Source organism: Flavobacterium cerinum (assembly GCF_004028155.1).
GTDB lineage: Bacteria > Bacteroidota > Bacteroidia > Flavobacteriales > Flavobacteriaceae > Flavobacterium > Flavobacterium cerinum.
In genome coordinates this window covers 1-115,343 of record NZ_SBII01000003.1, presented here as the reverse complement: position 1 = coordinate 115,343, position 115,343 = coordinate 1, and the positions used below count along the sequence as shown (strand labels likewise).

The following is a 115,343-nucleotide window of genomic DNA, read 5'->3' as shown; positions in this document are numbered from 1 at the left end:
TTACCGGTATCTATTGCATCGTCGTTTAAACTTAATGATGGTATCTTCACCAAGACTACAAACAGGCTGGGCTTCACTACGCCCGAAAATGTGGGGATGAGTTCGGCATTGCTTTCAAAAATAGACCTTATAGCGCAGCGTGCTATTAATGAAAAAATGACACCCGGACTACAGGTTCTGGTCGCACGGAAAGGAAAAGTTATCTATCAGAAATCATTTGGCTATCATACCTATGATAACGATATTAAGGTTAAAAATTCTGATATATATGATGTAGCATCGCTTACCAAAATACTTTCTACACTACCTAATATTATGCAGTTGTATGACAAAGGACAGTTGAGCCTTGATGCTAAATTAGGTGATATGCTTCCTGCTTTTGCGAATACTGATAAAAAGAACATTACGTTAAAAGATATGTTATTGCATCAGGCAAGATTTCAGGCATGGATACCTTTTTACCAGGAAACACTTGACAGTAAGAAAAAACCGGATTCCCTGCTTTATAGAAAAATGTATAGTCCTGAATTTCCTAATCAGGTAGCAGAACATCTGTTCCTTGTAAAGGGTTACAACGATACTATTGTTTCCAGAATAGCTGATAGTAAATTACTTCGTAAAAAAGAATACAAATACAGTGATTTCTCTTTTATCCTGTTAAAGGAATATCTTGAGAAAAAGACAGGTAAACCGTTGGATGTATTAAGCCAGAATGCTTTTTACAAACCCTTAGGCGCCGCTTACACATCTTATAACCCTTTACGTAAATGGGATATGTGCTCAATACCACCTACAGAGATCGATAACTATTTCCGTTATGAGGTGATACAGGGATATGTACATGATATGGCTGCTGCTATGGAAGATGGTGTGGCAGGACATGCCGGATTATTCTCTAATGCAATGGATGTTGCAAAGATCATGCAGATGTACCTTCAAAAAGGTAATTATGCTGGCAAACAATATTTCTCTGCTAAAACATTTGATACCTTTAATACTTGTTATGATTGTAAAGAGGGTAACAGAAGAGGACTTGGATTTGATAAACCACAGATTGAAAAATCAGGGCCTACATGCGGTTGTGTATCTAAGGCAAGTTTTGGACATACCGGTTTTACTGGCACAATGACATGGGCAGATCCTGAAACAGGAATTGTTTATGTTTTCCTTTCTAACAGAACTTATCCTGATGCAGGAGAGAATAAGCTTTCTAAAGAAAACATTAGAGAGGACATACAGAAAGCAATTCAGGATGCGATTATAGAGTAAAGAAAGTAGAGGGTTTTGAAGGCCGGAAGTTTTAGACTAATATCGGACTTAAGACCACTCACATCAAATAACAAAAGAATTTAACTATGCAATCTACAGCGGCGACACCTTCAGCGTATTTGGAATCCCTACCGGATGACAGGAAACAGGCTATGGTAAAATTAAGAGATACTATTGCAAAAAACCTTCCTGAAGGTTTCGAAGAGGGTATGTCTTATGGTATGATGGGCTGGGCAGTGCCTCATTCTACATATCCACAAGGCTATCATTGTGATCCTAAATTACCATTACCGTTTTTAAGTATTGCTTCGCAAAAGAATTTTATCGCGGTTTACCACATGGGGGTGTATGCTGATAAAGAACTGTATGATTGGTTTGTATCGGAATATCCAAAACATGTAAAAACAAAACTGGATATGGGAAAAAGCTGTATTCGTTTTAAAAAACCGGAAACCATTCCATACGAGCTTATTGGAGAATTAGCATCAAAAATGACAGTACAACAGTGGATAGACCTTTATGAGTCTGCCTTTAGAAAATAACTTTTTGAAAGATAACGATTAGGTTAATTTCGCATAAAAAACAGGCATTGCCTGTTTTTTTTATTTAATTTCGTTACTCTTATTAAGTCACTTTATGAAAATCGCAATAGTATGCTATCCAACCTTTGGCGGTAGCGGTGTTGTAGCCACAGAATTAGGGTTAGAACTCGCACGCAGAGGGCATGAGATACACTTTATAACCTACAGCCAGCCGGTGCGTTTGGCGTTGTTAAATCCAAATATTCACTACCACGAAGTACACGTTCCTGAATATCCTTTGTTCCACTATCAGCCCTATGAGCTTGCTCTTTCCAGTAAACTGGTAGATATGGTTAAGCTTTATAAAATAGAGCTGCTGCATGTGCATTATGCAATTCCTCATGCTTACGCAGGATATATGGCTAAGAAAATGCTAAAAGAGCAGGGAATCAAGATACCAATGGTAACTACGCTTCACGGTACAGATATAACCCTTGTAGGGAATCACCCGTTTTATAAGCCGGCAGTAAGTTTTAGTATCAATCATTCTGATATTGTAACCTCGGTATCCCAGGATCTAAAAGAGGATACTTACAGACTCTTTGATATCAAAAAAGAGATTTACGTTATCCCTAACTTTATCGAGATCGATAAGAACAGGATAGACGAAACATCAGAATGCCATCGTTCGCTTATGGCGACCGAGACACAAAAGATCGTTACACATATAAGTAACTTCCGCCAGGTAAAACGTATTCCGGATGTTATTAAGATATTCAACGAAATACAAAAGGTGATGCCTGCCAAACTGATGATGGTAGGAGATGGCCCGGAAAAAGAAGGAGCAGAAAAACTATGTGAACAATTAGGAATTAGCGATAAGGTTATTTTCTTTGGAAACAGTAATGAGATAAACAAAATTCTATGTTATTCTGATTTGTTCCTGCTTCCATCGGAAACCGAGAGTTTCGGTCTTGCTGCGCTTGAGGCTATGGCCAGTGGCGTACCTGTAATTTCTAGTAATACGGGTGGACTGCCAGAAGTAAACAGAGAAGGTTATTCCGGTTACCTGAGCGATGTAGGCGATGTACAGGATATGGCTAAGAAAGCAATATCGATACTATCGGATGATAAAAAATTATTAGAATTTAAATCAAATGCACTTAAGGTGGCACAGGAATTTGACATTCAGAATGTAATGCCGATGTATGAAGAGTTATATCGCAAAGCCATAAAAATGATTTCATAAAAGTATTTCTATCTTTACGATAATAATAAAACCAAATCAATGAAAAAAATAATTACGTTTAGTCTTTTAATGCTGGTTTTTACCGGATGCAAAATCAATGTGATAAACAACGTTAAAGTTGATGCAGCTGTTGCTTTTGAAATATTGAAACAAGATGCCTATGGTGGCCGCGATAAAGAATCGACGGTTATTATAAAAACGCAGGCAGAACTGGATAAGCTTTATAAAGAGTTGGGATGGAGCAGTGTTCCAAAAATAGATTTTATACAAAATAATGTTGTTGCATTATTTATGGGAGAAAAAAGTACTGGCGGCTATAGTATAGGAGTACGAAAAGTGTCTGTAGTTGATGGAACTGTTGTTGTAAACGTATTGAAAACAAGTCCGGAAGGAATGGCTACTATGGCTATTACAGCACCTTACTGTATTGTTGCTGTACCAAAATCAGATAAAACGGTTATAGAATAGGTTTATAATTTACCATTAAAAAAGAACCCTTATGCAAAAGTATAAGGGTTCTTTTTTTGGATTTTAAAAGGGAAATTTAATTTTAGAGGTGTCCCATTTAATCTTGTAAGGATCATAAGCTATTCCTGTTGTTTTATATTTCATAACGATTTTTTCTTCATCAGTCATAGTACGGATTATACAAAGCCATTTTGTGTTTTTATGAGCTTCTAAAAAGGAAATACCTTCAGCTATATTTGAGGATTGAAATGTTTCTCTTGCAGAAGCAAAAGAAACTCCATCGCGAGTAGATTCTGATGTGATATTTTGTTTAATATAATTTACAATTTCTTTTTCAGGAATTTCATGTATATCTTTTGGCATAAGTCTGACAAATTTTGGTCTTATGTCATTGTCAAAATTTTGTTGGCAAGTATTTATTTTTGGAAGATTCAATTGATAGTGGAATATTCTTCCATTCTTATCTATTATAAAATTGTTATTAGAATAATAGGGTACTCCTTCAGGTGGTAATGGTATATCTATTGAATTTGCATCATTTTTTATACGTTCAAAAAACTCTTGCATGTTGCGTGCAACGAGTATTTTTTCTTTTTCATTTTTGCATGAAAAAGTGAAGAGTGCGATTATAAATAAAAAAAATACTTTTTTCATTTATAAAAATGTATTTCCTGACAGATACCCATGATCTGTCAGGTCTTCTTTATTGTTTATAGCAATCAGCCGCCCGTTTTTAAGTAACAGGTTTCTATCGGCAACAGAGAATACATCGTCATAATAATGATCTGTGAGGATGATGCCTTTTGTGAATTTTAAATCGAATAAAAATTCTCTGATCTTATCTCTGTACAACGGTTCTATCATAGAGAAAGGCTCATCCAGCATAAGGAAAGGGTGGGAGAGGTTACCAATTAATAACAGTTCGAAATACCGAAGCTGGCCCATTGACAGGCTACCAACTTTAGTGTTAGCTATTTTAGCTATTACAGGATCATACAGAATGTTGTCCTGCTTGATTTCACTGGTATAATAAAGCGGAACCACATCACGCACCTTGATACTCTTTGGTAAAAAGGACACTTGAGGCAGATAAGCGATCTTTTGCTGCGGAATAACTTCTTCTACAACAAATGGCTTATCGTTGATAGAGAGCCTTATTCTGTCCGCTTTGAGTGTGCCGAAAAGTATTTTAAGCAGTGTTGATTTCCCGGTACCATTGCGGCCAAAAATGCTTACTATTTCACCAGTTTTACATTCTATAGCTGCATAATCCAATACAGGATTAGTTCCAAAGGCTTTTGTTAGTTCGGTTACTGAGAGCTTATGCATTATCAGGATAGTATAAGTACTAAAAGCAATAGTACAATTCCGGGAATCAAATTAATACCAAATGTAATTAGTGCCAATTTTTTCTTAGTATAACCCATATTGTAGTAAAAGTAATACTGGTCTTTAAAGAAAAAATTATAGACAAACATACTTACCGCTATTCCTAAAGTACAAAACAGTATGGGAAACCATATAACATTCAGCATTATAGTGGCTACACACAGGCAAAAGCAACAGTTTATGAGTGTTACCGTTTTATAGTAATTCAAAAAAAGCCTCATATTTGATTATTGAGACGTGAGTCCGTAGAATTTAAACCCACTATTGACTTTTACAAACTGGAAAGCATGGCTGGTACCTTTGTGTCCTTTTGACAATTCATCCGGCTTATAGGTATGTACCCAAACCTCATATATTTTTAGATCTTTTGGATAATCTTTTGGTAAAAATCGGGGTTTAAAGTCTTTTAACGTCATGCTGTTAAAAGCATATCCTCTTTTTGCAAGTGCTTTATATACCGGTGAAACTGTAAAATCTTTAGCAACTGTGATATAAAATACTTCGGCAGGTACAAAATTATTCTTAGCACCCAGTTCGGCAGCGTTTGGGCATTCTATACAATCTACCTGTGGTAAGCTTAATGCGGTATAAGCAGCTTTGTCGTTTGTTTCAAGCGCTTTTATAAAGGCTATAAATGTTTTATCCAGTACATCCCAATCGGATGCAGCTTTTTGCGATTTGGCGGCAGGTTTTTGTGCCCAGCCGGAAGTACAAATAAATAAAAAGGATAATAACAGGTGTTTCATGATAATTGAAATTTATAGCAGCGAATATAACATATAAATATATAACGCAAAAAACGCTGGTTAGTACCAGCGTTTTTTATTTTGTTTTGAAGCTTCAGACTTACGGGAATTTCCCTGTCCTGTCTTTTTCTTATTACGAAGATCGGGTTTCTTTTCAGCATCGGGCTTTTCTGCCTCTTCGCCAGATCCATACGGATAAGGATGTCCGTCTATTACTTTTATCTTCATACGGATCAGCTTTTCGATATCTTTAAGATACGGCTGCTCATCTTTTGCACAAAATGATATGGCAAGTCCACTATTTCCGGCTCTACCTGTACGGCCTATACGGTGTACATAAGTTTCTGGGATATTTGGGAGGTCGAAATTAATAACGTATGGCAGGCTTTCGATATCAATACCACGAGCAGCGATATCAGTAGCAACCAATACAGATACTTCTTTATTTTTAAAACCTTCCAGTACACGCTGTCTTGCATTTTGTGATTTATCACCATGTATGGCTTCAGCATTTACACCATTTTTCTTCAATGCCTTTACTACGTTATCTGCACCATGTTTAGTACGTGAAAACACTAATACGTTAGAAAGATTTTCGTTACGTATAAGATGGTAAAGCAGTTTACGTTTGTCTCCTTTGTCCACAAAATACACTTCCTGTTTTACATTCTCAGCCGTAGAAGAGATTGGTGCTACAGATACATATTTAGGCTTGTTAAGGAAAGTATCGGCAAGCTCACGAATTGCTACCGGCATAGTAGCCGAGAATAATAGTGTCTGCCTGTTGTTAGGTGTTAGCTTAATGATCTTTTTAACGTCATTGATAAAACCCATGTCTAACATTTGGTCGGCTTCGTCAAGTACTAACGTATGCAGGTGATCCAGATTAATAAATCCCTGTTTGTGCAGGTCTAACAGCCTTCCCGGTGTTGCAATAAGAATATCTACACCTTTTCTAAGCTGATCTGTTTGCGGTACCTGGTTTACACCGCCAAAAATAGTTAGTTGGCGAATGTTTGTGTATTTACCATAAGTTTCAAAGCTTTCGCCAATTTGTAAAGCCAGTTCACGTGTTGGTGTTACTACCAGGGTACGGATATGTTTTACCTTTTTTGATGAACCTACAATATGATGTAAAGAGTTAAGGATAGGTATAGCAAAAGCTGCCGTTTTCCCTGTTCCTGTTTGTGCACAGCCCACAAGGTCAGTACCTTCCAGTATAATAGGGATGGCCTGCTCCTGGATTGGAGTAGGGTTTTTATACCCTTCATCTGCTAAGGCCTGTTGTATATTTTTAAGTAATTTAAGATCTTCGAATGTCATTTATAAAAGTATTAAGTACTAACTGTTAAGTACTAAAGTAACTGCAAATATACTCTAAAAAAATTAAGTGCCTGATTTAGGCTTGTGCCTTTTAAAATCTGTATTTTTACCGACTCAAATTTACCAATTTAAATTAGCTGTTTACCAATGGATACTACTGAAAATAAAGGTTTAAAATCGACATTTATAGGTATAGTGGTAAGTGCTATTCTTGCCGTTGTTAAAGCATTAGGCGGGATTTTTGGTAATTCGTATGCACTTATAGCAGATGCGATTGAATCTACTGCGGATATTTTTACTTCAAGTATGCTTTGGGTGGGACTCAAATGGTCATCTAAGCCCGCTGATGAAGACCATCCTTACGGTCACGGTAAAGCAGAAGCCCTTATTGCCATTGGTATTGCCATTGCCCTCACCATTGCTGCATTTGTAATAGGTAAAGAGAGTATTCATAATATTATAACACCCCACAAAACCCCTGCAGCTTATACTTTAATTATACTTCTGATTGTTATCGCTACTAAAGAGATATTATACCGTTATGTTATGAAAACGGGTGTAGAAACCAACAGTGATGCCGTTAAAGCAGATGCTTTCCATCATAGGAGTGATGCAATAACATCGGCTGCTGCGTTTATTGGTATTAGTATTGCATTGATTGGGGGCGATGGGTATGAAGTTGCCGACGATTGGGCAGCTTTATTTGCAAGCGGAATTATTATGATCAATGTGTATAAGATTGCACGTCCTGCAATAGGAGAATTATTGGATGAAGATCTTGATCCTGCATTAAATCAAAAGGTAAAAGAACTTGCAGGAGAAGTTAGGGGAGTGGTTAATGTAGAAAAATGCCATACCCGTAAAATGGGCGTAATGAACCATGCCGACCTCCATATTTGGGTAGACGGTAACTTATCAGTTACTGACGGGCATATCATTTCGCATGATGTAAAAGACCATATCCAAAGAACACTTCCTCAGTTTATAGAGATCATGATCCATATAGAACCGGCTTCTGTGGCATATAAGATATAAAAAGCAAAAAGCGATATTTTAAATATCGCTTTTTGCTTTCATGAAGTCGGTTACCAAATAGGCAATAAGTTTTCCGGTAAGGTGGTTGTTCTTTTCGTTATCAAGATCAGGTGCACCTTCACATAAGTGGAGGTAAGCTGCATTTTGATGCTGGCCAAAGTAATGTATAAACTGTCTGGCTTTCTCAACACTAAATCCGCTTGGTGTCATTGCGCTGCTGGCAATATTAGGCAATGAATCAAGATCCATTTCTATACCATAAGATTCATCTTCAATAAAACCCAGAGCATGTGCCATTTCTTCAGAGAAACTTTTTTCTTTGCGTACGGCTATCTGCTCGTAGGTGTTGAACTTAATTCTATCCTGGTATTTTTTTATGTTTTCCATTACTCCTTTAGAAGCATAATTTTCATGCAATCCAAAGATGAAATATTTTTTAAGGAAACCTTCTTCAAAAGCATAAGAAAAGCCATTACCGCTATGGCGGCCTTCAAGCAGCCTGAAATCGGTATGAGCATCAAAGTTTATGGCATTTAACGGTTTTCCTTTGGCAAGTGCCATACCTTTAATGTTACCATAGGCATTGTTGTGACCTCCGCCTATAATAATTGGTGTTTTTCCGGCAAGAAGTATCTGGCAGACAGCATGTGCCACATCTTTATCTATTTTTTCTATAAGCTCAGAAAGGGCTTTGCGCCCCTCTTTTGTGGTAGCATCCAGGGTATTTGCTTCCTCAGTTGCCTCTTTTACATTGATACAGCCTAAAATAAGCAGATTATTTCCTTTAGCAAATTTGTTGTGCTGAAGGTTCACAATGCTTTTTATTGCCGACTCCCATGCCGATGCTGCACCAGGTCTCCCGAAGTTAGCACGCACCCCAATATCTTCAGGGATTCCAAAAAGCACAAAGTCTGCATCACAGGACTTTATATATTCTAAAGTGTCTGTGTCTTTAGGAATAGTAAGTATCCTTTCTCCAAATTTTATCTCTCCGCTGCGTTGTGATGTATACTTTGTAAGATCGCTTACTGTAAACTTAATTATGTTTTCCATGAATTTCTTGTTGCAGTCAAAAATACTATTTTCCGCTAATTTTTCGTTAAAATGAGAACGAGAAATTAAAATATATATAAATTTGAGAAAAAATATTTTAATAATGGAAAATCAAAAAAGTAATTCAAGCTTAAAAGCTATTATTGTAGTATTGTCGATACTACTGGTGGGAAGTTTAGCGTACATGTACAAAATGAGTACTGACAGCGAGACTACGGAAAAAACCTTAATGTCTGAAAAGGAAAAACTTATTAATGATCTTGAGGCTACAAAAGCAAGTTATGATGCTGCAATTGCCGATAATTCTACATTAAAAGGAGATCTTGAAACAGAGCGTGCTAAGATTGAAGAGTTACTAGCTGAAGTAAAAAAATCTAAAGGTGATGCGGCTTCATTAACACGTTACAAGAACGATTATTTTAAACTAAAGCGTGAACAGGATCAGTTACTGGCCGAGAACAAGCAGCTAAAAGAACAAAACATGACATTGACTACACAGCGTGATAGTACTGTTAATGTATTGGGTGAGGCAAAACGTTATAATGATACGTTAGTTAATCAGAATGAAAAACTGTCTAAAACGGTAGCAAAAGCAGCTAAGCTTACCATTCTTAACTTAAAAACGCAGTCATTTAAAGAAAGAAGTTCAGGTAAACTTGTTGAGACAGAAAAAGCAAGGCGTGTAGACGTTCTTAAAATCAGTTTTACTATTGCAGGTAACGAAGTTGCTCAATCTGGTAATAAAACGTACTATGTACAGATCATTGACAGCAAAAATAATGTAATAGGGGAGAAAGCTACTGAGGCATTTGGTGATCAGTCGCTTACTTACAGCTTCATTACTAATGCTATTTATGAGAACAAAACAATGAATGTAAGCGAAACGGTATCTGGAAAAGATTTTGCTAAAGGTCTTTACCATGTAAATATTTTCGATAAAGGACAACTTGTTGCCGATACGACATTCACATTGAAATAATCAATAACAGAAATACATTAAAAGGAGCCAATTGGCTCCTTTTTTTATGCAAAAACTTTTTGACAGCATTTAATTAAAAAAAAAACAAAAGCATAAATGTAAGTGATGGTTTTATATAATTTTTATTTTTTCGATTAAATGTAACTTATTGTCTTTTAAATACTTACTGCTAAATAAATGTTAAAATATTTAAGTAACACTTAGGTTTACTTAAATTTAGGTTAAGAATAACGCCTCTGTTTCGGTATTAAAAAACTAAAGTAAAGGAGTGTTATCTTAACAAGCATCCTACTAATTATTACTAAAGTTTTTGTTGGCTTTTGATTTACAAAACCATCATTATGTTATGGTAAAAAATTACTTTTTGGCAGTTTATTTCTTTTTAGGCTGTCTTGTGCTTAGTGCACAAAATCCGTGTTCAGATTTTAATGATCCAGTTAACCCGGCAGGAAACTGGACCCTTGCCCCAGCTCCAAATGGTAATGTGAATATATCATTTGGAAGTCCGAATGCTTTAGATGGTACACAGTACCTTAGAATGAAAGATTTATCAGGAGGATCATGGTATCAGAATACTGTGGATTATAAATTCCTGGGGGAAAGATTCCCGGGGCAGTGCTTATGTTTCGATTATTATCTTGAGCATGACGGAGGATTTGGATCTCCAATTCATCCTTCTATTACTCTTTCTAATGCTAATTTCAGTATTACATTTGTAGCCACTGTTACCGTTACTCCCGGAAGCGGATGGGTTCGTGTTTGCGCTCCCCTTGTACCTGCAGATTGCTCAAGCCTAACTTTCCCGGGTAATGCACAAGGTTCCTGGACAGGACCAGTAGGGATGTCGTGTGATGAGTTTAATAGTGTTATGTATGGAGGTACTACATTATCAATTAGTCCTGACATTACTTCCTATCAGACAGAAGTAGTAATGTATGATAATATTTGTGTAAGATCAGGCTGTAGTGACTGTTCGGCAGACTTTAAACTTCAAACATCATTCAGTACAGTAACAAATACTGCAAGTGCTGATTTAACAATCATTAATCCTGATATGTTCTCTACTCCAGGCAATCCAGGCAGTTCTTATATTGTAAATTGGGGTGATGGAAGTCCTCAGCAATTGTACACATTACCTTCTTTAGGACATAATTATGCTACACCTGGTACATATACTGTTTGTGTTACTCAAATGAAAGGTAAATTAAGAATATGTACAAGATGCTTTACTTTCTGCTTTGGCAAGAATGATACTGGTGTAGCACAAAGGAGCAGTAGTGATGAGAACCTTACTTCGCCGCTTTCTAAGATTGCTGCTATTGCACAGGAAGAACTGATGTCTGGTAAGTTTATTCTTGTTCCTAATCCGGCTAAGAATTATGTAGATATCCAGACAAATCTTTCTAAAAGTGAATTGGTATCTATTAAAGTGATTGATATACTTGGAAAAGTTGTATTTGAAAAATCCGAAGCATTGAATAGCGGTTTACAGACTGTTAAGCTTAATACCGAAAAACTTGTTCCTGGAACTTATATCGTTGAAATTAAGTCGGGAAATAAAGTTAATTCTCAAAAACTTTTGATCTCAGAATAGATCAGCTTTAAGTAAAAAGTAAAAGGCTATCCATAGGATAGCCTTTTTGTATTTAAGTATACTTTGTTTTAAATCACTTTTCCTTCGATCATTACACTTTCGATAAGATTACTTCCAAAGGCATAAGGCAACTGATAGTAAGAAGCAATAGGTTTTGTGATGATTAAGTTGGCTTTTTTACCTTTTGTAATACTACCATGTGTTTCACTAAGACCCATAGCATAAGCTCCGTTTAAGGTTGCAGCATTAATAGCCTCTTCGGGTGTCATTTTCATTTTAATGCAGGCTGCAGCAACAACAAGGTTCATGTTGCCTGATGGGGTAGTCCCCGGATTAAAATCGGTTGCGAGAGCTAATGGCAATCCTGCGTCAAGCATTTTTCGTGCCGGTGTATAGGGTATGCTGATAAAGAAAGAGCAGGTGGGTAGCGCTACAGGCATAGTAATACTATTTTTTAGCACCTCGATATCTTCATCAGTAACAATTTCAAGGTGGTCTACGCTTAGCGCATCATATTTCACACACGCTTCTATACCGTTAATTGCTGTGAACTGGTTAACGTGTATTTTAGCAGGTAGGCCATATTTCTTTCCTGCTTCCATAATACGCTCTGTTTCTTCAATAGAGAAATAACCGGTTTCTAAGAAGGCATCAATATAATCGGCAAGTTTTTCTTCGGCGATCTTTGGCAGCATTTCATTTACGATCACATCGATGTAACCAGCATGGTTCTCTTTATACTCAGTAGGAAATGCATGCGCACCTAGAAAAGTTGCTTTAATGGCTATAGGATATTCGTTTTTTAAGCGTTGAATAACACGCAGCATTTTAAGTTCGCCTTCAACGGTTAGCCCGTAACCTGATTTGATCTCTACGGCCCCGGTTCCCTGATGCATTACTTCTTCAAGTCGTGATTTTGACTCTAAGTAAATATCTTCTTCAGAAGTTTCGTTTAACCTTTTTGCAGAATTAAGAATACCACCGCCACGATTTGCTATTTCTTCATAACTCAATCCGTTTATACGATCTACAAATTCCTGCACACGGTTACCTGCGTATACAATGTGGGTATGGCTATCGCACCATGCAGGCAGTACAGCTTTACCAGCGGCATCAATAATATGTATTCCTTTACCGTCAGGACAGTTATTCATAGTGCCAAAATCGGCTATAAGATTGTTCTCAATTAATAAAAAAGCATTGTTTATAAGCGGGAGATCAGCCATTTCCTTTCCGGAAACCTTAGTAATGCCGGCTTCGCGAATTTGTAACAGCTCTTTAATATTTATGATAAGGGTTTTCATGAATTAAACTTTTTGTAAAAATAGAATGGATTTTAAAAAACTCCTATATTTATAGGAAAGAAATACTGTAATAGTGAAAAGAATTAAATATCACAAAGTACGCAAGGTACAGCCTAATTATTTAGAATATACCGGGGAGTATAAAACTGAACCTGTATCAATGCAGCTGTTTGTTTTTGATGAAGAGGGATATGAAGAATACAAAAATGTATCCTTAGACAGGGTTATTTCTGAATGTAAAGACGAACTTCAGGTAAATGATGTGAAATGGCTTAATGTACATGGACTGCATGATGTAGATTTAATAATGAAAATAGGCGGCCTTTTTCAAATAGAACCTTTTATCATTGGCGATATTTTAAATACTTCACGACGAACAAGAATTGAAGAATTAGGAGATGTACTTTTCTTCAGCGTTAAATCGGTATTGCCGGAAGATGAAGATGGTGGTATAAAGACTGAACAGGTTAGTTTTTTATTAAAGGATAATGTAATTGTTTCTTTTCAGGAGAAAAAAAGCGATTACTTTTCGCATATAAGGGAACGCATTCGTACAGGTGGAGGAATAGTAAGGAAAAAGAAGAATGATTATCTGCTGTATTTAATGCTGGACGCTATCATGGAAAACTTTTTTATGACTATTGAGCGTTATGAAGATAGGGTGGAAGCACTTCATGATGGAAAAATTATTCGTAATCGAGATTTTACTGCAAGTGTAGAAAAAAGCCGTGATGATCTTAATTATTTAAAAAGGGCGATTACACCGCTTCGAGAGGCACTGTATAATCTTAAAAGCGTTAAGGAAGACGAAGAGATCGAAACAATCCGTAAGGCAACACATCCGTTTTTTGCCCGTTTGCATCAAAAATGTCTTGAAATGCTGGATCAGATTGAGTATGACCTTACTTCACTGGACAGTGCATCAAGCTTTCACTTTTCGATGCAAAGCCAAAGAATGAACCAAATTATGAAAACCCTCACTATATTTTCGGTTATCTTTATGCCACTTACCTTCATTGTAGGTGTGTATGGGATGAACTTTGATAATATGCCCGAACTGCGCACTGCAAATGGCTATTATTGGGTTTTAGGTGTTATGGTGTTCATTACCATTTGTATGGTGGTTTATTTTAAAAAGAAAGACTGGTTTTAATTATGCAAAAATTTACAAGCGATATATCCGGGAATGAGTTTTCAGACAAAGAAAAAGTATCTGCTAAACTGGTAAGACAGCCTATTATTGACATTATTAAAGCTGAGCATCCTCTTTTTGACGATAAGTGTCATTTGTCAATGGGTGAACTCAATGAATACAGGGAGAAATATATTTCTAATTTTCTTCAGCAGGAGTTAGGAGAGCTTTCTGATATGGAAAGTAAAGTACTTGAAGCTTTAAAAGAAAATACGCTTCTTTCGGATGATCCTGATGATGATGCAACAAACTTAACTATTGGTCAGCGTATAGCAGATAAAGTAGCTTCTTTTGGGGGAAGCTGGACGTTTATAATTCTTTTTATTTCATTTCTATTATTATGGATCGCAGCTAATATTTTTATATTGGCAAACAAAGGGTTTGATCCTTATCCTTTTATCCTTCTTAATCTTATCCTTTCCTGTGTGGCTGCTTTGCAGGCACCGGTTATTATGATGAGTCAGAACCGCCAGGGTGAGAAAGACCGTGAAAAGGCACAGAATGATTATATGGTTAACCTTAAGTCAGAATTAGAAATTCGTATGCTTCATGAAAAACTGGACCACCTTATTTTACATCAGGAACAATCCTTAATAGAGATCCAAAAAGTTCAAATCGACATGATGAATGATATTCTGGTACGTATGGAAGGGAAAAACAAGTAATTATCTATTTGAGAATAAGCTGCATAAACTTGACATCCAACCATCGTTCAAATTTATAACCGGCTTGTTTTATGGTTCCGGTATCTTCAAATCCAAATTTCTTGTGGAACTCGATACTGCCTGTATTATCAGCATCAATACCACCTATCATCGTATGAAATCCTCCTGCTTTAGCCAGTGCTATTAATTCTATAAGCAGTAATTTACCTATACCTTTTCCATTATGATTTTCTGACACATATACCGAATGTTCGACAGTAAATCGATAACCGGCTTTTGTCCTGAATGTGCCGTAGGTAGCATATCCCATAACTTCGTTTTCCTGAACGGCAACTATAACCGGCCATTTGGCTTCTTGTTTTTCGGCAAACCAGGCTTCCATTTCTGGTAATGTTTTAGGATCATAGTCGTATACAGCCGTACTGTGCAGTATGTTGTGATTTACTATTTTCAATATTGCAGGCAGGTCTTTAATTTGAGCAGGGCAGATGGTAGTTTGCATAAGTTAGTGCTTGTGTAACAAAGATAAAATTTTGAAATGATTTATATTTGATAAATAGAACAATGAAAAAGACCGTCATATAGACGGTCTTTTGTTTTATAATTGAAGGATAATTATTTTAGTGTTCCAACCATATCTTCCGGTTTAACCCAAGCATCAAAATCTTCCGGAGTTACATATCCTAAACGAACTGCTTCGTCTTTTAATGTAGTTCCGTTTTTGTGTGCTGTTTGAGCAATTTCAGCTGCTTTGTAATATCCAATTTTAGTGTTTAAAGCCGTAACAAGCATTAAAGAGTTGTCTACCAATTCTTTAATACGAGTGTAGTTAGGCTCGATACCTGCAGCGCAATGGTCGTTAAATGACACACAGGCATCACCTAATAATCTTGCAGACTGAAGGAAGTTTGCAGCCATAACCGGTTTGAATACATTAAGCTCATAATGACCCTGAGTACCACCAATAGTAATAGCCACATCATTACCCATAACCTGAGCACATACCATAGTAAGCGCTTCACATTGTGTAGGGTTTACTTTACCTGGCATGATAGAAGAACCCGGTTCGTTTTCAGGAATATGGATCTCTCCAATTCCGGAACGAGGACCAGATGCCATCATACGGATATCGTTAGCAATTTTATTAAGTGCTACAGCAAGCTGTTTAAGTGAACCGTGTGTTTCTACGATAGCATCGTGAGACGCTAATGCTTCAAATTTATTTTCGGCAGTTACAAAAGGTAGTCCGGTAAATTTAGCAATGTACTCGGCAACTTTTACATCATAACCATCAGGAGTGTTAAGACCAGTTCCTACAGCAGTACCACCAAGCGCAAGTTCAGATAAGTGAGCAAATGTGTGTTTAACCGCTCTAAGACCATGGTTAAGCTGTGCTACATAACCAGATAGTTCTTGTCCAAGTGTTAGGGGAGTAGCATCCATTAGGTGTGTACGGCCAATTTTCACTACGTTCATGTACTCTTCTGATTTCGCTTTAAGCGTATCGCGAAGTTTTTCTACACCGGGAATTGTTACTTCCATAACAGCTTTGTAGGCTGCAATATGCATTCCTGTAGGGTAGGTATCGTTAGAAGATTGTGATTTGTTTACGTCGTCATTCGCTTTAAGTACAGGCTCGCCTTCGCCAATTTTTCCACCGGCAAGAACCTGAGCTCTGTTAGCTACTACTTCGTTAACATTCATGTTACTTTGTGTACCTGAACCAGTCTGCCAGATAACAAGAGGAAACTGATCGTCAAGTTTACCGTCAAGTATTTCTTCGCATACCTGTGCAATAGCATCACGTTTTTCTACAGAAAGAACGCCTAAATCGTGGTTTGCATATGCAGCCGCTTTTTTAAGATAAGCAAAGCCCTCAATAATTTCTTTAGGCATTGAGCCAGAAGGGCCTATTTTAAAGTTGTTTCTTGAACGCTCGGTTTGTGCGCCCCAGTATTTGTCTGCAGGGACTTTTACCTCGCCCATGGTGTCTTTTTCAATCCTGTATTCCATTTTCAGAATGTTTTATTGTTGTATTTGTTTGTAAAAGATAAAGGCTCCTAATTAGCTGACGGTGTGTCTGACAAATTTAAAAGCATGCCAAAAATAAGCATTATAGACAGGTATAAAAAATGATTTCGTAAAATATTTTATGTGTTTTTAGGGCATTAATGTTGGCTGAAAAAAATATTAGCCTTATATTTGGTGCAGAATTAAATAATCCTACTACCATGGAATTCACACAATATTTAGGTTTTTTAGCTTTCTTAACGGTTTTTACAATCGGGTTCTGGTTAATGCTTTTCTTAGCTAGCTTTGTTGGCTACTGGTTAACAGGTGCTACAGTTGAGCTTATTAAAGAAAAAAGAGCTGAAAAAAGAAATAAAGACAATTAACAAGTCATCTTGTTTCTACATAAAAAAAGCCCCAATATTGGGGCTTTTTTTATGGTTTTATTTTTTGTATTTCATGTAATAAGTAATTTTTTGACCGGATCACTTAATGAAAGAAGTAGAATATGTTTTAGCACAGTATAAAGTTCCACAGAGGTTAAACTCTGTGGAACTTTATTTATAAACTTAGGATAAAGCTGTCTTTATTGAGGCCATCAGTAATATATTGCCAGTTAATATGTACTACATCGCTAAGAATCTTTTTAAGCATATTAAAATCGTTCGGCTTTTTGATGTATACATTGGCTCCGGATACAAAGGTATCTTCTATATCCTGTTCAGATGAAGAGGTAGAGTAAATGGCTACTGATATCTTTTGCAGGCGCTCATTATTTCTTATTTCCTTAAGACACTCTATGCCCGATTTTCGAGGCATATTTAGATCCAGGAATATAATATCCGGTAATGGATTGCTTGCATCATAGAGGTGTTCCATAAGCTGTTCTCCATCATTAAAAGTGGATATTTTATATTTTATTTTAACTTCTTCAAATGCTTCTTTAAAAAATAATCTGTCATCTTCATCATCATCGGCAAGCATTATGTGTATTGGAGTAGGTCGCATCTGCGTTTTGGTCTTATCGGTTTAGGATTCTGTATAGCGTTTCTGCTTCATTATTTTTTGAAACGCTGTGGGTGTTACCCCGGTAATATTTTTAAACTGTTGTGATAAATAAGCAACACTGCTATAATTCATAGTAAAGGAAATTTCAGTAAGTGAAATATTCTCAGTAAGCAGTAACTGTTTTACCCTTTCAATCTTATGCAAAATAATGAAATTTTCGATAGATATAAAAGTAACTTCAGAAAATGCTTGTGATAATGTACGGTAACTTTCTCCTAGTTTTTCTGAAAGATAAGTAGATATTTTGAGGGATTGCATTCCTTTGTCTGCATAAAGCATTTCTATAATGGTATTTTTTATCTTTTGTACCAGTATACTCTTTTGATTATCAACAATTTCAATTCCAAATTCTTTTAAAGAATCTATGAGTTTGTTGTAGGTTTCCATGGGGATGTTCTCCTTAAACCTGACATAGCCCGGCTCAGTTACCTTGCAGTCTATTTTGAATTTATCAAGTTGTTGCTGCAAGAGAACTTTACACATCATGTCTATGTTGTATTTAATGTAAAGTTCCATTTGTAAGGTTTTGCTTGTAATGGGTAAAAGTAAAATATTTTCATAACATTTTACACTGATTTTGTAAAATTATAGGCATTCTTTAAAAAGCTTAATATTGTATTAAATATGTTGATATACAGTTATTTGTTTGGGTTTTTAATAAAACATATGTTACATCATTATTTAATGATTATTATTACTAAGACTAATATACATTAACTTGCGTTTACAAAAAATATTTTCACGATACTTTTTGTAAGAATACTATAGTTTGTGTAGCCGATAGTAATAAATTACTTCAAGATCAGTGATGAATGAAAAACCCGCTTATGGGGATTAAAGCGGGTTTTAGTAGCATTATATAACAGTATTTAAATTTTTATTGCTTTGGCATGGCGCTTTCGTCCATATAAAAAAATTCCCATTGATGGCCATCTAAATCTTCGAAGTTACGGCCATACATCCATCCATAATCCTGGTTGTCTTTGTATTGTTTTCCTCCGGCTTCAATAGCCTTTGTAATAATATCATCGACTTCCTGCCTACTGTTCATAGAAAAGGCATTGATAACTTCGGTAGTGTTCTTAGCATCAGCTATTTGCTTATTAGTAAATGTACGAAAATAATCTTCTACTAGCAACATCGCAAAAATATTCTCACCAATGATCATTGAGGTTGCATTGTCATCTGTAAATTGTGGATTAAAGGTAAACCCTACTTTAGTAAAAAAGTCGATCGATCTCTTTAGGTCCTTAACTGGGAGGTTCACGAAAATTTGTTTAATAACGGCCATTTTTTGATTGTTTAAATGATTATACTACAAATTTATAGAGAATTGAGTAAGCATGTTATGTGTGAATGCGACAACAATGAGGGTGTTTCAGGACAATTTTAATATTATAAAACCATATCATTGAACAGTTTTTCTACTCTGCCTTCCAAGTTAGTACATAGCCCTGGATGAGGTCTTGAGGTTTGTATTACCGAGCTTCGCACAGCAGTTAACCATCTAAAACGTTCAGGAACTTCAAGTCGGGATATCGGACCACCATCTTTTGCACCGTTGCCTATTTTTTGGAATGATTCCAAATTTTGACGCACTTGATCAATATCAAGATCGGGAGCTATAAGCTGCAGTTTTGCTTCATCAATAGTATATAAAACCTTAATAAATTTCTGTCTTTTGCAAAACACAATAATCCCCGCGTTAAGAAATTCTTCGCGTTCAACCCTTGGTACCACACGGATTACGGCATATTCATATAAGTGCTTGTCTTGCATCGTTTGCTTGTTTTATAAATATTCCTGAATTTGCTAATCGTGTTAAAAAGAACTTGGTATATACCTCCCTGATCTCATCCGGAGACAGCTCCAGTTCTTCCCATTGCAGCCATTCGTCCGGTAAAAGTGCTACGATAGAGCGTATTTTTTCTTCGGTTAATAAGACTTTAAATTCGGTATCAATCGTCTCTATTAATGATGCCTGAGGCAGTAAAACATGGTCTTTTATAAGGGCAAACGGACTCTTGGCATGTCCTTCCGGATCGCTAAAAGAGTGGTGGAAATAGAGACTCGCTCCATGATCGATCAGCCATAGGTCTTTTCGCCAGATAAGCATATTTGTATTACGGAAAGTCCTGTCTACATTGGTAATAAAAGCATCCAGCCATACTATTTTAGACGCCATTATAGCATCTACAACTGTAACAACCGGATCGAAATTTATAGCGCCCGATAGGTAATGCAGTGCCAGGTTTAATCCCTGTGAGCCCTGTAAAAGATCCTGGATCTCTTCATCAGCTTCTGTACGGCCAAAGGCCTCATCAAGGTTAGCAAATACCAGCTCAGGAACCGGAAGTCCCAATGCACGGGCTATTTCACCACCAAGGAGTTCGGCAATAAGAGCTTTAGTACCATGACCTGCTCCTTTAAATTTAAGCACATAATTAAAGTCATCATCAGCTTCGGCAAGTGCCGGCAGTGAGCCGCCTTCGCGAAGTGGAGTTATGTACCGTGTTACATTTACGGTACGCAGTTGTGGTTTGTTATTCATATTTACAGGCTTTTCAGCTATATTGAAATGTAAAAATAGCGAATTTTACCGCTAATTTTTTACTTTTTAATAGTCCACTTTGTGTACATTTTGATGTGGAAAATAGAAAAGATCTAACATGTTTATTGTTAGTAGTTTATATCGCATTAAATCCCAATGTTCCACTTTTAGTATATTCATGTGGAACATTACGGTTTTCATATTTGAAATACAGGTTTTACGATTATTTTTTTTGCTGTCTGCTTAGATCGAATTGATATAAAAAAAGTGGTACCGACCATGATAACCAAACTACGGTAGGGAAAAACTCGGCAAAACCTAAAGCTATAATAAACGGCATCTTAAAAAGCATCGCTTGTGCTAAAAAAGCAAGGGTAACAATATAACTTCTTGCCATCCATTCTTTGTGCTGTACCATTTTGCGTTTTCGCACAGCCCAATAGGCAAATCCTGTTGAGATGAGCCATACAAGAATCTGGATTTGTAAGGCAAAAGAATAAGGAAGGTTAACTTCGAGTCCGGTTGTAAAGGTTAGGTATAAAGCTCCAAGTCCCGAGATAAGTATCGCAATAACATAGACTTTTCCCAACAGGCGGTGTGTTTTCAGAAAACGGTTCCTGAAATATTCCCAAAGTAGGAATGGTCCCGAAAGTAACGCCAGAGATCCGAAGAAAATATGCGAAACGATTACCCATTTTACATCAATATATTTCCCTAAAGCTTCGGGGGTTAACAGATAAAATCGCCTGTTTTCGTAAATAAAAAATATGGCGATAAGTAGTATAAATGCTCCGTGTATAAGCTTAAGGTTCTTTGTTATAGTGGTATTTTTCATGTTTTATATTTTAAATTGCTATTGCAAAATTGTTCACATAAAACAGTAAAAACAATAACCGAAAAACTATTCGGGTACCGAATAATTTTTCGGTATGCAGGTTTACAGGTTGTTACAAAGTTTTCATTTAAATTTGACTGTAAAAATTATCCTATGTACGAAAGAAAAACACCTCAGGACCTGGAATGCGGTACAATTGTAGCTATGAAAATATTTGGAGCCAAATGGAAATTCTGCATTATTGATGCTATAAACAGAGGGTATAACCGTCCAAGCGAAATTCATAGAGAAATAATGGAAGCTACTCCACGTGTTCTCGATATGCAGCTGCGTGAATTGGATGAGCATGGTGTTGTCTTTAAAAAAGTACATCCGGGACTGCCGCTAAAGGTCGAATATTATTTGACACCTTTAGGTCAGAGCATACTACCCATTATTGAAATGCTCGACAAATGGGGTAATAAGAACAGGGATATCGTAAAAGAAAAAGTTGTAAGCGCTTAGTTTACAACCATCACTTCCCTGAATATTTTTTTTATGTGTGCTATTTCATCGGCATAAATGGTTTTTTTACGTGTAGCAAAGTGCAGGGTATTGGTAAGCTTCGGTTCGCCTTCCCAAACCAGTTGTATGAGTCCGGCATCAATTTCTCGGCGGCATAAAAAATCGGGTATAACAGCTAATCCAATACCACTGCCAAGGCAGCGCACAATAGAGTTCAGGTTGGGTACGATGTAATTCGGCCTGAAATCCGGGTACTTATTAAAATTGAGCTGCCAAAAACGGCGCAGGTGTTCCATATCGCCCGTAGTTCCATACCATTTTTGCTGTTTTAGCCAATCTTCAGTAGCTTCAGGATTATTCTGTGCTTTTACCGTATTAAAAGCATCAATATCGGTTTGATTACCGCCCACAACTACAATAGTTTCCTGCGAAAAAGCTTCATATTCTACTGCAGCACCAATAACCATTTGCGGCGTAATGATAATATCAAGAATACCTTTTTCGAGATTGCTTACCATTTCCGGGTATTCACCAAATTGTATGATAACATTGAAAGGGAGTGACGAAATATAAGGCTCTAACGTGATCTGGAACGTTTCAAAACACATGCCCACACTTATGGTTGGTGTATGTTTTTCGGTACTCCGCTGAAAATTCTTCTCGGCTTCTTCCAGTTTGGTTAATGCTTCGGTAATAAAGTTGTAAAGCACCTTACCGCGTTCGGTAGGAGTCATGCGCCTGCCAGTACGGTCAAAAAGTTTATAACCTGTATAATTTTCCAGCGAACTCAAATGCAGGCTCACTCCGGGCTGAGAAATAAACAGCTCCTGGGCAGCTCCTGTAAGTGTTCCGGTCTTGTAAATAGCCTTAAATGTGCGGTACCATTCTAAGTTTACCATAACTCTATCTATTATAATTATGATACAAAGGTATAAATTATGTTATTTTAATAATAGATAAGCCTGTAATATCTTTGTACTATCAATTTAGAGATATAATTATGACAAAGATATTCATCATTAATGGCGGTCAGAATTTTGGCCATTCGGGCGGAAAGTTCAACGATACTGTAACCCGTGAAACAATTTCCTTTTTTACTGAAAATGAAAGTTTTGAAGTAAAGACAACCAATATTAACGAAGCCTATAATCCTGCCGAAGAGGTTGAAAAATATGTATGGGCAGATGTTGTTATTTACCATACACCGATATGGTGGTTCCAGTTACCTCATGGTTTTAAGCAATACATAGATGTGGTATTTACCGAAGGTCATGCCAAAGGTATTTATCATAGTGACGGGCGTTCGGCTGCAACCCCGGCGATTAACTACGGAACCGGCGGAATGCTGCACGGAAAAAAATACATGCTTACTACCTCATGGAATGCACCTAAAGAAGCCTTTACGCTTCCGGGAGAGTTCTTTAACGAGAAAAGCGTAGACGATGGACCGTTATTCGGTTTCCATAGAATGAATGCCTTTACGGGGATGAAACCCCTGCCGGGTATTCATTTTCATGATATCGAAAAAAATGCTGATATACCCCGCGATCTGAAACTATACAGAGAACATTTAGAAAACGTTTTTATCAAAGAATATGCATACTAATATCACCGCAGTTATAAAAAGCCTGCCCAATAAGGCAGACGAAATGAAAGCCATTCTTGAGGAACTGGCTGTCGAATCGAATAAAGAAGAAGCCTGCCTGCAGTATGACCTGCATCAGGATATAGATGAACCCAACGTGTTTATCTTCCATGAAATATGGAGAGACAGCGCAAGCTTCGATGTTCATAACAACAGTCTTCATGTGCTTAAATTTAAAGAAGCATCAAAAACAATTCTGTTAGAAACACCGGCAATATATATTATGAACAGAATAAAATAAATAATAATGGAATACAGGAAATTAGGAGAATCAGGTTTAGAACTATCAACGATAACGTATGGTGCATTTGCTATTGGCGGAACACTATGGGGCGGAAATGAAAAACAGGATTCCATAAATGCAATACATGCTTCACTGGATAACGGTGTAACCTCGCTGGATACAGCACCTTTTTACGGACTTGGCAGAAGCGAAGAACTTATTGGTGAAGCTATAAAAGGGAAAAGCCGTGATAAGATCCAATTGCTGAATAAATTCGGATTGGTTTGGGATGGCAGTAATAAAGGAAAAGGCGAATTCTTTTTTAATGCCGAAGATAACGGAGCTACCTATCCAATTTACAAGTTCAACTCGAAAGCAAATATCATTAAAGAAGTAGAAGAAAGCCTTAGCCGTTTGGGTACCGATTATATTGATCTGCTTCAGGTGCATTGGCCGGATGCCACTACGCCAATTGAGGAAACCATGCTTGCTATGGACGACCTGATCAAACAAGGAAAAATAAGGGCAGCAGGGGTATGTAACTATGATGCGGCCCAGTTAACCGAAGCTGCTAAAACTATAAAATTGGCTTCCAACCAGGTGTCTTACAGTATGCTTAACAGGGTTATAGAAAAAGATGTAGTGCCTTATGTATTGGAAAACAATATGGGAATCATTGCTTACAGCCCAATGGAAAGAGGTTTGCTTACTGGTAAATACTTTAAAGAGGCAAAACTGAAAGAAAACGATCATAGAAATGGTTATTTCGGGCAGTTTGGTGTCGAAAAAGTAAAAGCACTACTTGATGCTATTGAGCCGATTGCAGTAGCTAAAAACGCTTCATTATCACAACTGGTACTGCGTTGGACATCGTTACAGCCGGGTATTACGGTAGTGCTTGCCGGAGCAAGAAATGCCGCACAGGCTATAGATAATGCAAAAGCAATGGACATCAATCTTACCGATGCAGAACTTCAGTTCATTACTGCACAAGTATCAAAAATATAAGTATGAGAAATAAAAATTGGTTAACTTTAGTGGGAACGGTTATTATGCTTGTTGCATATACTTCGCCCGTTTTTTCTCAAACAAAAAAATCAAAGGGTATGGAAACAGCTAATAAAGGAGGTTTTAACCGTGTAAACCATGTTGGTATCACGGTAGCAAACCTGGAAAAGTCGATTGTTTTTTATGAAGCTTTAACCGGAACAAAAGTATCGAATGTAGATGAGATCGGGGGATCGCGTATGGCGCGTGTTCAGGGACTGGATAAAACACTTATCAAGTATGCCAACTTACAGCTCAACAATCTTAATATCGATATTCTGGAATATGTAGAGCCTGTACCTTCAAAGGCATCTTATAAAAATAACCAGATAAGTGCGATGCACCTTTGTTTTGAAGTTGATGATATGGATGCCGCATTAAAAAGGCTGAAAGCAATAGGTATTGAGCCCGAAGGCGAGCCTATCATTTTTGAAAAAGAAGACGGACTTAAATCCGGTTTCGGAACTGTAGTAGCCTACTTCCAGGATCCGGACGGTACAAACCTTGAATTGATCGCTCCGCAGGGGCCTTTTAAGAGAAAAGGTAAATAAATCAAATTTTGGTGCTTATTATAAATGGTTTGGGGTAGTTTGAAAAAGCCGCTTGTTGTATAACAAGCGGCTTTTTATATTAAAATATCATTTATTATTTTTGATTAAATGATAATGAGATATATAAATGGGATGAAAATCTTTTTCTATATATATTTAACAATAAAGAATGAAGCTATTACTTTTGATAATTTGAAAGATAAAAACTTATTATATGACTAAAGAAAACCTAAAAATCGGAGATGTTTTTTCATCTCAAATTGATAATAATTATAAAAAATATTTTCAATACGTAGCCAATGATATTACACAATTGAATAGTGAAGTAATTAGAGTATTCAAGACTCAATACCCTATTAATGTTGATTCTGATTTGATAGATATTATAAATGATGACATAGATTTTTATGCACACTGTGTAATACAATTTGGGTTAAAATTGAAAATATGGGAAAGAATAGGGAATTTAAATTTTATAGAAAAAATAAATGTTATTTTCAAAACAAGTACAGATCATGGTAAACCTGAAATAAAAATATCACATGATTGGTATGTATGGAAGATTAATGAAAGTTTCAATCATGTGGGGAAATTAAAAGATAAAAATAGATATGCAGAAGTAGGCAGTATAATACCTCCAGACAGTATTGTCTATAGGATGCTACATGGGGAATATGATTTTGTATATCCTGGATTTGAATAATAATAAAAAAAGTAAGGTATCAGATTAGGCTTTTCGTTGACACAAGTATTTTACAGTGCACAAAATGGTAGGAGGTTAATACATAGCATTAAAAAGCCGCTTGTTATATAACAAGCGGCTTTTTATTTTCACTGAATACAAGTAGAATTATTTTACTTTTGAACGACCGAAAATTAGTATGAAACTTAGTCTATAATTTACAGAAAGAAGAAGATTAATATGGATGTGAAAAATTTAATTTTGGCTGTTTTACTTCTATTTGCTGCAGTTTTGTACTATCTCTTACATAGGAGTTGGTTAAAGTTAAAAAAGATTAATACACCTGCCTCTAAGCAATTAACAAAAATTGAGGTTTGGAAAGATTGGATGCTTATCATAGCATCAGTAATATCATCAATTGTTTATTTTTATAAATCATTTAATTAGTATGAATTCTGATAGTTATATTAATTTGTTTACTCCTGCTTGTTTAATAATTGTTGGTGTTTTAATTAGGTTTCCAACTGAAAAAAACAAATTTGCAGATGTAAAAAAATATTCTCTGTTCTTTATTATAGGTGGCAGTTTAATGTTATTATATAGGTTATGGAAATTGTCTAATTTATAATTGCATGTGAGTTTTATGATAAGCTTATGTTTGACTCAACTTTGCCTTTGCAATTAATTCGTAAATTGACTTTTATAAATCCAGAGTATGAAATTTTACAAAAGTCCTTTATTATTTGCTTTAATGGCTTCATTTTTTGTGTTTTGTAATCAGCATAAAAGCAAATCAATTTCTCCGGTAAAAGAAACTGTTGTGGTTGATAGTACAAAACAGCAGCAGGTCAATCGTGAAGAGATCATAGCATTTGCCAAAAAATATATGGGCACAAAATATTGCTATGCCGGAGGCGATCCTAAAACAGGTTTCGACTGTTCAGGGTTTGTCAATTTTGTATACAAGAACTTTAATATCAACCTGCCGCGCAGTTCCTCCGGATTTGGAAAAATAGGGAAGAAGCTAAAACCCGAAGATTTTAAGATAGGTGATATACTTATTTTTTACGGCTATCGTGATAATAAGTCAGTAGGACATGTGGGGATTATATGTGAAGCCAACGGAATGAAATCAAAATTCATCCATTCTTCATCAGGTAAAGAAATGGCAGTAATAATCAGTGAATTGGGTTCAGATCAATATACAAAACGATTCTATAAAGGCATAGATGTTTTGAGTAAATAAATTGCCAAAACATTATAAATGAAAAGGTTCGATCAGGATATTTTTTTCTGATCGAACCTTTTTTAGTATCGTATTTATCTCCTTCTTATCTAATTAGCAGCATAAAGCAAATTCGCTAATCTTCCATCTCGGTTATATACATCATCAAAAAAGGCAATGTTACCGTCATCATCAGCCCAGGCGGTAAAGTAGGCAATGTATACCGGTATTTTCTTTTTCAGTACATAGGTACTTTCTTTCCCCGCATTCATGGCTTTATCTACTTTACTTTCGCTCCAGTTGCCATCTTTTTTGGTGATCATTATAGCTAAGTCACGAGCTTTTTCTACACGCACGCAGCCGTGGCTGAACGCTCTTTCGTCTCTGTTGAACAGGCTTTTTGCAGGTGTATCGTGCAGGTAGATGTTATTTGTGTTAGGGAACATGAATTTTACTTTTCCTAAAGAGTTATTACCTCCAGGTTTTTGTCTTACACGCCCTTTATACCATTCCATGTTGTGCTGTGCCAGGTAATTAGGATTCTTGGCAATAGCAGGCTTAATTTCCTTATTTAGTATACTGGTAGGCACATTCCAATAGGGAGCAAAGTTAAGGTAGCTCATCATCCCACTGAAAACTACCGTTTTGTTAAGGTCTTTTCCAACCACAACCCTGGACGTAAAGAACGGTTTACCTTCTTTAAAATAAACCAGTCGGTATGATGGGATATTAACAGCAATAACCTCCGGAGCTTTATCCATTTCAGGCGATATCCATCGGCAGCGTTCCATGTTTACGGTGATCGTCCTGATACGGTCGCCTACAGAGATATTAAGCTCTTTTATCAGAGACGGAGTAACCTTTCCGTTATAAGTACGGTTATGTTTTTCCTCATATAGTTTTAATCCGTTAGTAAGATCGGCATCAAAAACCTCCTTTTCGGAATCGCTTTTAACATATCCTTCTTTCACAAGGCGGGTACGCAGCTGCTTAACGGCTGTTCCCGAATCCCCTTCTTTTAGTGCCTTGATCCCTTCACCCAGGGCAATAGTGTCCCAACCGCCGTTTTTCTCGATCTCGCGGTACTTCTGTAAACCTTTACGCAGTTTATAATATTGGCTAAAAAGATCTTTAGTGTTTTCTTTGATAAGCTTAGGGTCTTTCATAAGCGTATCTAAATAGGCAACGTAGTCTACTTTTTCACGCGGCAGGAACCAGCCGGTTTCCTGGCTGACTTTGGTGTCCAGTCCTTCAAATACTTTTTTAGTATAATATAAGTACATTGAGCTTATAAGAAGCTCGGCGTCCATATTAGGCTTATCGGCAGTATCAAAAACAGTATTCAGCTCCTCTTTATAAGGAACTTTTAATTTTAAGCCTTCATCATCAATCTGGCCGATCTTATTGTGCAGTACATCAGCAAGTTCTATAAGTCCTCTTTTATCAAACCATACATAATGATTGTGTTTTTTGTACAGCTGGCGTACATCTTTTTCAAATTCTTTCAGATCAGGATGGCTCGCAAAAAAGGGAGCAATTTTTGTGGTGTCCAAGGCTACACTTTCATCCACATGACTATGCACCTGAATGCCGGAGGCCATTCCTTTTTTATCCTTCTTGCAGGAAACAGTGGCAATTAGGCAGCCAAAAACCATTATAATAATTAAACTGACTTTCTTCATAGTGCGATTTCTTTTGATTAAAAGTAGGAAAAAAATTGTTAGAAAGAAAGAGCTGCTCTTTGTAAAGGCTTACTTTAACTAAGAATTATGAGCTTTTATAAATTTATCTTAATGCTTTTTAACGGGAGCCATATGTTTAATATTTTTACAGTAAATAAAAACGAACATGGAAAAATTTCAGGAGATAATAAACGGTAACGACCCGGTCTTGGTCGACTTTTTTGCTACTTGGTGCGGACCCTGCCAAATGCTTGCTCCAATACTAACCGAAGTTAAGAAAGAGTTGGGTGACAGCATAAAAATTATAAAAGTAGATGTAGATAAAAACGAGGCATTAATGGCTGCGCCGCAGTTTCAGGTAAAGGGCGTACCTACATTAATGTTGTTTCAAAAAGGTAAAATGCTTTGGAGGCAGTCGGGTGTAGTGCCTAAAGAAGATATTATCAGGACTATTAAAAGTTTTCAGTGATCAGTATTCAGTTTGTTGGCTTCTCATAGTCTGCCTTCTGAATACTGATCACTGAATATTGAACACTATTAAACCGGTTCCTGTTGGCTTAAGCAATGGAAGCTTCCAAGACCCCATATCAGGTCGGTAGAATCAATACCTATGATTTCCCTGTCTTTAAAGCACGATTGGATAATATCCAGTGCTTTAACATCATTAACGCTATCCTGGAAAGTAGGTACTATAATACTTTTGTTCGCAATATAGAAGTTAGCATACGATGCAGGTAAACGCTGATCCTCATAAATAACAGCCTTTGGCATAGGCAGCTCAATAACATTAAGCTGTTTGCCATTTTCAAGGCGCATGGCATGAAGGTTTTTTAGGTTCTCCTGTAGTAATTCGTAGTTATCATCGTTTTTATCCTGTTCTACCACGGTAACCACGGTATCTTCATTTACAAAACGGGTAATATCATCAATATGTCCGTCGGTATCATCACCCACAATACCGTCGCCAAGCCATAATATATGCTCAGCACCATAGTATTCGTTAAGATATTCCTCAATTTGTTTTTGAGACAGGTGTGGGTTACGGTTTTTGTTAAGCAGACATGCTGTAGTTGTAAGAAGTGTACCCTTACCGTTAAACTCAACACTGCCGCCTTCCATTACAATATCGGGATGGAATACTTTTAAACCTAAAGCTTCTCCAATACGTGTAGGAATAACATCATCCAGGTCGTATGGAGGATATTTATCACCCCATGCGTTATAACCCCAGTCCACAATAGCTTTCTCTCCGGTTTGCCTGTTTACTACAAAGGCAGGACCGTGGTCACGGCACCATGCATCGTTAGTAGGGTGCAGGTAAAAACTGATTGCGTTAAGTTGAGCACCCGCAACAAGAGGAGCAAATTTTTCGATCTCTGTTAAGGCAAATTGCTGCATAGCAGCATCTGCAACATTAATGCATACTTTTTGATGGCGCGACACCTGTAAAATAAATTCACAGTACGGTTTGTAAATTGTATGCAGTTTTCCCGGCCATGAAGCCTCTTTGTGCGGCCATGAAAGCCAAAGCGCACGTTGCTGCTCAAATTCGGCAGGAAAATGGAAACCTAGTTGCTTAGGTGTATTGTTGGTATGAAAAGCCATTGACTTAATATTATAATTGCCCTTCGACAAGCTCAGGGTGACTGTATGTAAATTCTAATAACGGGAATTAACCCTTAAACTTGAAACCTGAAACAAAAAATTAATCCTCATCAAGGTAACGTTTTGTTATCGGCTGGTAGCTGTCAATTCTACGGTCGCGTAAGAAAGGCCAGTGGGTACGGTAATGATCGGTATCTTTAGTTTCAAGTTCAACAACTGTAGTTTCTTCATTTTCATGAGATGCAAGGTACATAAGCTTACCTTGTGGGTTAGCCACAAAACTGCCACCCCAGAATTTCATTTCGCCTTCCTGCTCAAAGCCTACACGGTTAACGCTCACAACGTGAACACCATTGGCTACAGCGTGAGAACGCTGAATGATCTGCCATGCATCATACTGCTCTTTGTTGGTATCTTCATCCTGCGATGTAGCCCATCCGATAGCAGTAGGGTAGAACATAATTTCTGCACCCATAAGCGCCGTGATACGGCTAGCCTCCGGGTACCATTGATCCCAGCAGATAAGGATACCAATTTTGGCATACTTCGTCTGGAATGTTTTATAACCCAGGTCGCCCGGGGTAAAGTAGAATTTCTCGTAGAAAGCCGGATCATCCGGAATATGCATTTTACGGTATTTACCAAGATACGTACCATCAGCGTCAATAACTGCTGTAGTATTGTGGTAAAGACCCTGCGCACGTTTTTCAAATAACGATGCAATAATAACAACATTCAGCTCTTTGGCTATTTCGCTAAGCACATCAGTAGACGGACCAGGGATAGCTTCTGCCAGTTTAAAGTTTTCATAATCTTCAACATCGCAAAAATACAGCGATGTAAACAGCTCCTGAAGGCATACTATCTGTGCGCCCTGCTTTGCAGCATTGCGAATTTCTCTTATTGCTTTATCAAGATTGGGCTGCTTGTCTTTAACACAGCTCATCTGTACTAATCCTACTTTTACTTTTGTCATGGCAGTTACATAAAAATTTGAGGGGCAAAATTACATAAAAAGTTTGGTTTTTTAAATCAATGCCTGTTAGGCTTTTCTTAAATATAAAATCGGCATTTTGGGCGTGTCCCCTCCATTGCATTCCGGGGCCGGGCTATACGCTGTATCCCTTCGTTTCTCTTCGGGAATGCCGCTGCTATCCCTCACGCAATTATACCGTTAGTAGATAATACCTTTTAGTTTAAACCAATCCACAGCTTCGGTGATACCGTTCTCAATAGGTTCAAAATTAACATCAAGTTCATCAATAGCCTTTTGGTTCGAATAATAATTTCCTGTACACAGTATCCGCATGTTGGTAAGCGAAACTGCAGTTTTTACACCAAAGTGCCGCAATATCCATCCATACGGTAAATACCCACCGCCAGCGCATTCTTGTAAAGCTGGATGCAGATAATGCTATGGAAGCCGTTAAAAAGGCTTCGGCTTTAGGGTTGCTGGCTTAGTTTTGTGCCGCAGGAAGTATAATTACAAAAAGTGCTCCTATATCTTCAGATGCCCTGACCTCAATATTACCATGATGGTTCTGGATGATCTTTTTACATATCGACAAACCGATTCCAGTTCCTGAATATTCTGATTTTCCATGTAATCGCTGGAAAATATCAAAGATCTTCTCTGCATAATCCTGATGGAATCCTATGCCGTTATCCATAAATTCTATTCTGTAATAGTCCTTTTCCTTATCCAGCTTCGAGACTGTACCTTTGGGTAACAACGTTGCTGTTATGGTGATTTTTGGAGTTACATTAATGCGTTTGTATTTAAGTGAATTAGAAATAAGATTACTAAACAGCTGCGACATTTGCCGCGGTATAGCATCTATAACAGGGAGGTCTTTACAAACTATAACAGCACCCGTCTGTTCAATAGATAGCTCAAAGTCGGTTATGGTCTCCTTAGCAATTTTATCAAGGTCTACCGATACAAAAAAGTCAGCTTCCTTAGATAGCTGCGAGTAGGCGAGTACATCCTGAATAAGGTTCCCCATCCTGTCGGCAGAATTGTTTATTTTATTGAGGTAAGTTCTTGAACGGTCGTCAATACTACCCAGACTCTCTTTCAGCATTTTAGAGAAGATACTTATCTTTCTTGTAGGCTCCTGTAAATCGTGAGATGCTATATAGGCAAACTGTCTTAATTCCTGATTGTTTTGCTGTAATGCTTTGATCGCTTCAGCCAGTTCAGAATTTGCCTGCTGTAACTGTTCTGTGCGCTGCTCCACCTGAAATTCCAGTTCCTGCTGAAGTTTTCGTTCTTTGGTAATATCCTGTGCACTGCCGCTCAAAAATTCAGGATTTCCTGTAGCATCCATTACTACCTGAGCCTGCGAGTGTATAATTCTTATCTCTCCGGTAATACGGTTAATAACAGGATGTATATTTTCATAAATACCGCTGGACCCTTTTCTGGAAGCCGTTTTTAGAGCGGTATCTACCTCTTCTGTAAATTCTTCCGGTAACGATACAAAAGCACTATTAACTGTTTGTAAATTTTCAGTTATTCCCATCCAGTTCATGTAGCGGGTAGAGTAATTAAAAATATTCTTTTTAATGTCAAGGCTCCAGGTAGCAAGCTCTGCAAGTTCTATTGCTCCTGTTAAAGCGGTTTGAGTGTTTTCAATTTTCTGTCGTGCACGTACCTGTTCGGTAACATCTATTGCCATATCCATAATGGCATATACTTCACCTTTTGCATTAAAAAGAGGTTTATAAGTAAAGTCAAAATAATAAGTTCCCGGTATACCGCCTATATTAAGCAGTGCAGGAGCAGCACTTGCATGGTAGGTTACTCCGGTAGTAAAAACGTTATCTAAAATGTCCAGAAAGGGCTGTCCTTTTAGTTCGGGTACTGCTTTGGCTAACGGTAATCCAATTACAGAGTTGTCTACATTCCAGTAGCTTAACATAATTTCGTTGGCAATTTCCAGACGTAACTCCCTTCCCATAAAGAGGCAGGTAGCAACAGGAGCTTCTTCGACCATAGACCTAAAACGCTCTTCACTTTCCATAAGTGCTTTACGCCCTTCAATGATCTCGTTAATATCCATGCAATACCCTGCATACCCTGCAAAACTACCATCATTGTTATAATATGGATCTCCGGCAGCACGACACCATGATGTTTTTCCGTTGGCTTTATTTAATCGGAAGATCACCTCATAATGCGAATGATCTGCTATAGCTATTTGAAACAGTGCTGCACATAGCTCCCTGTCTTCTTCAAATATATAATTGATCCATTCGCCATCGGTATAGCCATCATGCGATATACCACTCCATTCAATAAGTGTTTTATTAATGTAGGTTATTCTTCCTTCAGTATCAGACAGCCAAAGACCCGTAGGCGAACTGTTCGTTACATTTCTAAACTTGATATCAGCTTCGGCAAGAGCTGTTTTTTGGTTTTCAAAGACAGTGATATCCCTTACTGTTCCCGAAAAAGAAACAGGCTTACCCGAAGCATCAAAAGTATTAGATCCCATAACAACCATTCGGTGTATGGTTCCATCATCCCATATAACTCGGGGAGAATAATAAAATTCGTTTGTTTTTACACCTTCTTTTAGAGCAATTGCTCTTTCTTCAAGATCATCGGGGTGTATGTGTTTTATAAAAGCCTGACGGTTAATTTCTTTTCTGGTGCTGTCACCCGTTAATATTAAAGCAAAAGAAGGAGTATATTCTATAGACCCTGTAGCCAGATCAATATTAAAAACACCAATACCGGCACTTTTTACTGATAAGTTGGTTAGATGATTTGCTTTCGCAATCTCTTTTTGTGCCTTTTTACGGTCTGTTATATCTTGTAGAGTACTATTAAAACGATAGGCAATAGTATCAGTACCAAACCAGGCACGACCTTTTGCCCTCACCGTTCTCAGCTCATTTGTAACAGGGTTTTTAATTGTATATTCAATGTCATAATGTCCGCCCGATTCATAATTAAGCGATTCGAGTATCGCATCAGATACACGCTGCCTGTCTTCTTCTATTATAGAATCTACAGCATTTGAAAGAAGTATTTCGCCATCGGCAGATAAACCAAACCAGTTTTTAAGCCGGGCATTGCCAGTAAACTTATTAGTGGCAGGGTTATAATCCCACACACCCAGTTCGGCAGCTTCAATGGCAAATTCCAGTTCGTTTTTGGCATCTTCAATACGCGCCAGGTTTTTTACCTTTTCGGTAGTTTCGGTACATACTACCAATACACCTTCAACATTATCATCATCACCGGTTATGCCGCTAAAGCTAAAAGTCCAGTATACATCTTCAATAGCACCATTTCGATAAATAGGCAATAACAGGTCTTCACTCCATGCACTTTTGTTTTTAAGCCGAACCTTCTGTATTAGAGGATAAATGGTATCCCAGATTTCCTGCCAGCAATCTACACCCTTTTGTCCAAGGGCTAAAGGGTGTTTCCCGTTATTACCAAGGCTGGGCCGGTATGCATCATTATAAAATTGGATAAGATCTTCTCCCCACCATAAAAACATAGGGAATTTCGAAGATAGTATCATGGAAACAGTATTACGCAGGTTTTGAGGCCATTGATCTATAGCACCAACCGGAGTAGATGCCCAGTTATAATTGTTTGTGAGTTCGCCCATTTCTCCGCCGCCACGCAGAAAAGGATATGATGTAGAATTGTTTTTCAAGGTATATATAAGGGGGTATACTGTAAAAATTTATTTAAAAATAATAATTTATTCTAAGGATTAAGGTATCAGATAGAAAAAGATACCAAAGAAATGGAGCGCACTGCCACTTAAAACAAATATATGCCAGATAGTATGATTATAAGGTATTTTTTCTTTCACAAAAAAGTAAATACCAAAGGTATAACACAAACCACCGCCTAGAAGATAATAGAGTGCTTCGGGCGCAAGGTTTTCTATCAAAGGCTTAATTACAGTAATAATAAGCCATCCCATTAAAGCATAAAGAATTAGTGATATTTTCTCTGATCTTTGCAGGGGCGAAAACTTAAAAATAAATCCTGCAAGGGCAAAAGCCCATATACAGCCAAACACCGTCCAGCCCCAAACTCCTTTTAATCCTAATAAAGCTATGGGAGTATACGTTCCTGCAATGAGAATATAGATACAGATATGGTCTGCTTTTTGAAAAATGCGTTTCCATTTTAAGGTATAAGCTGCATGATAAAGAGTAGAGGCAGAGTACAGCAGCACAAGGCTTAAACCAAAAACAAGCGAGGCTGCAAAATGGATCATCGTTCCTCTAAAAACAGAAAAAATTACAAGAACTCCCAAAGCGACAAAAGAGAGTAATGTCCCTGTACCGTGGGTAATTACATTCCAGAATTCTTCACTTTTTCTATTTTTTTTAGGCATTGGGTAATTGCTTTAATCATAGTATAAAGATACACTATTGCCCTGTTTTGAATAATTAAATAAAACATAAATTATCCTTTCAGCACTGCTAAAACTATTATTCTTAAATTTGTTTTCGGCTAAATTCAGGCTGTTATTATTATGAAATACAAATCCCTTATAAAAGCAGGTTTTAAAGTAAGCGAGGTCAGTTTTGGCTGCATGTCTTTAAAAAGTTCCAATACCCATACGAATGAGATAATCAGTAAAGCGATTGATGACGGCATTACACTTTTTGATACGGCCGATCTTTATGAAAACGGAGAAAACGAACGCCTGTTAGGCAATGCTATAAAATTAAAACGAAAGGATATATTAGTGTCTACAAAAGTGGGCAACCGATGGAAACAGGACGGCAGCGGCTGGGAGTGGTATCCGCGTAAGGAATACATACTAAAAGCTATCGATGAAAGCCTGAAACGATTGCAGACGGATTATATTGACCTTTATTTATTACACGGCGGTACCATAAATGACCCAATGGATGAAACCATTGAAGCTTTTGAGCGTTTGGTCGATATGGGTAAGATAAGAGCTTACGGACTTTCGTCTATTCGCCCAAATGTGATCAGGGAATATGTAAAACGCTCTAACATCACCGCGGTAATGACACAGTATAGCCTTTTAGACCGCCGCCCTGAAGAAGAAACGCTTGACCTCCTCCTTCAAAATGAAATTGGGGTACTTGCTCGCGGTGCTATGGCAGGTGGTTTGCTGGTTAACAAACCCGCTGCTGATTATATTGGGATAAATGAAGATGAGGTTGAATCTATTTTGAAAAGGCTGCCTGAAGCAATTCGCGAAGGAAAAACACAAACCGAAACCGTACTGCGGTACGTAATAGATCATCCTGCCGTTACTACAGCCGTTGTAGGTGTTCGCACGATGGAACAGCTCAATGATGCCATCGCCGGAGCAAAATCAGATGCTTTAACAATTTCTCAATGGAAACAATTGCAGGAAATCTGGACTGGTAATACCTATAAAGAGCACAGGTAGAGGCAAAACCATATGATAATTACAGGATGTTTTCTGTTAACACCATTGTTTATAATTTAAGTATAAATGGATTTTTCACACGGATTATAAACGATAAAATGTGTGTAAATTTAATCACGCTAAAAAGCGCTTATTTATAATATGGAAAACATTACGATCATTATCATGATGCTGTTTGGAATAGTATTCCTGGGTATCCTGAGCAACAAATATAAATTCCCTTTTCCCATCGTTTTGGTACTGTCCGGAGTGGTTATTAGTGTCATTCCCGGGCTGCCGGTCATAGCATTGAGCCCTGATATTGTTTTTATCATATTCCTTCCGCCATTGTTATACCATGCGGCATGGAATACCAGTTGGCACGATTTTAAAGGAGCAATACGCCCCATTAGCTTTGCCGCAATTGGATTGGTATTCTTTACCACCATTGCAGTGGCAGTTGCAGCACATGCATTGATAGACGACATCAGCTGGCCATTGGCATTTCTTATTGGAGCAATTGTTTCCCCGCCTGATGCTGTTGCTGCTACATCGATAACAAAAGGACTTGGATTACATCCCCGTTTATTAACCATATTAGACGGCGAAAGCCTTGTTAACGATGCGAGCGGACTTGTAGCTTATAAATATGCACTTACCGCAATTACTGCTGGAAATTTTGTACTGTGGGAAGCCGGCCTTAATTTTGTGGTCGTAGCATCGGCAGGTATTGCCATTGGAGTAGGGATGGGGTATATCATGTACCTTATTCATAAAAAGTATGTATGCGATCCTATTGTTGAGGTTACCCTAACATTCCTTACGCCATTTACATCCTATTTAATTGCCGAGCATTTTCATTTTTCGGGGGTTCTTGCAGTAGTATCTACAGGGTTGTACCTTTCCTTCAGGTCGGCACAAATATTTACGCACCAAAGCCGCATTATGACCACTACGGTTTGGGATGTCGTGGTTTACATTTTAAACGGACTTATCTTTATTCTTATCGGCCTGCAGCTGCGCCAGATAATGGCTGATATTGGCGGTTATTCACCACTTTCATTAGCTATTTGGGGTATATCCATAAGTTTTGTAGTTATCATTGTACGTTTTATTTGGGTATTTCCGGCAGTGATGCTGCCCCGTTTTCTTAGTAAAAAGATTCGTGATAAAGAAGAATTTGATGCACGAAACCTCGTAGTCTTTGGATGGGCAGGTATGCGTGGTGTGGTTTCTATGGCTGCGGCACTTGCCATACCATTTACATTCCCACAGCGTAACCTGGTAATTTTTCTGGTATTTTGTGTTATACTTTCCACATTGGTATTGCTGGGTTTAACACTGCCATGGCTCATACGTAAATTAAAAATAGAACCCTATTCTATTTATGCCGAAGAATATGAGGTGAGAAATATTGTAGTATCGCAAACCATTGCCCATATTGAAGAAAATCTGTCACTGCTACAGGACGAGTTACTTAACAACATTAAAAGTAAGTATGAAGTAAAATTCAACAGGTTGCAAAAAACCGAACTTCCGGCACATTATTTTGCCAATGGCGAAACACTTTCTACCAATATTTTTAATGAATTTACCCAGTTACAGATAGACCTTATAAAGGTAGAACGTCAAAAAATAGAACAGCTGCATCGTTCCGGAGATGCGAATGAAGAGATCCTGCGAAAAATCGAGAGAGAGCTTGACCTTGAGGAAACAAGGCTCAACATGGATATGTACGAAGGCTAATTGTAATTTTTAGCATATGAAACAGATAAGGCATTATTTTGAAAAAACAGACAAAATTTCGGATGCCGACTGGAATACATTTTCGTCTAAACTGGTAAGAGAAGAATTTCCTAAAAAGGCATTGGTTTTAGAAGCAGGACAAACAGAGAAGTATCTTTCTTTTGTAGAAAGCGGTGTTATCCGTTTTTATATTCCAAAAGAAGAGCAGGATCTTACCTTTGCTTTTGTGTTTGATAATGAATTTGTAAGTGCTTACGATTCTTTCCTTACGCAGTTACCTGCTAATTACAATGTCGAAGCATTATCTAATACTGTTCTTTGGCGGTTATCTCATAAAGACCTTCAGGATATCTATGCTCAAACAGAGATTGGGAACACTATCGGCAGGCATGCCAGTGAAGGGCTTTTTATGGAAAAATCCAAAAGGGAACTTTCCTTACTCAATGAAACTGCTGAGCAGCGGTATCGTAACTTATTTACAGAACAGCCTCACCTTATTCAAAACATCCCTTTAAAATACCTGGCTTCCTATATTGGTATTACACCACAGGCATTAAGCAGGATACGTAAGCGAATTTATTAACCCAGGTTCATTGCCTTATACTGCTTATCTACTGAACTTTGCAGAAAAAATACAATGGAAACCGAAATAACATTACTGGGAACATTCTTAATTTCACTTATCGTTTTAAGGATAAAATACAAACAATACAAGTTTGCTTTATCGGGCAGGATTGCTATGTCGGCTATGTTGGTGCTTACAACCGTTGGCCATTTTTTATTTACCAAAGGGATGGCCATGATGCTGCCTGATTTCATCCCTTACAGAATTGAATTGGTTTACTTCACAGGATTTATCGAGATGGCTGCACCAATAGGCCTTTTACTTCCAAAATATAGTAAAGCAACCGCATGGCTATTGATTGTTTTTTTTATATTCCTACTTCCTGCAAATATTTATGCAGCAATGCACCATGTAAATTTACAGACCGCTGCGCTTGATGGCAACGGCCCGGACTATCTATGGTTCAGGATACCGCTGCAGTTGTTCTTCATTATATGGGTATACCTGTCGGCAATTTATTCTAAGCGATAAATTATGCTTTTAATGAAGCATCAATACTCCATTTGTATTCCCCAATTACCGAAAGTAAAAGACTTGCTGCACTCACTGTAAATACAGAATAATTGAATGGCGCCCTGTAGCCTGCAAAGAACAACATACTCAAAGCAAAAGTAAGTGTAAGTGCAAAACTGCCTATAGCTGTTAACCGTGTCTTAAAGCCCACAATAAGCAGGATACCAAATACGACTTCGGCTATGGTAGCTATTGCTCCCATAATCCCTGCAATGGGTCTGTTAAGGTAGGGCATAAGTGAATGGGTATAATCAATAAAGTTACTCCAATTGCCCCAGCCCACATTAGGTTCGCCAGGAAGCCCCAGCATTCCCAAACGGTCCATTACTGGTAATATAAAGCCTATTCCCAAGGCAAGGCGTAAAAACAATTGTGCTGTTGGAAGCATATTTTTCATAAGTAATAGTATTTAGATGATTTGTTCATTACAAATCTCTGCTATTCAACCTCTAAAAAACTTAATCCAGATTAAGAAATACGATTACCTGCCATATCTTTTAACTAAAAATTATTCAAAATTTTGATTCATTAAATCTGATTATGTAATAATTTTATAGGCTATGGAAACAAATAAAAGAAAGGGCTTTATATTCAGGCAATATGAGGCTCCAAATGTGTCTCCGTTTGACAAACTCTTCGAAATTTTTACCGAGCTGATAACCCATACTTCGGGCGATCTGGATGAAGCGCTGGACTGGCTTCGGGAATTGGATAAAGAATATAAACTTACGGACGAAAATTATACTATCGATGATTTTATTGAAGACCTTAAAAAGAAAGGTTATATAAAAGATGAGGTTAAAGACGATGGATCGGGCGGATTAAAAATAACAGCTAAAACCGAGAGGTCTATTCGCCAGCAGGCACTGAACCAGATTTTTGGCAATCTGAAAAAGAGCGGTTCCGGAAATCATAAAACAAAACATTCAGGAAGCGGTGATGAGCATACCGGGGAATTCAGGGAATACCATTTTGGAGACGGACTGGACAGGATCTCGCTCACAGAAAGTCTCAAGAATGCCCAGATCAATAACGGGATCGACAGTTTTATGCTTACCGAAAACGATCTTGTGGTGGAAGATGCGCAATACAAGGCACAAATGAGCACCGTCTTGATGATTGATATAAGCCACAGCATGATACTTTATGGCGAAGACCGTATTACTCCTGCAAAAAAAGTAGCCATGGCACTCGCGGAACTTATCACTACACGCTATCCTAAAGATACACTGGACATACTTGTTTTTGGTAATGATGCATGGCCTATAGCCATTAAAGATCTGCCATATCTGCAGGTAGGGCCTTTTCATACCAACACGGTTGCAGGGCTTCAGCTCGCTATGGATTTGCTGAGAAGGAAACGAAACACCAATAAACAGATTTTTATGATTACAGACGGTAAGCCAAGCTGCATCCGCGAAAGCGACGGCAGTTATTACATGAACAGTAACGGCCTGGATGAGTATATTGTAGACAAATGTTATACGATGGCACAGCAGGCACGAAAACTGCATATTCCCATAACTACTTTTATGATTGCCAGCGACCCGTATTTGCAGCAGTTTGTAAATCATTTTACAGAGGCAAATCAGGGTAAGGCATTTTATACCGGATTAAAAGGGCTTGGCGAAATGATTTTTGAGGATTATGAAACCAATAGAAAGAAACGAATTAAATAAGAATTTTAGAGAACTGATATATGGATATTGAAAATATAAAAACACTGGGTGCCCTTAAAAAGGCAGGTTACGAAAGCAGAAGCATAAAAGACGAATTGCGTAATAACCTTAGAACCAAAATAAGCAAAGGCGAAAACGTTTTTAAAGGGGTATGGGGTTTTGAAAATACGGTAATACCCGAACTGGAACGTGCTATTTTATCACGCCATAATATTAACTTATTAGGACTTCGCGGACAGGCTAAAACAAGGCTGGCACGCCTTATGGTTAACCTGCTTGACGAATACATACCTTTTGTGGAAGGGTCTGAAATTAATGATGATCCATTAAACCCGATTTCCCGCTTTGCAAAAAGCCTGATCGAAGAGAAAGGTGATGACACTCCTGTAAGCTGGCTGCACAGGAACGATCGTTTCTATGAAAAGCTGGCAACTCCGGATGTTACGGTAGCCGATCTGATTGGTGACATCGATCCTATTAAAGCGGCCAACCTGAAATTATCGTATGCTGATGACCGGGTTATCCATTTTGGGATGATACCGCGTGCCAACCGCTGTATTTTTGTTATTAATGAGCTGCTCGACCTGCAGGCCAGAATACAGGTTGCCTTATTCAATATTTTACAGGAAGGCGATATCCAGATCCGTGGTTTTAAGGTGCGTATGCATCTGGACCTTCAGTTTGTATTTACGGCAAACCCTGAGGATTATACCAATAGAGGAAGTATCGTTACGCCCTTAAAAGACAGAATAGGGTCGCAGATTCTTACGCATTATCCTGAAACGGTAAAAATTGCTAGGACAATTACAGAGCAGGAATCTAATCTTGATGGTCGTCAGAGTGAGTTTATCCATGTTCCTTCATTAGCAAAAGACCTGTTAGAGCAAATAAGTTTTGAAGCACGCGAGAGTGAATTCATTGATTATAAAAGCGGGGTAAGCGCCCGGATGAGCATTACTGCTTTTGAGAATCTGTTAAGTACTGCCGAAAGACGTGCTTTAAGAGCTGGCAGCGAAAAAACAACCGTTAGACTATCTGACTTTATGGGTGTCATTCCTGCAATTACGGGTAAGGTCGAACTGGTATATGAAGGTGAACAGGAGGGAGCTGCTGTTGTAGCTGAGCATTTAATCAGCAGTGCCATCCGTACATTCTTCCCGGATTATTTCCCTAAGATCGAAAAGCTGGAGCGTTCTAACGAGAAAAGCCCTTATCAGGAAGTAATCGACTGGTTCTTTAATGAAAGCGGTTTTGAACTTTTAGACGATGCTACCGATGAAGAGTATAAAAAACAACTGGATTCTATTATTCCTTTAAAGCAGCTGGTTTTAAAATATCAGCCTAATGCCGAAAAAGAAGATGTATATTTTCTGAAAGAATTCATCCTTTGGGGACTTTCTGAATTCAAGAAATTGAACAAAGACCGTTTTACTGAAGGGTATCAGTTTAAGGATCTTTACGGAAGCTATATCAGCAAGAATCTATAACAAAAAAAGCCAGTTCACATGAACTGGCTTTTTTTATACTTTTTATAAAGATTAATGTATCATAACATTGTCGGTGTCTGTTGTTTCGGTTAAAACAGTGATGTTCCTTCGCCCGATTAAAAGTACAATTAAAGCTAATACCGTACTGCCTGCCATAATAACGACCATAGGTATCATAGAATCTTTTACAAATATTCCCACTGCCATAGATGCAAGTGCACCAAGGCCTAGTTGCATAGCACCCAATAACGCCGAAGCACTGCCTGCATTGTTAGAGAATGGCGCTAACGATAGTCCGGATGTATTAGGATTGGTTAATCCAAGGCATCCTAAATACAGGAACAGCATTGCTATAGTTCCATACAGGTCCAACCAATTATTCATAGCTGCAATAAGAAATGCGATACTAACGATGCACTGCAATGCAAGCCCGAAATAGACCAATTGCTCACTATTGTATTTTCTAAGCAATACTGAGTTTAATTGACTTACCCCAATAAAGCTTATTGACATGAAGGCAAAGATCCATCCGTAGGTTTCCCCCGATACTTTAAAAATATCCATAAACAGTATTGGAGAACCCGCTACATAGGTAAACAGTCCCGAGAAAGCTATACCTCCTGACACTGCATACGTATAAAACTGTGGGTGCATAAATACTTTTGTAAAGCCGGTTATAATGGGTTTTGGTTTTAAAGAAATAGAATGATCTGGTTTTCGGGTATGTGGCAAGCCAAAACGCGATGCCAGTAATACCGCAAGCCCCATAAAGGCAAGGATAACAAAGATAAAATGCCAACCGAAGCCTAAGATCACATAACCTCCAATTGTTGGTGCCAGCATTGGCGAAAGCCCTACTACTAAAAGCAGTAACGAGAATACTTTCGGACTGTCTTGCGGTGGGAACAGGTCACGCACCATAGCCATAGAGGCTACAGCAGCAGCACAGCTTCCTACAGCCTGTACAAAGCGCAGTGCAATAAACACATCAATATTGGTAGTAAGCGCACAGCCTATAGATGCCAGGATGTAAACGGTTAAACCAATATACAAAGGCATTTTACGGCCAAAACGATCCAGTAATGGTCCGTACAGTAATTGACCTGCCGATATCCCTATGAAATAGCTTGACAGCGATAAAGAAACTTTGTTGGGTGTAGTATGAAGATCTTTAGCAATAGCTGTAAATCCGGGTAAGTACATGTCTATTGAAAAGGGGCCTAATGCACTTAACGACCCTAAGATGATGATAAGGAAAATATATTTTTGTTTGTCCACAATAATGTTTTTGGATTTTTATGCAAAGATAACCGCTGGGGTTGGGATTACCGGTAAAAGGATTGTAAATATTTATTATTTAAACTTCTATTGATGTTGCTGTAACGCAGTGCGAAAGGATAGAATGCAAATCAATATTTTTCTGAACATGATATTTATCAGGTTTTAAAAAAGCATCCTTTATGATATTTGCAGATTATTAGTAATTACATCTATGACAACAAATAAACCGCTGCATAGCTTTCATATTCCTGTAATGGGACTTGCTTACACTATAGACAGCCCTATCAGGGTAGCTCAATATGGTATTGATTCGGTAATTTCCATTGTAGACGATGAGCTTATGGAAAAGATGAATGCCTTTTATAGCAAAAAATTCAGCCTGCCTTATAAAGAGATCACGTCAAAAATGAGTGATTACAGAGCCGAGAGAATCACAGCTTATCTTAATACGGTAGATGAAATTGTAAGGCTAAAATATGAGGCTTTTTGTGATGAAATGAGCGCAAACAAACAGACATTATCTAATTTTATAGGTATGCTGCCTCAAAAGTCTGAAATAAAAAAAGGCTTGCAGGATCTCATTTCGGGAGGAATAACCAATGTTGTAAAGAGTTTTATTTCACAACACCTGCACCCGGGTGCTATCGATGTTAACATTATGACCAAGGTAGACAAAGCCAATTATGAAAAGAAAGAACAACTGCCTGTAACTTATAACGATGCACATGCAGCATTGCGAGGTTTTGCTAATAGTAAATTAAATTCATCGCTGGTATTATCTGCAGGAATGAATCCGTCGCTGTATAGTTATATCGCAACATTTAAAGATTTTTTTCCAAACAAAAATGGCGAACTTAAAAAGAAAATCACTCTCAAAGTGAGTGATTTCAGGTCGGCTATGATACAGGGAAGCTTTTTGGCTAAAAAAGGCATCTGGGTGTCCGAATACCGTATAGAGTCAGGACTTAATTGTGGTGGGCATGCTTTTGCTACCGATGGTTTACTATTAGGCCCCATCATGGAAGAATTCAAGCAACGTAAAGAAGAACTTATTATAAATACACATCAGTTAATGATAAAGACACTTTTAAACGAAGGATATGCTGTACCTAATGAACCAATGCCATTAAAGATAACTGTTCAGGGTGGGGTAGGTACCGCCGAAGAACATGAGTTTTTCCTAAATTATTATAAAGCAGATTCAGTAGGGTGGGGATCACCATTTCTGTTGGTACCCGAGGCTACATCAACAGATACCGAAACCCGTAATTTATTGGCAGCTGCCGGAGAAAATGATTTTTACCGCAGCGCCATTTCACCCTTGGGTGTACCTTTTAATACGGTTAACGGAACAACGAATGATTACTTTAAGAACCATCGTATAAATAATAACAAAGCAGGAAGCTCCTGTCCTAAAAAACTATTGGCTTTGAATCGTGAATATGACGAAGAAGGGATTTGTACCGCATCGCGAAAATACCAGCAGATAAAACTTGACGAACTGGAACTTAAAAAAGAAGAACTATCTGCTGTTGCTTTCGAGCGGGAGAAAGATGCTATTACAGTAAAATCGTGTCTTTGTGTTGGTTTAGCTAATGCTTCTTATTTGGAAAATGATATTGCTATAAAAGGCGAACAGCAGGGTGTCGTTATCTGTCCGGGACCTAATATGGCCTACTTTGATAGAGAAATTACGCTAGCTGAGATGATCCGTCATATTTATGGATATGAATCGGTACTTACAGCGAAGCAGCGCCCCAATGTATTTATAAAAGAGCTGGACCTGTATGTAGCGTATTTAAAGCAGGAAGTAAATGATGTGTTTATAGAAATAACCAAAGGGCAGATCAAAAAATGGACGGCTTTTAAAAATAACCTGTTAGAAGGTATCCTGTATTATCAAAATCTCTTTGGAACAAATGATTATTTTAAAAATGAAGTTCGTGTGATCATGGATGGTCTTGAAAGTTATAAGAAAGAAGTTTCAAATGTATTAATTCCGGAAGTTGTAGTAGTTTAGTAGTTCTTTATATATATTTGAGATAGCGCAAAGCCAACACAATTTAGTTAGATTGACGCCATTTTATGAGCGATATAAACAAGTTGGCGGTAATTTTACAGAACCAACCTACAATAACAGGAATTAACAAAATATGAAAACGCTTGAAGAATTAATAAACTTGGATGAACCAGGATGGGAATTAGTGTCAGAATGGTTAAATGAAGCGGAAAACGAATATGAAATTTTACCAAAAGACGAGAGAAGAGCAGAAAAAGAACTTGTGAATGCTCAAGTCACAACACGTTCGCCAATGGGTGCAGTAATCTACGAAACAGGAGGAATATTAATTGACAATGGCTGGCTTAGAATTTTGGGCTCAGGAAGTGAAAAACTTAACAGGGATTTGATCGAATGGAATAAAGGAAAAACTTTTGAAAATTATGGCAATCAACCATCACATTTCTTAATTGCGGACGATATAATCGGTGGATATTTTGCTCTAAACGCTGGTGGAATTGGAACCGAAATGGGTAAAGTTTATTATTTACCACAAGATACACTTGAATGGGAATGTTTAGATACAAACTATTCTGAATTTCTTTATTGGGCTTTGACTGGCGACATAAATAAATTTTACGAGATTTTCAGATGGGAAAATTGGCAAAATGATATAAAAAAAGCAAACGGAAATCAAGTATATTCATTTGTGCCATTTTTATGGACTAAAGAAGGAAAAGACATTGAAAAAACATATAGAGAATTAGTTCCAATTGAAGAAAACTATAATTTAACACTTGATTTTAAAAAACAATTTAGTGAAAAATAAAAACTGCCGTAAACAGGGGCTTGGCGATAGCGGTAGGAAAGTCTATAATTCAAGTTTTGTGTTTCGGTTCAAATTTGTATTTTAGCTAAAGGTTTCGGCTCCGAAATGCCACCATCCAATTGCCCCGACACAGTATGAGTTTTGATAGTAGAAAATATCACTTTTATTTGCTTTTTGCCGACACAACAAAAGGCAAAGAGCCATGGACAAAAAATGAATGGACAAAAAGCATTCAACCACTTTTTGACAAGATCATAAAGCATTCATCCTATTACGACAAAACAGGTTTGGGTGTCCACGCTTATACACAACGACCTAACTCTGAATATCATGATGAAATAAAATTTGGAAAACTTCGCTGGAATGAAAAGTCGTTTGAAAAATGGACTTTTAGTGACGAAGAAAAGGAACGGCAGTTTAGCTGTTTGGACTGTTGGACACCAATGCGGACTGTATGTGGAAAAATAGGTTCTGCACCTGACATCTGCTTTAGTATTTTGAATGAACAAAACCATCCCAAAAAAGAGAAAATAAAATTTGACTTTCTAATGGTTATTGCAATTGCTGAAGAACTCAATTACAAAGGGACAGACGACATAAGAGAATTATCAAAAATTCTAAATGCTAAGAGAACGGTATATAAATACAGACGTTGGGGAAGTGTTCACGACCCCGAAAAAAATGCCCAATGGAGTTTTATCAATTCAATACAAGACACAACTTCATTTGGTATTTACAGAGCTGAAACGTTAGACATACACGACACAAAATTTGACGACCTTAAATTTGAACCCTATTGGACGACAATATACGGCAGCTAAATAGCATTGGCATTATAGGAGGAGCTGACAAACAAAGGCTGAACATTTGTAATTCTTAAAATGAAATTCTCATAAACTAATGGAAAAATACTTAAAACCACTATACGATTTCCTAGCAAAAGGTGAATGGTATTTAGAAGAACCTGAGTTCATTAATTTGCAGTATGAGATTGTAGACGAAATGGAAGCAGACAAAATTGGCTTTGATGCAATCGAAAATATACTTGAACTAATGGAAAAAAATCCTTTGGTAGAATTTGGAACACCTGGACCATTAACACATTTTATTGAGAAATTTTATAAAGAAAGACAAGAAGATTACGTGAATTTACTAAAGAAATCAGTGAAGGACAAACCAACAGTTCATACAGTTTGGTTATTGAACCGTGTAATAAATGAAAATAAAAAACAAGAATTAATTGGAATACTAAATTCTATAAGTAAAGACAAAGAAATAAAACAAGAGATACGTGATGTTGCTAATAACTTTTTAGAGTATCACCAGAATAAATAATTGGTAGATTTGCCTATGAGAAAAAGCCGAACGTACAACAAGGGTTTTGCAGAACGACAGAAACCAACAGAATAAGATAAATGAATATTGGCGAAATTTTTAACCAAATAAGGAATAATCCCAAAATAGTCTATGGGATTATTATTTCGACTTTAATGTTGGTTTTAATTGGGTACATAAAAAGATGGAAATGGGCAACAGAACCAACAGGTCATAGAAAAAGTATGATACTTATAGAGTGGTTTGGTTACGAAAACTATCGAAAAATAATGATTGGAGTACTCATCATCGGCATTATTAGCTTGCTTTTTCTATTGTATATGGCATAACGCTAAACAAAAAATAAACAACTGGAACGCTAAAGCTGATTTTAAGTTTATTGCTTTTTTTACATAAAAACTTGCATGTTTTTTAACACTTATTATATTTGTAAGTAGCAAAAACTTTTAAATATATGTGGATACTTTATATTGCTGTTGCGATAGTTGTTTTGGTGTTAATTAAAAAAGCAGTAGAAACAAAAAACGAAGAAGATGTATTACGGAAGAGTGGTATCAATCCTTTCCGGTTTATAGATTCAGGAAGCTATGTTTTTGGACATATTCCTATTCAGATAACGTTTATTTATCCGCTAAAAGAAGAGTTTAAGATTTATGGTATAAAACCCGGCAGCCTAAGAAAAGAGCAGCTTTCTTCTATAGAAACAGCTAAAATAAAAGACATTACACTGGAAAATAAATATGCTACGGATAGTGGTGAACCTCTTGGAGCTTTGGTTACTATAATATGGCGTGAAGGCAATTTTATACACAATACAGCTTTTCAGTTTGTGGGTAACGATGCAGTGAACAGAGCTGATACTTTACATAACCGACTTATTAAAGTGATGAATGCTGAATATAGCGAAGCCGAAGATCTTGACGATCAGATGCGATATTTGGTACAACAGAACAACAAACTGCAAGCGGTAAAAATTTGTAAAGAAAGAAAGGCTATGGGATTACTGGAGGCCAAGACCTATGTAGAAAGCTTAAATATGTAACCTGCATAGTAAAAGAATAAAAAAGGCTGTAGTGAGAACTATAGCCTTTTTAGTTTACTAATATCGGTTATAATGATCTTTTTACCGGATAACTCTATATGTCCTGATTTCTTAAAGTCAGACAGCAGCCTGATACAGCTTTCGGTAGCAGTACCTACCATACCAGCAATTTCTTCACGCGATAGTTTTATATTAAGACTATTATCGGTATCAATTCCAAACGAATCATAAAGATAGATAAGAGTTTCAGCAAGGCGCTGTTTTACCGGTTTTTGAGCCATGTTAACCAAATGGTCGTCGGCTTCTTTAAGATCACCGCAAATTGCTTTCATAATATCCATAGAAAACTTGTTATTCTCATTAAAGAATCCCATTATTTCAGCTTTAGGTATAAAGCACACCTCCATATCTTCAAGGGCAATGGCAGTAAGATTTACAGGTTCATCGCTAATCATAGAGCGTTGTCCTAATAATTCACCTTTGGTAATTAGTTTTACGATCTGGTCGTTACCATTGGTGCTTAGTTTTGAAAGTTTACAAACACCGTCTTTAATACAAAAGATACCATTTACATTCTCTCCTTCACTAAAAATGGCTTCACCTTTTTTAATGGTATAAGAAGATTTACAGTCAGCGATTTTAAGCAGCTCCTCTTTGTTCAGCGCTTTAAGCGAGCTAAACTCTCTCACGATACATTGTTCACATTTACTCATAGAATAGCGCTTTTGGGTTATGCAAATTTAGTGAATAGTATGACAATTATCATATTTTATCCTTGTTATCTGCGCCAACTTTGTCTTAGGTAAATGAGCATATTATGAGCACGCAAAATTGTTTTCATTGCGGGTTGGATATTGTAAAAAAAGAAGAGATTGTTTTTGACGAAAAATCGTTTTGCTGTAACGGCTGTAAAACCGTTTACGAGATTTTTAGCCTTAACGGCCTTACTGATTATTATAATTTTGAAACTGCACCCGGCGCTACGCCACAGGACATAAAAGGGAAGTACGACTTTTTAGAAAACGAAGCCATTGTAAACAGGTTGTTGGATTTTCAGGAAGATACTACCAATATAATTACATTATACATTCCGCATATTCATTGCAGTTCCTGCATCTGGATACTGGAAAACCTGAACAGGCTTCAGTCCGGTATTAGCAGTTCGCAGGTAAACTTTCCCGACAAGAAAACCCGTATCATCTTTAATGCTGAGAAGGTTACCTTAAAACAAATTGTACACCTGCTAAGTTCTATTGGATATGAGCCATACATAAGCCTGGACAATTATGAGAACCAGGTAAAAAGTGTAAGCCGTGACCTTATTTATAAAGTTGGTATTGCCTTTTTTTGTTTTGGAAATGTAATGCTGCTTTCTTTCCCTGAATATTTTGAAGTAGAGGAATTTTGGCTGGACAATTATAAAGGCTTTTTTAGATGGCTCATTTTTGCATTGTCATTGCCGTCGTTTTTGTATTCGGCAAGTGGGTATTATATATCGGCCTATAAAAACCTGAAAGCGGGTATCCTTAATATAGATATTCCTATTGCTTTAGGATTGGTAGTAATGTTTGTGCGAAGTACTGTCGATATTATATTTGGTTATGGACAAGGCTTTTTTGACAGCCTTACAGGTCTTGTTTTCTTCATGCTTCTGGGCAAGCTGTTCCAACAAAAAACGTATAATTTCCTTTCGTTTGAGCGCGATTTTAAATCCTATTTTCCTATTGCAGTTACTAAGATTTTATCAGACCGTACAGAAGTATCTGTCCCGGTGTATGATGTTGTAAAAGGAGACCGATTATTAATTCGTAATAAGGAACTTATTCCGGTAGATGGAATATTGATCAGCGAAAGCATGGCAATAGACTACAGTTTTGTTACCGGAGAAGCAGTACCCATTACAAAAGTATCGGGCGATAAAATATATGCAGGCGGCAGGCAAACCGGGAATGTTGTAGAAATGGAAGTGATAAGTTCTGTATCTCAAAGTTACCTTACCCAGCTTTGGAGTAATGAAGTTTTTGCTAAAAAAGAAGACAGGAACTACAAAACAATCACCGATACCATTAGCAGGTATTTTACACCTATGCTGCTGCTAATCGCCTTTGTTTCTTTTGGTTTCTGGATATTTATAGATACCAATACTGCTTTTAATGTATTTACTGCAGTACTTATTGTGGCCTGCCCGTGCGCACTGGCACTAAGCGCTCCTTTTACACTGGGTAATGTACTGCGTATTATGGGAAACAGGAAGCTGTACCTTAAAAATGCCACTGTTATTGAGCAGATGGCAAAAATAAATACCATTGTTTTTGATAAGACAGGTACAATCACTACCAACAAAAAATCGGAAATAGTATATGAAGGGGATTATATTGACGTAAAAGAGCGGGCCTTTATAAAATCATTGCTTCGGGGGTCTAACCATCCGCTAAGCAGGAGATTATATGATTCTCTTCCGGATGCCCATTTGCTGCCTGTTAACCATTTCGAAGAAATTACGGGTAAAGGCATTCAGGGTACAATTAACGGTTTTTTTATAAAGATGGGTTCGGCTTCCTTTGTAGGTGCTCCGCCCGATATCATGCAGCAAACCAATGTGCATGTCGCCATTAACAGAAACTATCTGGGTAAATATATTTTCGATAACCAGTACCGTGAGGGCTTGAGTATGTTATTCGAAAACCTTAGTCCTAACTACGAATTAAAAATACTCTCGGGCGATAATGAAGGAGAACGTGAAATACTGGAGCAGCTTTTACCGGAAGGAACGGAGTTTATTTTTAACCAAAAACCCGAACAGAAACTAATTTATATAGAGCAATTGCAACTGCAGGGCAAAAACGTAATGATGGTGGGTGACGGGCTTAACGACGCAGGCGCATTGGCACAAAGTAATGTGGGTATTTCAATATCAGAAAATGTAAATGTTTTTTCCCCGGCCTGTGATGGAATATTAGATGCTTCACAATTTAAAAAGCTCGATTATTTCATGAAGCTTTCTAAAAATACGGTCAAAACCATAAAGATGAGTTTTACCCTTTCGCTGCTCTATAATGTAGTAGGACTGTCGTTTGCCATAACCGGAAAATTATCACCACTTACGGCTGCTATCATTATGCCGCTCAGTACAATAACTATTATTGGTTTTGTAACGATAATGAGCAATTACTACGCAAAAATAAAATCCAAATAACCACTGTAAAAAAGGGATAGCATGACAAATATCATGTTTTATACCTAAACCCAAACCTAACTTTGTAGGACTTAATTTAACAAGTATGAGCGTAATTTATTTATTAATCAGTATCAGTATTATAGTCGCAGTCCTTGCTTTGTACGCCTTTATAAGAGCGGTAAAGAACGGGCAGTTTGACGACGACTATACACCCTCTGTCAGAATGCTTTTTGACGACGAAATTAAAAAAACCGAAAACAAAACTAACAACGACTAACTATGGAGATGCAGCAATTTTACTACGACAATAAAATAGTCAAGAAGTTCCTGTATGCAACCATAGTGTTTGGTGTAGTAGGGATGCTTGCGGGCTTATTGATCGCATCCATGTATATGTTCCCTAATTTAACAGATGGTGTTTCCTGGTTAAGTTATGGAAGATTAAGACCATTACATACCAATGCGGTTATTTTTGCCTTTGTGGGTAATGCTATGTTTGCGGGGATTTACTATTCGCTTCAGCGTTTATTAAAAACCCGCATGTACAGTGACTTTTTGAGTAACCTTAACTTCTGGGGATGGCAGATCATTATTCTTGCTGCTGCGATATCTCTGCCAATGGGATATACCTCATCAAAAGAATATGCAGAGCTGGAATGGCCTATAGATATCGGTATTGCGCTTATATGGGTGGTATTTGGTATCAACATGATAGGTACTATTTTAAGGAGGCGTGAGCGTCACCTGTATGTGGCAATATGGTTCTATTTAGCAACATTTATTACCGTTGCGATACTACACATTTTTAACAGTCTTGCTATTCCGGTAAGTGCTATGAAAAGTTACTCTGTTTATGCAGGGGTACAGGATGCACTGGTACAATGGTGGTATGGGCACAACGCTGTTGCCTTTTTCCTTACCACACCGTTTTTAGGTTTGATGTACTACTTTGTACCTAAAGCGGCAAACCGACCTGTGTATTCTTACAGACTATCGATTATTCACTTCTGGTCATTAATATTCATTTATATCTGGGCTGGACCGCACCACCTTTTATATTCGGCATTGCCGGACTGGGCACAAAACCTTGGAGTAGCATTTTCTATTATGCTGATAGCACCATCGTGGGGCGGTATGATAAACGGTTTGCTTACCCTTCGTGGGGCCTGGGATAAAGTAAGGACAGAACCTGTACTTAAATTCTTTGTAGTTGCAATTACCGGTTATGGTATGGCAACGTTTGAAGGGCCAATGCTTTCACTTAAAAATGTAAATGCTATTGCCCACTTTACCGACTGGATTGTGGCTCACGTACATGTTGGAGCACTTGCATGGAATGGTTTCCTTGCCTTTGGTATGATCTACTGGTTAATACCAAGGATGACAAAATCCAAACTATACTCTACAAAACTGGCTAACCTGCATTTCTGGATAGGTACGCTGGGTATCATAATGTATGCATTACCAATGTATGTTGCAGGCTTTGCACAGGCATCGATGTGGAAACAGTTCAATCCGGATGGTACTCTTAAGTATGGTAATTTCCTGGAAACTGTAAAACAAATTATGCCAATGTACTGGATGAGGGCTATTGGTGGAACGTTGTTCGTTATCGGATTATTGATCTTGGTTTACAACATCATCATGACGGTACGAAGAGGCAACAAGATCGAAGATGAACTTGCTGAAGCTCCAGCATTAGAAAAAGTAAGCAGCAGAAGGCTGAAAGGGGAGAAATTCCATCCTTGGTTGGAAAGAAAACCAATACAGCTTACTATACTGGCTACCATAGCAGTACTTATTGGAGGAATCATACAAATTGTACCTACTATTATGGTAAAATCAAATATACCTACCATATCTACAGTAAAACCGTATTCACCATTGGAACTTGAAGGACGTGACCTTTATATAAGAGAAGGCTGTGTAAACTGCCATTCGCAAATGATACGTCCGTTCAGGTCTGAAGTAGAGCGTTATGGAGAATACTCTAAATCGGGAGAGTATGTGTATGATCACCCATTTTTATGGGGATCTAAAAGAACCGGGCCCGATTTAATGCGAATAGGCGGTAAGTACAGTAATAACTGGCATTTTAACCACATGTGGGATCCGCAGAGTACATCCGAAGGTTCGATCATGCCGGCTTACAAATGGCTGTTTGATAACGAGAAAATGGATTACTCATACACACAAAAGAAAATGGAAGTAATGGCGCAATTGGGCGTGCCTTATACAGTACAGGATATTGCCAATGCTCCAAAATCGATAAGTCAACAGGCAGCAAAAATTCAGGAAAGCCTGTTTACAGACCCTGACTTTGTGAAGAGTTATGAACAGAGCAAAAAAGATGCAGCAGCAAGAGGTGAAGCCTTTATAGAAATGAGAGACAGAGAGATTACTGCGCTTATTGCTTATCTGCAAAGAATGGGAACCGACATTAAAATTAAGAACACAACAGCCGAAAATAAAAAGTAAAGCCATGCTAAAATTTGTAAAGCATAACCTGGAAACCATCTCTGGAATAGAGTTGTATCCAATCATATCATTACTTATATTCTTCATCTTTTTTGTGGGACTATACTATTGGGTATATACCTATAAAAAAGACAAGATCAATGAGATGAGTAACATACCATTTTCTGGTGATGACAACGACAACGCTAACCAATAGTTGAAATCTAACACGTAGGATTATGAAAAAATTTATCCCGGTATATGTAAGAGTGCCTGTGATTTTTGCACTTGTTTTTATGGCTTTAGAGTACTTTATAGACTCTGGCGACAGGCCTGCTTTCTTAAAGTATCCAATGGTTTCGGTATTTCTGCTGTTGTTCATTTTTATTCAGATAGCTATAGAATTGGTAGTGCTGGCTATAGACAGGGTAACGTATAGTTTACTTACTGAAGAACAAAAGGAAAAACTGGCAGAAGCCGATGCCCTTGATTTTAGAGACAGTAAATGGTATAAAAAGTTTAAAGAGTTCTTTATTAAAGACAAACCTATTGAAGAAGAGGGAACGATACTTTTAAGTCATGATTATGATGGTATTAAAGAGTTGGACAATGTTTTACCGCCATGGTGGACAAAATTATTCTATGCCTGTATCATCTTCGCAATTGTTTATATGGCTAAATACCACATTTTCGATTATGACGATCAGACAAAAGAGTTTGAAAAGGAAATGGCCGATGCTAAAATTGCTGTAGAAGAATACAAGAAAACAGCAAAAGATCTTATCGATGCCAACAGTGTAACACAGCTTACTGAGCCTGCCGACCTGGCTGCCGGTAAAAAGATATTCGAAATGAATTGTGCTGCCTGCCACAGGCAGGATGCAGGGGGAGCCATAGGGCCTAACCTTACGGATGACCAATGGATATTGGGTGGAGGTATTAAAAATGTGTTCCATACCATTACAGAAGGTGGACGAGATGGAAAAGGTATGGTAGCATGGAAAGGAACTTTAAAACCATCAGAAATACAATTGGTAGCGAGTTATATCTTATCATTAAAAGGTACAAATCCTAAAGATCCTAAACCGTCTGAAGGTGAAGTATGGAAAGAAGAAGCTGCCGAAAAAACAAATGATAAGCTCGCAATAAAATAATAGCTAATGTCAAAAATGCAGGACGATGGGTTTCGGGATAGTATCGGAACCATTAATGAAGATGGTAAAAGGCAGTGGGTTTTTCCTAAAAAGCCATCAGGAAAATTTTATAAGTACAGAAAAATTGTAAGCTGGACCTTATTGGCTTTCCTGGTCCTTGCACCGTTTATCAAGGTAAATGGTAATCAGTTCTTACTGTTCAATGTGGTAGAGCGAAAGTTTAATATTTTCGGGTTTCCGTTTTGGCCGCAGGATTTTCACCTGTTTGTTATTTCAATGCTCATCGGGGTAGTCTTTGTGGCTTTGTTTACAGTGGTGTTTGGGCGCATATTTTGCGGCTGGATCTGCCCACAGACCATTTTCATGGAAATGGTATTCAGGCGTATTGAGTACTGGATAGATGGAGACAGGGGTGCACAGATGAAACTGGACAAACAGGAATGGAATGCTGAGAAAATAAGAAAGAGAGTCCTTAAATGGTTCATCTTTTTTGTAATCTCCTTCGGTATTGCAAATGTCTTTCTCGCTTATTTATCGGGTAGTGACAAGCTCTTTCAAATGATAGAAGAGGGGCCAAAGGACAACTTGGGTACACTTATCGCCTTACTGATTTTCACGGCTGTATTCTATTTTATATACGTATGGTTCAGGGAGCAGGTTTGTATTATTGCCTGTCCGTATGGAAGACTTCAAGGGGCATTACTTGATGATAAATCGATCATTGTTGCCTACGACCATGTGCGTGGTGAAAAAGAAGCCGGTCGAGGCAGGATGGTTAAAAATGAAGAGCGTGCGCTTTCCGGTAAAGGAGATTGTATCGACTGTAAGTTGTGTGTACACGTTTGTCCTACCGGGATAGATATCAGGAACGGTACTCAGTTGGAATGCATTAATTGTACTGCCTGTATAGACGAGTGCAATACAGTAATGGATAAAGTAGGATTGCCACAGGGACTTATCCGTTATGCGAGTGAAGACGAGATCACCAAGAAAGCAAAGTTTGTTTTTACACCAAGAATGAAAGGATATACCGCAGTACTGGTAATACTCATTGGGGTATTTATAGGGATGCTGTTCCTGCGTAATGATATAGAAGCAACTGTACTGCGACTTCCGGGGCAGTTGTTTGAACATAAAGGAGAGAACATAAGTAATGTGTTTACTTATAAAATAGTAAACAAAACTGCTAAAGATTTTAACGATGTTTACTTTAAACTGGCAGATCCTAAAGGAAAAGTGATTACCGTAGGGGCACCACATTTTAAAATCCCAAAAGAAGGCATGGTTGCAGGAACCTTGTTTGTAGAAATTAATCCTGCATTACTTGAAGGCGATAAAACAAGAATTACCCTGGAGGTATATAATGGTGAAAAACTTATAGAGACGGAGAGCACCAACTTTTTAGGGCCAAGGAGTTTCAATTAAAAATTAAAGATCATGAAAATACATTGGGGTACAGGAATCGTAATTGCATTTGCACTGTTTATGGCTTTTATACTATTCTTTGTCTTTAAAGTGCAGAGCGATAGTAAATATGATAACGAACTTGTGGTAGAAGAATACTACAAGCAGGAGCGAAGCCTGCAGGGACAGCTCGATAAAGAGCAAAACTCGGCAGCGCTGGAACATAAACTGCAAATTCAGAACAATCCGGAGGCTATTAAAATAACATTCCCGGAAAAATTTGACATTCAAAAAATAAAAGGTAAAGTGTCCCTTTACAGGCCGTCTGACCAAAAACTTGATTTTGAAACCCCAATTTCATTATCAGCTCATCATTTGCTCATACCTAAAAGTGATCTGGCTGGCGGCCGATGGGACATTACTATAGACTGGCAGTATGAGGGCAAAGGATATAGTAGTAAAGAGATGCTTACTATTAATTAGTTTGTACCTAAAATTTAGAAGAAAATGCTTTACGCTGCATTTATATTAGGAGTAATATCGAGTCTGCACTGCATTGGTATGTGTGGGCCTATTGCTATGATGCTGCCAGTAGACAGGAGTAATGAAGCAAAGAAAATATTCCAGATGTTCTTATACCATTTTGGAAGGATAACCGCCTATGCTGTATTAGGATTGCTATTTGGAATAATGGGTAAAGGTTTATTTTTAGCCGGATGGCAGCAGGAAATGTCTATTATTGCCGGAATTTTAATGATAGCAATTGCCTTGATACCCGAAAAGGTATTTTCAAAATATAACTTTTCCAAACCGGTTTATCACCTCATCTCAAAAGTAAAAACAGGCTTGGGTGGCCAGTTTAGGAAAAAGAGCTATAAAGCACTCTATATAACCGGACTCCTTAATGGTTTTTTACCCTGCGGATTGGTTTATGCGGCACTTTTTGGCGCATTGGCAATGCAAAATATACCATTGGGTATACTTTATATGGTATTATATGGTGCCGGGACTATTCCGCTTATGAGTGCCGTAGTATATGTAGCCGGTATGGTAAAAGCTCCGTTAAGGAATACGCTTAATAAACTAGTACCATATACGGTTGTTGCTATAGGAATGCTTTTTATTGTGAGAGGATTAGGTTTATCCATACCTTATGTGTCACCTGGTGATATGAGCCTTTTTGTACAGGAAGCTCCTGTTTGTAAATAGTACAATTTTAAACACTATTCTAAATAAAAACAGCCCCACATTGTGGGGCTGTTTTTTGTTTGTCAAAACAAATTAAATGGTCATTGAGAACAATTTGGTATCCGGTGCTTTGCGCTTCAGCCTCAGGTCAAATGCCATACAGATGTTACGCACAAAGGGTTTACCTTCTTCGGTTACTGTAATACTGTTTTTTTTAAGTTCCAATAAACCATCTTTTTCCATCTCTTTCAAGTCGATCAGTACATCGGGTAATTCATTAAAATATTCTTCATTGACAGTCCATGACGTTTTAAAACGACACATCAGGTTTAGAATGTGTTTTCTTATGATGAGGTCTTCTTCGTTAAGCAAATGACCTCTAAAAACGGGGAGTTCATTATTTTCGATACGGTTGTAATACTCTTCCAGTGTTTTTTCATTTTGGGCAAAACTATACCAGCTGTCGCTTATCGACGATACCCCCAAACCAATCATAAGCTGGGTTTTAGAGGCGCTGTATCCCATGAAGTTACGGTGAAGTTTACCGTCTTTATAGGCATCATACATGGAGTCGGTTTCCAGTGCAAAATGATCCATACCTATTTCTTTAAAACCTTTCTCTGCCAATATTTTTTTCCCTACTTCATACAGCATTCTCTTTTTGTTATCCTGAGGCAGGTCATTTTCATTAAATCCGCGTTGTCCACTGCCTTTAATCCAGGGTACATGAGCATAGCTGTAAAAAGCAAGCCTGTCCGGGTTAAGTGATTTTGTTTTTTCTATAGTATCAATAATGCTTTCCAGTGTTTGGAACGGCAGTCCAAAAACAAGATCATGACTGATAGAAGTATAACCAATCTCTTTTGCCCAAAATGTCACTTTTGCTACATTATGAAAGGACTGCACTCTATTAATACTCTTTTGTACTTTTTCATTATAATCCTGTACTCCAAAGCTCACCCTTCTAAAGCCTATGTCATATAGTTTTTGAAGATGTGCCCTTGTTGTATTGTTAGGATGGCCTTCAAAACTAAACTCATATCCTGGTGCTTTTACTGCTCTGTCGAAAATACCATTGATAAGCACTTCAAGATTTTCCGGACTAAAAAAAGTAGGAGTACCGCCGCCAAGATGCAGCTCTTTTATAAGTGGGTGCTGAGGAAGTAGGTCACAATACATTGCCCATTCTGTAAGTACTGCAGTTATATAAGCAGTTTCTACTTCATGGCGGCGGGTTACACGTTTGTTGCATCCGCAAAACGTACACATACTTTCGCAGAATGGCAGGTGGATATAAAGGCTTATGCCTCCCGGCAGATTACTTTCGGCAAAAGCCTTTAAAAAAGTCTGCTGCCAGTTTAGAGTAGAAAACCCGTTGTTATCCCAATACGGGACAGTAGGATAACTGGTATATCTCGGCCCCGGCACATTGTATTTTTGTACGATTGAAGTTTCCATGAAATCATTTTTCTTTAGCCAAAGTTATTGGTATAGCTTGTAGCAAAAAATGATAAAAGTCATACTAAGAATAAGTAGTGATAATTTAATTAGGCAGGAATAATTATTTGTCTAACTTCGTTTCTAATTACATAAATCACGTTTTTACATTATGAGCAATACGGTAATATTAAGAGTAGCAGTAGCTATTATTTTATTGACACATAGCGTTTTTGCCATGTTTAATAATGGCATAAATGATTTTGGAAATTTCTACTTAAATCAAATAGGTTTTGCTCCGCTTGGTGTGCCACTTGCCTGGGCTATTAAACTGTCACATGTAGTGTGCGCTGTTCTGCTGCTTTTAAATAAATTCGTGAAACCGGCATCGGTAGTTACAATACTGATATTACTAATGGGTATTGTTTTGGTTCATTTTAAAGAAGGCTGGTTTGTAGTGGGAGGCGGTAGAAACGGTATGGAATATAACTTCTTACTTATTTGTGTGCTGTTCGTTTTATACCATTCATATTTAATTGTCGAAAGCAGTTGAAGAAGCTCCTCTGGCAATTGATTTTGCTTTGAATTTTGAATTTAAGTAAACATTTTGTTTTGGAGTATCTTATCGTCGGGATTCTGCGGTAACAGGGATAGTAGGGGTAAATGTCCTTTTCACTGATTCGTCTACATAAAAATATTTATTTTATTAAAAGGTTTCACTAATGATAGTGCGGCCTTTTTTTATTGATTGTTGTCTACAAATAGTCTATGATTAAGCATTCCTAAAATGTGGTATTATCCTCTTTGTAGTTATCGTTGAAATTATTTAATAAATAAATTACTACATTTTTTGATGATTTATGAATTTTTTAACATTTAAAAAATTAGTTTTATATAATCAATTTTTGCACAAAAAAATTATATGCTAAGTAGTTAGAAGTGTTTTTTTACTCATTTAAACCTATTTGTTAATTGTTAAAAGATAAAAAATGAACATTCTTCTGGTAGACGATCATCCTATGGCACTGGATTTATATGAAAATGTAATTCTTGAAAATTTTAAACATCTTGCTCCAATCTCAATAACTAAAGCACTTAATTGTAAAGATGCTTATGATGCTATTACGACAGTTAAAAACAATAATACAAGTTTTGACTTTGCTATTTTAGACTATAGCCTGCCGGTTTATAAAGAGAAAAATATTTTATCAGGAAATGACATTGCAAACCTGATCAGAAAAGAAAATCATTCCTGTAAAATAGTCATTATAACATCTCATACTCAGATATTATTAGTTTATGATATTCTTAAAAAAACACAACCCAATGGTATGGCCATAAAAAATGATATTACAGCTTCGGGACTAAAGAAGATGTTAGAAAAAGTACTTAATGGCGATTTATATCAAAGTGAGTTGGTAAAAAAATATGTAAAGGAAATTTGGAAGAAAGAACTTTTAGCTGAAGAAACCAATAGACAAATTCTTTTCTATTTATCAAAAGGTTATAAAGTCAAAGAACTTGATAGGGTGATAGCGCTTGCTACAAGTACAATTCAACGTAGAATTATAGATATAAAAAAAACGTTTAACGTGTCTGATGATACCAGTTTAATAAAGGAAGCTATAAAGCAGGGATTCATATAAATCTTAAATTTAACATAATTTTTAACACAAACGATTGTTTAACTACCTATTATGTTAAACAATCGTTTGTGTTAAATAGCAAATGATAAATTATTTATACATTCGACATCAAGGAAATATTAACATTTTTTTATATAAAATCATGAATTATCATTATTAAATACGAGTAAAAGAATCGTGTTTTAATGATAATTTATGTTTTTAATGAGGTGGTGAATAAAGAGAAATAACTTGTTGAGACAATAGTGTACTAGCTTTATAGATGCTATAACAGTTATTATGTATGTGATGGTTTTAATGCTTGAGAAATCCTAAAAGGACAGGAAGACTAAAATAAACAAACTGTAATAGATAGCTGTTACAGATAAACATAATGCTTAGATCATTTTAATTATTTAATAACCAATCAACTTTTTATTAACCAATCACTTTTATTATGAAAAATTTTTATTCTAAGTGTGTCACGCGGTTGTTGTTTGCCCTCTTTTGGGTATTCGCATTTCAGTCCACGGCTTACGCACAAACATCACAAACCTACATCACCTGGGACAAACAGGTTGGGTGTATTACTTATGATTCTCAAGGGGATCCAAAAGATCCAAAAAGACTCGTTTTTCTTGAAGGCATAGAAAATGCCCCATGCATCAGAGTTTGTGAATTCAACACTGTTGCTTATACCGTGAATGGAACCGGTATATCCAATGTACAATGGAGTGTTGTTGGAGGTACAATTGCTTCTATTAGCGGAGCAAACAATAAAAATGCTTCTATTAATTGGGGACAGGCAGGAAACGGCGCTGTTAATGTTATAATTTTTTATACAAATGGTACGCAAAAAAGCACCACCGTTTGTGTAGAAAAAATTAACAGCCCTAAAGCTGAGTTTAAAATATATGGATTAGGTGAAGCACCTGTTTATTGCTTAAACACACCTATTAGTTTTCAAAACCTTTCAAACAATAATGGAGGTTCTGAGATTGTAACGTATCAGTGGGATTTCATGGATAATACTTTCTCTAATGAATTTGAACCAACTCATACTTTTGATCATCCGGGAACTTACAAGGTAAAATTAACAGTCACCAATAATTGTAACTGTTCTTCAGAATATACTATGGAGATTGAAATTACTGAGAAAAAGTACCTGGAAATCAGCTGTGCTTCAGTAGTATGCGAGAATGATGATAAGGTAACATATACTGTAAATGATGACTGTAAGGGGGATTGGAAAGTTACAGGCGGAACTATCGTAGCACAAGTTGATAATACGATACAGGTAATATGGGATCAGGTTGACGATGAAGGTTTTGGTTTTGTAAGCTATCGTTCGGATTGTTCATGCCCTTTCTGGACTACTATTAAAATACCTGTAGTAAAAGTAAAAGGTAAAATAGTAGGAGACCAAACACTGTGTGTAAATGAACAGGGACTTTACTCTTTACCACAATGGCCAAGTACAGATTTTGTATGGACATTAGTGTCAAGTACTTCAACAAACCTGGTTTATTTAGATCAGCGTAATCAGGTAATTGTAGATGCATTAGCGCCGGGTATTTACACCTTACAATGTAATTATGTAAATACATTATTAGGATGTAAAGGTTATGCTGATATTAGAATAACTGTAGTGGCTGGAACTGTGATTACAGGTCCTGATACATTTTGCAGTGGTACTTCTTCGACATATCAAACTACAGGAGGAAGTTCAGTTCAGTGGGAATTAAGAAAAAATAATGCAGTTGTAGCATCTTCTCCAGGTGTTTCATTTACTTATTCTTTCCCTACAGGAGGCGTATACTCATTAACAGCTACTGTAGCTGGAGGATGTGCAGGACAGCCAAAAGTAATAAACGTTACACAAACTCCAACTGCTCCAACAGGACCAATTGTTGGTGAAACTAAATATTGTTCAAACATTCCTTACGAGTATACGTTAAACAATACTGATCCAAATACGATCCTGGAATGGTCAGCTACTCCTGGAGCAGTATTTCAGGGAGATAACACTGGTAATAATGTAAGTATTATATTTAATACTGCTGCAACACATACTATTACAGTTAGAAAACGTTCATTAGATGGTTTAGGATGTTTATCTGCACCATTAACTTTAAATCTAACTAAGATTGTTGTTAATTCAACCATCACAAACAACGCAGGATTAACTACATTCTGCCCAAGTAGCCAGACTACCTTTACAGTTAACCACAATGGTGTTACACCAGATTTAGTAGAGTGGTACATTGAGCCTTCAAATTTTGGTAACGTTATTTCCGGAATTAATTCAAATACTGTAACAGTAAGCTGGAATGAAATTTCAACTTCACCAAACGGTGTCCTGAAAGTAAGAGTTAAAAAATGTGGCGTTGATACAGTTTTCAGTAAACCTATCACGTTGCAGGCTGCTCCTAATTTAACATTAACTGCTCCATCGCCTATATGCTATGGCAGTAATTTAAATTTCACGTTAACTTCATCTACGACTTTATTAACGGGTACAGTTACCTGGGATTTTGGAAATGGTGCTACAACTACCACTCCTGTAAATCCTTCGTCTACTTATGTAATACCTAATCCTTATAACAATTCTACAGGAAGTAACATCAATTATACAATTATTGCTACAGTTAACCTGCCAAACGGATGTAGTTATAGTGTTAATGCTTCGCAGCAGGTTGTAGTATTTCCAAGGACTAAAATTACTATCACTCCTGGATATAACTATACAGTATGCCCAACAAGCTATACTCCTTTTAACTTAAATGCTAATGCAACTGCAGGTATTGGAGTAACTGTTACATACAAATGGTTTAAAAATGGTTCACCAATTACTGTAAATGGTACAAACAGCGTATATCAGGTATCCGGAGCAACACCACAAGGTACTTACTATGTGGAAGTAAAAGATAGCAATCAATGTACAGTAACTTCACAGACAATTACTGTAAATGCAGATTGTGCACCTGTAAACCCATGCAGCATTACCCCAGATCCTAATGTTCAATTAACGGCAAGCTGGACAGCGTGTAATGTTTTAACGGCACAGCTTTCTTACTCATTTACTGGTACATCTACCGTACAGTGGATTGGAAGTCCGTTTTTAAATTATATGAATGGTAACAATTTGGGAGCACAATTCTCAACAGATATTCCTGGAGCACACCTTATCACGGCTAAGGTAACTTTCCAAACTGGCTCAGGACCATGTGTGGTTTTCCGTACTTTTGAGGTTAAAAAACACTATCAGCCTAATTTCAATACTAATATTGTATGTGTTAATGGCGTGTATAATGTTACATTGTTAAATAACACAACAGTGTTTGATTTACCAAATGCGGTTACTTATACATTTAGCGGTACAGGTATGTCGCCACAGGTAGGTGAGACAATAAATCTTACTGGTCTTACCCCAGGTACTTATACGTATACCTTAACAACCAGTTTAGGTGGAATATACCCAAGCTGCAGCATTAGTAAAACGATTGTATTGCCAGCTATGCCTGATGTAAACTTTACTTCTCCTTTAAATAATAGTACTTATTGTGCAGAAGAGCAGATTAGTTTAGTAATTCCTAATTATAATCCGGTAAATAGTTACGAATGGTTGTTTAATAGTACATCTTACGTTGCAAGCTCTGCAACAACATTGATAAACATTAATACGGCAGGTGTATATACTATTAAATTAAAAGCCACTAATCCTTATGGATGTTCTTATACAACAGCAGTAGGAAAACAGGTTACTATTAATGCTGCTAACTTTAGCGGTAATCTAGTTGCTACACCTCCAAATATTTGTGAAGGAGCTACTCCGGTTCCTGTAATTACATTTTCGCCAAGTATAGGTTCTCCAACACCAACTAGTCTTATTTGGATGAAAAATAATTTACAGGTTGGAACAGGTACATCATATACACCAACAGCTACCGGTTCTTATTGGGCAAAAATGGTAGATGCAAATGGATGTATATTCACTCAAATACCTCCTGTTAGTGTAATAATACGCCAGCGTCCTTATGTAGGTATAACCGGGAATAATAATCTTTGTTCAGGTGATCAAACTGTACTTACAGGTGTTATTACAAATACTTCGCTTCAGCGTCGTTGGTTACTTGGAGGTTCTCCTATTGCAGGTGTATATGGTACATTTAGTGCAACAACACCTTTATCCCTAACAGTAACAACTACTACACCTGGTACATATGTTTATACATTAGAAGTACAGCCAGTAGGAGATATTACATGCGGTAATAGCGCAAGTATTAGTGTAACCGTAAATCCGGTAGTAACAGCACCTACTGTAACTTATCATGTAGATTTCTGCGAGCCTTACAAAGTTAAACTTACAGCTTCAGGACCTACTTCAGGAACATATAACTGGACTGATGGGCAAACTGGACAATCAATTATTGTACACAGTGGTGGTGCTTTTGGTGTTACTTATACTGCACCAACAGGATGTTCGGCATCAGGTACAGTTATGGTTCCTCATCCTACAGATCGTTCATTATGGGTGTTCCCTACAGGTTGTTACGATTTCTGTCTTAATACACCATATCCTTATATTTTAGGTCCATTAGGAACATTTACTCATTACGAATGGTTGTTTAATGCAAACATAGTAGCACAAGGAAATAATACTATTATCCCGAACCTACCAGTAAATCAGCCAGGATCATATCAGTTAGCGCTTAACAATAATGGTTGTAATTTTGAAAGCGGTATAATGCACCTTACACCTAACTTAAAAGAATGTCCACCAAAAGATTGTGGTGTAAAAGTCACAATTAAAGATGGTATATTTTTTGAAAAAGACAGGTATATAATTGAAGGATATATTTATAATCCAAATAGTACTGCTGTAACTGTTAACTTATCAAGTTTTAATGGATATGGAACTTATTCTCCAAGTGTTATAACAATACCGGCAAATTCAACATACTATTTTAGTCCGTTGTTCTTCTATCCTAATAGCAATTTCCCTGGTGGAAATGACTATATGATTGTATCAATGGTAGGATGTGCAACAATTGTTGATATTAAATTCCCTAAAAATGAAATACAACAAAAATCTAGAAATGTTTCTAGTGCAGAGGAATTTATACAAGCAGTAATGACAGTTGCACCTAACCCTGCAGAAGAATTTACAATTATTAGCTATAATCTTGGAAATGAATACAAGCAAGCCGAAAGTCTTATTGTTTTCAACTTATTAGGTATTCCTTTAATTACAGAGAAATTAGAGAAATTATCAGGAGAGGCTAAATTGTCTACGATAAACCTGCCATCGGGCACTTACATTGTAAGTATTCAGGCTGATGGTAATAGGGTATTACAACAAACATTAGTTAAAAAATAAGATTATTTTTAAAACAAGCAGCGCCATAGTGTAAACTATGGCGTTGTTTTGTTATTTTTATTATCATATTACCCAATAAATTAAAATAGTGCACTATGAAAAAAAAATTACTTTGTATTGCCCTGCTAATTAGCTTAAATGCTTTGTCTCAAGAATATGAATGGCAGTGGGCGAAGAGAGGAGGCGGTATATCCGGATCACAAGGTGAAACTAGTAGCGCTTATCGATTTGATAGCGAACAAATAAAAGATATTGTGGTTGATGCCGATAATAACTATTATTATCTGGCTTTTATGACGCAGCAGGAAACAGAATATGAAGGTATAGACGTAACAGTTTATAATGCTCCAAACTCAAGTTCAGGGGGTACAGATATTGTTTTGATATCTACAACTTGTGAAGGTGTATTACGCTGGAAACAAACAATTGGAGGAGCTGCACCGGATTTTTCATATAAATTAGGCTTAGATAATAATGGCGGACTGTATTTAGGAGCAAATGTTCTAAACATTACACAAGGCTCTCCTAATACTTACGAACCTACACATTTTAGCCCGGACGATGCTTTACCTTTAATAGAAGATAATCCAGGAATTCAGGAAGCTTATAAAACAGTTGCTTTATTAAAATATAAAACGTCCAATGGCTCGCTGGACTGGAGGGTAATGCCACAGGGTGATGTTAATTTGAGCTTGCGCTATGGCAGTATAAACCAGATTGTTGTACAGCCTGATGGAACAATACATGCTTTAATAGGGTTTTTAGCAGGAACTCATTTGAATAACCAGATTGTGGTGCCAGAAACGTATGTGAGTTCATATAAATACTATATAGTCAAATTCAACGCACAAGGTACTGTTCTCAGCACCCTGCCGTTATCATTTGAAGGTATATTATTAGAACCTCATACAGAGTTTCGTTATGATGCGAACCTTAATAGATATTATGTAGCAGGCTTTAGAAATTATTATGGAGGCGGACAATTATTTGACCTTTCATTTAATAATGTACCGTTTCAAAAAACAATGTACATTTTAGCCATAGACAGTCAGGGAAATCAAATATGGCGTAAAGAGGAAAATAATTCAGGAAACGTCAATGCAGCCGAACTTAGAGGTATGCACATAGATAAAGATTCTAACATTTACATTTGCGGCAATTATTTTAGAAATGACGACGCTGTTGTAACATTCAGCAACTATACTTTTCCAACAAGTGTTATAGGGAATATAGTATATGTTATGAAGCTTGATTCTAATGGAAATGTATTGTGGGGAACCACACCTACCTTCGAATCTACAGCTAATATGGCATTCGATCTGGTCGTAAATAAAGATGAGGTTGCTGTTGCCACCGAAATGCATGATGGAACATGGGGTAATGCCACATTAATAAGAGAACCTAACCATTTAACAGACCCTGTTGTAGTTCGTTTTAATAAAAATACGGGTGCAGCAATTAAGATACATGATATTTATGGTCCTGCGGGTTATAAAGATGCTTTAACTGCTATTGCTGTAGATAATGATGGTAATTATATTACAGGTGGTTATTTTAGATACCAATTGTTTACTAAGGAAGATGATGATGTGGCTACGCTTACCAAAGTGGGAGGCCAGACTGCATATACCGACTTTTTTATTGCTAAATTGGCAAATGCTGCTTGTGGTTCTGGAACGCAGGGAGGTCCGGAATTCAATAAATCAAAATTAAAAGTATATCCTAACCCTTCTTCCGGCCAGATCTATTTTGATAGTGAAGAAGAATTAAGCAGTTATGAGGTGATAAATATGTTGGGTCAGCGTTTATTAAGCGGTAGCCTGCAATCATCACAAAATAGTATATCTATAGAAAACTTAAGTACAGGAAGCTATATGATAAACTTTAAAACAATAGACGGAAAAACGTTTAATCAAAAAATAATCAGGGAATAGGTCAGGTAAAAACACGATAGTACAATTTGATTTAATTTTTTACTGTATTTTAGGCACATTAATACGTTAAACTAATTAAATAATAATGACAAAGCTTTACTATTTTAAAGTTACTTTCATATCACTTACGATAGGAATTACAATTGGCCTTTTTGTATATGATCTTTTGGGTGTGTTATTTTTTGACGATCCAGTCTCAATTGGAAATATTGCACTAAGAAGCTTATTCGTAGGCTTTTTTACAGGATTGATACTGGGCTTTCTAAATATGTATTTAAAGATATTTCCTTTTAAGCAAAGAGGCAAATAGTCTCTGTAACTATAAATTATAACAACTAAAAAAGCCGCTTTATGCGGCTTTTTATAAATATAATTCGGGATTAAATATCTTTAAAAGATATTTCCCTGAAAATTATTTTTTAGACTCTTCGATAGAAACTTTTCTAAAGTCTTTTAGTAATTTACTTAATTCTAAAGCTGATTTACGAGCTCTTGTTCCTGCTGCTTTGTTTGATTTTTCAATATGCAGTTCAGATTCTGATTTAAATGTTTCAATTTCGGCGTTGATTTTTGCGAATAGGTCTTTCATAATATTTCATTATTAAATTAGGACGCAAAAATAGTAGTTTCCCCGATATGTCTAAATATTTTGCAATTAATTATGATAATTTTTAACTCACAACAATAATCGAATAATTTAGAACACCTAATATTGAGTAAAAAAGCACTTTTTTTTCATCAAATCCCCGTAGAATTATAAGGCTAATTTTTCTTTAGTTGAGCAAAACATTGAAGTGTAAGATGAAAAATATATTTCGGTTGATACTGATTATTAAAGATTTATCGGTTAACTTTAGTAAACCAACTTATCACTTATGAAATTTTTAAAACTGCTCGCTATTTGTTTTTTCGCACTATTTTATACTTCATACAGTATATCTCAAAACTTAAGTCCCGGATTTAACAAAGAAGAGTATAAAGAGCTAATTTATGTCGCAGCCAGGTCAACAGAATCGGCTGAAAAGCTAAAAATGATTCCGCAGCCGGAGCATTTTAAGCTTATTTATCAAAGCAAACCGATAGGATTAGACAATCTTTGGGAGTTATGGATTAAAGACAATTCTACCGCCGTGCTGTGTACAAGAGGGAGCACAGAAAAAAGTGAAAGCTGGCTGGCTAATTTTTATGCAGCTATGAGTCCGGCTAAGGGTGAGATAAAAATTAGCAATAATTATACTTTTGAGTATGAACTATCACCTGATAAAAATGCAGCTGTACACACAGGATATTTAATAAGTACAGCATTTATATCTAAAGAAATGGTTCCTAAGATCGATTCGTGTTATACAGCAGGGATTAAGAATTTTATAATTATGGGTCACAGCCAGGGTGGGGGAATAAGTTATTTACTCATGGCTCATTTTTATAGTTTACAAAAGAAAGGCGTTTTACCTGCCGACATACGTTTTAAAACCTACTGCAGTGCTGCTCCAAAACCAGGTAATTTATATTTTGCTTACAGCTATGAAAAGATCACACAGGAAGGCTGGGTCTATAATGTGGTTAATGCGGTAGACTGGGTACCCCAAACGCCTTTTACAGTACAAATACTAAATGATTTACCAAAAGTAAGTCCGGTTTCGGTAATAGAAGAAACAATAAAGAGTCAGCCATTCTTTAAAAAAATACTTTTGGAAATGGTTTATGGTCGGTTTACAAATCCTTCACAAAAAAAAGTTAAGCGGTATCAGCAGCTATTAGGTGATGAAATGGCAAAAAAGATAAAAAAATACCTTCCGGAATTTAAAGCACCAGATTATTTTAACAGCAGTGATTATGTAAGGACAGGTAATACAATTGTTCTTTACCCTGATGAGGCTTACTATGAGAAATTCTCAAATGATAGTAAAGATCTAATGATACATCATTCATTCCCACCTTATCTATATCTTTTACTAGAATAATTATTATTAGAAATGGACGAGAACATCAAACTTTATTGGGAGAAGGGAAACGGCAGACAATTCATCGAATGGTCGGGTGCAGAAGTTAATCTTGCTAACCTTGATCATTATAAACGTTTAAGTACGGAATATGATGAGTTGGGTGATGCTGCTGCTAAAGAAATTTTTACAGGAAGAAGTTTTCCTGAAGCCTATTTGTATATAAAAGAATTATCTGAAATTAAAATTAATGAGGAAGATGATTTACCCCATAATTTAAAAATGATGCTTCTCTCAATGCAGGAAGTACCCAGCTGGCTTAATCAAGAATTAATTACTGCGGGCTGTAGCTTGTCTATGCGCAGCGGAATTAATGGACTCATATCTCTCCGGGATTACAGCCTTATGGGAGGATATGACTATGCTTATCTTAATAAGCCGCTTGTTTATACAGGCGCATTAAAAAAAGGTGCTTCAAAAAGAATTACCGATACATTAGATTTTTGGGTACATGTAACCCGAAAAAAGGCTTTACAACTTAATAAAGATGGTTATAGGTACATTATAAGAACCAGGATGATACATTCTTTTTCCCGTATTATGATAAAAGAAAAGTACAAAGAATGGAATAAAGAACTGTGGGGAGAACCAATTAATTATAGCGATATGATTGCCACCAGTATCGGATTCAGCCTTGTATTTCTTCATGGACTCCAAAAGCTTGGACTCACGATTTCTGAAAAGGAAGAGCTTGGCGTTTTTCATCTTTGGAAATACATTGGACATCTGCTTGGTATTCCGGAAAACCATCTTCCTGATAATAAAAAAGAAGCTACAGAGATGTTTTATACTTGGACAGCCACTCAGGCTTCTGCCGATACAGACTCCGTAATGCTGGCAAAGGCTTTAGAGGATGAATCACTGGCGTCTAACATTTTTAAAAAATCCTATCAAAAAAACTTCCTTAAGTACCTGCATACCAGTTATGTTTGGTTTTTAAATGATAGAGAAACCTGCGAACGGCTTCATACTACAAAAGTGAGCATGCCATATCTTTTTCCCCAATCAAGAAGAGCAGGTAATATAATGTCCCAGAAATTGATTGCTATAAGTGATAAAAATTATGAGCGTGCTGTGGCGTTAGGAAATCTAATTCAGGAAAAAATATCTCAGGAATATTTAAAAGCAGATAACCATATCTCATAGTAATTACTTTTTGTAAAGTTCATTTTCTTCACAATAGTTCTCTACTGTTAATATTAATGTAAATAGCATATAACTAGTCTGTTTTCAATTCAAATATTAGGTAAATTAGTATAGAAAATCATGGTAATCAAGGTTATTTGATCGTGCTTACTATGAATAATAGTAATTGAAAAAGTAAGATCCATGAGTAAAATAGTAGCTGAACAGTTAGTAGAAATGTTGATTGAAGCAGGCGTAAAACGTGTTTATGCAGTAACAGGAGACAGCCTCAATCATTTTAATGAAGCAATACGCAAGAGCGGAAAAATAAAATGGATTCATGTACGGCATGAAGAAGTTGGGGCTTATGCCGCAGCCGCGGAGGCTGAGCTGGACGGATTTGCGGTATGTGCCGGAAGCTGCGGTCCGGGGCATGTGCATTTAATTAATGGATTATATGATGCTCATCGTTCACACGTTCCTTTATTGGCCATTGCTTCTACCATTAATACTACAGAAATGGGAATGGATTACTTTCAGGAAACCAATACCATAAAGCTTTTTGACGATTGCAGCTGCTACAATCAAATGATCATGACCGCCGAACAGGCTCCCCGAATTATACAAACTGCGATACAGCATGCATTAGGAAAAAAAGGTGTTGCCGTTATTGGCTTACCAGGAGACGTTTCTCAGTTAGATGCTGTAGAAAGCAACATATCCCAACAGTTTTTTCATTGTGAGCCGGTCATTCGCCCCTCAGATAAAGAATTGAATTTATTAGCAAATGCAATAAATGAAAGCAGTAAAATAACATTGTTTTGCGGTATAGGTGCGGAAAATGCCCATGATGAGGTTGTAAAATTATCTCAGTACATTAATGCCCCTGTAGGTTATTCTTTCCGTGGAAAGATGAGCATTCAGCCTAATAATCCAAATGAGATAGGGATGACAGGTCTGCTGGGCCAGCCATCCGCCTATCACAGTATGCATGATTCAGATCTGGTTATACTGCTAGGTACAGATTTTCCTTATGATAAATTCATGCCTACAGATAACAAGATCATACAAGTAGATACAAACCCGGAACGTTTGGGCAGAAGAGCCAATCTTCATTTAGGTTTATGTGGAGATGTTGCCCATACCATAGATGCTTTGCTTCCTTTATTACAGCAAAAAACCGATGATAGCTTTTTGTCTTCTCAGTTAAAATTTTACGAAAAGGTAAAAGAGCACATGAAAATCTACATTACTGATAATGGGGGAGAAGACACTATTCAGCCGGAATATCTGGCTTATGTTTTAGATGAACTGGCCGATAAGGATGCCATATTTACAGTAGATACCGGAATGACCTGTGTATGGGGTGCCCGTTTTATTAAAGGAACAGGCGAACGTAAAATGTTAGGATCTTTTAATCATGGCTCTATGGCTAATGCCATGCCTATGGCGATAGGGGCTGCTTTAGCACATCCAAAAAGACAAGTTATTGCCATGTGCGGCGATGGCGGATTATCGATGCTGCTGGGCGACCTGGCAACCATTAATCAATATAAAATACCAATTAAGATCATTGTGTTTAATAACCGTGCCCTTGGAATGGTAAAACTTGAAATGGAAGTTAATGGTTTGCCGGATAATGAAACCGACATGGTTAATCCTGATTTTGGACTGGTTGCTCAGGCAATGGGTTTTAAGGGTGTTAATGTTCATAAGCCTGAAGAAGTCGCTGCAGCCATAGGCATGGCATTAGCTCATGACGGACCTATCTTAGTTAATGTGTTTACAAACCCAAATGCTTTGGCAATGCCGCCAAAAGTAGAATGGGCACAGATAAAAGGTATGGCAAAATCAATGACGAAATTGATGCTTGGCGGTAAAATGGACGAGGTTTTCGATACTATAAAATCGAATTACAAACATTTAAAAGAAGGTTTATAGTAGTTGTCCATAATTACTGAATTTTTAATTTAATACATACCCAAATGGATGTAAATGCCAATAGATCATACACCAAATACTATGTTATTGCATGGGTATTTGGACTGCTCTTTTATTTTTTAGATTATGTGATACGATCTGCTCCGGCAGTAATGATCCCGGAACTTTCGGAAAATTTTAATGTATCGCAAATTGGACTGGTTTCTATTATAGGAACCTATTATTATACCTATTCCACGTGTAGTTTAATTGCCGGTATAGCATTAGACAGGTTTGGAGCTAAATATTCCTTGTTTGCAGGTGCATTTATCCTTGGTTTAGGCTGTTTATTATTTTTAATATCTACTGAATTTGCAGGGACTACAGGGAGGTTATTGCAGGGCGCAGGATGTGCTTTTGCGTTTCCGGGATGTGTATATTTAGCAAGTAAAGGATTTTCAGCAAAATCACTGGCAACTGCCATAGGGTTTACCCAATGCTTTGGAATGCTGGGCGGATCGGCGGGGCAGTTTGTGGTTGCTCCCTGGATTGAAAACGGAATGAACATTGATGCTTTTTGGTTGTGGACAGGGATTGTAACCATTATTGTAGCCGTAGGGCTCTGGTTTATTACCCCTTTAAATAAAGAAGAGAAAAAGACAGAGAGAACAGATAACAAGCAGGGGTTGTTAACACCTTATAAAATTGTTTTCAGCAATCCTCAATCCTGGTTTTGTGGATTAATTTCGGGACTTTTATTTGCACCTACTACTATTTTTGCGATGACATGGTCGGTTGCATTTTTTCAGAAAGACCGTACGTTCGATTTTCATTCTGCGGCAATTGCGAGCGCTATGGTTGCTTTTGGATGGGTTTTTGGCTGTCCGATACTGGGATATATAACAGATAAAATTGGGAAGAGAAAACCTGTTTTAGTGGCGGGAGCTTTATTCATGATCTTAAGCCTGCTGCAATTAATCTATCTGCCCGATTTGTTTCCTGCTAAGATTAGTATGTTTTGTTTAGGGGTAGCTTCCGGCGCTGCTATGATCCCTTATTCTGTAATTAAAGAAGCTAATCCTGATTTTGTAAAAGGCAGTGCTACAGGAGCAATTAATTTTATCACATTTGGGGTTACCACATTATTGAGTCCTATATTTAGTCATTTGTTTGGAAAAACTTTAGGAATAGAAATGGACACGACGGCACATTTTCAGCATGCTGGTTTGTTTTGGATTGTTGGAATTTCGATAGCTATTGCAATAAGCTTCCTGTTAAAGGAAACAGGACAGGGGAAGATAATGGTGTCAAAATAGTTTTTAATACTACTATATAAAAGCAGGGCTGTTCTATGAATAGCCCTGCTTGCATTTTTTATATTCTTCTTGTCTATTAATATAGATCCATCCGGCGCTAGAATTGAGCAGTATCTGAAGCACCAGATAATATAAGGTTTTCCGGGTTGCCGGTAATTTCTTCAACTGGAGGATAGATCTATACAATTACACTGCCTTCGTGAAAATATGCTACATTGTGACTTTTGTTACAAATTTTGCCTTTTAAATAAGTTAGTGATATAAGGGCGTTTTTTAAGAAATGTTATTAATTTGACAACCATGTTATGGTATTAGACTGTTACTTTTTCTATATAATATATTTAATGCTTATGAAAGAAATTACATAGGTTTTTCATAAATTTGAGTAGTAAATTTTATATGAATACTATGCCTTGGACTGCTTTGGAAAAATTATGGGAGAGAACATTAGCTAATGCTTCTTCTCAAAACACATGGAATAATGAAATTGAAACTTTATATAGGTTAGGTATCAGTATGGAAGATACTTTACGATATTTATATTTTGAAAGACCAGATTTTGATACTTTTAAGATTTGGATAAATGAAAATAAAAAAGATGTACAGATTGACAATGACGTTATTCAAAATGTTCTATCTGAAGAAGATTTGAACTTTTGGAATGAAAACGGTTATATTATTGTTAAAGATGCAATTTCTAAAAAAGATTGTGAAGAGACACAGCTTGCTATTTGGGAGTATTTAAAAATGAACCCGAATGATAGAGAAACATGGTATACTACCCATGATGATTTAAGAGGATTAATGCTTAATTTTTCTGATCATGAAACATTAAACCGAAATAGGTTTTCACCACGAATAAAGAAAGCTTACGAGCAGCTTTATAAAACAAATAAAATTTATAAGAGAATAGATAAAGTAAGTTTCAATCCGCCGCAAACAGATTCTTATAAATTTTTGGGCAGTGATCTTCATTGGGATGTAAGCTTAAAAACCCCCATCCCTTTTGGTTTGCAGGGACTTCTCTATTTAACCGATTGTGGGCCTGAAGATGGTGCTTTTCATTGTGTCCCGGGTTTCCATAATAAGATTGAGAACTGGCTTAATGACTTAAAACCGCATATCAATCCGCGAGAGGAAGCACTCAAAACATTAAAAGTGAAACCTATACTTGGAGATGCCGGTGATTTTATAATATGGCATCATTCATTGCCTCATTGTGCTACTCCTAATTATGGAACAGCACCGCGAATGGTACAATATCTTACTTATTTTCCGGATGATTATATTGCATCTTCTGAGTGGATATAAGCATTTATCGAATCTTATTACTTTGTCATCGATATAATAATTTTTTCGCGATGATTCAGCCCCCATTGTACTAATGTTTCTGTTACCGGCAGTACAGATTTGCCATACTCGGTAATAGAATAAGCTACAGTTATGGGCCTAGTATCCTGAATTTCCCGCAATATAAGAAGGTTAGCTTCTAAATCTTTTAGTTCTTTGCTAAGCATTTTGGCGGAAATCCCATCGATTTCCCGCTGCATTTTTTTAAAGTAAATAACCTGGTGCGACCTGTTAGTAAGGAAGCGCAAGATCATTAATTTCCATTTTCCGCCTAACACCTCAAGGCTATCACGCATAGCCATAAGTTCTTCAGAACAATTGGCTTCCCGTAATGTACCATTATCATTGATTTTTGCCATTCAGGTTTCTTTGTGGTTACTGGTAACCTTTAGTTAACTGATAGCAAAAATAAACTATAGTTGATATAATTTTGTAGTCTAAATTAATAAAATGAAAGCTATAGTATTAAATAATAAGGGAGATTTAAATTTGGAAGAAGTGTTAATTCCAATGCCAAAAGACAATGAAGTTCAGGTTAAAATTATGGCTTCGGGTTTCAATCCTATAGATTATCAAATGATTGAAAATGAATTGGAAAGAAAACTATTGCATTCTCCTATTTTAGGAAGAGAATTTTCAGGTATCGTTACGACTATTGGTAATAAGGTTATAAATTTTAAAATAGGAGATGCTGTTTTTTGCGGTTCTGGTAGTATGGGGTCTAACGGTACTTACGCAGAATATATAAATGTTCCTGAAGAAATTGTTGCAGTTAAGCCGGATAGTATCTCTTTTGAGGAGGCAGCAGCAATACCATCTGCAGGACTTACAGCATTGCAATGTTTTGATCGGATACCTATTGATCATTTATCAACCTTATTTATTACTGGTGCAGCTGGTGGAGTAGGAGCTATGCTCATAAAAATTCTTCTTACTAAGGGATATCGTAATTTTATTGTTACTGCCGGAAATGAAACAAGCATTGGGGCATTACTGGAAATAGGAGTACAAAGCGAGCAGATTATCAACTATACTTTACAGGATGTGGGAGTTGCAGCGATTACTTTAAATAATAATTCAAAATTTGATATTGTAGTCGATTTAGTTGGAGGAGCCATTGCCGAAAAAGCTGCAGGAGTTTTAAAAACAAATGGTGCTTATCTCGATGTTACTGCATTATCTACTCCATCCTCTCGTGAAATATTATTTAATAAGGGAGCCATAATAATAAACATATCAAATTATGCCTATGTGGCCGATAAAAATTATGTCTACTATAAAGCCGGACTCACATACTTAGCATCTCTGTTGCATAATTCATCTATTACACCTCCGTCAATTAACGTTTTAGGAGGACTGGATGTTGATACTGCTTTAAAGGCACATAATATACTTAAAACGAATAAAACACAAGGTAGAAAACTAATCATGCAAATAAGATAATAAAATTAGAACCATTCCAAGAAAAATTATAACTGGCATTAAAAATGAAAGATCAATAATAGAAAGGGAACTTATTTTTGTTATGTGCAAATACTACCCGATAAAAATTTAGGGATTTAAACACCTTCTGGACAGTCACACCCATTAATACATCAAACTGATACCCTCGATTATATTATAATCTTATCTGGAGAAACACTTCTTATAGTAGAGCAGGGAGAGACACTTTTGAAGGCAAGGGATATTGTAGTGTTGAGAGGTACTAGCCATGCATGGAGTAATAAATATTATGTTCCATGTGTATACAGCTTGCAATATTTATTGATGCAGAAACGTCTTCATAGCAGTTGCTTTATTTATTGATTTCTTGTTTTACGCCATTTACTTATTCTTGTTTTTGCGTTAGCATAGGGCGAGGCAGTATTGAACTGTATCATACGACCCATAGTCCATTTTCCATACCATTCTTTCTCATAAAGGTCTTCATTGGTCATTTTATCGATTTCGCTTACTATTCTTTTATGTACATTATCAAGTTGATTGATTACGTCTTCATAAGTGTTGTCAGAAAAATCAGAATAGAATTTTTGAGCCAGATCACCTAATTGATTCCATTTAAAACCGGTTTCAGGGAATTCAATGTTACTGATGTTTTCCTTTGTTTCAATCCATTTTATTACGATTTTTCCCCACCCAAGCAAATAGGATACTAAATTATGTATACTCATTTTGGTAAACTGTGCATGACCGTCCAATGATTTCTCAAGGAACATTTCGGGAGGTATAGTCAATAATTGTTTTTTCAATTTTCCGTAGTTCTCAGAAATAGCTCTTATCAATTCAATTTTGTTTGTAGGTATAGCCATATAGTAAATTATAAAAGTAAATTTAAAAAGAGTCTATAAAAAAATGAATGATAATTATCATCTGTACTTTAATATCATAGTGTTCTTTGATGTAATTTTAACTTCTTTGACGGAGAATTAGAGGCACATAAATTTTGATAATTAAAAGAAAAGGCAGCTATTTATGGCTGCCTTCCTCTTGTTAAGTCAATTTAATTATGAGTTTAACCTCAGTGTCGAAGCATCATTGAAAGACCAGGTAAAAAATGGTTTGCCTTTTCAAGAATGGATATTGAGGTAGGCAGAATACTTCAATTATTTAAAATTCCATCCTAATGTCAGCCCAAATGCAACGGGCCGTATTTTTGCATTTTTATCAGTGCTGTACAATCCATTAGCTTTTCTATCTGAAGCAGATGTTGGGTTATATCCTATGTAAGACTCATCTTTATCCTGGTCAACAATAGAACCATAGCCATTTTCAAGAAACATTGCTGCATACAATGCGTTTTTTGTACCCATATCAAATGTAAAACCCAACTCAAACATACTCATCACAATACCCTTAGTTTGGTATTCGCCAGATGCCGAATAATTGTTCTGACTGCCAAAACCATACTCTGGCAAATCATCAATAGTTAAATTAACATCCGGATAATAAGCTGTACCATTTACACTACTTGCCGTTGCTTTTATTTTATAGTTTACAGGTAAAAAGTACTTCGCACCTGCTCTAAAACTAAAATCAATTCCTTTATTAATATTCGTTTTGTACTGTATGAAAAGTGGAATTTGGATAGCATGCAAAGTTTGTCTTTCTTTATAATTACTTGCTGTAACATTATAAACAAAAGCAGAAGTAGAAGGATCGACTTCAAAATTGCTAAGTGTTGCTGAGGAATTATTTAAGAAAACATCTTGTTTGTACTGAGAAAATTCTACCCCGGTACCAATTCCGATATGATTGCTTAAAGAATAAATATAACCCGCTTTTACCGCTCCTCCAAGTTCATGACCAGCGGAAGTTCCTTTAATATCACTTTTAACATTTCCAATTCCTGATTGCACACCTACATAAAACTGTGCAGCCATTGTTTGTGAAATTAAAAAAGCTGTTATCCCAATTGTGTTTTTTATATTCAATTTCATAATTGTATTTTTCATTAGAATAATCCATCCTCATTTATAAAAAATGAGGACTTCATACTCTTGATTATTTAATTTTTAACTAGAATGTTTTTAGTAAAATACTTTCCATTTGTTAAAGTCATCTTTACAATATATATTCCTTCAACAGTTGGAGCTTCTAAAGTTACTGTACTTTGATTAGTTGTTTTATTCTCCATTAATACTCCACCTATACTATACACTTCAACACGAGCATTCTCTAGCCTTGAAGACGATACATTCGTGAGAAGTTCATAATTCGCATTTGGTTTAACTGGATTTGGAACAAGTTTGATATATTCCTCTTCTGCTGTTGGAGATAAAGTTAATGGACAAGTAGTAATCAACGTACCGTCTAGTTTTACGGCTACTGCATGATAAGTTCCATTTAAATCTCCATTTTCTTTATAAAACTGATTAGTTTGATTTGGAACTAAAACTCCATTTTTGTACCAAGTATATGATTCAAAATTTTTAGAACTATTATCAAAGAAAATAACATCTTCAAACTGTTTTCTAATTAAATTAGGCTGACTATTTACTATAGGTAATACTACTACTGTAGCTGCATTATAGTTGTTATTTCCAGCTTGTGAAGCAGTAATAGTTGCTGAACCATAATCTTTAAAAGTTAATAAACTATTTGATACTGTTGCAATATCAGTATTAGAAGAAGTATAATTCACAGGCAAACCACTACTAGAAGTAGCTGTTAATACGATTGTAGTTTCTCCATCACAACCTGATTCTAAAGTTTGATTCCATGTAATTGTTTGATCAGCCTTAGTTATGGTAAAATCATTACCAACATAGGTAATAGTGTAGTTAGCACCTGCACTTAAACTTCCTTGACCAATTGCATAAGTACCTACGTCTTCTCCTGCTGCTCTTGTCAATACTCCGGTAAATGCATCTGCACCTACTAAGGTTGGAGCGAAAGTATAAGTCAATTCTGGGTCAGTAGTACCATACACTTTTGTTTGTGATGTTGCAGTTACCGTTACCGTTTTGTTACCAATGGTTAAATCGGCACTTGTATAATCCAATATATAATTTCCGCTTAAAGTAAGTGTACCTTGATTAATTGCATACGTTCCTACGTTTTCACCAGCTACTCTGCTTAGGTTTCCACTGAAACTATCGCCTGTTACTAATGTTGGAGCGAAAGTATAAGTCAATGCCGGATCAGCATCGCCATAAGTTTTATTCTTCGCTGTTGCATTTACCACTACCGTTTTCTTAGTAATAGTTAAATTGGTACTTGTATAATCCAGCGTATAATTTCCGCTTAAAGCAAGTGTACCTTGATTAATTGAATAAGTTCCCACGTTTTCACCAGCTACTCTTTCAAGACTTCCTGTAAAAGTATCTGTTCCGTTTAGTGCCGGGCTGAAAGTATAAGTCAATGCCGGATCAGTATCACCATACACTTTAGTTGTAGCGGTTGCTGTTACAGTAATGGTTTGCGAAGTAATGGTCAGGTTAGCTGGTACATAGGTAATCTGATAGTTTGTACCCAGGCTCAGGTTACCCTGTCCTATGGCATAAGTACCAACAGCTTCGCCTGCAGCACGGTTCAGGTTTCCTGTAAAAGCATCTGTTCCAATCAGCGCCGGGTTAAACGTATAAGTGAAAGCGGGATCAGCAGCTGTAAATATTTTAGTTTTAGCGTCAGCAGTTACTATTATCGTTTTGTTACCAATGGTTAAATCGGCACTTGTATAATTCAATATATAATTTCCGCTTAAAGTAAGTGTACCTTGATTGATTGAATATGTTCCCACGTTTTCACCAGCTACTCTGTTTAAGCTTCCACTGAAACTATCACCTGTTATTAATGCAGGAGCGAAAGTATACGTCAATGCAGGGTCAGTAGTACCATACACTTTTGTTTGTGTTGTTGCATTTACCGTTACGGTTTTCTTACCAATAGTTAAATTGGCACTTGTATAATTCAAAGTATAATTTCCGCTTAAAGCAAGTGTACCTTTATTAATTGCATAAGTTCCAATATTTTCACCTGGAACCCTGCTCAGGCTTCCGGTAAAGGTATCCGTTCCGATGAGTGCTGGAATAAACGTGTAGGTTAATGCCGGATCAGCAGTTCCATAGGTTTTAGTAACGGCGGTGGCGGTTACACTGATGGTTTTTGTACCAATGCTTAAGTTAGCAGGGGTATAAGTGATTTGATAATTCGGGCCAGCGGTTACTGTTCCTTGAGTGATGGCATAGTTTCCAATGTTTTCACCTGGAGTTCTGGTTAAACTTCCTGTAAAAGCATCTGTACCAATTAATGCCGGGCTGAAAGTATACGTCAGTGCCGGATCAACATCGCCATAAGTTTTAGTTTTTGCTACCGCAGTAACTGTGAGTGTTTTGGCAGTAATGTTCAGATTTGCCGGGTTGTAAGTAATCACATAATTAGGTCCAGCAGTTACCGTTCCCTGGGTGATGGCATAGCTGCCGATATTTTCACCAGGCGCACGGTCCAGGTTTCCTGTAAAGGTATCTGTACCAATCAGTGCAGGACTTACAGTATAGGTCAATGCAGGATCTACTGTTCCATATACTTTTGTTTTAATTACCGCATTAACTGTCAGTGCTTTGGTGGTAATGTTCAGATCAGCAGAAGTAAAAGCAAGAGTGTAATTGCTGTTTAAAGCCAATGTTCCCTGTGTGATGGCGTAGTAGCCAATGTTTTCACCAGGAGCTCTGTTTAAGCTTCCTGTAAAGGTATCTGTTCCGATCAGTACTGGGCTGAAAGTATAAGTGAATGCGGGGTCAGTTTCGCCATACATTTTGGTTTTAGCTACTACAGTTACGTTCACTGTTTTCTTTGTAATGCTGAAATTAGCAGTAGTAAAGGCAAGGGTGTAATTGTTACTTAAAGCCAATGTTCCTTGTCCGATGGCATAAATTCCAATGTTTTCACCAGTAGCCCTGTCCAGACTTCCTGTAAAGACATCTGTTCCAATTAGTGCAGGACTAAAAGTATAAGCAAATGCCGGATCGGTTGTACCATATTCCTTATTACCAGCTGTTGCAGTTATGTTTACTGTTTTCTTAGTAATGCTCAAATCAGCAGTTGTATAGTTCAGGGTATAATTGTTGCTTAAAGCCAATGTTCCTTGGGTGATGGCATAGTTTCCAATGTTTTCACCTGCAGTTCTGGTTAGATTTCCTGTAAAGGTATCTGTTCCATTTAGTGCCGGGCTGAAAGTATACGTTAAAGCCGGATCAACTTGGCCGTACACTTTAGTTTTAGTAGTTGCAGTTACGGTAATGGTTTGCGAAGTAATAGTTAGGTTAGCCGGTATATAAGTGATCTGATAGTTTGTACCCAGGCTCAGGTTACCCTGTCCGATGGCATAAGTACCCACATTTTCACCCGGAGCTCTGTTTAAGTTTCCGGTAAATAAATCCGTTCCGATTAATGCCGGGCTGAAAGTATAACTAAGTACCGGATCCGGAGCAGTAAATATTTTGGTTTTCGCAGCAGCTGTTACAGTTACCGGTTTAGCAGTAATGTTCAGGTCGGCTGAAGTAAAGGCAAGGGTATAATTGCTGTTTAAAGCCAGTGTACCCTGTGTAATGGCGTAATTACCAATGTTTTCACCTGTAACTCTGGTTAGACTTCCGGTAAATAGATCTGTTCCGATCAGTGCCGGACTGAAAGTATAAGTGAATACTGGGTCAGCTGCACCGTACACTTTGGTTTTAGCTACTACAGTTACGTTCACTGTTTTCTTTGTAATGCTGAAATTAGCAGCAGTAAAGGCAAGGGTGTAATTGTTGCTTAAAGCCAATGTTCCTTGTCCGATGGCATAATTTCCAATATTTTCACCAGTTGCTCTGTCAAGACTTCCTGTAAAGGTATCTGTTCCGATCAATACCGGACTAAAAGTATAAGCTAATACCGGATCTGTTGTGCCATATTCCTTATTGCCGGCCGTTGCAGTTATGTTTACTGTTTTCTTCGTAATGCTCAAATCAGCAGTTGTATAGTTCAGAGTATAATTGTTGCTTAAAGCAAGGGTACCCTGAGTGATGGCATAGTTTCCAATGTTTTCACCTGCAACTCTGGTTAAACTTCCTGTAAAGATATCTGTTCCGTTAAGTGCCGGACTGAAAGTATAAGTTAAAGCCGGATCAACTTGGCCGTACACTTTAGTTTTAGCAGTTGCAGTTACGGTAATGGCTTGCGAAGTAATAGTTAGGTTAGCCGGTATATAAGTGATCTGGTAGTTTGTACCCAGGCTCAGGTTACCCTGTCCAATGGCATAAGTACCTACATCTTCACCCGGAGCTCTGTTTAAGCTTCCGGTAAATAAATCCGTTCCGATTAATGCCGGGTTGAAAGTATAAGTGAATGCCGGATCAGCAGCAGTAAAGATTTTGGTTTTCGCAGTAGCTGTTACAGTTACCGGTTTAGCAGTAATGTTCAGGTCGGCTGAAGTAAACGCAAGGGTATAATTGCTGTTTAAAACGAGTGTACCCTGTGTGATGGCGTAATTACCAATGTTTTCACCTGCAACTCTGGTTAGACTTCCGGTAAATAAATCTGTTCCGATCAGTGCCGGACTGAAAGTATAAGTGAATGCAGGATCAGCAGTACCATACACTTTGGTTTTTGCGACTACAGTTACGTTCACTGTTTTCTTTGTAATATTGAAATTAGCACCAGTAAACGCAAGGGTGTAATTGTTGCTTAAAGCCAATGTCCCTTGTCCGATGGCGTAATTTCCAATATTTTCACCAGTTGCTCTGTCAAGACTTCCTGTAAAGGTATCTGTTCCGATCAATACCGGACTAAAAGTATAAGCTAATACCGGATCTGTTGTGCCATATTCCTTATTGCCGACCGTTGCAGTTACGTTTAATGTTTTCTTCGTAATGCTCAAATCAGCAGTTGTATAGTTCAGAGTATAATTGTTGCTTAATGCAAGCGATCCCTGTGTTATAGTATAATTTCCAATGTTTTCACCTGTAACTCTGGTTAAACTTCCTGTAAAGATATCTGTTCCGTTAAGTGCCGGGCTGAAAGTATACGTTAAAGCCGGGTCAACTTGACCGTACACTTTAGTTTTAGCAGTTGCAGTTACGGTGATGGCCTGTGAAGTAATGATCAGGTTAGCCGGTATATAAGTGATCTGATAGTTTGTACCCAGGCTCAGGTTACCCTGTCCAATGGCATAAGTACCCACATTTTCACCCGGAGCTCTGTTTAAGTTTCCGGTAAATAAATCCGTTCCGATTAATGCCGGGCTGAAAGTATAACTAAGTGCCGGATCCGGAGCAGTAAATATTTTGGTTTTCGCAGCAGCTGTTACAGTTACCTGTTTAGCAGTAATGTTCAGGTCGGCAGAGGTAAAGGTAATATTGTAATTATTGTTTAAAGCCAATGTTCCTTGACCAATAGCATAATTACCAATGTTTTCACCCGCTGCACGATTCAGAGCACCTGTAAAGGTATCTATTCCGATCAGTGCCGGACTGAAAGTATAAGTCAATACTGGATCAGCTGCGCCATATATTTTGTTTTCAGCAATGGCGGTAACTGCGATGTCCTTTTTATTCACCACTAAGTCTTGAGTTACAGGAGTAGCTGCAAGATAGCTGCCGCTTCCTGTCTGTGAGGCGGTAATGGTTGTTGTTCCTGCCGATAGTATGGTTACGGTGCTTCCCAATACTGTGGCTACAGCTGTATTGCTGGAGCTGTAAGTTACGGTTAATGCTGAACTGCTGGTTGCAGTCAGGGTAATTGGAGCTGCGCCATAAACCGAAGCCGCAAGCGGATTGAAGGTAATGGTTTGAGCTCCTTTAGGTGCAGAAACAATATTTCCTGATTTGGCACCTTCATTTCCGGTTAAATCTGCAGCCGAAATGCGATAGAAATAACCGATACCATTGGTCAGTCCTGTATGGGTATAGGTTAAAGTTCCAGCCGGTATGCTTTGGATCACTGTAGTCGGGTTGATGGTTGTTCCTCCATAAAGGATGTATTTGTCCAGGTCCGAAGCCGGGCTTGCATTCCAGGTAATGATGTTCTGTGAATTTCCCGGAGTGGCTGCCAGTCCTGTAGGCGCAGCCGGAGCCGTTCTGTCTACAGTTACTGAGCTGCTGTTGGTGGTTGTGGTTACCGGAACTCCTGCATTTCCTGGCACATCTGAAAAAGCAATGTTAAAAGCCAGAACTCCTTCAGGAGTCAGTCCTGAAACGGTTTGAGTTGCCGTCCAGTTGTTTCCTCCTGTATTAGTTGGGGTTACCGCAGCTCCACCAATGGTCACCGTTGGTGTGGTTATGGTTACTGAAGCCGTAAAATTCAGGGTGATAAGATCCCCTGCTTTTGCTTTGCTTATGGTCAGGTTATTTGAAGCAATGGCTACGGCAGAAAGTGTTGGAATGGTTTTATAGTAAAATACGCTGCTGCTGTTAGTGGTTGCAGTTACAGCTGTTCCTGTATTTCCTGTCAGGTCTGTAAAGGCAATATTGAAGGCAACGGTTCCTTCTGGTTCTGTTCCTGTAAGGATATAAGTAGCTATGTAACTGTTTCCTCCTGCAGGTGATGGAACAACCGTGTTTCCGGCAATGGTCACTACAGGAAGGTTTATCACTTCAGAAGCAGTAAACGCTATAGCAATGGTATTTCCTGTTTTAGCAGTCTGATTCGAGGCGTTATTGGAGACAATGGCTACCGTAGTTAAGGTTGGTACCGTCTTGTCGTACGTCACGCTGCCGGCATTGGTCGTTGCAGTTACCGCAGTTCCAACATTTCCGGCAACATCTGTAAAGGCGATGTTAAAAGGAATGACACCATTGGCATCTGCTGATTGTGTGGTATAGGTTGCTGTCCAGTTATTTGCACTAGTATTGGTAACAGTAGCAGTATTTCCAAAAATGTTTACTACTGGTGTACCAATGGTTTCAGCAGTGGTAAAGCTCAGGGTAACCAAATCTCCGGGCTTGGCTTTTGCGGTATTGGCATTATTTGAAGCAATGGTTACTGTAGTTAAAGTAGGAGCGCTTTTGTCGATGTTATAAACCTCTCCTGCAGTATAACCTCCCTGGATCTCATTACCAATGGTATTGATGATTCCTGTTCCTGAATTTTTAAGGTCGAGTCTTAAGGTTCCGGATCCTGTTCCAGTGTTTACCGTAACCGTTCTGGTAGTAGTGCTTCCTGAGACAAAAGTAACCGTAGAACCAGTAATTCCTGAAGAAGTAATGCTGAAATCAGAGGTATTGACACCAGTCACATTTTCGGAGAACGTGACTAAAAACTGAGCTGTAGTCAGATTGATATTGGCATTGCTCACTCTCGTGATACTGACTATAGTTGGTGTTGTTGTGTTGATAGCAATATCTTTGTTTGCAGCTAAAGAGTTTGCAGTTCCTGGAGCCGCAAGGGTTAGGGTGGCATTGTTTCCGACAACATCTTTAATCGTTCCGCCTGCCAAAACAAGTGCAGTGGTACTGGCCTGATCCAGATCAGCAACAGCCTGATTAAGTCCTACTGTATAATTAAAGATAAGTGCTGTTGTTCCTGAGCCACTTACATAGCTGGCAGTTCCTCCTGAATTCAAACTCAGTGTTGGTGTTCCTGTTACGGTTACTGTTTCAGAGAAGTTGACCGTTATAGGTAAAAGGTCACCTATTTTATATGTTCCGTTTGGTAGGGTAGAGTTAACTGAGCTTACCTCTGGAGAAGCAGTGTCTATGATGATATTTTTGTTGCCGCCCAAAGAATTTGGAGCTCCTGGGGCAGGCAGTATCAAGGTTGCTGAGTTTCCGGCAGCATCTTTGATTGCCGCACCGCTTAAGTCAATTGGGCCTGTAATGGTGAAGTAATCCAGATCAGCACTGTTTTGTCCTGTACCTACTGTATAGTTAAAGTTGAGGGTTGATGTTCCTGAACCATTGACATAATTAACAGCTACACCCGAGTTCAATGCAATTCGAGGAGTTCCTGTAACGGTAACGGCTTCAGAGAAATTGATATTGATGTTAATGAGGTCTCCTGCTTTATAAGTCCCATTTGGAGTAGTTGAATTTACAGAAGTCACAGTAGGAGCAATGGTGTCTATAACAATTGCTTTATTATTACCAAGGGAGTTTGCGGCTCCTGGAGTAGCCAGTGTAAGTGTTGCATCAGTACTTGCTGCATCTTTAATTGTTCCTCCATTGAGGGCAAGAGCGGTGGTAGATGTATAATCAAGATCAGCGGAACTTTGTCCGCTGGCAACAGTATAGTCAAAAGTAAGGGTGTTTGTTCCGGTTCCACCGCTATAAGAAGCATTAGCGCCTGTGTTAAGGCTTAATAGAGGTGTTCCGGTTACGTTTACAATAGTGGAAAAAGTTACGTTAACAACAATAACATCTCCGGTTTTATACGTTCCGTTAGCCGTAGTAGAAGTTACATTGCTAACATTTGTTCCAAGTTGAAAAATGGGGTTAACACCCGGAAATGCTGCTCCACCAGGAGCAAGGGATTTCTTATTGGCAAGTAATTCTGTCGTTGTCCAATTCGATTTTATATTAATCGCAGTCAGAATGGATGCTTTTGTTCCGGTAAATGTACCGGAATAATTATTGTAATCTCCATGATAACCTGTTGGCGGAGTACCTGCAATAGTTAATGTAACATAAAAATTTCCCGCTGCAAGTATAGTTGGAAGGTAAGAAACTGCTGCCGAAACTGTTCCAGCGGATTGCCATCCTGTAGTAGGATCAGGGACATTGGTACCTGGAAGTGCAGTAGACCAGTTTGCAAATCCATAGATAAAGCTCGGAGTAGCATCATCACCGGAATAGAGAAACCAGTTATCACCGCCACCTGCTACCACGGTTCCTGTGGTCCAACCCGTTACTGTGACTGTTCCATAAGCTTCAAGTCCTGTAGCCGTTGGTACTGCACCGCCGGTGATTGCAATATTAAATATCGTTCCTGCCGGAATAGAACTTGTGGTTGTCCAGGTAATTAGCCCATCGGAACCATTTGTGACCAATGCAGATTGGTCCCAGCCGCGGTCGGTAATTTTAAGCTCGGTTCCAGAAGGGATTACTTTTAAGGCTACAATAGCCAGATTTACCGTTGCTGCATTCCCGTTGAAGCCTACAATAGCAAAATCGCCTTGGGTTAGCTGCGCGAAAGCACGATTAGTAGTAAAAGAAAGCAAACAAAATAGAGCTGCTAATAGTAGATTTTTTTTCATGTCTGAAAGATTAAGCGATTTTGAAGTAAGGTATTCACGTATGCTATTAGAAAACATTTTATTACAATTTACCCATATAAGCAATGGGAGAGATAGAAATTGACGACTTATACAGAGTAGCTTACTAAGAGCAAGAAACTATAAGTAAGATTAGGATGCAATATTTTTTCATCTCGTATGGAGGAGTGGTGTTAGGAAAGAATAGATTTAAATTAGCGCTAAATTACATTTAGTTTGTGAATTAGCGATAGGTAGTTTTACCTGTTTTAAACCTACGTAAAATTATGTCTGCCAAATAGTTTACCTATTAATCTTTAAACGGATTAAACAAAAATTGTCCCGACACCAGAAAATCGATTATGTCATTATACAATCTCTTATTTGACTTTTTTTAATTTGACAGATGCGACTGAACACTATACTTCTTGTTATAAAAAAAAGCATCCCTCTATAGAGAGATGCTTTTAAAAAAAAACAGGAATTGGTTATTGTTGTTTATCTACCACAATTCGTTTAGTTGTTTTACCCTTATCAGAAGTAATACTTAAAATATACACTGCTGATTCCAGTTGCATAACATCAATACTGAATGTTTCGGAATTAACACTATTTTGTTTTACTACCCTTCCATTAAGATCATAAAGTGAAGCTTGAAGATTATTATAGATAGAAAAATCAGTTATCTTAACAAAGACTTCAGTAGAAGCGGGGTTAGGATAAACAGTCATTTTAATATCACTAAAATCAATAGTACCAGAGACTGGAGAAACGACTACAATTGCTTCTGCAGAACTACAGTTAGTAGCATCTGCAACTTCACATATCAAGTAAGTTACTGTATATGTTCCTAAAGTTGCTGTTGCAGGTACAGTAAGATTACCTGTTACATCAATGGTAACACCTGTTAAGCCTCCGTCATTCACTACACTTATAATAAAATCAGTATCATTCACTGCAACGTTATTTAATAAGTCATTTGCAGTAACATCACCAGCAACTCCGGTTGTACCTTCATTAATAACAACTGCACTAAAATCATCGTTTACAGCTTCGATATCGTTGTTAACGGATAATAAGGCAAAAGTAGATAGAGTTACACAATTAATACCATTGGTTAAAAGAACTCTATACTGATAATTATCAAAAGCTACCGGTATGTCTGTAATATTTAAGGTATTTGTAGTAGTGCCTGAGTAAGTTGGTTCAGTTCCACCATCTACAACATCAGTCCAATCTGTTCCATTAGTAGTAATCTGCCATTGGAAAGTATCAGTATTAGTAGAGTTGATGGTATATGTAGCATTTCCATTAGTTTCAATACTAATATTTTCCGGGTTAGTAGTAATTATGATAGCAAGAGGCTCGATAATAGTAATATTATCTGTAAAGCTACATCCTTTAGCATCCGTTATAGTTACGGTATATGTATCTGCGATTAGTCCAGAAGCTGTTGCCTCAGTCATACCATTCGACCATGAGTAGGTGTAAGGAGCTGTACCGCCTACAGCAGTTACAGTTGCCGAACCATTGGTTCCACCATTACAAGATACATCTACATTTGTTGTTGTAGCAGATAATGCAGTAGCAGGCTGAGCAATAACAGCTGTTGTGGTAGTTATACATCCTTTAGCATCTGTTATAGTTACGGTATATGTATCTGCGATAAGTCCAGAAGCTGTTGCCTCAGCCATACCATTCGACCATAGATAGGTGTAAGGAGCTGTTCCACCAACAGCAGTTGCTGTAGCCGAACCATTCAATCCACCATTACAAGCTACATCTACTTTTGTTGTTGTAGCCGAAAGAGGAGTTGCAGGCTGAGCAATAACAACTGTTGCTGTAGTTGTACATCCTTTGGCATCTGTTATAGTTACGGTATATGTATCTGCGATAAGTCCAGAAGCTGTTGCCTCAGTCATACCATTAGACCATGAGTAGGTATAAGGACTTGTACCGCCTACAGCAGTTACAGTTGTCGAACCATTAGTTCCACCATTACAAGCTGCATCTACTTTTGTTGTTGTAGCAGATAATGCAGTAGCAGGCTGAGCAATAACAACTGTTGCGGTAGTTGTACATCCTTTGGCATCTGTTATAGTTACGGTATATGTATCTGCGATAAGTCCAGAAGCTGTTGCCTCAGTCATACCATTAGACCATGAGTAGGTATAAGGACTTGTACCGCCTACAGCAGTTACAGTTGTCGAACCATTAGTTCCACCATTACAAGCTGCATCTACTTTTGTTGTTGTAGCCGAAAGAGGAGTTGCAGGCTGAGCAATAACAACCGTTGCTATAGTTGTACATCCTTTAGCATCTGTTATAGTTACGGTATATGTATCTGCGATAAGTTCAGAAGCTGTTGACCCAGCCATACCATTCGACCAAGAGTAGTTATAAGGACTTGTACCGCCAGCAGCTGTTACAGTTGCCGATCCGTTCGATCCGTCATTGCAAGCTGCATCTACTTTTGTAGTTGTAGCCGAAAGAGGAGTTGCAGGTTGAGCAATAACAACCGTTGCTATAGTTGTACATCCTTTAGCATCTGTTATAGTTACGGTATATGTATCTGCGATAAGTCCAGAAGCTGTTGCCTCAGCCATACCATTCGACCATGAGTAGGTGTAAGGAGCTGTTCCACCAGCAGCAGTTGCTGTAGCCGATCCGTTCGATCCTCCATTACAAGCTACATCTACTTTCGTTATTGTAGCCGAAAGAGGAGTAGCAGGCTGAGCAATAACAGCTGTTGCTGTAGTTGTACATCCTTTAGCATCTGTTATAGTTACGGTATATGTATCTGCGATAAGTCCAGAAGCTGTTGCCACAGCCATACCATTAGACCATGAGTAGTTATAAGGGCTTGTACCGCCTACAGCAGTTGCTGTAGCCGATCCGTTCGATCCTCCATTACAAGCTGCATCTACTTTTGTAGTTGTAGCCGAAAGAGGAGTTGCAGGCTGAGCAATAACAACCGTTGCTGTAGTTGTACATCCTTTAGCATCCGTTATAGTTACGGTATATGTATCTGCGATTAGTCCAGAAGCTGTTGCCTCAGCCATACCATTCGACCATGAGTAGGTGTAAGGAGCTGTTCCACCAGCAGCAGTTGCTGTAGCCGATCCATTAGTTCCACCATTACAAGCTGCATCTACTTTCGTTATTGTAGCCGAAAGAGGAGTTGCAGGCTGAGCAATAACAACCGTTGCTATAGTTGTACATCTTTTAGCATCTGTTATAGTTACGGTATATGTATCTGCGATAAGTCCAGAAGCTGTTGCCTCAGCCATACCATTCGACCATGAGTAGGTGTAAGGAGCTGTTCCACCAGCAGCAGTTGCTGTAGCCGATCCGTTCGATCCTCCATTACAAGCTACATCTACTTTCGTTATTGTAGCCGAAAGAAGAGTTGCAGGCTGAGCAATAACAGCTGTTGCTGTAGCTGTACATCCTTTAGCATCCGTTATAGTTACGGTATATGTATCTGCGATAAGTCCAGAAGCTGTTGCCTCAGTCATACCATTAGACCATGAGTAGGTGTAAGGACTTGTACCGCCAGCAGCAGTTACAGTTGCCGATCCGTTCGATCCGTCATTGCAAGCTACATCTACTTTCGTTATTGTAGCCGAAAGAGGAGTTGCAGGCTGAGGAATAACAGTCGTTGCCGTTGTTGTACATGCGTTCGCATCTGTTACGGTTACGGTATACGTTCCTGCAATAAGTCCAGAAGCTGTTGCCTCAGCCATACCATTAGACCATGAGTAGGTGTAAGGACTTGTACCGCCAGCAGCAGTTACAGTTGCCGATCCGTTCGATCCGTCATTGCAAGCTACATCTACTTTCGTTATTGTAGCCGAAAGAAGAGTTGCAGGCTGAGCAATAACAGCTGTTGCTGTAGTTGTACATGCGTTCGCATCTGTTACGGTCACGGTATACGTTCCTGCGATAAGTCCAGAAGCTGTTGCCTCAGTCATACCATTCGACCATGAGTAGGTGTAAGGAGTTGTTCCACCAGCAGCAGTTGCTGTAGCCGATCCGTTTGATCCACCATTACACAATACATTTGTAAATGTATTGGTAGCTGTTAAAATATCCGGTTCAATGATGGTGAAAGATTGTGAAACAGAACATGTATTAGCATCGGTTACTGTACAGGTATAAGTCCCTAAACCAAGTCCTGTAGCTGTAGCATTAGAACCTCCCGTAGGTGACCAAGTGTAAGTTAGGGTTCCGGTTCCTCCTATGGCAATTGCTGTAGCCGATCCATCGGATTCTCCGTTACAAGAAATATTGACTTGTATCGGATTGATTGTTATGGAATTGGGTTGTGTTATAACAAAATCTAGTGTTTTTTGACATGAATTAGCATCTCTTATAGTTACGGTATAGGTACCTGCTGCTAATCCTGAAATTGAAGCAGTACCATCACCAGTAGGCGTACCATTCCAGTCATACGTATAAGAACCGGTTCCTCCAGTTACAACTACGCTTGCGGTTCCATTAGAACCTCCATTACATGATACATGGTTTATTGTTCCCTGAGTAAGAACTAATAAAGGAGGTTCAATTATCGTAAAACTTTTAATAAGACTGCACCCATTGGCATCTGTAATAGTACAAGTATGATTACCTTGTTTTAGATTACCCACTATAGAGGCTGTTGTAGTCCCATCAGACCATAAGTAACTATAGGGAGCAGTACCTCCGGTTACATTTCCTACAGCGGCAACCCCATTTGATCCACCATTGCAAGAAACAGGAGTCTGTGCAGATGAAACTGTAATGTTTGATACAGAAAGTGTTGTTGCATTTGATGTTGAAAAAGGAGGACAGTTTCCTAAAGCAAGTAGTCTGTACTGGTAGTTGTTCATTGCTGTAGTTACTCCTGAAATAGTAAGAGTAGTGGTACTTCCACCCGAATGGGTAGCACTAGTAACTGCATTAAGGAATGAAACTCCACCATTGGTACTGTATTGCCATTGGTAAGCAATTCCACCTGCTACTATTCCGGTAAGCGTTTTAGTCACACCTTGGCATGCATAAGTATTTGCTGGTAATGGAGTAATAACAGGAGGTTGATTAACGGTAAGTATGGCACTGTTAGATGGTAAACTCGTAACACAAGGAAACGAAGTATTTACTCTATATTTATAATTACTCATACTAACTGTTGCTCCTATGATGGTAAGGGCAGCTGAGTGAACACCAAAGTATGAAGTACCATCAGTAAGATTGGTAAATCCTTGGCCATCTTTATCTACCTGCCATTGGTAGGTTTGAACTCCACCTTTGGTTGCAACACTAAATACAGTATTGTTACCTGCACAAATCGCTGTGTTTGAGGGTTGAGTAGTAAATGCAGGTGCATTTACAGTTAACTCTATAGTAGCCGGAGTACCGATGCAACCATTTAACGTTGGAGTTACTATGTATGTAACCACACCTTGTCCTACTAATGTTTGTGTTATTATAGGGCCTGCACCATCAGAAAAACCGGTAACTCCCACAGCGGAAGCTGTCCATGTATATGTACAGCCAGGAGAAAAAGAACCTAGAAATAGACTTGAAGTTCCTCCACTACATGTTGTTGCTGTAGGGACTATGTTCATCTCAGGTTTCTGTACTACCGTTATCTCTACGGTAATAGGAGATCCTATACATCCGTTTAATGTTGGTGTAATTGTATAATTAGTAGTACCATCACCTGTTAATATTTGTTCAATGGTGTTTCCAGTACCTGCTGAAGTACCATTTACTGTACCGGTTGCTGTTGTTGCTGTCCATGAAAATGTTGTTCCTGGGTTTGATGTCAGGTCTATATTTGTAGTAGTACCAGAACAAATTGTTTGTGAAGCTGGTGTTGCTATAGCCACAGGTGAAGTATTCACTATCCCGGTGATTGCAATATTTTTTGCAATGGCATTTGCACTAGTAAAGGTAATATTACCTGAAGGTGTACCGGTGGCTGTTTCGGCTAACCGAACATAAAAAGTTATAAAAGAACTGCCGAAAAGATAATGACTATTTGAATAAGTACCTGAAGGTTGAGTAGATATTTCATATCCAATTGGGGCCGTTATTAATATAGCTTCTTCTAAATTATTTCCGGATACTATAAAACTTTTTAAAGGTGACGGGCTGCCTGAGCAGCGCACAATTTGGCCTAAGTTGGTCGTTGAAACATAAATTACAGGAGGAGCACTTATAGAAAGGTCAAAATAATTCAAGGACAATAAACCTGGAGAGGTATTGTTGAAGTGCGGGTCATTATCGGTAAATCCTGCTTTGTTCTCTATTTTATTCTCAAAGGTATTACTAAAGGGCTCTGCAAGTCCGTGGAAACCTGACAGGCATAAAAAGAGCAATAGAATGATCTTTTTAAAATAGGTTAATAAATAATTTTTTTTCATAAAGGGTGATTTTGTTTGTAGGGGTTTAAAATTTCAGGACAAAGTTGAATCTTAAAAAAACAGAATCATACAAGGGGAAACCCCTGATTTTTTGTTGTATACTTTTTATATGCTTTAAAAAGATACTTTTGTTAAAAAAACTGAATGATTCCAAATAGAAGATTTATCTTAAATAATATATGTGTCTTTGTCATTATAATCTTCTTTGGATCGTGCAATGAAAAAAAGGGAACTACTGTTTATAAAAAGCCTCTAAATGAAAAATTCGATGCCGTTTGTACATGGTTAAATGATAATAATAATTTTTATAAAGAAAATTATTATTCGGTTTTCTATGAATATTATAATAGGAAAATTAAAGAGAAAAAGTTTAAGGATGCTGCTCAGGCAATGGAATTTGTAAGTCTGATTAGTTCCGGTTATGCTTCATTTGATGAAACGTTTTTAAAAGAAGTCCTTTCTTTTTCTAAAAATTATAAAGACAAAGTACCTCCGATTAATTCGACTTTTGTTTATACTTTTCAGGGTGATTATTATAGTGATAAGGGCGATTTTGAGAAAGCGATTGCCAATTATATTAAGAATACATCGATTGATATAGTTGATTATAAAAGCTGCTATAAAAAAGGAGATGCTTACAGAACTATTAGCTGGTGCTACAATTCGCTTGGGAAACAAAAATTAGCTTTGGAAAACAACCATAAAGCTCATGATTGTTTTAAACAAACAGATAGAACGAATATTTTAGAAGGTATTTATGCCAATTATGCTCATATTTATATGGCAATGGATGATTGTGATAAAGCTGTGGAAAATGTAGATATAGCCATTAAATATGCCAAACTCGAAAAGCGAAATAATCTCTTTACTCATCTGTTTAATAAAATAAATTATTACGATCACTGTAAAAAGTTCGATAAGATGTATCCATTAATTGATTCTACTTATCAAGCGTTTAATAAATCAGGAATTAAAGATACTTCTATTAAAGTTTCACTATCGGTATATTATATACACAGGCTTTTTGCAGAAGATAAACTTGTTGAATCTAAAAAAATATTAGATGAATTAAAACCCGAAGTTGAAGCATTAAATTCAAGTATAACGAATCAGGAATATGCAGTTGTTTCAGCCTTTTATGAAGTTCAAAAGCATGATGGAATTAAAGATATTAAGTTAATTAAAAACTCGATTCCTCATTTTTTAGAACTTCGTAATTTTCCTAAAGCCCGCGATTGTTATGCGCTTTTATTAGAAGATGCTCTGGCGAGAAAAGATTATAAAGAAGCCTTAGATTACAGGGTTGATTTTGAAGCTGTAAAAGACAGTATTGGTAATATGGAAATGACCGATAAGGTAATGGAACTTAGTGCAAAATATGAGACGGAAAAAAAAGAACAACAAATTGAAATCCAGAAGAAAAGTATCCTCAATAAAAACACAACTATAGCTTTACTTATCTCATTTTTAATAGGGCTTATTTTTATAGTTATTGCTGTTACACTTAAGCAAAAGCAGAAGAAATTAAAACTGGAAAAGCATAATGTTCAATTATATACCAAACAGCTTTTAGAAAAAACAGAAGAAGAACGAAAACGAATTGCAAGTGATTTGCATGATAGTGTAAGCCATGAGCTATTAAGTTTAAAAAATTCAATTGAACAAAAAACTGATACTACCGATAAAAAAATTGATGCAATTATAAACGATATTCGTAGTATCAGTCGAAATTTGCATCCTATTATGTTTGATAAAGTGGGATTAAAAGCCAGTATCAATCAAATGGTTGAAAGAGCGCAGTCAATTAATGATTTTATGGTTACTGCAGACGTAGATTATATCACCGTTTTACCGTCTTCAATCGAACTACAAATTTATCGAATTATACAGGAAGGATTATCAAATATTATCAAATATGCTAATGCTGTTGCTGCAAAAATAACTGTTACAGAAAATAAGAACCATATAATCATTGAGATAAAAGATAATGGAAAAGGATTTGATGTAAATGAAACCTTAAACAATAATAATTCATTTGGTTTACACAATATTATTGAGCGAAGCAGAGCAATAGGAGGAGAAGCAAAAATAGTATCTGGCAAAAAAGGCACTATTATAACTATTGAGATAAAGAAAAACTAATGAATATATTAATAGCTGACGATCATCCATTTACATTACAAGGTACTAAAAGCTTTGTAGAGTCTTATGGTTATAAAGTATTGGATACATGCTCTAATGGCGTTTCGGCATTAAATTTAATAAAACTACACAGCCCCGATATTGCTATTTTAGATATCAATATGCCAGGATTAGATGGATTGGATGTTACCAAAAAAGTGCAGGAGAGTAAATTAAAAACTAAAATTATTTTACTTACCATGCACAAAGAAATGACTATCTATAAAAAAGCTAAGGAATATGGCATTTACGGATTTATATTAAAAGAACATGCACAGTCAGAATTAGAAAAATGTCTCCAAGAAGTTAAAAAAGGTAACCGTTATGTGAGTCTTTTTTTAGAAGAAGACTTGATTTCGGATAATCCGAATGAAAATAATGCCTTGTCAAAATTAACGTTATCCGAAAGGAAAATAATAGAACTTATTACTCAGCAAAAAACCAGTAAACAAATTGCCGAACTATTGTTTTTATCTGAAAAAACAGTTGAAGGCCATAGAAGTAATATAATTGAAAAATTAGGATTGCCTAAAGAAAAAAATGTTTTATTAAAATGGGCAATTCAGAATGTACATTAGACTCACATTACAATTCAGATATGAGTGTAAGTTTAAGTGAAATTATAAAGAAGGTACTAGTTATTTCTTGAATTGGATAGTCATTCAATCCATTTGGTTTTATTTGTTTGTTTTTCCTTTTAAATGATTTCGCCGGTCATTCAATGAAATTTTTAGATTTGATTTGGCTAATTCAAATTCACTATCGTAAATATTGAAAAGGCAATCACGCAAAGGGAAAGTGGTAACTGAAATAATAATTTTCAGAGATACTGTCAATTTAATTGTAACTCCTCATATATAAACCCTTATGATTTTCAGGAAATTGTATAGCTTTGTACAGTATTAAAGAACGATACAGGGTTTTTATTCGGCTGTATAAGGTGTTTAAGCTAATAAGGTGATGGGAACCATTCCGGTACGATTTATTCAGGATACTACAAAAGAACCTCTTTTATCGGGCAGCTTCGCCATACGCACTATTGAATCATTATCAGAAGGAAAAGATATGGTCGAAAACCTGCACAGACATGACTTCTTCTATGTGCTGGTAATCAAGAGCGGTACTGGAAGCCATGAGATCGATTTTATCCCGTACCATGTGACGAATAATTCCATATTCTTTATGAAGCCAGGCCAAGTTCACCGTCTGACGTTGAAGGCGGGTAGTACAGGATACCTTCTTCAATTCAAAAATGGATTTTTCCCCTCACAGGAGCTGCTGCGAAAGCTCAGCCATAAAAAGATATGCACACTTGCTGATGGTAATGGCGATAGGCTAATTGTACTTCTCGAGGATATGGTGAGGGAGTTTACGGAAGAGCGCGAAGGCTATCGGGAAGTAATAAAAGCAAACCTTAGTATCTTTTTTATTGAACTACTGAGGCTCCGCCGCAATAACGAAAGCAAAACGGCAGCTGCCAGCGAATACCCTCAGGAAAAGCTAGATAATTTTTTTGAAATGCTTGACACAGGCATCACACAATTCAAACAAGTTACCCACTATGCAGACGCGCTTAACCTTTCGACCTATCAGCTTGGCGCTATTACCAGATCGCTGTTGGATAAAACACCTTCGGATATAATCAGCGAGCATATTATTCTGGAGGCAAAGCGACAGCTTCTGGCTACTTCAGGTCAGGTAAACCAGATCGCCTATTATCTGGGCTATGATGACCCCTCTTATTTTATCAGATTCTTTAAAAAGCACACCGGCCATTCGCCCGAGTCTTTCAGGATTATTTCAAAATAAGTCCTATTCAATCCCGTTTTTGTCCTATTCTTAGGGCTGCAGTCCTCTATAACTTTGTGGAAATATAATAATCCCATAAGTACTCTATATGAAGACAAAAATGAAACTTATCGCATCCCTAAAGATCTGGCTTGCTATCTATCCCTCTATCACTTTGTTCCTGTTTCTTTTCGGGGAGGCACTCTCCGGGCTGCCGCTCTATGTGAGCACCTTGATGCTTACACTGGCACTGGTGCCGTGGATTGTCTTTGCGGGTGTCCCGCTGGTCGATCTTTTGTTAGGCCGTTGGATTTCTTTACACGATAAAAAATAAAGCATGATACCCGAAGATAATCCTGGACTATCCCGACGCAAATTCATTGCAAAGGTCAGTCTGGTCTCAACCGCACTGGCTGTACCATTTCAAGGCTTAAGTTTTATAAAACCACCTATTATGAAAGACAAAACACTATATGACGCCATCATTGTCGGTGGTAGCTATTCCGGCCTTGCCGCCGCGATGGCCCTTGGCCGTGCACTAAAGCAGGTACTAATTATCGATAATGGGAAGCCCTGCAATGCACAGACGCCATACTCGCACAACTTTCTTACTCAGGATGGAAATACCCCTGCAGGCATTGCAGCGCTGGCGTTCACACAGGTAGAGAGCTATGAGAATGTGAAATTTTATAACGGACTTGCAACAACGGGCAGAAAGACGGATGATGGATTTGAAATACGCCTTGCCACAGGTGAGGCATTTAGGGCAGGAAAATTAATCTTCGCCACAGGAATTAGGGATATCATGCCTGCAATTGAAGGCTTTGCTGAGTGCTGGGGCATTTCTGTGATACATTGCCCATATTGCCATGGTTATGAAGTAAGGGGTTTGAGAACCGGTATTTTAGCCAATGGTGAACAGGCGTTCGATGTTGTAAGGCTTATTTCCAATTGGACCAAAGACCTTACCGTTTTTACAAACGGAAAAACAAGCCTTAGCGATGAGCATTCCCTTGCGTTGGAGGAACACCAGATTACTATAATCGAAAAAGAAATTCAAAAATTGGAACATATTAATGGGCATATCAATACTATTTTTTTTAAAGATGGTACCAAATCTACTTTATCGGCTTTATATGCTCCAAGACCCTTTGAGCCTCATAGCATGATACCGGAAACCCTGGGCTGTGAGCTTACAGAAGAAGGTTATATTAAAACCAATGCTTTGCAGGAAACCTCAGTGCCTGGCATTTACGCCTGTGGGGATAACAGCACCCGTATGCGTACGGTTGCCAATGCGGTAGCAATGGGCACTGCGGCAGGCATGTCTGCCAGTAAAAAAATAATTCTCGATCAGTTCCAGTATACTGTTTCTACGAAATACTAAGAATATTCACTTTTAAAATTTAAACAATGAAAATCATTTTAGTCGGTGCTACAGGCACCATGGGTACATATCTTGCAGGTACCCTTGAAAAAGAGCACGAAATCATTAGGGTAGCCTCCAAAGGCAGTGATATTGATACGGATATCACCTCGGTTGCATCAATAGAAAAGATGTTTCTTAAGGCAGGCCATTTTGACGCGCTCATCTCTACAGCAGGTCCTACGTTTGTAGGACCTTGGAAGAAACTAAATAATGAGACTTTCCGCCAGGGAGTGGAAGGGAAAATGATGGGACAGATCAACCTGGTACTCATCGGCCAGAAGTACATCAACCCACAGGGATCATTTACTCTTATAACCGGCGCTTTGACGCATGATCCCCAAATAAACTTCGCCAATGCATCGGCTGCAAATGGAGCTGTCGAAGGTTTTGTGCGCGGAGCGGCCATTGAGCTGGGAAATGGCATCAGGATTAACGCAGTAAGCCCCACTGTTATTGAGAACTCCCCACAGTATTTTCCATACTTCCCAGGTGAGATTCCCACCACGATGAAACAGCTCGAATATGCATTCAGAAAAAGTCTGTTTGGTTCTGTTACTGGTAAAGTTATACGACCATAACCTTTAGCATCGTTTAAAGCAACTTTGATTATGTTGCCTAAACTGTTTCAGTGGAGTGTCAGGCACTGTAATCAAACACTTAATTCTAATTTTGACTTTTTTGAGAACTTAAAATAGGCTCTACTGGGGTAACCATAAAAAGCTTGAGAATCTAGATTTTCAAGCTTTTTATGGTTAGAAAATCCTTTTATTTCCATTATTACTTTCCTTTACCTAAATGCTGTCTTAAATATTCTGCCGTTATAGAAACGGTGTCGTTCAATAATTCAGAAACCGTTCCGGTGAACAAAACATTTCCTCCATATTTTCCAGCGCCAGGACCAATATCAATAACCCAGTCTGCCTGGGCAATCACATCAAGGTTATGTTCTATAATGATTAGGGTATTATTATTGTCAACCAAGTTATTCATAAAATTTAAAACCTTTTGGGTATCACTTGGATGTAAGCCTGTACTCGGCTCATCAAGAACGATTATTTTATTGGAATGTTTCAGTTCTTTGGTCAATTTCAGGCGTTGTCTTTCTCCACCTGAAAAACTGTCTAACCGTTGCCCCAAAGTAAGGTAGCTTAAACCTAATTTAAGTAACATATCGAAGGATATGTAATACAATTTATCAGGAAAAAAATCAATTGCTTCCTCAACGGTCATATCCATGATCTCAACAATATTTTTATGGTTATAAAGATACTTTAAGACCTGTGGTTTAAAACCTGAACCTCCGCAAACTTCACATGGTTGTTCTATGTCATCCATAAATGCCAAATCAATTTTTTCGACACCAATTCCTTTACAATTTAGGCAAGCGCCCTCACTATTTCTACTAAAAAGTTTATCGGAAACATGGTTTGCTTTTGAAAATCGTCTTCTTATATCATCAGATAAGTTTAAGTACGTAAGTAAATTAGAACGTATGCTTGCAGCAAATAAAGACTGATCAATAATTGTTATTTCAGGATAAAATTTAGGTAGTACCTTATTAATTAAGGTACTCTTACCTGAACCTGCAACTCCTGTAACTACAGTCATTATGTTTTTGGGGATTTTTACGTTTACGTTGTTAAGGTTATGCAAATTACCATTTTCAATTCCCAAAAATCCTTTTGCGCTTCTTGGTTTGTTATTAATTTCAGGTACTTTCGCAAAGTATAAACCAGTTTTTCCGTTCGATTTTTTTAATCCCTCGAATGTACCTTCATAAGTTATTTTTCCACCGTTTTTCCCTGATTGTGGTCCCATATCAATTATCCAATCAGCAATTTTAATCAAATCGGGGTCATGCTCAACAATTAAAACCGTATTCCCTTTATCTCTTATCTTTTTAATTATAGAAGCAATATTTTGTAAATCCTTAGGATGAAGTCCTATGCTTGGTTCATCAAAAATATAGAGTAGGTCAGTCAGGTTATTTCCAAGATTTCTAACCATTTTTATTCTTTGGCTTTCTCCTCCCGAAAGTGTATCTGTTCTTCTGTCCAGTGTTAAATATTGTAATCCTATATTGATTATGTTTTGAAGTTTCTTTTGAACTTCAATAAGAATTATTTCAAAAGTTTTGGATTGAAGGGAATTTATAAACTCCAAAAGTTCATCTATCGAAAGCGCTGTACAGTCGGCAATATTTTTGTTATTGATTTTACAAGACAAGATTTTATCATTCAATCTTTTACCATGACAAACCGGGCAGGGTTTCGTTACAATGATACTTTTCAGGGCCTCTTTACGAGTGATATTTTCCTTTGAGTCTTTCTTTAGAAATGCTTTCTCAATTCGGGGGATTATACCCTCATATTTTACGGTTTTCCCCCATTCCTTATGAGGTGTCTTAGGTTTGTGTTCAGGTGAGTTCAAAAGCATTTCCCACTCCTCTGAAGAATAATCTTTTACCTTTTTATCAGTATCAAAATAGCCTGACTGTGTATATCTCGTTAAACGCCAACCACCCGGTTGAAAAGTTGGGAATTCAATTGCACCCTCACTCAGTGACTTCTGTTTATCTATGAGCGCATCTACATTCACCGTCTGTATAAAACCAAGTCCCTCACACTCTTGACACATCCCCAAAGGATTATTAAATGAAAACATATTGGAATATCCAACAAACGGCTTTCCCATTCTGGAGAAAAGCAGTCTTAAAGAAGCGTACACATCTGTGGCTGTTCCTACGGTTGACCTTGCACTTCCGCCTAATCTTTTTTGGTTAATGATAATGGGAACATTCAAGTTTTCAATTTTATCTACTTCCGGAACTCCAATATGTAGCAGCCGGTTTCTGATAAAACTACCTTGCGTTTCATTAAACTGACGCTGTGCTTCAGCCCCAACCGTTTCAAAAACCAATGACGATTTACCTGAACCGGAAACACCTGTAAATACAGTAATCTGATTTTTTGGTATTTTTACAGTAATATTCTTCAGGTTATTTTGCCGTGCATTTGTGATGATAATGTCTTTCATATTTATTGTTTTTGGCCATACTTAACAAAGTTAACTAATTTCATACCATGCATGAAGCCAAAGGAAATTCTACAATGTATTTACGGAATTGGACTACTTTATTTTGGCAAATATGAATAAGGGCAATGTAAACGGAGTAACAGCTGCACATTACAACATCATCTAAATAATAAAGCATAGGAAAACGGGTTGGAAAGGCTTTTAACATAAGCCTACCTGTGATTTCCAGACAACTTAAATTTCTGATTGAAAATAAACTTATAGAATAAAAAACAATCCACTAGTTGTATTGCCGAAATCAGATGTTTGGAAATAATATATAAAGGAGTAATAACGACACCTTTTTTGAAATTTGGTGATATACTAGAAATAGAAATGAAAGATAGAGATGGTAAATCTATAATTTGGAAAAATTAATCAAAAATTACAAAATATACTCCTGTTCAATAGTTTTTTTAACTAAAATATAAATGTTTGGTTCTGTCTGTTACACTTAGCAGATTAAAGATTTTATTTTAAATATTTTTTAAAGAATGCTTCCAACTTATCAAAAGGAATTAATTCTATATTATCATAAAGGTCTACGTGACCAGCATTTGAAACATAATATAATTCTTTAGGTTCGGCTGCACGTTTATAAGCGTCTTCACTAAACTCTTTTGAATGTGCTTTATCTCCAGTGATAAAAAGTAAGGGGCGAGGTGAAATTGTTTCTATATCATTAAAGGGATAAAAATTATTAAATTTTGTATTACTGCTCAAAGTTGGATGAGTGGTTGTTTTTGGCGAACCACCAATTGGAGTATATTCTCCTCTTGGTGTACGATAGAAATCATAAAATTCACGTTGAATGGGATTCGTGTTTTCATCTAGCTGATGCGTTGTTCCCCCTGTATATTTTGTTTCTCCATCAGTAAATTCTGTGTAACGTTGCGCTGCAGCTTCTGCGATAATTTTCTTTCTCTGTTCTAGAGTTTGTGAATGGTTTAGTGCATTACGATTGGCTGACCCCATATCATACATACTTACTGTTGCAATGGCTTTCATTCTTGGGTCGATCTTAGCGGCACTGATAACAAAACTTCCGCTGCCACAAACTCCAATGGAACCAATATTGCTTCGGTCAACAAATGTTCGTGTACCCAAAAAATCTACTGCTGCACTAAAATCTTCTGCATACATATCTGGTAAAACAGCGTTACGTGGCTCGCCTGCGCTCTCGCCCCAAAAAGATAAATCAATTGATAAAGTAACAAATCCACGATCAGCCATGTTTGAAGCATAGACATCAGCACTTTGCTCTTTGACAGCTCCCATTGGATGACCAATAATAATGGCTGCGTGTTTTGCATTAAGATCTAAATCATTGGGTATAAAAAGATGTCCCACAACATCCAATTTATATTGGTTTTTAAAAGTAACCTTATACATAGTAACGTTCTTGCTAACTTTAAAAGTTGTAAATTCTTTTGGCGATATCTTTTCCATTGCTTGTGCTTGATGATCTTGCTTCTTTTGTGCATATACCTGTCCTAATAACATAAAAACCGCAATTATTAAAATCGTACATTTTCTCATTTTGTATGTGTTTAATGAATATTTAAAGCCTAATAATTTTCTGAAATTGATTTAATGAACTTAGCGGGAATTCCACCGACAATAGTATTATCAGGAACATCTTTAGATACTACAGCACCCGCAGCTACAATAGAATTTTTACCAATAGTTACACCAGGAAGAATGGTGGCACCAACACCAATCCAGGCTCCTCTTTTTATTAATATCGGCTGGGAAATTGTTGCTCTTCTTTCGCTAGGATTTATAGGATGATTGGTGGTAACTAGGTTTACTTTTGGACCAATAAGTACATTGTCCTCAATGGTGATACCGCCTCTATCCATAAATGTACAGGCGTGATTAACAAATACATTTTTACCGATGTTTATATTTTCTCCAAAATCGGAATAGAAAGGTGGAATGATGAAAAAAGTAGTATCTACTTTCTTACCAATTAGTTCGCTAAAAATAGCATTGATTTCTTGCATATCATCCGTAACAAGATTATTTAGTTTTCCAGTAGTACGAATAGCTTTTTGAATAATCTTAAATAATTCTGGATATTCAGGGTCATTAAGCTGGATTGTTTCGCCTGATTTGTCTCTTGTGAAAATAGTTGCCGTTTCCATATTTCTTTACATTAATTACAAATACAAAGCTATGTCAGAACCCAGTTCGCATAGTAACAAGAATCAAACCTATAATTAAGAAAATCAAACTAAATTTAAACGGAATTTTTTTGGATTTGTTCCGGTATTTTTCTTGAAAAAATTATTAAAGTAAGTTGGATATTCAAAACCAAGTGCATATGCTATTTCTGCAATATTCCAATCAGTGTGTTGCAGCAGTGCCTTTGCTTCACTAATAATTCGTTCTGAAATATGAGTCGTTGTAGACTTTCCTGTAACTCCTTTCACAGCTCGGTTGAGATAATTTATATGAAGAGATAAAGCGTTAGAATAATCCTGTGCAGTTTTTAATTCCAGTGGTCGTTCACTGGTTTCAATTGGGAATTGCCTTTCCAATAACTCTAAAAAAACGGATGTAATTCGGGATTGAGCATTATTGCTGTTTGTATAATTATCAGAAGGTTGCATTTTAAGCGCCTCGTGAATTATCAAATTAATGTAATTTCGAATCAAGTCATCTTTATAAGCATAATCCGTTTGTTGTTCATCCATCATTTTACAGAAGAGTGTGTTCAGAAAATTTCGCTGTTCCTCTGTTATTTTCAAAATAGGTGTACCTCCAATCTTAAATAAGGAAGAATGCTGTAAACTTTCAGAACGATCTGATTTCAAGAACTCTTCTGAAAACAAACAGGTATAACCTACGTAGCTTGTTGAGATTGTCTCCCAGGAATAAGGAATGTGAGGATTGCCAAAAAACAAAATAGTTCCCTCTGCATTAAAGCTTTTATCAGCATAATGAACAATACTCTTTCCAGTAGTTAGGCAAATTTTATAAAAATCCTTTCTACTGTAATTGCGTGTTGAATTACCATCACTTTCTATCTGGAAAGTATTAAATCCTTTTAGTTTTAATTCAGTATTGAATTCAGAAACCGAACGTATAATTTTACTTTGCATTTAACAAAGTTATAAAAAACAAACCTGAATCAAAAAGCAACTTATATTTTTCCTTGTAGTATATTGTAACTTATGGACTAAAAGGAGGATACAAAACGGTTTAGGCTTTAAAAGTTTTGAATCGGCTAAACGTACTTTGAATGGAATTGAAGTTGTACACATGTTGATAATGAATCAGATAATTAATCCTGGGATTACTATGTTCAAATCATTCTCTAAACAGGCAGCCTAAATTAGAGTGCTCCAATATCCTGGATCTTTACAAACAGATGTGACAGAACCTAAAAACAGCAGCTTAACCAAAAGTTAATGGATTGCGTTTTGAGATCTAATAATAAAAGTAATAATTTATTGTTAATTAGAACAAAATTTATGTTAATCTTGCGAAATATAAACTAAAACAAGAGCCCATAATTTTGAGTACTTATTTTTACGGTATTTAAATTTTTAGTTTTTTTACAGTTTACTAACTTATGCGAATGTTATTACTTTCAACTTAAATTCTCAAATCATTATTATGAAGAGCGTTACTATTTTTAAGTTTTTTAGCTTGTTTATTTTGCTATTGGTTAATGAAACAGCTTTAGCTACTAACAAGGATCAGGTACCTTCAAAAGAATGCTTAAGATTATTTGATCTCGGAATAAAAGAAGGCTCCAAAGGCCATTATAATACAGCTTTGGAATACTTGACCAAAGCGGAACTCCTTGCTGAAAAAGTACATTGGAAAGACAAACTTTTCGTTATAAAATTCAATATAGCGGCTAATTATGCAAACCTTTCTAATTATGGTGAAGCTTTAGGCTATTATAAAGATGCACTTAAATATGCTACAGAAAACGATAAAGGAAAAGAAAACCGGCTCAAGGCATTGATCAATATTGCTCTCATATATTCATTTGAAAATGATAATAGTATTGCTTTAGAATATATGTTAAAGGCATATAAAGAGGCGAAAGAACTGAAATCAGAGGACCTTATCGTTTATTCGGGGACTAATTTGTGTCACATATATAGTATATTAGGCAATTTTTCGCAGGCTAAAAAGTATTTAATGGAAGTCAGGGATATTCCAAAAACTAAAGAAGTCGAGCAAAAGTGGCAAATTAATTATGCAGACGTTTTAATTTCAGAGGGAAAGATCGCCGAGGCAGAAAAAATAGGAAAGAAATTGCTAGATGAAGTAGAAGAAAAAAAAGCTTCTGGCTGTTATATATGCATTGCTAAAACGCTTACACACTTATACGAGAAACAAAATAAAATGGAATTGGCAATTTTATATTCAAAAAAAGGATTGCAAAGCACCATAGAAAAAAAGGATCGTATAGAATTATATGCAGCCTTATCACGGCTCTATTTTAAAAACAATGAGTTTGTATTATCCTCCCAGTACAAAGATTCAGTCATCATTGAAAAAGATGCACTAAGAGTATTGGTGAACCGCGGACTTTTTGAAAGCAATAAAATAAAACTCAGGGTTCAGGATTACAGGAATGCATTGCAGGCTAAAACTCAAAGACAGCAGTTGGAGCGTAATTTTTTCATCGCCGTTATTGTGCTAAGTATTGTTATTACTATTTTTTTATACCGCGGCTTGCGCCATAAAATTACACGACAGCGGCAGGAAAAAACCATTATTAATCTTAAGCTCGAACAAAAGAGCAAAGATCTTGATACCATTAAGGCAAAGGAACAATTAAAGCGCGAAAAGCTAAAGAACACAATTGCAGAAAAGAACCGCGAACTTTCGGCCAAGGCTTTATACCTGTCAATTCGCAATGAGCTTATTGAAAAGTCAATCAATGCACTGAGTTTAGTTCCGGAAATATCTAAAAACGCTTCTGTTTCCAATCATATAAAGTCGCTAAAGAACCATTTAAAAAGCGATGCTGGCTGGGAGGATTTTATTTCACACTTTGAAAAAGTAAATCCCGCCTTTATTAAAACGGTAAAAGAAACGCACCCTGAACTTAATGGCAAAGACATCCGCCTTATTTGCTGTGTATTTCTAAATCTTGACATCAAGGAAATCGGCAATATTTTTAATGTGACCTACAACGCGGCCAATAAACGAAAACAACGCGTAAGGCAAAAAATGGGGCTTGATGAGGACGCTTCTTTGTATGAATATCTTTTAAAGCTGGATAATTCAAATTTAACCAGAGCAGTTAAAGTCTAATCATGTCTAATAAAGTTAAATCATTGTTTTATAAGGCTTTCAGTTAATTATTTTTAAAAACGACCTTAAATTTCACTAGTAGCGACTCTATAATTCACCCTTTAAAATATAATTATTGTGCTGTAATTAGCAATATTTGTTTCGGGCTACGTGTGTTCAATTTTCTAGATCCAAAGCTTTTTGAAATGGAGAACACATAAGTTGATTATAATAATTCACGATAATTAAAATCTTAAAGACGATGAAAAAACAATTACTACTGGTTACACTTCTTTTTTTAATTAACTGCAGTTTACAGGCTCAATTTCAAAATGGCCTCTGGACTGGTAAAGAGGCTTATAATTGGCCAGGGTATGACCTTGGACTAAATTTTTCTACTTCGCCTCTCCAGTTAGTAGATGGAGGGCCAAATGAGTTTTTTGAAGGTTATGGAGCAATATCTGATAGTGCCGGAAATCTCCTTTTCTATAGCGACGGAGTAACGGTCTGGAATAAGAACCACGAGGTTATGGATAATGGGCAAGGCTTATTAGGAGAAATTTCGTCTACACAATCGGGATTAATTATCCCCAAACCTGGTAATGAAGGTCTTTACTATGTTTTTTCAACAAATAATGGAGAACAGCAAATTTACGACCCTAATGCCCCATCTTCAGGGTATTATTATTCTGAGATTGACATGAACTTAAATGGTGGATTAGGTGCTGTCACTTCAAACAAAAACATTCTTCTTGCCGCTCCGTCAGGCGAGAAAATAACAGCCGTTTATCACGCCGATGGAGAACAAATTTGGTTACTAACACATGCTGGAAACGCATGGGGCAACGACGGCCCAAGCAATTTTTTTAAAGCATTTTTAGTTTCGGCAAGTGGCGTTTCAACAATTCCTGTTGTTAGTGCAGCTGGTGAGGCAATATGGCAAAGTTATGGACAGATGAAAGCCTCTCCCGATGGAAAAAGAGTTGCCTTTATTAATGTTCTATTTTTTGATCCATTATTGGAAGTGTTCGATTTTGATTCAGCCACCGGCCAGCTATCGAATCCAATTAACCTCAGTCTGGCAGTACAGTTCGGCTGGATGGGGTATGGAGTGGAATTTTCACCGAACAGTAGATTCCTTTATGTTGGAGAGACAATGCCTGGTAAACTTCGTCAATATGACCTTGAAAGTGATAATGCAGAGCAAATTTTGGCATCCGAAACCGTTCTCGCTGATTTCGGAGAGGAGGAGATGGGCGTCAACCGTATGAGTGCTATTCAGGCAGGCCCTAATGGGAAAATCTATTTAGTTTTCAATAATAATCTTGTTGAGATAGGATATCCGAATAATCCAGGTATAGCATGTGGCGTTAATTTACAGGGTATTGGAGATTTACAAGGTGTTAAAATAGAAAGAGGTGCGGGGCTGCCAGGTTTTATCCAGGACTACTTTGAATCGGGTATTTTATACGAAGGAGGAACCTGTTCAGGTGCTGAAATCGCTTTTTCTACACTGCGTATCCCGGGAATAACATCAATATCATGGGATTTTGGCGACACTGCAAGCTCAACCAATACGTCTACCGACCTTTTACCTACGCACACTTACAACACCGCCGGCACATACACAGTAACGGCAACGATAACAAGTAATGGAGCGATACAAACTGCTACTACGGAGGTTGTAATAAATCCTCTTCCGGTAGTTTTAGTTCCGGGAGATGGTTTGTCACAATGTACTGATAGCTACGGAAATACAACATTCGACTTGACTGCCTTTAATTCGGACATATTAAATGGACAAAACCCTGAATTGTTTACAATAACATATTACTCCAACGAGCAGGATATTGCTACGGATAATCCAATCGATAACCCACAGAATTTTTCAACTCCGGGACAAACTGTTTTTGCGATGGTAGCCAATAATGAAACAGGTTGCAGCGTACAACTTTCCTTTGTACTTATTGCCTCGAAGCTTCCCCTAGCAAACGTTCCGTTAAATATTGCAAAATGTTCAGATACAACTTCGGCAATTTTCGACCTTACACAGCAGGATGTATTGATTCTGCAAGGCCAAAATAGCGATGGATTGGCGGTAGCCTATTTTGATGATATGGCAGATATTGAATCGAATAATCCAATTAGCCAGCCTTCTGCTTTTACTTCAACAGGACAATTGGTATATGCTATCGTAATAAATACGCTTACTGGCTGTTCCTCTGCCGTAGTGTCTTTTGAGATCTCAGTTCCGCAACCCTCTGTTTCTGGTGAAATACTTATGATGGAAGGATGTGTGCCTTATGATCTAATTGAAATCGGAAATAAATTAGGGCAAGGTCAAATACTGTCTTTTTATACGAGTGAGCAAAACGCTATTGAGAAGTTAAATGCAATTGCTAATGCTTCAAAATATGTCCCACAAAATGAAGAATCTATATTTGTACGTGCTGAAGATGCCGAAGGGTGTGCAGCCATTTATGGTTTAACATTACAAAAATTAGGCTGCGAGATCCCAAAAGGCATTTCTCCAAATGGCGATGGAAAAAACGATAGTTTTGATTTGTCATCCTTTGATGTTTCAGAGCTGAAAATATTTAATCGATATGGAAAAATCGTCTTCAGCAAAAAGAATTATTCTGATGAATGGCATGGACAGTCGGATAACGGCAATGATCTTCCCGATGCAACGTATTATTACATGTTGCAATTGAACAATGGAGAGAGCAAAACAGGTTGGGTATATGTGATTCGAAAAAGCTAATGATGAATTATTTTATACAGACTCATGGAAGATAATACGGAGTTTTATCCGATGTCGCAAACGCCACTTCCTGATTCGAGTGATACCAGTTTTAGTTGTACTGTCATTATTTACGGGGCAGAATCACAGCATGTGGAATTGGGTTATTATGATTTTGAAGAAGGCCACTGGGCGCATTTTGGAAAAAAAGGTTTCCTGTTAAAATGCTGGTGCTATATTCCAAATCCGGGAAATTTTTTAAAGCTAGCCTCTTGGGAGGCGGTAGCATCAAAAGGCTACAAAGCCAATATATTCGACAATTTATAATTGAGATAGTTGAGGATCTCCAAAAGAAGATGATAAAAAAACTTTTTATACTATTTTTCGTAGTTGCGTCTGCGTCTTTAACCGCACAGCGGGAGGCTGCCAATTGGTATTTTGGCTTTAATGCAGGATTGGATTTTAATTCTGGTTCCCCTATTTCTCAAAATGGTCAATTGTCTTCAGAAGAAGCGTGTGCCAGTATTTCGGATAGTGACGGCAATCTTTTGTTTTATACTGATGGCGTTAGAGTTTATAATGCAAATCACGTTTTAATGCCTAACGGAGCTGGCCTCTGGGGACATGAAAGTACAACTCAGGGAGCCATAATTATCCCGCAGCCAGGAAATCCGGACAGATATTATATTTTTACACAGGATTATCAAGGAGAGGTAAGAGGATTGGCTTATACGGTTGTGGATATGACTCTTGATGGTGGGCTTGGAGGAGTAGTAGCAACTGAAAAAAATATCCAATTAAGTACCCCCACAACAGAGAAGATGACAGCCGCTTTTCATGCCAATGGAGAAGATATTTGGGTGATAGCCCATGTTTATGGAACTAACGAATTTTTAGCCTATTTGGTCACGGCCGGAGGAGTTTCTACTGTACCTGTAGTTAGCGCAGTTGGAGAGGTTGCTACGATAATGTTTGGAGCTGGAAGCACCGCGGGATACTTAAAAACATCTCCAAATGGAAAAAAGCTAGCCTCGGCAAAGCAGGTTGCACTGTCGGGGCTCGAGTTATATGATTTTGATGCGTCTGGAGGTATCATCAGCAATGCTCAAAAAATTACTTCCTCATCAGTATATGGTGTTGAATTTTCTGCCGACAGTAAGGTTTTGTATGCCTCTTCTTCGGGAGGGATTAGACAATATGATATTACACAATCTAATCTTGCTGCGATACAGGCATCTGAATTAATTATGGCTTCAGGTATTCAGCATGGAGCACTTCAGTTGGGTATTGATGGAAAGGTATATGCGGCACGGTATAATTTAAATTTTCTGAGCGTCATTAATAATCCGGGCATTTTAGGATTGGGCTGTAATTTTATACAGGATGCTACATTACTTTCACCTAATACCAAAAGTGGTTTTGGTTTGCCAAATTTCCTTACTTCTTACTTCCAATTCGAATTAGGCTTTAAAGACCTATGTGCAAAACAGCCAACCCAAATGGAGATCATTAGCCGTTCTAACATTGCCACGGCAAGCTGGAACTTTGGCGATCCGGGCTCGGGAGCAAACAATACTTCCACGACAATACAGCCAAGCCATATTTATGCTATTCCGGGGACGTATACGGTAACGGTTACCCTGACTACAGACGTAGGATACAGCATTACCCTGACCAATATGGTTACTATCATTGCGAGCCCTGTAGCGAATAAACCGAGCAACCTGATCACCTGCGATGTTTTGCCCAATGACGGTTTTGCGCAGTTTACCCTTTCAAACCAGACTGCTACTATCTTAGGCACCCAACCGTCAGCAGACTATAGTGTTGCTTATTACGCAAGTGAGGATGATGCCAGGGCAGAAAACATGGCATTGCCACAGAATTATACCAATACGAGCAATCCTCAGACAATTTATGCACGAGTTACCAGTAATGCCAATGACTGTTATGATCTGACGACCTTTACGGTAACAGTAAATCCGACGGCAGAAGTTACTGATCCCGATGACCAGGAAGCTTGTGAAGAAACACCGGGCAGCGGTATTTCCCATTTTGACCTTACCCAGTCTATTCCAGAAATCACCAATGGTGCTAACGGACTTAGTGTAACTTTTTATAAAACACAATCCGATCTAAATAACAATATCCCGATCACTACTCCAACAAATTATACCAATACCACTCCGGGTGGAGAAACAGTATACTTCCAGGCAGCAGACCCTGCAGCTCCGGATTGTAAAGCAGGAGGGAGCCTTGATCTTGTTGTTAATGGTCAGCCGCCTTTAAACACAAATATTCCCGTTTACAAACAATGCGATTACAATAACCCGGGTGATGGATTCGAGAGTTTTGATTTGACTTCGATGTACCCATCAATTACTTCAACCCCGGGACTGACACTAACATATGAGTATCAAAGCGCAGGGACAAGAGTAGCGATAGCCGACCCAACGAACTTTACCAATACCATATCAAACCAGCAAACTATTTATGTATCTACCACAAATAATTCCGGTTGTAAGAGCGAAGTAAGTTTTGTGATAAAAGTAAATCCACTACCTGGTATAAATTCTAATTTACAGCCGTTCTACGCCTGTGAAGAACTGCAGGGACAAGGAAAGTTCAACCTGCCGCAAATCAGCCAGGGACTTACTTCCACTTCAACAATTTACACTGTAAAATATTATACAGGTATCACAGAAGCAGAAGCAGGAGGAACAGATAACCTTCCTGACTTTTATACCACAGCACCAACCACGATCTACGCACGTGTTTCCGATATTGCTACGGGTTGTTTCACTATTACCCCTGTGGTATTAGAAGTTATCCCAGCGCCAATAGCTGCAGTTCCTGCACCGCTTGAGATCTGTGATACGAACAACGACGGTTTTGGTGTTTATAACCTTGATCCTGTTATCCAGGCTATCCAGGCTTCTTTAGGCAATGTAGTTGTAACAGTTCATGAGACGCC

General features: G+C 37.4%; 95 protein-coding genes (1 of these 95 running past the window's edge). 60 read left to right on the top strand and 35 right to left on the bottom strand.

Annotated elements, in window-relative coordinates:
* The 4 genes from EPI11_RS05750 to EPI11_RS05735 form a co-directional block, all read left to right on the top strand.
* Positions 1-1,269: the final stretch of a glycoside hydrolase family 3 N-terminal domain-containing protein gene (locus tag EPI11_RS05750; RefSeq protein ID WP_128388997.1), read on the top strand. Its footprint begins 1,635 nt before the window's first position; only the last 1,269 of its 2,904 coding nucleotides appear in the window; its start codon lies off the left edge, out of view; it ends in the stop codon at positions 1,267-1,269.
* A gap of 86 nt (positions 1,270-1,355) precedes the next feature.
* On the top strand, positions 1,356-1,811 hold the full coding sequence (locus EPI11_RS05745) for a DUF1801 domain-containing protein (RefSeq protein WP_128388996.1): 456 nt from the start codon (positions 1,356-1,358) through the stop codon (positions 1,809-1,811).
* A gap of 94 nt (positions 1,812-1,905) precedes the next feature.
* Positions 1,906-3,039: an N-acetyl-alpha-D-glucosaminyl L-malate synthase BshA gene (gene bshA / locus EPI11_RS05740; protein ID WP_128388995.1), complete on the top strand. Its 1,134-nt coding sequence runs from the start codon at positions 1,906-1,908 to the stop codon at positions 3,037-3,039.
* Between the two features lie 39 nt (positions 3,040-3,078).
* Complete coding sequence (locus EPI11_RS05735) at positions 3,079-3,507, top strand: protease complex subunit PrcB family protein (protein WP_128388994.1); 429 nt, start codon at positions 3,079-3,081, stop codon at positions 3,505-3,507.
* Between the two features lie 63 nt (positions 3,508-3,570).
* On the opposite strand, the gene EPI11_RS05730 is transcribed toward EPI11_RS05735, so the two are convergent.
* The 4 genes from EPI11_RS05730 to EPI11_RS05715 all read right to left on the bottom strand — a co-directional run bounded on the left by EPI11_RS05730 (position 3,571) and on the right by EPI11_RS05715 (position 6,965).
* Positions 3,571-4,161, bottom strand: a complete 591-nt coding sequence (locus EPI11_RS05730) for a hypothetical protein (protein ID WP_128388993.1) — start codon at positions 4,159-4,161, stop codon at positions 3,571-3,573.
* Positions 4,162-4,836, bottom strand: a complete 675-nt coding sequence (locus EPI11_RS05725) for an ATP-binding cassette domain-containing protein (protein ID WP_128388992.1) — start codon at positions 4,834-4,836, stop codon at positions 4,162-4,164.
* 287 nt (positions 4,837-5,123) lie between these two features.
* A complete protein-coding gene (locus tag EPI11_RS05720; protein WP_128388991.1) occupies positions 5,124-5,642 on the bottom strand; it encodes a hypothetical protein in 519 nt (172 codons plus the stop codon).
* 60 nt (positions 5,643-5,702) lie between these two features.
* On the bottom strand, positions 5,703-6,965 hold the full coding sequence (locus EPI11_RS05715) for a DEAD/DEAH box helicase (RefSeq protein ID WP_128388990.1): 1,263 nt from the start codon (positions 6,963-6,965) through the stop codon (positions 5,703-5,705).
* A gap of 147 nt (positions 6,966-7,112) precedes the next feature.
* Between EPI11_RS05715 and EPI11_RS05710 the strand changes: the two genes are divergently transcribed.
* Positions 7,113-8,000: a cation diffusion facilitator family transporter gene (locus EPI11_RS05710; RefSeq protein ID WP_128388989.1), complete on the top strand. Its 888-nt coding sequence runs from the start codon at positions 7,113-7,115 to the stop codon at positions 7,998-8,000.
* Positions 8,001-8,018: 18 nt separating this feature from the next.
* Here the strand turns inward: EPI11_RS05710 and EPI11_RS05705 are convergent, their stop codons facing one another.
* Entirely contained in the window at positions 8,019-9,053 is a 1,035-nt protein-coding gene (locus EPI11_RS05705; RefSeq protein WP_128388988.1) for a formimidoylglutamase, read from the bottom strand.
* 103 nt (positions 9,054-9,156) lie between these two features.
* On the opposite strand from EPI11_RS05705, the gene EPI11_RS05700 reads away from it, so the two are divergent.
* Positions 9,157-10,032, top strand: coding sequence for a hypothetical protein (locus EPI11_RS05700; protein WP_128388987.1), 876 nt, complete (start codon positions 9,157-9,159; stop codon positions 10,030-10,032).
* Between the two features lie 346 nt (positions 10,033-10,378).
* A complete protein-coding gene (locus EPI11_RS05695; protein WP_128388986.1) occupies positions 10,379-11,626 on the top strand; it encodes a T9SS type A sorting domain-containing protein in 1,248 nt (415 codons plus the stop codon).
* A 68-nt stretch (positions 11,627-11,694) separates the two neighbouring features.
* On the opposite strand, the gene hutI is transcribed toward EPI11_RS05695, so the two are convergent.
* Positions 11,695-12,930 (bottom strand): imidazolonepropionase, encoded by a 1,236-nt coding sequence (gene hutI / locus EPI11_RS05690; RefSeq protein ID WP_128388985.1) that lies wholly within the window; start codon positions 12,928-12,930, stop codon positions 11,695-11,697.
* Positions 12,931-13,003: 73 nt separating this feature from the next.
* On the opposite strand from hutI, the gene corA reads away from it, so the two are divergent.
* On the top strand, positions 13,004-14,083 hold the full coding sequence (gene corA / locus EPI11_RS05685; RefSeq protein ID WP_128388984.1) for a magnesium/cobalt transporter CorA: 1,080 nt from the start codon (positions 13,004-13,006) through the stop codon (positions 14,081-14,083).
* Between the two features lie 2 nt (positions 14,084-14,085).
* Positions 14,086-14,787 carry a DUF1003 domain-containing protein gene (locus EPI11_RS05680; RefSeq protein WP_128388983.1) on the top strand — a complete coding sequence of 234 codons (702 nt, stop codon included), beginning with the start codon at positions 14,086-14,088 and terminating at the stop codon, positions 14,785-14,787.
* Positions 14,788-14,791: 4 nt separating this feature from the next.
* Here EPI11_RS05680 and EPI11_RS05675 read toward each other — a convergent pair whose 3' ends face one another.
* Complete coding sequence (locus EPI11_RS05675; RefSeq protein ID WP_128388982.1) at positions 14,792-15,289, bottom strand: GNAT family N-acetyltransferase; 498 nt, start codon at positions 15,287-15,289, stop codon at positions 14,792-14,794.
* Positions 15,290-15,402: 113 nt separating this feature from the next.
* Positions 15,403-16,800, bottom strand: a complete 1,398-nt coding sequence (gene fumC, locus EPI11_RS05670) for a class II fumarate hydratase (RefSeq protein WP_128388981.1) — start codon at positions 16,798-16,800, stop codon at positions 15,403-15,405.
* Positions 16,801-16,958: 158 nt separating this feature from the next.
* Here fumC and EPI11_RS05665 point away from each other — a divergent pair, with 158 nt between their 5' ends.
* Positions 16,959-17,183, top strand: coding sequence for a hypothetical protein (locus EPI11_RS05665; RefSeq protein WP_128388980.1), 225 nt, complete (start codon positions 16,959-16,961; stop codon positions 17,181-17,183).
* A 175-nt stretch (positions 17,184-17,358) separates the two neighbouring features.
* Here EPI11_RS05665 and EPI11_RS05660 read toward each other — a convergent pair whose 3' ends face one another.
* The 6 genes from EPI11_RS05660 to EPI11_RS05635 form a co-directional block, all read right to left on the bottom strand.
* Positions 17,359-17,805 (bottom strand): response regulator, encoded by a 447-nt coding sequence (locus EPI11_RS05660; protein WP_128388979.1) that lies wholly within the window; start codon positions 17,803-17,805, stop codon positions 17,359-17,361.
* Positions 17,806-17,826: 21 nt separating this feature from the next.
* The gene (locus EPI11_RS05655; RefSeq protein ID WP_128388978.1) at positions 17,827-18,381 is read right to left on the bottom strand and encodes a helix-turn-helix domain-containing protein; all 555 of its coding nucleotides are present in this window, start codon (positions 18,379-18,381) and stop codon (positions 17,827-17,829) included.
* A 361-nt stretch (positions 18,382-18,742) separates the two neighbouring features.
* Positions 18,743-19,156 (bottom strand): VOC family protein, encoded by a 414-nt coding sequence (locus tag EPI11_RS05650; protein ID WP_128388977.1) that lies wholly within the window; start codon positions 19,154-19,156, stop codon positions 18,743-18,745.
* A 104-nt stretch (positions 19,157-19,260) separates the two neighbouring features.
* Positions 19,261-19,644 carry a DUF3037 domain-containing protein gene (locus tag EPI11_RS05645; RefSeq protein ID WP_128388976.1) on the bottom strand — a complete coding sequence of 128 codons (384 nt, stop codon included), beginning with the start codon at positions 19,642-19,644 and terminating at the stop codon, positions 19,261-19,263.
* Positions 19,622-20,416, bottom strand: coding sequence for a HipA family kinase (locus tag EPI11_RS05640; RefSeq protein ID WP_128388975.1), 795 nt, complete (start codon positions 20,414-20,416; stop codon positions 19,622-19,624). The genes EPI11_RS05645 and EPI11_RS05640 overlap by 23 nt, the downstream gene beginning before the upstream one ends.
* A gap of 223 nt (positions 20,417-20,639) precedes the next feature.
* Positions 20,640-21,251, bottom strand: coding sequence for a DUF2306 domain-containing protein (locus EPI11_RS05635; RefSeq protein WP_128388974.1), 612 nt, complete (start codon positions 21,249-21,251; stop codon positions 20,640-20,642).
* A gap of 153 nt (positions 21,252-21,404) precedes the next feature.
* Between EPI11_RS05635 and EPI11_RS05630 the strand changes: the two genes are divergently transcribed.
* On the top strand, positions 21,405-21,755 hold the full coding sequence (locus EPI11_RS05630; protein ID WP_128388973.1) for a winged helix-turn-helix transcriptional regulator: 351 nt from the start codon (positions 21,405-21,407) through the stop codon (positions 21,753-21,755).
* Here the strand turns inward: EPI11_RS05630 and EPI11_RS05625 are convergent.
* Positions 21,752-22,654 carry a LysR family transcriptional regulator gene (locus tag EPI11_RS05625; RefSeq protein WP_128388972.1) on the bottom strand — a complete coding sequence of 301 codons (903 nt, stop codon included), beginning with the start codon at positions 22,652-22,654 and terminating at the stop codon, positions 21,752-21,754. The two genes, EPI11_RS05630 and EPI11_RS05625, sit on opposite strands and share 4 nt — an antisense overlap.
* Positions 22,655-22,755: 101 nt before the next feature.
* Here EPI11_RS05625 and EPI11_RS05620 point away from each other — a divergent pair, with 101 nt between their 5' ends.
* The 6 genes from EPI11_RS05620 to EPI11_RS05595 all read left to right on the top strand — a co-directional run bounded on the left by EPI11_RS05620 (position 22,756) and on the right by EPI11_RS05595 (position 27,149).
* Positions 22,756-23,361 carry an NAD(P)H-dependent oxidoreductase gene (locus tag EPI11_RS05620; protein ID WP_128388971.1) on the top strand — a complete coding sequence of 202 codons (606 nt, stop codon included), beginning with the start codon at positions 22,756-22,758 and terminating at the stop codon, positions 23,359-23,361.
* The gene (locus tag EPI11_RS05615) at positions 23,351-23,641 is read left to right on the top strand and encodes a putative quinol monooxygenase (protein ID WP_128388970.1); all 291 of its coding nucleotides are present in this window, start codon (positions 23,351-23,353) and stop codon (positions 23,639-23,641) included. Before EPI11_RS05620 ends, EPI11_RS05615 begins: the two co-directional genes overlap by 11 nt.
* A 6-nt stretch (positions 23,642-23,647) precedes the next feature.
* Positions 23,648-24,631 (top strand): aldo/keto reductase, encoded by a 984-nt coding sequence (locus tag EPI11_RS05610; RefSeq protein ID WP_128388969.1) that lies wholly within the window; start codon positions 23,648-23,650, stop codon positions 24,629-24,631.
* Between the two features lie 2 nt (positions 24,632-24,633).
* Positions 24,634-25,221, top strand: a complete 588-nt coding sequence (locus tag EPI11_RS05605; RefSeq protein WP_241657585.1) for a VOC family protein — start codon at positions 24,634-24,636, stop codon at positions 25,219-25,221.
* Positions 25,222-25,435: 214 nt separating this feature from the next.
* Positions 25,436-25,924: a hypothetical protein gene (locus EPI11_RS05600; protein ID WP_128388968.1), complete on the top strand. Its 489-nt coding sequence runs from the start codon at positions 25,436-25,438 to the stop codon at positions 25,922-25,924.
* A 694-nt stretch (positions 25,925-26,618) separates the two neighbouring features.
* Complete coding sequence (locus tag EPI11_RS05595) at positions 26,619-27,149, top strand: C40 family peptidase (protein WP_128388967.1); 531 nt, start codon at positions 26,619-26,621, stop codon at positions 27,147-27,149.
* An 89-nt stretch (positions 27,150-27,238) separates the two neighbouring features.
* Here EPI11_RS05595 and EPI11_RS05590 read toward each other — a convergent pair whose 3' ends face one another.
* Positions 27,239-28,810: a L,D-transpeptidase family protein gene (locus EPI11_RS05590; protein ID WP_128388966.1), complete on the bottom strand. Its 1,572-nt coding sequence runs from the start codon at positions 28,808-28,810 to the stop codon at positions 27,239-27,241.
* Between the two features lie 166 nt (positions 28,811-28,976).
* Here EPI11_RS05590 and trxA point away from each other — a divergent pair, with 166 nt between their 5' ends.
* The gene (trxA, locus tag EPI11_RS05585; RefSeq protein ID WP_128388965.1) at positions 28,977-29,279 is read left to right on the top strand and encodes a thioredoxin; all 303 of its coding nucleotides are present in this window, start codon (positions 28,977-28,979) and stop codon (positions 29,277-29,279) included.
* Between the two features lie 68 nt (positions 29,280-29,347).
* Here trxA and EPI11_RS05580 read toward each other — a convergent pair whose 3' ends face one another.
* From EPI11_RS05580 to EPI11_RS19205, 3 genes are all read right to left on the bottom strand, one after another.
* On the bottom strand, positions 29,348-30,415 hold the full coding sequence (locus EPI11_RS05580) for an agmatine deiminase family protein (protein WP_128388964.1): 1,068 nt from the start codon (positions 30,413-30,415) through the stop codon (positions 29,348-29,350).
* Between the two features lie 100 nt (positions 30,416-30,515).
* Positions 30,516-31,391, bottom strand: a complete 876-nt coding sequence (locus tag EPI11_RS05575; RefSeq protein ID WP_128388963.1) for a carbon-nitrogen hydrolase — start codon at positions 31,389-31,391, stop codon at positions 30,516-30,518.
* 198 nt (positions 31,392-31,589) lie between these two features.
* A complete protein-coding gene (locus EPI11_RS19205; RefSeq protein ID WP_262707694.1) occupies positions 31,590-31,724 on the bottom strand; it encodes a hypothetical protein in 135 nt (44 codons plus the stop codon).
* 14 nt (positions 31,725-31,738) lie between these two features.
* Here EPI11_RS19205 and EPI11_RS19245 point away from each other — a divergent pair, with 14 nt between their 5' ends.
* Positions 31,739-31,876, top strand: coding sequence for a LuxR C-terminal-related transcriptional regulator (locus EPI11_RS19245; RefSeq protein ID WP_128389225.1), 138 nt, complete (start codon positions 31,739-31,741; stop codon positions 31,874-31,876).
* On the opposite strand, the gene EPI11_RS05565 is transcribed toward EPI11_RS19245, so the two are convergent.
* A complete protein-coding gene (locus EPI11_RS05565) occupies positions 31,873-35,094 on the bottom strand; it encodes a PAS domain-containing sensor histidine kinase (protein ID WP_128388962.1) in 3,222 nt (1,073 codons plus the stop codon). The genes EPI11_RS19245 and EPI11_RS05565 overlap by 4 nt on opposite strands.
* Before the next feature lie 60 nt (positions 35,095-35,154).
* On the bottom strand, positions 35,155-35,790 hold the full coding sequence (gene trhA / locus EPI11_RS05560; protein WP_128388961.1) for a PAQR family membrane homeostasis protein TrhA: 636 nt from the start codon (positions 35,788-35,790) through the stop codon (positions 35,155-35,157).
* 141 nt (positions 35,791-35,931) lie between these two features.
* On the opposite strand from trhA, the gene EPI11_RS05555 reads away from it, so the two are divergent.
* The 4 genes from EPI11_RS05555 (at position 35,932) to EPI11_RS05540 (ending at position 39,649) form a co-directional block, all read left to right on the top strand.
* Positions 35,932-36,828: an aldo/keto reductase gene (locus tag EPI11_RS05555; protein ID WP_128388960.1), complete on the top strand. Its 897-nt coding sequence runs from the start codon at positions 35,932-35,934 to the stop codon at positions 36,826-36,828.
* Positions 36,829-36,969: 141 nt separating this feature from the next.
* Positions 36,970-38,553 (top strand): Na+/H+ antiporter, encoded by a 1,584-nt coding sequence (locus tag EPI11_RS05550; RefSeq protein WP_128388959.1) that lies wholly within the window; start codon positions 36,970-36,972, stop codon positions 38,551-38,553.
* A 16-nt stretch (positions 38,554-38,569) separates the two neighbouring features.
* Entirely contained in the window at positions 38,570-39,136 is a 567-nt protein-coding gene (locus tag EPI11_RS05545; RefSeq protein WP_128388958.1) for a Crp/Fnr family transcriptional regulator, read from the top strand.
* A 54-nt stretch (positions 39,137-39,190) separates the two neighbouring features.
* Positions 39,191-39,649 (top strand): DoxX family protein, encoded by a 459-nt coding sequence (locus tag EPI11_RS05540; RefSeq protein WP_128388957.1) that lies wholly within the window; start codon positions 39,191-39,193, stop codon positions 39,647-39,649.
* A 1-nt stretch (position 39,650) separates the two neighbouring features.
* Here the strand turns inward: EPI11_RS05540 and EPI11_RS05535 are convergent, their stop codons facing one another.
* Positions 39,651-40,088, bottom strand: a complete 438-nt coding sequence (locus tag EPI11_RS05535; RefSeq protein ID WP_128388956.1) for a DoxX family protein — start codon at positions 40,086-40,088, stop codon at positions 39,651-39,653.
* 163 nt (positions 40,089-40,251) lie between these two features.
* Between EPI11_RS05535 and EPI11_RS05530 the strand changes: the two genes are divergently transcribed.
* The gene (locus EPI11_RS05530; protein ID WP_128388955.1) at positions 40,252-41,370 is read left to right on the top strand and encodes a vWA domain-containing protein; all 1,119 of its coding nucleotides are present in this window, start codon (positions 40,252-40,254) and stop codon (positions 41,368-41,370) included.
* Positions 41,371-41,390: 20 nt separating this feature from the next.
* Positions 41,391-42,857: a magnesium chelatase gene (locus EPI11_RS05525; protein ID WP_128388954.1), complete on the top strand. Its 1,467-nt coding sequence runs from the start codon at positions 41,391-41,393 to the stop codon at positions 42,855-42,857.
* Between the two features lie 51 nt (positions 42,858-42,908).
* On the opposite strand, the gene EPI11_RS05520 is transcribed toward EPI11_RS05525, so the two are convergent.
* Positions 42,909-44,135, bottom strand: a complete 1,227-nt coding sequence (locus EPI11_RS05520; RefSeq protein WP_128388953.1) for a multidrug effflux MFS transporter — start codon at positions 44,133-44,135, stop codon at positions 42,909-42,911.
* Between the two features lie 214 nt (positions 44,136-44,349).
* Here EPI11_RS05520 and EPI11_RS05515 point away from each other — a divergent pair, with 214 nt between their 5' ends.
* The 6 genes from EPI11_RS05515 (at position 44,350) to EPI11_RS05490 (ending at position 49,343) form a co-directional block, all read left to right on the top strand.
* Positions 44,350-46,158 (top strand): hypothetical protein, encoded by a 1,809-nt coding sequence (locus tag EPI11_RS05515; RefSeq protein WP_128388952.1) that lies wholly within the window; start codon positions 44,350-44,352, stop codon positions 46,156-46,158.
* Positions 46,159-46,291: 133 nt separating this feature from the next.
* Positions 46,292-46,966, top strand: a complete 675-nt coding sequence (locus tag EPI11_RS05510) for a DUF2625 domain-containing protein (RefSeq protein ID WP_128388951.1) — start codon at positions 46,292-46,294, stop codon at positions 46,964-46,966.
* A 134-nt stretch (positions 46,967-47,100) separates the two neighbouring features.
* Positions 47,101-47,787: a hypothetical protein gene (locus EPI11_RS05505; RefSeq protein WP_128388950.1), complete on the top strand. Its 687-nt coding sequence runs from the start codon at positions 47,101-47,103 to the stop codon at positions 47,785-47,787.
* A 79-nt stretch (positions 47,788-47,866) separates the two neighbouring features.
* Entirely contained in the window at positions 47,867-48,301 is a 435-nt protein-coding gene (locus EPI11_RS05500) for a hypothetical protein (protein ID WP_128388949.1), read from the top strand.
* Between the two features lie 80 nt (positions 48,302-48,381).
* A complete protein-coding gene (locus EPI11_RS05495) occupies positions 48,382-48,630 on the top strand; it encodes an Imm17 family immunity protein (RefSeq protein WP_128388948.1) in 249 nt (82 codons plus the stop codon).
* 125 nt (positions 48,631-48,755) lie between these two features.
* A complete protein-coding gene (locus tag EPI11_RS05490; RefSeq protein ID WP_128388947.1) occupies positions 48,756-49,343 on the top strand; it encodes a hypothetical protein in 588 nt (195 codons plus the stop codon).
* Between the two features lie 38 nt (positions 49,344-49,381).
* Here the strand turns inward: EPI11_RS05490 and EPI11_RS05485 are convergent, their stop codons facing one another.
* Positions 49,382-50,056, bottom strand: coding sequence for a Crp/Fnr family transcriptional regulator (locus EPI11_RS05485; protein ID WP_128388946.1), 675 nt, complete (start codon positions 50,054-50,056; stop codon positions 49,382-49,384).
* A gap of 104 nt (positions 50,057-50,160) precedes the next feature.
* Between EPI11_RS05485 and EPI11_RS05480 the strand changes: the two genes are divergently transcribed.
* From EPI11_RS05480 to EPI11_RS05445, 8 genes are all read left to right on the top strand, one after another.
* On the top strand, positions 50,161-52,539 hold the full coding sequence (locus EPI11_RS05480; RefSeq protein WP_128388945.1) for a heavy metal translocating P-type ATPase: 2,379 nt from the start codon (positions 50,161-50,163) through the stop codon (positions 52,537-52,539).
* A gap of 85 nt (positions 52,540-52,624) precedes the next feature.
* Positions 52,625-52,798, top strand: a complete 174-nt coding sequence (ccoS, locus tag EPI11_RS05475; RefSeq protein WP_128388944.1) for a cbb3-type cytochrome oxidase assembly protein CcoS — start codon at positions 52,625-52,627, stop codon at positions 52,796-52,798.
* 2 nt (positions 52,799-52,800) lie between these two features.
* Complete coding sequence (gene ccoN, locus EPI11_RS05470) at positions 52,801-54,999, top strand: cytochrome-c oxidase, cbb3-type subunit I (RefSeq protein WP_128388943.1); 2,199 nt, start codon at positions 52,801-52,803, stop codon at positions 54,997-54,999.
* 4 nt (positions 55,000-55,003) lie between these two features.
* Positions 55,004-55,195 carry a CcoQ/FixQ family Cbb3-type cytochrome c oxidase assembly chaperone gene (locus tag EPI11_RS05465; protein ID WP_128388942.1) on the top strand — a complete coding sequence of 64 codons (192 nt, stop codon included), beginning with the start codon at positions 55,004-55,006 and terminating at the stop codon, positions 55,193-55,195.
* 22 nt (positions 55,196-55,217) lie between these two features.
* On the top strand, positions 55,218-56,132 hold the full coding sequence (locus EPI11_RS05460; RefSeq protein WP_128388941.1) for a cbb3-type cytochrome c oxidase N-terminal domain-containing protein: 915 nt from the start codon (positions 55,218-55,220) through the stop codon (positions 56,130-56,132).
* A gap of 6 nt (positions 56,133-56,138) precedes the next feature.
* A complete protein-coding gene (ccoG, locus tag EPI11_RS05455; protein ID WP_128388940.1) occupies positions 56,139-57,557 on the top strand; it encodes a cytochrome c oxidase accessory protein CcoG in 1,419 nt (472 codons plus the stop codon).
* Between the two features lie 12 nt (positions 57,558-57,569).
* Positions 57,570-58,019, top strand: a complete 450-nt coding sequence (locus EPI11_RS05450; protein ID WP_128388939.1) for a FixH family protein — start codon at positions 57,570-57,572, stop codon at positions 58,017-58,019.
* 24 nt (positions 58,020-58,043) lie between these two features.
* A complete protein-coding gene (locus EPI11_RS05445) occupies positions 58,044-58,745 on the top strand; it encodes a sulfite exporter TauE/SafE family protein (RefSeq protein ID WP_128388938.1) in 702 nt (233 codons plus the stop codon).
* A 72-nt stretch (positions 58,746-58,817) separates the two neighbouring features.
* On the opposite strand, the gene hemN is transcribed toward EPI11_RS05445, so the two are convergent.
* Complete coding sequence (hemN, locus tag EPI11_RS05440; protein WP_128388937.1) at positions 58,818-60,182, bottom strand: oxygen-independent coproporphyrinogen III oxidase; 1,365 nt, start codon at positions 60,180-60,182, stop codon at positions 58,818-58,820.
* A 151-nt stretch (positions 60,183-60,333) separates the two neighbouring features.
* Between hemN and EPI11_RS05435 the strand changes: the two genes are divergently transcribed.
* The 5 genes from EPI11_RS05435 (at position 60,334) to EPI11_RS05415 (ending at position 69,410) form a co-directional block, all read left to right on the top strand.
* On the top strand, positions 60,334-60,714 hold the full coding sequence (locus tag EPI11_RS05435) for a DoxX family protein (RefSeq protein WP_128388936.1): 381 nt from the start codon (positions 60,334-60,336) through the stop codon (positions 60,712-60,714).
* Positions 60,715-61,150: 436 nt separating this feature from the next.
* Positions 61,151-61,807, top strand: coding sequence for a response regulator (locus tag EPI11_RS05430; RefSeq protein ID WP_128388935.1), 657 nt, complete (start codon positions 61,151-61,153; stop codon positions 61,805-61,807).
* Between the two features lie 436 nt (positions 61,808-62,243).
* On the top strand, positions 62,244-67,166 hold the full coding sequence (locus EPI11_RS05425) for a PKD domain-containing protein (protein WP_128388934.1): 4,923 nt from the start codon (positions 62,244-62,246) through the stop codon (positions 67,164-67,166).
* Between the two features lie 95 nt (positions 67,167-67,261).
* Complete coding sequence (locus EPI11_RS05420; protein WP_128388933.1) at positions 67,262-69,100, top strand: T9SS type A sorting domain-containing protein; 1,839 nt, start codon at positions 67,262-67,264, stop codon at positions 69,098-69,100.
* A gap of 85 nt (positions 69,101-69,185) precedes the next feature.
* Positions 69,186-69,410: a hypothetical protein gene (locus EPI11_RS05415; RefSeq protein ID WP_128388932.1), complete on the top strand. Its 225-nt coding sequence runs from the start codon at positions 69,186-69,188 to the stop codon at positions 69,408-69,410.
* A 102-nt stretch (positions 69,411-69,512) separates the two neighbouring features.
* On the opposite strand, the gene EPI11_RS05410 is transcribed toward EPI11_RS05415, so the two are convergent.
* Complete coding sequence (locus tag EPI11_RS05410; RefSeq protein WP_128388931.1) at positions 69,513-69,689, bottom strand: histone H1; 177 nt, start codon at positions 69,687-69,689, stop codon at positions 69,513-69,515.
* 286 nt (positions 69,690-69,975) lie between these two features.
* Here EPI11_RS05410 and EPI11_RS05405 point away from each other — a divergent pair, with 286 nt between their 5' ends.
* The 5 genes from EPI11_RS05405 to EPI11_RS05385 all read left to right on the top strand — a co-directional run bounded on the left by EPI11_RS05405 (position 69,976) and on the right by EPI11_RS05385 (position 76,775).
* Complete coding sequence (locus tag EPI11_RS05405) at positions 69,976-71,064, top strand: lipase family protein (protein ID WP_128388930.1); 1,089 nt, start codon at positions 69,976-69,978, stop codon at positions 71,062-71,064.
* A gap of 12 nt (positions 71,065-71,076) precedes the next feature.
* Positions 71,077-72,249, top strand: coding sequence for an oxygenase MpaB family protein (locus EPI11_RS05400; protein WP_128388929.1), 1,173 nt, complete (start codon positions 71,077-71,079; stop codon positions 72,247-72,249).
* Between the two features lie 183 nt (positions 72,250-72,432).
* Positions 72,433-74,169 carry a thiamine pyrophosphate-dependent enzyme gene (locus tag EPI11_RS05395; RefSeq protein WP_128388928.1) on the top strand — a complete coding sequence of 579 codons (1,737 nt, stop codon included), beginning with the start codon at positions 72,433-72,435 and terminating at the stop codon, positions 74,167-74,169.
* 44 nt (positions 74,170-74,213) lie between these two features.
* On the top strand, positions 74,214-75,464 hold the full coding sequence (locus tag EPI11_RS05390) for an MFS transporter (protein WP_128388927.1): 1,251 nt from the start codon (positions 74,214-74,216) through the stop codon (positions 75,462-75,464).
* A gap of 399 nt (positions 75,465-75,863) precedes the next feature.
* Complete coding sequence (locus tag EPI11_RS05385) at positions 75,864-76,775, top strand: phytanoyl-CoA dioxygenase family protein (RefSeq protein ID WP_241657584.1); 912 nt, start codon at positions 75,864-75,866, stop codon at positions 76,773-76,775.
* Between the two features lie 17 nt (positions 76,776-76,792).
* Here the strand turns inward: EPI11_RS05385 and EPI11_RS05380 are convergent, their stop codons facing one another.
* A complete protein-coding gene (locus tag EPI11_RS05380; RefSeq protein WP_128388926.1) occupies positions 76,793-77,173 on the bottom strand; it encodes a winged helix-turn-helix transcriptional regulator in 381 nt (126 codons plus the stop codon).
* Positions 77,174-77,264: 91 nt separating this feature from the next.
* On the opposite strand from EPI11_RS05380, the gene EPI11_RS05375 reads away from it, so the two are divergent.
* A complete protein-coding gene (locus tag EPI11_RS05375) occupies positions 77,265-78,257 on the top strand; it encodes an NADP-dependent oxidoreductase (RefSeq protein WP_128388925.1) in 993 nt (330 codons plus the stop codon).
* 356 nt (positions 78,258-78,613) lie between these two features.
* Here the strand turns inward: EPI11_RS05375 and EPI11_RS05365 are convergent, their stop codons facing one another.
* From EPI11_RS05365 to EPI11_RS05345, 4 genes are all read right to left on the bottom strand, one after another.
* Entirely contained in the window at positions 78,614-79,123 is a 510-nt protein-coding gene (locus EPI11_RS05365) for a ClbS/DfsB family four-helix bundle protein (RefSeq protein ID WP_128388924.1), read from the bottom strand.
* A gap of 294 nt (positions 79,124-79,417) precedes the next feature.
* On the bottom strand, positions 79,418-80,251 hold the full coding sequence (locus tag EPI11_RS05355) for an outer membrane beta-barrel protein (RefSeq protein ID WP_164879117.1): 834 nt from the start codon (positions 80,249-80,251) through the stop codon (positions 79,418-79,420).
* A gap of 68 nt (positions 80,252-80,319) precedes the next feature.
* Entirely contained in the window at positions 80,320-89,538 is a 9,219-nt protein-coding gene (locus tag EPI11_RS05350) for an MBG domain-containing protein (protein ID WP_128388922.1), read from the bottom strand.
* A 428-nt stretch (positions 89,539-89,966) separates the two neighbouring features.
* Entirely contained in the window at positions 89,967-95,888 is a 5,922-nt protein-coding gene (locus EPI11_RS05345; RefSeq protein ID WP_128388921.1) for a T9SS type A sorting domain-containing protein, read from the bottom strand.
* Between the two features lie 144 nt (positions 95,889-96,032).
* On the opposite strand from EPI11_RS05345, the gene EPI11_RS05340 reads away from it, so the two are divergent.
* From EPI11_RS05340 to EPI11_RS05315, 6 genes are all read left to right on the top strand, one after another.
* A complete protein-coding gene (locus tag EPI11_RS05340; RefSeq protein ID WP_128388920.1) occupies positions 96,033-98,030 on the top strand; it encodes a tetratricopeptide repeat-containing sensor histidine kinase in 1,998 nt (665 codons plus the stop codon).
* Entirely contained in the window at positions 98,030-98,647 is a 618-nt protein-coding gene (locus tag EPI11_RS05335; RefSeq protein ID WP_128388919.1) for a response regulator, read from the top strand. Before EPI11_RS05340 ends, EPI11_RS05335 begins: the two co-directional genes overlap by 1 nt.
* Before the next feature lie 382 nt (positions 98,648-99,029).
* A complete protein-coding gene (locus tag EPI11_RS05330) occupies positions 99,030-99,878 on the top strand; it encodes an AraC family transcriptional regulator (protein ID WP_128388918.1) in 849 nt (282 codons plus the stop codon).
* 88 nt (positions 99,879-99,966) lie between these two features.
* The gene (locus EPI11_RS05325) at positions 99,967-100,191 is read left to right on the top strand and encodes a hypothetical protein (protein WP_128388917.1); all 225 of its coding nucleotides are present in this window, start codon (positions 99,967-99,969) and stop codon (positions 100,189-100,191) included.
* Positions 100,192-100,194: 3 nt separating this feature from the next.
* The gene (locus EPI11_RS05320; RefSeq protein ID WP_128388916.1) at positions 100,195-101,244 is read left to right on the top strand and encodes an NAD(P)/FAD-dependent oxidoreductase; all 1,050 of its coding nucleotides are present in this window, start codon (positions 100,195-100,197) and stop codon (positions 101,242-101,244) included.
* A 26-nt stretch (positions 101,245-101,270) separates the two neighbouring features.
* Positions 101,271-101,864 carry a short chain dehydrogenase gene (locus tag EPI11_RS05315; RefSeq protein ID WP_128388915.1) on the top strand — a complete coding sequence of 198 codons (594 nt, stop codon included), beginning with the start codon at positions 101,271-101,273 and terminating at the stop codon, positions 101,862-101,864.
* Positions 101,865-102,063: 199 nt separating this feature from the next.
* Here EPI11_RS05315 and EPI11_RS05310 read toward each other — a convergent pair whose 3' ends face one another.
* The 4 genes from EPI11_RS05310 to EPI11_RS05295 form a co-directional block, all read right to left on the bottom strand.
* Complete coding sequence (locus EPI11_RS05310) at positions 102,064-104,322, bottom strand: ATP-binding cassette domain-containing protein (protein ID WP_128388914.1); 2,259 nt, start codon at positions 104,320-104,322, stop codon at positions 102,064-102,066.
* A gap of 510 nt (positions 104,323-104,832) precedes the next feature.
* The gene (locus EPI11_RS05305; protein ID WP_206619099.1) at positions 104,833-105,900 is read right to left on the bottom strand and encodes an alpha/beta hydrolase; all 1,068 of its coding nucleotides are present in this window, start codon (positions 105,898-105,900) and stop codon (positions 104,833-104,835) included.
* Positions 105,901-105,929: 29 nt separating this feature from the next.
* Complete coding sequence (locus EPI11_RS05300) at positions 105,930-106,508, bottom strand: sugar O-acetyltransferase (RefSeq protein ID WP_128388913.1); 579 nt, start codon at positions 106,506-106,508, stop codon at positions 105,930-105,932.
* 84 nt (positions 106,509-106,592) lie between these two features.
* Complete coding sequence (locus EPI11_RS05295; protein WP_128388912.1) at positions 106,593-107,468, bottom strand: helix-turn-helix domain-containing protein; 876 nt, start codon at positions 107,466-107,468, stop codon at positions 106,593-106,595.
* A gap of 517 nt (positions 107,469-107,985) precedes the next feature.
* Here EPI11_RS05295 and EPI11_RS05290 point away from each other — a divergent pair.
* From EPI11_RS05290 to EPI11_RS05280, 4 genes are all read left to right on the top strand, one after another.
* Complete coding sequence (locus tag EPI11_RS05290; protein WP_128388911.1) at positions 107,986-109,647, top strand: tetratricopeptide repeat protein; 1,662 nt, start codon at positions 107,986-107,988, stop codon at positions 109,645-109,647.
* Positions 109,648-109,888: 241 nt separating this feature from the next.
* Positions 109,889-112,390 carry a T9SS type B sorting domain-containing protein gene (locus tag EPI11_RS05285; RefSeq protein WP_128388910.1) on the top strand — a complete coding sequence of 834 codons (2,502 nt, stop codon included), beginning with the start codon at positions 109,889-109,891 and terminating at the stop codon, positions 112,388-112,390.
* Between the two features lie 24 nt (positions 112,391-112,414).
* Positions 112,415-112,696: a hypothetical protein gene (locus tag EPI11_RS18920; RefSeq protein WP_164879116.1), complete on the top strand. Its 282-nt coding sequence runs from the start codon at positions 112,415-112,417 to the stop codon at positions 112,694-112,696.
* Between the two features lie 29 nt (positions 112,697-112,725).
* A partial coding sequence (locus tag EPI11_RS05280; RefSeq protein WP_164879115.1) for a PKD domain-containing protein occupies positions 112,726-115,343 on the top strand: 2,618 nt, incomplete at its 3' end.

What these genes read in the sequence shown, in the direction of transcription:
- EPI11_RS05745 (WP_128388996.1), top strand. Translation starts at nt 1,356, where the DNA reads ATGCAATCTACAGCGGCGACACCTTCAGCGTATTTGGAATCCCTACCG.
- bshA (WP_128388995.1), top strand. Translation starts at nt 1,906, where the DNA reads ATGAAAATCGCAATAGTATGCTATCCAACCTTTGGCGGTAGCGGTGTT.
- EPI11_RS05735 (WP_128388994.1), top strand. Translation starts at nt 3,079, where the DNA reads ATGAAAAAAATAATTACGTTTAGTCTTTTAATGCTGGTTTTTACCGGA.
- EPI11_RS05730 (WP_128388993.1), bottom strand. Translation starts at nt 4,161, where the DNA reads ATGAAAAAAGTATTTTTTTTATTTATAATCGCACTCTTCACTTTTTCA.
- EPI11_RS05725 (WP_128388992.1), bottom strand. Translation starts at nt 4,836, where the DNA reads ATGCATAAGCTCTCAGTAACCGAACTAACAAAAGCCTTTGGAACTAAT.
- EPI11_RS05720 (WP_128388991.1), bottom strand. Translation starts at nt 5,642, where the DNA reads ATGAAACACCTGTTATTATCCTTTTTATTTATTTGTACTTCCGGCTGG.
- EPI11_RS05715 (WP_128388990.1), bottom strand. Translation starts at nt 6,965, where the DNA reads ATGACATTCGAAGATCTTAAATTACTTAAAAATATACAACAGGCCTTA.
- EPI11_RS05710 (WP_128388989.1), top strand. Translation starts at nt 7,113, where the DNA reads ATGGATACTACTGAAAATAAAGGTTTAAAATCGACATTTATAGGTATA.
- EPI11_RS05705 (WP_128388988.1), bottom strand. Translation starts at nt 9,053, where the DNA reads ATGGAAAACATAATTAAGTTTACAGTAAGCGATCTTACAAAGTATACA.
- EPI11_RS05700 (WP_128388987.1), top strand. Translation starts at nt 9,157, where the DNA reads ATGGAAAATCAAAAAAGTAATTCAAGCTTAAAAGCTATTATTGTAGTA.
- EPI11_RS05695 (WP_128388986.1), top strand. Translation starts at nt 10,379, where the DNA reads ATGGTAAAAAATTACTTTTTGGCAGTTTATTTCTTTTTAGGCTGTCTT.
- hutI (WP_128388985.1), bottom strand. Translation starts at nt 12,930, where the DNA reads ATGAAAACCCTTATCATAAATATTAAAGAGCTGTTACAAATTCGCGAA.
- EPI11_RS05680 (WP_128388983.1), top strand. Translation starts at nt 14,086, where the DNA reads ATGCAAAAATTTACAAGCGATATATCCGGGAATGAGTTTTCAGACAAA.
- EPI11_RS05675 (WP_128388982.1), bottom strand. Translation starts at nt 15,289, where the DNA reads ATGCAAACTACCATCTGCCCTGCTCAAATTAAAGACCTGCCTGCAATA.
- fumC (WP_128388981.1), bottom strand. Translation starts at nt 16,800, where the DNA reads ATGGAATACAGGATTGAAAAAGACACCATGGGCGAGGTAAAAGTCCCT.
- EPI11_RS05665 (WP_128388980.1), top strand. Translation starts at nt 16,959, where the DNA reads ATGTTGGCTGAAAAAAATATTAGCCTTATATTTGGTGCAGAATTAAAT.
- EPI11_RS05660 (WP_128388979.1), bottom strand. Translation starts at nt 17,805, where the DNA reads ATGCGACCTACTCCAATACACATAATGCTTGCCGATGATGATGAAGAT.
- EPI11_RS05655 (WP_128388978.1), bottom strand. Translation starts at nt 18,381, where the DNA reads ATGGAACTTTACATTAAATACAACATAGACATGATGTGTAAAGTTCTC.
- EPI11_RS05650 (WP_128388977.1), bottom strand. Translation starts at nt 19,156, where the DNA reads ATGGCCGTTATTAAACAAATTTTCGTGAACCTCCCAGTTAAGGACCTA.
- EPI11_RS05645 (WP_128388976.1), bottom strand. Translation starts at nt 19,644, where the DNA reads ATGCAAGACAAGCACTTATATGAATATGCCGTAATCCGTGTGGTACCA.
- EPI11_RS05640 (WP_128388975.1), bottom strand. Translation starts at nt 20,416, where the DNA reads ATGAATAACAAACCACAACTGCGTACCGTAAATGTAACACGGTACATA.
- EPI11_RS05635 (WP_128388974.1), bottom strand. Translation starts at nt 21,251, where the DNA reads ATGAAAAATACCACTATAACAAAGAACCTTAAGCTTATACACGGAGCA.
- EPI11_RS05630 (WP_128388973.1), top strand. Translation starts at nt 21,405, where the DNA reads ATGTACGAAAGAAAAACACCTCAGGACCTGGAATGCGGTACAATTGTA.
- EPI11_RS05625 (WP_128388972.1), bottom strand. Translation starts at nt 22,654, where the DNA reads ATGGTAAACTTAGAATGGTACCGCACATTTAAGGCTATTTACAAGACC.
- EPI11_RS05620 (WP_128388971.1), top strand. Translation starts at nt 22,756, where the DNA reads ATGACAAAGATATTCATCATTAATGGCGGTCAGAATTTTGGCCATTCG.
- EPI11_RS05615 (WP_128388970.1), top strand. Translation starts at nt 23,351, where the DNA reads ATGCATACTAATATCACCGCAGTTATAAAAAGCCTGCCCAATAAGGCA.
- EPI11_RS05610 (WP_128388969.1), top strand. Translation starts at nt 23,648, where the DNA reads ATGGAATACAGGAAATTAGGAGAATCAGGTTTAGAACTATCAACGATA.
- EPI11_RS05605 (WP_241657585.1), top strand. Translation starts at nt 24,634, where the DNA reads ATGAGAAATAAAAATTGGTTAACTTTAGTGGGAACGGTTATTATGCTT.
- EPI11_RS05600 (WP_128388968.1), top strand. Translation starts at nt 25,436, where the DNA reads ATGACTAAAGAAAACCTAAAAATCGGAGATGTTTTTTCATCTCAAATT.
- EPI11_RS05595 (WP_128388967.1), top strand. Translation starts at nt 26,619, where the DNA reads ATGAAATTTTACAAAAGTCCTTTATTATTTGCTTTAATGGCTTCATTT.
- EPI11_RS05590 (WP_128388966.1), bottom strand. Translation starts at nt 28,810, where the DNA reads ATGAAGAAAGTCAGTTTAATTATTATAATGGTTTTTGGCTGCCTAATT.
- trxA (WP_128388965.1), top strand. Translation starts at nt 28,977, where the DNA reads ATGGAAAAATTTCAGGAGATAATAAACGGTAACGACCCGGTCTTGGTC.
- EPI11_RS05580 (WP_128388964.1), bottom strand. Translation starts at nt 30,415, where the DNA reads ATGGCTTTTCATACCAACAATACACCTAAGCAACTAGGTTTCCATTTT.
- EPI11_RS05575 (WP_128388963.1), bottom strand. Translation starts at nt 31,391, where the DNA reads ATGACAAAAGTAAAAGTAGGATTAGTACAGATGAGCTGTGTTAAAGAC.
- EPI11_RS19205 (WP_262707694.1), bottom strand. Translation starts at nt 31,724, where the DNA reads ATGCGGATACTGTGTACAGGAAATTATTATTCGAACCAAAAGGCTATT.
- trhA (WP_128388961.1), bottom strand. Translation starts at nt 35,790, where the DNA reads ATGCCTAAAAAAAATAGAAAAAGTGAAGAATTCTGGAATGTAATTACC.
- EPI11_RS05555 (WP_128388960.1), top strand. Translation starts at nt 35,932, where the DNA reads ATGAAATACAAATCCCTTATAAAAGCAGGTTTTAAAGTAAGCGAGGTC.
- EPI11_RS05550 (WP_128388959.1), top strand. Translation starts at nt 36,970, where the DNA reads ATGGAAAACATTACGATCATTATCATGATGCTGTTTGGAATAGTATTC.
- EPI11_RS05545 (WP_128388958.1), top strand. Translation starts at nt 38,570, where the DNA reads ATGAAACAGATAAGGCATTATTTTGAAAAAACAGACAAAATTTCGGAT.
- EPI11_RS05540 (WP_128388957.1), top strand. Translation starts at nt 39,191, where the DNA reads ATGGAAACCGAAATAACATTACTGGGAACATTCTTAATTTCACTTATC.
- EPI11_RS05535 (WP_128388956.1), bottom strand. Translation starts at nt 40,088, where the DNA reads ATGAAAAATATGCTTCCAACAGCACAATTGTTTTTACGCCTTGCCTTG.
- EPI11_RS05530 (WP_128388955.1), top strand. Translation starts at nt 40,252, where the DNA reads ATGGAAACAAATAAAAGAAAGGGCTTTATATTCAGGCAATATGAGGCT.
- EPI11_RS05525 (WP_128388954.1), top strand. Translation starts at nt 41,391, where the DNA reads ATGGATATTGAAAATATAAAAACACTGGGTGCCCTTAAAAAGGCAGGT.
- EPI11_RS05515 (WP_128388952.1), top strand. Translation starts at nt 44,350, where the DNA reads ATGACAACAAATAAACCGCTGCATAGCTTTCATATTCCTGTAATGGGA.
- EPI11_RS05510 (WP_128388951.1), top strand. Translation starts at nt 46,292, where the DNA reads ATGAAAACGCTTGAAGAATTAATAAACTTGGATGAACCAGGATGGGAA.
- EPI11_RS05505 (WP_128388950.1), top strand. Translation starts at nt 47,101, where the DNA reads ATGAGTTTTGATAGTAGAAAATATCACTTTTATTTGCTTTTTGCCGAC.
- EPI11_RS05500 (WP_128388949.1), top strand. Translation starts at nt 47,867, where the DNA reads ATGGAAAAATACTTAAAACCACTATACGATTTCCTAGCAAAAGGTGAA.
- EPI11_RS05495 (WP_128388948.1), top strand. Translation starts at nt 48,382, where the DNA reads ATGAATATTGGCGAAATTTTTAACCAAATAAGGAATAATCCCAAAATA.
- EPI11_RS05490 (WP_128388947.1), top strand. Translation starts at nt 48,756, where the DNA reads ATGTGGATACTTTATATTGCTGTTGCGATAGTTGTTTTGGTGTTAATT.
- EPI11_RS05485 (WP_128388946.1), bottom strand. Translation starts at nt 50,056, where the DNA reads ATGAGTAAATGTGAACAATGTATCGTGAGAGAGTTTAGCTCGCTTAAA.
- EPI11_RS05480 (WP_128388945.1), top strand. Translation starts at nt 50,161, where the DNA reads ATGAGCACGCAAAATTGTTTTCATTGCGGGTTGGATATTGTAAAAAAA.
- ccoS (WP_128388944.1), top strand. Translation starts at nt 52,625, where the DNA reads ATGAGCGTAATTTATTTATTAATCAGTATCAGTATTATAGTCGCAGTC.
- ccoN (WP_128388943.1), top strand. Translation starts at nt 52,801, where the DNA reads ATGGAGATGCAGCAATTTTACTACGACAATAAAATAGTCAAGAAGTTC.
- EPI11_RS05465 (WP_128388942.1), top strand. Translation starts at nt 55,004, where the DNA reads ATGCTAAAATTTGTAAAGCATAACCTGGAAACCATCTCTGGAATAGAG.
- EPI11_RS05460 (WP_128388941.1), top strand. Translation starts at nt 55,218, where the DNA reads ATGAAAAAATTTATCCCGGTATATGTAAGAGTGCCTGTGATTTTTGCA.
- ccoG (WP_128388940.1), top strand. Translation starts at nt 56,139, where the DNA reads ATGTCAAAAATGCAGGACGATGGGTTTCGGGATAGTATCGGAACCATT.
- EPI11_RS05450 (WP_128388939.1), top strand. Translation starts at nt 57,570, where the DNA reads ATGAAAATACATTGGGGTACAGGAATCGTAATTGCATTTGCACTGTTT.
- EPI11_RS05445 (WP_128388938.1), top strand. Translation starts at nt 58,044, where the DNA reads ATGCTTTACGCTGCATTTATATTAGGAGTAATATCGAGTCTGCACTGC.
- hemN (WP_128388937.1), bottom strand. Translation starts at nt 60,182, where the DNA reads ATGGAAACTTCAATCGTACAAAAATACAATGTGCCGGGGCCGAGATAT.
- EPI11_RS05435 (WP_128388936.1), top strand. Translation starts at nt 60,334, where the DNA reads ATGAGCAATACGGTAATATTAAGAGTAGCAGTAGCTATTATTTTATTG.
- EPI11_RS05430 (WP_128388935.1), top strand. Translation starts at nt 61,151, where the DNA reads ATGAACATTCTTCTGGTAGACGATCATCCTATGGCACTGGATTTATAT.
- EPI11_RS05425 (WP_128388934.1), top strand. Translation starts at nt 62,244, where the DNA reads ATGAAAAATTTTTATTCTAAGTGTGTCACGCGGTTGTTGTTTGCCCTC.
- EPI11_RS05420 (WP_128388933.1), top strand. Translation starts at nt 67,262, where the DNA reads ATGAAAAAAAAATTACTTTGTATTGCCCTGCTAATTAGCTTAAATGCT.
- EPI11_RS05415 (WP_128388932.1), top strand. Translation starts at nt 69,186, where the DNA reads ATGACAAAGCTTTACTATTTTAAAGTTACTTTCATATCACTTACGATA.
- EPI11_RS05410 (WP_128388931.1), bottom strand. Translation starts at nt 69,689, where the DNA reads ATGAAAGACCTATTCGCAAAAATCAACGCCGAAATTGAAACATTTAAA.
- EPI11_RS05405 (WP_128388930.1), top strand. Translation starts at nt 69,976, where the DNA reads ATGAAATTTTTAAAACTGCTCGCTATTTGTTTTTTCGCACTATTTTAT.
- EPI11_RS05400 (WP_128388929.1), top strand. Translation starts at nt 71,077, where the DNA reads ATGGACGAGAACATCAAACTTTATTGGGAGAAGGGAAACGGCAGACAA.
- EPI11_RS05395 (WP_128388928.1), top strand. Translation starts at nt 72,433, where the DNA reads ATGAGTAAAATAGTAGCTGAACAGTTAGTAGAAATGTTGATTGAAGCA.
- EPI11_RS05390 (WP_128388927.1), top strand. Translation starts at nt 74,214, where the DNA reads ATGGATGTAAATGCCAATAGATCATACACCAAATACTATGTTATTGCA.
- EPI11_RS05385 (WP_241657584.1), top strand. Translation starts at nt 75,864, where the DNA reads ATGAATACTATGCCTTGGACTGCTTTGGAAAAATTATGGGAGAGAACA.
- EPI11_RS05380 (WP_128388926.1), bottom strand. Translation starts at nt 77,173, where the DNA reads ATGGCAAAAATCAATGATAATGGTACATTACGGGAAGCCAATTGTTCT.
- EPI11_RS05375 (WP_128388925.1), top strand. Translation starts at nt 77,265, where the DNA reads ATGAAAGCTATAGTATTAAATAATAAGGGAGATTTAAATTTGGAAGAA.
- EPI11_RS05365 (WP_128388924.1), bottom strand. Translation starts at nt 79,123, where the DNA reads ATGGCTATACCTACAAACAAAATTGAATTGATAAGAGCTATTTCTGAG.
- EPI11_RS05355 (WP_164879117.1), bottom strand. Translation starts at nt 80,251, where the DNA reads ATGAAATTGAATATAAAAAACACAATTGGGATAACAGCTTTTTTAATT.
- EPI11_RS05350 (WP_128388922.1), bottom strand. Translation starts at nt 89,538, where the DNA reads ATGTTTTCTAATAGCATACGTGAATACCTTACTTCAAAATCGCTTAAT.
- EPI11_RS05345 (WP_128388921.1), bottom strand. Translation starts at nt 95,888, where the DNA reads ATGAAAAAAAATTATTTATTAACCTATTTTAAAAAGATCATTCTATTG.
- EPI11_RS05340 (WP_128388920.1), top strand. Translation starts at nt 96,033, where the DNA reads ATGATTCCAAATAGAAGATTTATCTTAAATAATATATGTGTCTTTGTC.
- EPI11_RS05335 (WP_128388919.1), top strand. Translation starts at nt 98,030, where the DNA reads ATGAATATATTAATAGCTGACGATCATCCATTTACATTACAAGGTACT.
- EPI11_RS05330 (WP_128388918.1), top strand. Translation starts at nt 99,030, where the DNA reads ATGGGAACCATTCCGGTACGATTTATTCAGGATACTACAAAAGAACCT.
- EPI11_RS05325 (WP_128388917.1), top strand. Translation starts at nt 99,967, where the DNA reads ATGAAGACAAAAATGAAACTTATCGCATCCCTAAAGATCTGGCTTGCT.
- EPI11_RS05320 (WP_128388916.1), top strand. Translation starts at nt 100,195, where the DNA reads ATGATACCCGAAGATAATCCTGGACTATCCCGACGCAAATTCATTGCA.
- EPI11_RS05315 (WP_128388915.1), top strand. Translation starts at nt 101,271, where the DNA reads ATGAAAATCATTTTAGTCGGTGCTACAGGCACCATGGGTACATATCTT.
- EPI11_RS05310 (WP_128388914.1), bottom strand. Translation starts at nt 104,322, where the DNA reads ATGAAAGACATTATCATCACAAATGCACGGCAAAATAACCTGAAGAAT.
- EPI11_RS05305 (WP_206619099.1), bottom strand. Translation starts at nt 105,900, where the DNA reads ATGAGAAAATGTACGATTTTAATAATTGCGGTTTTTATGTTATTAGGA.
- EPI11_RS05300 (WP_128388913.1), bottom strand. Translation starts at nt 106,508, where the DNA reads ATGGAAACGGCAACTATTTTCACAAGAGACAAATCAGGCGAAACAATC.
- EPI11_RS05295 (WP_128388912.1), bottom strand. Translation starts at nt 107,468, where the DNA reads ATGCAAAGTAAAATTATACGTTCGGTTTCTGAATTCAATACTGAATTA.
- EPI11_RS05290 (WP_128388911.1), top strand. Translation starts at nt 107,986, where the DNA reads ATGAAGAGCGTTACTATTTTTAAGTTTTTTAGCTTGTTTATTTTGCTA.
- EPI11_RS05285 (WP_128388910.1), top strand. Translation starts at nt 109,889, where the DNA reads ATGAAAAAACAATTACTACTGGTTACACTTCTTTTTTTAATTAACTGC.
- EPI11_RS18920 (WP_164879116.1), top strand. Translation starts at nt 112,415, where the DNA reads ATGGAAGATAATACGGAGTTTTATCCGATGTCGCAAACGCCACTTCCT.